The sequence below is a fragment of the Rhizobium sophorae genome, from assembly GCF_013087515.1.
Classification (GTDB): domain Bacteria; phylum Pseudomonadota; class Alphaproteobacteria; order Rhizobiales; family Rhizobiaceae; genus Rhizobium; species Rhizobium sophorae.
In genome coordinates this window covers 1-111,331 of the sequence record NZ_JABFCN010000048.1, presented here as the reverse complement: position 1 = coordinate 111,331, position 111,331 = coordinate 1, and the positions used below count along the sequence as shown (strand labels likewise).

Here is a 111,331-nt window from a genome sequence, read left to right as displayed (position 1 = left end):
ATCGGCTCCTCGATATCGACAGTGGCGTCATGTTCTTCGCCGCCGGTATTCTCGTTGACTTTGATGTGTTCTGGACGAACGCCGAGCACCACTTTGCGGCCGGGCTGCAGCGTCTCAGTAGCGTCGTAAGCAGCGAGCGAAAAAATGACGCCGTTGGCCAAAAAGGCAATGCCGTCGCCTGATTTAACCAGCTCGCCGTGCAGGAAATTCATCGACGGCGAGCCGATGAAGCCGGCAACGAACAAATTGCGCGGCCTGTTGTAGATCGTCGTCGGATCGTCGAGCTGCTGGATGATGCCGCTCTTCATGATGGCGATGCGGTCGGCGAGCGTCAGCGCCTCAATCTGGTCGTGGGTGACGTAGATCATCGTGTTCTTCAGCGACTGGTGCAGCCGCTTGATTTCGACGCGCAGCTCCGAGCGGAGCTTGGCGTCGAGGTTGGACAGCGGCTCGTCGAACAGAAAAACGTCGACGTCGCGCACCAGTGCCCGGCCGATCGCCACGCGCTGGCGCTGGCCGCCGGAAAGCTCCGCCGGCTTGCGCTTGAGGAGTGGCTGAATTTGCAGGATCTCGGAGGCACGCGCCACCCGCTTGTCGATCTCGGCCTGCGGCACCTTGGCGACGCGAAGGCCGAAGGAAAGGTTCTTCTCGACCGTCATCTGCGGATAGAGCGCATAGGACTGGAACACCATGCCGATGCCGCGGTCCTTCGGCTCTTCCCAGGTGACGTTCTTGCCCTTGATGAAGATTTGCCCTTCCGAGGCGTCGAGCAGGCCGGCGATGCAATTCAGCAAGGTCGACTTGCCGCAGCCGGACGAACCGAGCAGCACCAGGAATTCGCCGTCGTTGATGTCGAGGTTGAGATCCTTCAGCACGCTGACCGAGCCGAAGTTCAGGGACAGATCCTTGATGGAGACGCTTGCATTCATATTCATGAGATCAACCCTTCACTGCGCCGGCGGCGATGCCGCGGACGAAAAGCCGTCCCGACACGAAGTAGACGATGAGCGGCACAAGACCGGTGAGAATCGTTGCCGCCATGTTGACGTTGTATTCCTTCACGCCCTGGACGGAATTGACGATGTTGTTGAGCTGCACGGTCATCGGATAGGTATCCGGTCGGGTGAAGACCACGCCGAACAAGAAGTCGTTCCAGATGCCGGTCACCTGCAGGATCATCGCGACGACGAAGATCGGCAGCGACATCGGCAGCATGATCCGCAGGAAGATCTGCCAGAAGCCCGCCCCGTCGACACGAGCCGCCTTGAACAGCTCCTCCGGCAGCGACACGAAATAGTTGCGGAAGAGCAGCGTCAAGATCGGCATGCCGAAGATCGAATGGACGATGACGAGGCCGGTCAGCGTGCCGTAGATGCCGATTTCGCGCAGGATGATGACGATCGGATAGATCATCACCTGATAGGGAATGAATGCCCCGATGATGAGGATCGAGAAGAAAAGCTCGGATCCCCTGAAGCGCCAGTTGGCCAGCGCATAGCCATTTACCGAGGCGATTGCGATCGAGATGATGACCGACGGCACCGTGATGCGCACCGAGTTCCAGAACCCACGCGACAGCCCATCACAGTTCAGGCCGGTGCAGGCCTGCGCCCAGGCCTTCACCCAGGGTTCGAAGGTGATCTCCATCGGCGGAGAAAAGATGTTGCCGAGACGGATTTCCGGCATGCCCTTCAGCGACGTCACGACCATCACATAGAGCGGCAACAGGTAGTAGAGCGCTGCGATGATCAGTGTGCCATAGAGCATGATGTTGCGCGCCGACACCGCCGGGCGTGGTCGGGGGCCGCTGGGGCCTTCGCCGAGCTTCGGCGCGACGGCGTCGATGCCCGCAGCCGTGGTGTTGAGAGTTCCTACATCAGCCACGCTTGCGCCCTCCGCCGAATTCCAGATAGGCCCACGGAACGATAATGATCGCGACGGTGACGAGCATCATGGTCGAGGCAGCAAAGCCCTGCCCCAGGTTTTGCGCCTGGAACATGTAATCGTAGACATATTTCGCCGGCACTTCCGAGGAAATGCCCGGTCCGCCGGATGTCTGCGCGACCACGAGGTCGTAGACCTTGACGATGCCGGAGGCGATGATGACGATCGTCGTGATGAAGACCGGCCGCATCATCGGGATGACGATGAAGAGATAGGTCCTCCACATCGGAATGCCATCCACACGCGCCGCTTTCCAGATGTCCTCGTCGATCCCACGCAGGCCGGCAAGCATCAGGCACATGACAAGACCCGTTCCCTGCCACAGCGCCGCGATCAGAATGCCGTAGATGACGATCTCAGGCGTATAGAGCGGATTGAAGGTGAAGCTCGTCCACCCGATCGAGCGCACCACCGCCTGAATGCCGAAGTCAGGGTTCAGAACCCATTGCCAGACGAGGCCCGTCACGATGAAGGACAGCGCAAAGGGATAGAGAAAGATGGTGCGGAAGGTGTTTTCGAAGCGGATTTTCTGGTCCATCAGCGCAGCGAGCATGAAACCGATGACCAGGCTGAAAATCAGCGAGAGGATGCCATAGACGGCCAGGTTCTCGATCGCCGTCACCCAGCGGGGTGCCGCCCATAGGCGCTCGTACTGATCGAAGCCGACAAAGCTCAACCGCGGAAGCAGTTTGGAATTGGTGAAGGAATAAAAAACCGTCCAGAGCGTGCCGCCGACAAAGATCACCAGCGCTGTCAGGATCATCGGAATGGACGCAATCTTGGCATTCAGATTGCGTAGCAACTTGTTTGGCCGGCCTGCTCGCGCTTGACCCGTCATAAACTTCTCCTCAATCGCAATTGCGACAAGTAACAAAACGGCAAGGCGCCGCCTGTCGTCCCCACCTCCGAACCCGTCGAAGATACCGGAGGGACGCCGCCACCCGCCGGACCATCACCGACCGTCCGTATCGATCCGGCCCCATGGGAGCCGGACCGCAAGGCAGCAAGTCTGCAGATCAGTCAGCAGAAGCGATGATCCCGGCGAAACGCTTCTGAGCGTCTTCGGGCGTCATCGACGGATTGGCGAAAAATTCGGAGAAAAGGTCTTCCTTCTGCTTCTGGCTGTCGGCCGAAAGCAGCTGGTCGGTGCCTTGGATCACGTTGCCCTTCTGAAGGATTTCGAGACCCTTCTTCATGCAATCGTTGGCGGCAGCGAGATCGACGTCACCGCGAACCGGCAGCGAACCCTTCTTCAGGTTAAAGGCAACCTGGGTCTTGGGATCGAGCAGGGTCTTGGCAAGCACCCCCTGCGCCTTGGACTTTTCTTCGTCCTTCAGCAGCGGGAAGTAGAAGGCGTCGCCGCCCGTCGAGATGATCTCGTTCACGCCGAGGCCCGGCAGGCAGGTGTAATCGGTGCCGGCCCTCTGACCGGCCAGCGCAAATTCACCCTGCGCCCAGTCGCCCATGATCTGGCCGCCGGCCTTGCCCGTGATGACAAGGTTGGTGGCCTGGTTCCAATCCTGGACGTTGCTGCCTTTGGCCATACGCCGAGCATCGTCGGCGGCCTTGAACACCTTGGCGATTTCAGGACCGGCAGCAACTTCCGCATCCTTGTCCTTGAAGACCTTGTTGAAGGTATCCTTGCCGGCAACGGCAACCATCAGCACGTCGAAGGCGCCTGTCGCCTGCCACGGCTGACCGCCGACGGCAAGCGGAATGATGCCGGCCTTTTCGAGAGCCGGAGCCGCAGCGACGAACTCGTCCCAATTCTTCGGTACTTCGACGCCGGCCTTCTTGAAGGCGGCGTTCGAAAGCCACAACCACTGCCAGGAGTGGATATTGACGGGAGCGCAGTAGATCTTGCCGTCGATGGTGCAGGAATCGAGCAGGCTCGACGGACGAATGATATCCTTCCACTTCTCGGCGGTCGCCACGTCGGTCAGATCGCGCATCAGCCCAGCCTGGACGAGTTCCTCGGCCTGGCGCCCATGGTTGAATTGCGTCGCGCCCATTGGGTCGCCGCCGGTGATGCGGCTGATCATGATCGGGCGAGCAGTGCCGCCGGAGCCGGCGATCGCGCCGTCGACCCAGTGGTTACCGGTGGCGTCGAATGCCTTGGCCAGCTCGGCGACCGCTGCAGCTTCTCCGCCAGAAGTCCACCAGTGGGTGACTTCAAGGTCGGTGGCATTGGCGACTCCTAGCGGAAGTGCGACCGAAGTGGCAAGCAGGGCGGCCATTAGACGGATTTTCATGAGTTTTCCTCCCTCACTGAAACGTTGCCGGAAAAACTTAGATCAATCGATTTCCTCACGCAACTGCCCGCAGGCAAATTTTTCCGTGATAACCGGAATTGCTACTTCTGCCTGTTTACATCAGGAGCACTGCATCCCCTTGAAACGATACCCGCCCGGGCGTTCTCGCACATGCGTTTCCACTTTATCAATTTGAATTTGCGTAATAATTTCACAAAGGAAATTTAGCCCTCAATTTCAGTCTCTTCGCAAGCGCAATAAAACAGAGCACGGATTGCCGATTCAACCTATACGTACAATGTTGCAATGCACACAACAAAAAGCACTCGACATTTCTACTGTATCGTTACAGATTGCATTCTTCAGGGAGGTGCGATTTTGGCATGCGGCGGGCTTACGACGCTGGAAAAAGCCTCTATAAGCGACACCAATTCGCGCAGGACGGCCTAAAGGGATGGAAAACAAGGGAAATTTCGGGAACGCGGCATCGACGCCGGCAGCGCGCGAGCGCCCGACGTTGAAGACGATCGCCTTCATGACGGGCCTTGGCGTGACGACGGTGTCGCGCGCGCTGAAGGATGCGCCGGATATCGGGGCCGAAACCAAGGAGCGAGTGCGCATGGTCGCCCGCCAGCTCGGCTACCAGCCGAACAGGGCGGGTGTGCGCCTCCGTACCGGCAAGACCAACGTCATCGCCCTCGTCCTCAGCATCGACGAGGAGATCATGGGCTTCTCGAGCCAGATGGTCTTCGGCATCTCCGAGGTGCTGTCCGGCACGCCCTATCATATCGTCATCACGCCGCATTCGCACAGCAAGGACCCGATGCTGCCGGTGCGCTATATCCTTGATACCGGCTCGGCCGACGGCGTCATCATCTCACGCATCGAGCCAGACGATCCGCGCGTAAGGCTGCTGAGCGAGCGCGGCATGCCCTTTGCCACGCATGGGCGCACCGATGCGGGTCTCACGCATCCCTTCCACGATTTCGACAACGAGGCCTTCGCCCATAAGGCGGTGGAAAAGCTGGTTAAGCGCGGCCGGCGCCGCATCGCCCTGCTGCAGCCGCCGAGCAAGCTCACTTACTACGCCCATATCCGCATCGGCTTCCAGACCGGCCTGCATGATTACGGCGCCGAGGAAGTGCCGCTGCGCATCAACACCGACGCCCCGCTCGCCGACATCCGCGACGTCGTCGAGGTGATGATGCGCTCGGCCAACGCACCTGACGGCATCGTCTGTTCAGCCGGCAGTGCTGCAATCGCCGTCAATGCCGGGATTGAGGCCGCCGGCAAGGCGCTCGGCCGCGATCTCGACATGGTCTCCAAACAATCGGTACCGATCCTGAACTGGATCCGCCCCGAGATCATCACCGCCCAGGAGGATGTCCGCCACGCCGGCCGCGAAATGGCCAAAGCCGTCATCGCCCGCATCGACGGCGTCGAACCGGAACTGCTGCAGAGCATTAGTCAGCCGACCTGGCCGGAGAGTGGCAGGTAGGCGGTCGGTTGAAGGAACGGACCGTCGGGCTGAAGTCCGACGATCCGCTTTGGATCATCACAGGTCTTCGACGACGAAATTCACCAGTCGCCCCGGGACCAGAACTTCCTTTACCACCGTTTTGCCGTCGAGCAAGGCCATAACTGAAGGTTCGGATCGCGCCGCTGCAAGCAGCGCCTCGCCGAGATCGGCGGCGGCTTCGAAGCGGTGGCGAACCTTGCCGTTGATCTGCACGACATATTCGCGGGTCTCCATCTCGATCATTGCGGGATCGAAGGTCGGCCAGGAAACCCATGTCAGTGTTTCCCCGTGACCAAGCTTGCTCCATAACTCCTCCGCGATGTGAGGCGCAAAGGGTGCGAGCAACAGCACGAATGTCTCCACCACTTCGCGCGGACGCACTGCTTCCGCCGTCAGTGCGTTGGCCAGTTCCATCAGCCGGGAAACCGCGGTATTGAACCGAATTGCTTCGATATCCGCCGTCACGGTCTTCACCGTCTGGTGGCGCAAGCGCAGAAGCTGCGGGCTGGGGGCCGCCTCCAGCACCACTGGAGAGAGTCCATCGCTCTCGTCGCAGACAATGCGCCAGGCACGCTCCAGAAACCGACGCACGCCGATCACGCCAGCGGTCTGCCAGGGTTTTGCCGCGTCCAGAGGTCCCATGAACATCTCGTACAGGCGTAAGGCGTCGGCCCCGAACTGACGGACGACATCGTCGGGGTTAACAACGTTCAGCCGCGACTTCGACATCTTCTCGACGGCGCGCTGCACTTCGACCGACCCAGCGAACCATCTGCCCTCCTCTTCGACGACGGACGACGGCGCACAATACCGGCCCGCCGCATCGCGGTAGGAATGAGCAAGGATCATGCCCTGGTTGAACAGCCGCTGGAACGGCTCTTCCGTCGAAACGACGCCGATGTCGTAGAGCACCTTATGCCAGAAGCGGGCATAGAGCAGATGCAGGACCGCGTGCTCGGCGCCGCCGACATAGAGATCGACCGGCATCCAGTAGCGCTCGGCCTCGCGCCCGACGAGTTCGCTGGTGTTCTCCGGATCGAGGAATCTGAGATAATACCAGCAGGAGCCCGCCCATTGCGGCATCGTGTTGGTCTCCCGCCGTGCCGGAATGTCGGTGCCCGGCACGATCGTTTCGACCCAGGCCTGCGCACGGGCAAGCGGCGGTTCGCCATCCGGCGTCGGAGCGTAGTCGTCCAGTTCAGGCGGCAGCAGCGGCAGGCATTCCTCGGGCAGTGGTATCACCGAGCCGTCCGCCAGATGCAGCACCGGTATCGGCTCGCCCCAGTAGCGCTGGCGGGAGAACAGCCAATCACGCAGGCGATAGGTAACCTTCTGCCAGCCCGCGCCGTTCGCCTGCAGCCAGGCGATGATGGCTTTCCTAGCCTCCGGCGAGGCCAGACCATTCAGGAAGCCGGAGTTGACGATCGCCCCCTCGCCCTCAAACGCCGCCTTTTCGATATCGTCCGCACTGTCGATCACGCGAATGATCGGCAGCTCGTGCGCATGGGCAAAGGCGTAGTCGCGCGCGTCATGAGCCGGCACCGCCATCAGGGCGCCGGTGCCGTAGCCAGCCAGCACGTAATCGGCCACCCAGATTGGCAGCCGGGCGCCGTTGGCAGGATTGACGGCGTAGGCGCCGGTGAAGACGCCCGTCTTCTCGCGCCCGGCATCGGCCCTCACCGTCTCTTCCAATCCTTCGGCCTCGGCAATATAGGCGGCCACCGCCTCGCGCATTTCCGGCTCGACGATGGCGGCAACTGCAGGATGCTCCGGCGCAAGGACGATATAGCTTGCTCCGAACAGGGTCTCGGGGCGCGTCGTGAAGACGGTGATGCCCTCCGTGCCATGCCCGAGCGAAAAGCGGATTTCGGCCCCTTCAGAACGCCCGATCCAGTTGCGCTGCATGGTTTTCAGGTTTTCGGGCCAATCGAGGCCGTCCAGTCCCTGCAGCAGCCGATCGGCATAGGCCGTGATGCGCAGCATCCACTGGCGCATCCTGCGGCGAATGACGGGATCGCCGGTCTCGACGTAACGCCCGTCCTTGACCTCCTCGTCGGCGAGCACCGCGTTCTGGGCCGGGCACCAGTTGACTTCGACCTCCGCCTGATAGGCCAGGCCCTTCTCGAACAGCTTCAGGAAGATCCACTGCGTCCAGCGCACATAGGCGGGGTCGGTGGTGGCAAACTCGCGACTCCAGTCATAGGAGAAGCCCAGCCTCTGCACCTGCCCGCGAAACGTCTCGATATTGCGCTTCGTCGTGATATCGGGATGCACACCAGTCCGCATCGCGTGGCGCTCCGCCGGCAGGCCGAAACTGTCCCATCCCATGGGATGCAAGACATTGAAGCCGCGCATGCGTTTGTAGCGGCACGTTATATCAGTGGCCGTATAGCCGAGGGGATGGCCGACATGCAGGCCCGCACCGGAAGGATATGGGAACATGTCGAGTGCGTAGAATTTCGGCCTAGCCAGATCGATTTCCGCTCGGAAGATATGGTGGTCGGCCCAATAGGCCTGCCACTTCGGTTCGATCTTTGTGGGATCATAAGGCATGCATTACTCCTGGCGCCGGCCGGCTCTGGCGGCGGCGTGTTCTGAAGATGAGAGGTATTCTTTGGTTCAGGAGCAGCTACGGCTGCCGGTGCTCCGGTGATGTCCGGCAGCCGCGGCTAAGTCGAAACGCGTGCGGAGTTGCGGCACAGGACGTCTGCGCGACGCTCCGGACGAAAAAAACGCGATGTGACGTCGGAAACGATCTGGTGTCCATGGACGGTGACTCAGGGCAAGGAGAAAGCGAACGACAGTGTTAACCCGGCTCCGATCAGGAGGCCGTGGTGGTAAGTCGGGCGTCGCGTGCGCGGACGTCTGCTGCTTGAGTTGCCATAGTCATGATCCAAGAGTGCCCGATATGATCGCTCCTGCCAAGAGGGCATTCGCGCGAAAATCAGGATCTGTTCAATCCCGCGGCGCGCTCTTTACCAGTTGTTCGAGCACCGCCGCGATCTTCGGGTTGCGACCCTCGCCGCGCCGTGTGATGCCATAGATGCCCCGGTAGGTGGATGGCGCCAGCGGCTTGACGACCAGCGCTCCACCGAAGTCCCGAAGCGACAGTCCGGGCATCACCGAAATCGAGCATCCGGCTTCGACAAGCGCGAACACGACTTCGAAACTGTCGCTGAAGCCGTTGATGACGGGCTCGAAACCGATGTCGCGGCAGGCCTGGCGGATGGCCATGGAATAGGCGCTGGAAGCGACGTCGAGCGCCCAATGGTCATCCCTCAGCTGTGCGAGTTCGATGACGGGCTCGCTCTCCAGCCTGTGGCCAGCGGGCAGAAGCACGAAGAGCTGGTCGCGGCACAGAAACAGCGTGTCGGCCGCGCCCTCCAGCGTATGGGGATCGAACGATATGTCGTCGGCAATGACGATATCGGCCTGCCAGGCCCGGAGCGCTGCCACGCCTTCGGCGGGTCCCATCGTCGTCATGACGATGTCGAGATGCGGATGGTCGATGGCGAGCTGGCGCATCGCAGCGGGAATGAAGGAGGAAGCCGCGGATGGTTGGGTGGCGATCCTCAGGTCGCCGGCGACGATATTCTGCAACTCGGCAATATCGGTCTTGGCTTCCTCGACAATGCCGAATATCCGGTCGGCATGCAGGACGAGCCGGTGGCCGGCCGGTGTCAGCGTCACCCCTCGCCCGCGCCGCTCGACGAGCGCAATGCCGACTTCGTCCTCCAGTTGGGCGATCTGCTGGGAAACGGCCGATGAGGAAATGCCGAGCGCGTCGGCGACCGCAGCCATCGTCTCGCGGCGCGAGAGCTCGCGAAGTGTGCGCAATCGGAAGAAATCCAAGCCCGTTTCTCCGGTCGATCAATCGGCCATAATTTCTAACCTATATGCTTATTTTAATTAAGTGGACCTGAAGAAAACTGCACCTTAGTCTTTGGATTCGCAAGCGGGGCATCGGTTCGAAAAAAGCCAAGATTGCCCGCCATCTCAAGAGACGAGTCACGGGGGATATCGACAGGATGCAGCAGAGCGGCGTGCCCTATTTCAGCCAATGGGAAACACCCGGCATGACGTTGCCGGTGCTTGCCGAGGGATCGCAGGCTCTGCTCAGCGATCCGCTCTGGCGCCATTCGGGGGCCGCAACCATCGAGGAATATGCGCGCTGGGCGGTCAATATCTGCGGCATGGCCTGCCTGAAGATGATCCTTGCTGCCCGCGGCGAGATCCATCCGACACTCGAGCTTGCTCGCGCCTGCACTCGTTATGGCGGTTATGTCGTCAACGAGATCGATGCCTCGATCAAAGGGCTGGTCTACGCGCCCTTCGTCCGCTTCATCGCCGACCGTTTCGGGCTTAGCGCGGAGACGATGACCGGCGTCGAGACATCGGCCATTCCCGAGCTACTGTCGAAGCGCCGCTTTTTCATCGCCTCGGTGAACTCGGGCATCCGCTGGCCGGAGCGCGAGCCGCCGTCGAAAGGCGGACACCTGGTGCTGGTGACGGCAGCCAGCGATGAAACAATCCGCTTTCACAACCCGTCCGGCCACGACGCGGCGAGCCAGGCCGATGTGACGCTGCCGCTTGCCATCTTCGACCGTTTCTACGCCAATCGCGGCATATCGGTCGACGCCTGACCCTTTTCCAACACCAGATCGTTTTGGAGGCTCTCATGACCCCATCCCCAAACAGGCTGCGCATTGTCGTGCTCTTCGGCGGCCGCTCGGCCGAGCATGAGGTTTCCGTGCTCTCGGCAACCAATGTCATGGGCGCGCTCAAGCCCGAGAAATACGACGCCATCCCTGTCTTCATCACCCGCGACGGACAATGGCTGCTAAGCAGTTTTGAGGATGGCGTGCTGGCGACACCTTCATCGGACACGGAAATCTGCCTGGTGCCGGGTGGGCGCGGCCGGATGCTGGCGATCCCGGCTCATGGTGCGCCGCATGAGCTGGCGAAGATCGACATCCTTTTTCCCGTGTTGCACGGCCCGCATGGCGAAGACGGATCGGTACAGGGTGCGGCGGAGGTGGCCCGCGTGCCGCTCGCCGGCTGTGGCATCCTGGGTTCCGCCGCAGCGCTCGACAAGGACATCGCCAAACGCCTGCTGAGGGCGGCGGGCCTGCCGGTGGCGCGCGCGGTGACGATCCATCAGGGTGCGGCCCCTTCACTGGCAGCCTTGGAAGGTGAACTCGGCCTGCCGCTCTTCATCAAGCCTGCGCGCCAGGGATCGTCGGTCGGTGTCGCCAAGGTCCATGCCAGCAAGGAATTCGCGCCAGCCCTTACTGAGGCCTTCCGCCACGATCGCACACTGCTCGCCGAGGAATTCGTGCGCGGCCGTGAGATCGAATTCAGCGTGCTGGAGGATGCGGCAGGAGAACTCTTCGTCTCCCGGCCGGGCGAGATCGTGCCGGCGGAATGCCACGGCTTTTACAGTTACGATGCCAAATATATCGACGAGAAAGGTGCGGCGCTGAAAGTGCCGGCCGAACTGCCGCAGGAGGTCGAGGCCGCCATGCGCGACGTGGCCGCAAGAGCCTTCCGGGCCGTCGGTTGCGACGGCATGGCCCGCATCGACTTCTTCCTGACGGATGACATGCGTTTCCTCGTCAATGAAATCAATACCATCCCCGGCTTTACCGATATCAGCATGTATCCCAAGGCCATGGCGGCAAGTGGTGTCACCTACGCCGAAATCATCGACCGCCTCGTGGACCACGGCCTGGCGCGCGCCCGACGGGCCGCCTGAGACGGGAGCTGGATCATGAACAGGTCGGTCTTGATTTCGGGATGTTCTGGCGGCGGAAAATCGACGCTGCTGGCGGAACTTGGCGCCCGCGGTCATGCCGTCGTCGAAGAGCCCGGCCGACGGATCGTCAAACAGGAACTCGAAGGCGACGGCGCAGCCCTGCCCTGGGTCGACATGGCGGCCTTTGCCCGCCGCGCGATCGAGAGGGCGATGGCTGACCACACGACGGCGCGTGAGCAGACCGGCTGGACGTTCTTCGATCGCGGGCTGATCGATGCGGCGGCAGCGTTGCAGCACCTGACCGGAGAACCGATCCTGGAAAAATTGGGCGCCGCCCACCGTTATCACCCGAGGATTTTTATCACGCCGCCATGGCCGAAATCTACACGACCGACCCCGAGCGGCGCCATGGCTTCGACGAGGCGGTCGCCGAATATGATCGACTTGCCGCCGTCTATCCGACGCTCGGCTATGACATCGTCATGCTGCCGAAAATCGCGGTCGCCGACCGGGCGGATTTCATCGTCGACTGCCTCTCTCGGGAACCGAGGCGGCAGTAGACGAGATCGTTAGCGCCTCCGAAAAACGCACCACTGGAACGACTGCCGGCCACCAGCGGGTGTTGCGTGCTCCTCGCGCCAGTCGCGCTGAAGCGCGAAGGTGGACGAGAATTCGGTCGCAAGCGCCACCGCATCGTAACGCTGGACCGGCAAGCCGCTGCACCGTTCCGGCCCGTCCGGCCCAAAGGTCGCCATGATCACGACGCTGCTCGGCGCCGTGCCGGTTTCGAGCGCGCGGCGATAGGCCAGCCGCTGCTCGGGCTCGGTGAGGAAGTGAAAAACGGCGCGATCGTGCCACACATCGTAATGGCGGTCGGGCTGCCATGACGTCACGTCGGCAACAACCCAGGCGATCCGGGCGGCATCATCACGCAGCCGCGCCTTGGCGACCTCAAGCGCCGGCGCGGCGATGTCGAGGACGGTGAGGTCGGACCACCCGCGCTCGATAAGACGGTCGACAAGGCTCGATGCGCCGCCGCCCACATCGATCAGCGAGGCCGTGGCCGGCAGTTGCAGCTCGTCAAGCGCCCGCAAGGAAGGCCCGGGCGTCGGCTGATACCAGCTGACGCTGTCGGAAGGTTTCGTGCGGTAGACCTCGTCCCAGTGTTCCCGCTTCTCGCCTGTCATCCGATATCCCGATCTCTTGCAGAGCCCGATTGCCTAACTGATCAACATGTAGGGACTGAGACCTCTGCAACCAGTCGCAGTGCCCCCAGGATCATGTTCTCCGTTCAGGAAGCGACGTGACGATAGACTAGATCCTTAGGGTCATCTCGGGGGGCTATGGGATCGAGACGCGCGCCCAGTCGTTCCGCAACGGCAACGGATGAGGCATTCCAGGGAGCGATATAGCTGACGAGCGATGGCAGCTTGAGCGTCGCGAAGGCCCAGTCCCGTAACGCCGAGGCCGCTTCGGTCGCATAGTCCCGGCCTTCATATCCCTCATAGACGAACCAGCCGAGCTCCTTCTCCGGAAAGAGCGGTCCGTGATTGATCCCCACCTGACCGACGCATTCGCCGGTTTCGCCAAGCTCGATCATCAGCGCTCCGTGCCCGAAAAGCTGCCAGAGAGCCACGTCATGACAGAACCCTCCCCAAGCCGCGCGCAGATCGAACGGACCGCCCATTCCGACGGAACGCGGCGACGCCATGATCTCAGCATAGGCGGCGAAATCGTCGATACCAGGCATGCGGAGCCTAAGACGCTCGGTTCGAATGGTCATCGCGCCCGCTTCGGACATGTCGTCGCCTTCTCTGTCAGGTTAGGTTTGGATGTTCGGCCGTTGAACGGAATATTCTAGCTTTCAAATCCCGGGGCGAATTGCAACGTCCCGCTCGGCGGAGATCCGCGAAAGACAATCCTCTGCACGAGCCGCGTATCGAGGTCGAGGTATTTCAGTTGCCCGTCGCTGCCGAACCCGACGCGGCTGTAGATCTCAGGATTGCCGATCAGGGCACATCCGCTGGCGCCCATCTCATTCAACAATTCGAGACCCCGTGTAATCATCGCCTTGCCGATACCCTGCCGCTGTCTCTCCGGCTTGACCGATATCGGCCCCAGTCCGAACCAGCCGTCATGCGCGCCATTGATCGTCACCGGCGAAAACGCGACATGCCCGAGAATCTCGCCATCCTGCTCGGCCACCAGCGATATCTTGAGATCGCCCGCCGCGCGAAGTCTTCGGACAATCTCCGCTTCCGTACCGTCGCTGTAGGGCATCGGCTTGAAGGCGGTCGAGGTCAGTTCATGGATCGCATCGATATCGTCAGGCGTTTCGTATCGGATCAGCATCTCCATCAATCCTCAACCGCCATAGTTCACAGGTGCTATGCAGGGAAAATCGAAGAGCAGCAAGCCGGGCTCCTCCAGCGGCAGTTGCGCCACGACCTGCCCTTGCCGGTTCAGCACGGCCGTCGGTCCCCAGGCGATGCGTCCGTCGCGCTCGCCTGTCACGTCGGATGATATCAGCCACAGGCCTGCCTCGCGGCATCTTTGACCGCGAACGGCATTATGCAGAGGCTTGAATATTTCCGCCTTCTCCCGTGGCATCATGTTGTTGGACAGGCATAAGATCAGCGATGCACCAGACGCGGCGACCTTTGCGGCTGCCTCCGGAAAATTGGTGTCGTAGCAGATGTTTATCCCGAAGCGCAGGGCACCGATCGCAAAGAGCGGGCTCTCCTTTCCAGCCTCGAAAGCCCGTTCGCCGCCCAACAGGTGGGCCTTCCTGTAACGGCCGAGGAGAATGCCGCGCTCGACGACGACGGCGGTGTTGAACAATCGCTCGTCATCGATCTCGATCAGCCCCATGACCAGCACCGGTCCCGACTTCGGCAACCGATCCAGAATCGCCGCGAACTCGGAAGACGCGAGATCGAGGGCAACCCGCCGCGCCGATGCTTCATCGGTCAGGTAGCCTTGCAGAAAACCTTCGGGAAAGACCAGCAGGGCAACACCCTCAGCCTCGGCACGAGCAGCCATCCCGCAGGCATAATCCAGTGCCGCCTCGACATTTTCCCGAAATTCCGGCGTCTGCGCGGCGGCTATCCGAATGCTCGTCAATTAGATCTCCGGGTTCTCGGCCGCAGCATCTCAGCAAAAGGCCCGACACTGTGGCCGGGCCTCTCCTTGACAATCGGTACACCTCAGAAGGTCGAGGCACCGCTGCCCCAGGGGCCGTGGTGGAAATCCTTACCATCAAGGCGGTCGAAGCCGTGGGCGCCGAAGAAATCCCGCTGCGCCTGGATGAGGTTTGCCGTTCCCCTGCCCTGGCGATAGGCGTCGAAATAGGTGAGCGCCGAGGTCAGCGCCGGAACCGGCAGGCCGGCGGCAATCGCGGCACCGACGACACGGCGCAGTGCCGGGATCGATTCCTTGACCATGTCGGAGAAAGCAGGCGTGACGATCAGGTTGGCAGCGTCAGGCGCCTTGGTGAAGGCCGAGGTGATCTCGTCGAGGAACTGCGAGCGGATGATGCAGCCGGCGCGCCAGATCCTGGCAATCGTCGGCATCGGCAGCGACCAGTTGAACTCGCGCGATGCTTCCGCCATCACCGCGAAGCCCTGCGCATAGGCGCCGATCTTGGCAGCGAAAAGCGCCAGCTCCAGATCCTTGTTGAGCTCGGGGCCGTAAGCGATCGGGAAGGACACGGCCTGCGTTCCGAAGATCTTCTCGGCGGCCTCACGCTGCGACTTCATCGAAGAGAGGCTGCGGGCGGCGACGGCGGCTTCGATCGCCGTTGCCGGAATGCCCATGTTCTGCGCCTCGATCGCCGACCACTTGCCGGTTCCCTTCTGGCCGGCCTTGTCGAGAATCATATCGACCATCGGCCCGCCGGAAACCGGATCGGTGGCGGCAAGCACCTTCTCGGAGATTTCGATCAGGTAGGAGTTCAGCCGGCCCTTGTTCCATTCGCCGAAGATGCCGGAGATATCGGAGGCACTCTTGCCGAGGCCGTCGCGCAGGATGCCGTAGATTTCGGCGATCATTTGCATGTCGGCATATTCGATTCCGTTATGGATGGTCTTGACGAAATGGCCGGCGCCGTCATTGCCGAGCCAGGCGACGCAGGGCTCGTCATTGTAACGGGCGGCAATCGAGGTCAGCACCTTCTCGACGCGCTTCCAGGACTCTTCGGTGCCGCCGACCATGATCGACGGGCCGTGGCGCGCACCTTCTTCGCCGCCGGAAACACCCATGCCGATGAAGGTCAGATCGGTATTCTTCAGCCGATCGAAGCGGGCGACGGTGTCGCGGAAATTGGCGTTGCCGGCATCGATCATGATGTCGCCCTTGGAGAGATGCGGGCGCAGCAGCTCCATCTGCTGGTCGACAGGATCGCCCGCCTTGATCATGATGATGATCGGACGCGGCGGCCGGATCGCGTCGACGAATTCCTCGATGGTCTTGCAGGGAATGATCTGCTTCTTCAGATCGCCGGCGCTTTCGTAGAATTCGTCGGTTTTCTCCGGCGTGCGGTTGAAGACCGCGATTTTATTGCCTTTCTCCGCGATGTTGAGCGCCAGGTTGGAGCCCATGACCGCAAGGCCGATAAGTCCGATTTCTGCCTTTTCCACGACAAACCTCCGATGTGTCATTTGGACCGGTGTTGTGGCACTGTCTCGGTCAAACGGCAAGTCTCGCAAGGGTCTAATCGGTTCGCAAAAACCAATGAAATGAGGCTTGCAATATCCCGCTTGTCCGACAACCCACCAGCTGCCGCTTTAATCCGAAGCCGCAAGTTTTTCGCGCGTCCCGCCTGTAATACCCTATCTCATGTTATAATCAGTGCCTCGGGAGATATCGCATTGGCATCGGGAAAACGAAAAGAAACGGCTCTCCTGGCGGCCTGCGCCGGCCGCTACCGCGAATATGCACCGCCGCCGACGCTGCGACGCCATTTCAGTCGCCTCTGGTCGCACGCGCTCAATGACGGACCGCCGGCAATGGTGGCGATCGTGCCGGACGGCTATTGCGATCTCCTCTGGATCGACGGCCGGCTGGTCGTCGCCGGCCCCGACAGGACGGCGGCCTTTCCCGTCATCCGGCCGGGCGCGACAGTCATCGGCGCACGTTTTGCGCCCGGCGCTGCAGCACCCTGGCTGAAGACGCCGCTCTCGGCACTGGTCGGCTGCTCGGTGCCTCTTGCTGACATCGGCCGGAAGGACACGGCCGAATTCGAAGCGCGGCTTGCGGATTGTCCCGACCCCTCGGCCGCGATGGCGCTGTTTGGCCGCCTGCTCGAAGGGACTGCGCGCGATGCAGAGGAGCCCGCCCGCGACGCCGCCATGATCTTTGCCGCCGCCGACGGCGGTCGCCCGGCATCCGGCCTGCTCGACCGGCGCGGCATGAGCGAAAGGCAACTGCGCCGTCGCTGCCACCATCATTTCGGCTACGGCGTAAAGACGCTGGAACGGATCCGCCGGTTCCAGCGTTTCCTCGACCTCTGCCGCAAGTCGGGCACGATGCCGCTTGCCGACCTTGCGCTCGAAGCGGGCTTTGCCGACCAGCCCCATATGACGCGGGAGGTCGGCGAGCTTTCGACGCTGACGCCCGCCGTCATTCTCGACCAGCTCGGCATGCGGAAAAGAGCCGGCTGACCGTTTTGTTCAAGACGCTGCCGGCCGGTTTGTTACTCTGACGAAACCAAATGACAGGGACCTGCAAGCCATGACCACAATGCCCGCGAAAATAATCCACCGGTCGATCGAGCGCGATTGGCGCGACGTCTATGAATTCGCCGGCAAGCCGGAGAACATGCCGCTCTGGGCCTCCGGCCTTGCGACCGGGCTCGATCCTGATGGTGCCGACTGGATCGCCGATGGCGCTCTCGGAAAAATCAGGGTGAGCTTCGTGCCTGCCAATGAATTCGGCGTGATCGACCATACGGTGACGATCGAATCCGGCCTCAGGGTCTATAATGCTCTGCGCATCGTTCCGAACGGCGATGGCTGCGAGGTCATGTTCACGCTGCTGCGTCTCCCCGGCATGACTGACGCGCAGTTTTCCGCCGATGCCGCCCATGTCGAGAAGGATCTCGCCATGCTGAAAGCCCTGATGGAGAGATAGATGGCCGAGAAGACAGAAAACAACGACCGCCGCATCGACTATGTCGAATTCAACGTCGCCGACATCGCTGCCGCCAAAGCCTTTTACGGCTCGGCCTTCGGCTGGCGCTTCACCGATTACGGCCCCAATTATTGCGAATTCGACGATGGCCGGCTGAAGGGCGGCTTTACCGATTTCGGACCGGTGCGGCCGGGCGGCCCGCTGGTCGTCGTCTATGCCAATGATCTGGAAGAAGTGCTGACCTCAGTCGAAAGAGCCGGCGGCACGATCTGCCGGCCGATCACCGATTTTCCCGGCGGCCGCCGCTTCCACTTCCTCGACCGCGACGGTTACGAGCTCGCCGTCTGGGCGGCTGCTTAGAGCAATTCCAGGAAAAGTGTGAAGCTGTTTTCCGTACGCAATTGCGTAAAAACAAAAACTTAGAGTGGTTCTGCGTTTCCATGAAAAGCTGAACCGCTCTAGCCAGACTACCCAAGGCAGCCGATTGATCAGGCAGCTTGCGACTGCCGATCGAGATCTTCCATGAGGAGCAGGGCGCCGATCACCGTACCGCCCGCATCGCGCAGCGGCGACATGCGACAGCGCACCCGCCGCGATCCGCCGCTGCCGGCCGGGCGCTCATAGGTGTAGTCGATCTGCTCGCCGGCAAAACAGGCGTCGAGCTTATGCTTGGCGCATTCGGCAAACCGCTCCTCGCCGATGAATTGGGAAAGGTGGCGGCCGATGAGCTCCATCGGCTTCCTGTTGAGATGGGCGCTGTTGGCTGGATTGGAATAGAGGTAGCGATAGTCCCTTGTCAGAACCGCCACACGATCCGGCAGGCTTTCAAGGATTGCCGCGTTGAGGAACTGGCCATTGTCGGTATCAGGCACATAGGCCGGCGGTGGCTCGATGCGCACATCCTGCGGCAAAGGTACGCGCCAGTCCGGCCCATGCGCCCCGAAATAGCGGTCGAGCAGATAGGAAAGCACCGACGTGTGCTCCGTGACGCTGGCGCTGTCGTCGGCATCCTGGCTGATCAGGTGGCTCACGAACTGCAATTGCATGTAGACTTCGAGCAGATTGGCTGCCCGGCAGGCGAGAATTGCCTCGACCAGCGGCTCGACATGGCGGTCAAGCGCCGTGACGCGCTGGTCGTCGCCCAGGCGTATGGCTTCCTCGATTTGCACGCAACGCAAAGAAAAAGCCCGAAAAAGCTCCAGCAAGACGCCTCCCACTCCCATTGTCCCAAGAGACGAGTCCGAAACCTCACATGGCTGCATTTCCCAAAAATGCGCCTTCCGGTAGACATTATTCGCGTCTTGGTGGTGACGGGTAACATGAAGTGCCCTCAGTTTCAATCCGAGAGCCCCTGCCGCTTTTCACCGCTGATAAATGGGGGTGGACCTTTTTTTGAGTACGATGACGAAAAATGTGAGCGGCATCATCCCGGCCTAAAATCATCCTGTTCTAAGGCGCGTCTGCTTGATCTGCCAGCGGTCGTGATACCAGAGCCATTGTTCCGGGTATTCCCGCACCCAGCTTTCCACCTTGTCGTTGAGCAACTGGGCGGCGGCCGGCAGGTCGAGATTGCCCTTGGCGTCGCGGGGCATCTTCAGCCGCGGCTCGATTTCCAGCCGGTAGCGATTTCCGGGCAGTCGGATGCAGCGCGCCGGATAGACTTCGCAGTCGAACTGGCGCACCAGCTTCGGCAGCAGCGGATTGGTCTTGACGTCGCGACCAAAGAAGGTGCCCTTCAGCCCCTTGCGGAATTTCTGGTCGACCAGCACGCCCACGCCCTGGCCTGCTTCCAGCTGACGGGCGAGCGCGAAGGAGGAGCCGGCATGCGAGGGCACCAGCTTGCCCATGCGGGCGCTCCGGAAGTCGAACACCTTCTTGGCGACATAAGGATTATTCGGCGGCCGAAAAAGCACGGTGACGTTGAGCCCGAAGGCGGCACCCGCCACCGGCAGCAGCTCGAAATTGGCGGTATGGCCGGTAAAGACGATGAAGGGGCGCGGATTGTCCCGCAGGTCGAGGAAGATCGGGACGCCCGACACCTCCACCCTGCCCGGCTCCGACTTATCGGGATCATAGTCGAACAGCTGATCGAGGAAGACGTATTCGGCCGCAAGCCGGCCCATATTGCCCCAGCTAGCGAGCGCGATCTCCTCGATCTCGGCCTCGCTCTTCTCAGGGAAGGCATTGCGCAGATTGGTCAGCATCAGTCTATGGCGGCTGGTTAGCCGGCCGAGACGGCGCATCGTCCTGTCGGCAAAGCGGATCGCGCCATCGGCCGGAAACAGCTTCAGGAAATTCAGGAAGCCGAACATCACCTGAGCCACCAGCCATTGCTGGAAATTCCTCAGCGCCAGAACGATCCGGGTGATGAAGAGCTTCACGCGGTCAATCCATCTTCAGGATGATCTTGCCGAAGATCTGGCGCGATTCCATCCGCTCCAGCGCCCGGTCGATATCGCTGAAGCTGACCTCGGTATCGATGACGGGATGGACGAGCCCGCGACCCATCTTCTGCATCGCATCCGCCATGTTCTCCATGCGGCAGCCGAAGGAGCCGAAGAGCTTCAGCTGCTGCTGGAACAGCATCATCAGGTTCATCTCGGTGGAAACACCCGAGGTCGAGCCGCAGGTGACGAGGCGCCCGCCGCGCTTCATGCAGAGCATCGAGCCTGCCCAGGTGTCCTTGCCGACATGTTCGAAGACGACGTCGACGCCCTTCTTCTTGGTGAGCTTGCGCACCACGCCTTCGAAACGGTCGGTGCGGTAGTTGATGACGTGATCGGCGCCGAGCGCCTTGGCCTTTTCGATCTTGTCGTCCGAACCGACCGTAGTGATGACGGTGCAGCCGATCTTCTTGGCGAGCTGGATCGCCGCCGTGCCGATGCCGGAGCCGCCGGCATGGACGAGGATCGTCTCGCCCGGCTCAAGCTTGGCATTGTCGAACAGCATGTGCTCGACCGTGCCGAAAGTGACCGGAGCAAGCGCCGCGCCGATCGCGTCGACGCCGGGAGGAGCCGGCACCAGCAGGCGCGCCGGCAGGTTGACCTTCTCCTGCGCGAAGCCGTCGAGATGGAAGCCGTGCACGCCGGAGACATGTTCGCAAAGATTGTCGCGGCCTTCGCGGCAGGGACGGCAGAGGCCGCAGGTGCGCGCGCCGTAGATGGAGACGAGCTGGCCCGGCAGCACGTTGGCGACGCCCGGGCCGATCGCCTCGACGACGCCAGAAGCTTCCGCACCGATGACCAGCGGCATCTTGCGCTTAGCGAATGCCATGCCGCGCCAGCCCCAGACGTCGATATGGTTGAGCGCCACCGCCTTGACGCGCAGCGTCACCTCGCCGGCACCAGGAGCGTCCGGTTCCGGCAGGTCGGTGATCTCAAGCTTGCGGTCATCGATCAGTTGCAAAGCGCGCATGGCAAAATCCCTCGCCTTCAAGACGGTCTTCTTGTTTTGAAATTGTCGCGAACCGCTTAAGCCGGTTCGAGCGCCATGACAAGGCTGGCATTCTGCCCGCCGAAGCCGAAGGAGTTGGAAAGCACGGCTAAAACCTGAGCTTCTCGCTTCTTGTTCGGCACGACATCGAGAACGATCGACGGATCGGGGTTGTTATAGTTGATGGTCGGCGGCAGCGTCCCGGTCAACATCGTTTGCAGCGAGAACACCGCCTCGACGGCGCCCGCGGCCGTCAGCGTATGGCCGATCATCGACTTGTTGGACGAAACCGGAATGCCGACGAGCCGATCACCGAACACCGCCGACATCGCGCCATACTCCATCTTGTCGTTCTCAGGCGTCGAGGTGCCATGCGCATTGATGTAGCCAATGCCGCTCTCGTCGATGCCGGCATCGGCAAGGGCCGCGCGGATCGTCGCGATTGCCGGGCCGCCGTCGGGCGACGACCGGGTGCGGTGGAAGCTGTCGGCCTTGTCGCCGGCGCCCTTCATGATGCCGAGCACCTTGGCGCCGCGGGCGACTGCTGATTCCAGCGATTCCAGCACCAGTGTCGCCGCACCTTCGGCGATGACGAAGCCGTCGCGATCCTTGCTGAACGGTTTGGATGCCTTGGTCGGCGGATCGTTCTGTGTCGAAAGGGCCGACAGCAACGAGAAGCGGATCAGCGCTTCGGCACTCAGCGATCCGTCGGTCGCGACCGTCAGCGCGCGATCGGTGCGGCCTTGGCGGATCGCCTCGATGCCGAGCTGGATCGCCGTGACACCGGAGGCGCAGGCGGTCGACAGCGTAACAGGCAGGCCGCGGGTGCCGAACCGGTCGGCAAGGCGCTCGGAAATCGCACCGAACAGGGCGGCCTCATGGAAGGCCGGATCCGGACGCTGGCGCAGCGCCGTCAGGAAGCGCTCATAGGCATCCCCCGGATGGTCGGAAGCCGGCGAACGGTCGGCAAGCTCGAAGCGCGCGCTCCACTCCGGTTCGATCGGCGGGGCGGCGAGAAACAGCGGGCCGTTGAAATCGCCGGAAAGGCCGGCGTCGGCAAGCGCCTCGATCGTCGTTTCGCGGGCGAAGGCATAGGAGCGCTCGACGGCGTTCGGCACCGGGATGCCGATGAAATCGACGGTGCCGGCGATCCGCGTCGACAGGCCCTCGGTCGGGAATCGGTTGATCTCGTGGATGCCCGACGTGCCTGATGAAAGCGCTGCCCAATTGTCGCTGAGGCCCTGGCCAAGCGAGGTGATGATGCCCATGCCGGTAACAGCCACGATCGGACGGCCGAGATGATCTCTGTAAGCGGAAGCTGTCATATCTCTCACTCCTCACGCATCTGCGGAAAGAACGGCAACACCCTCGCCGCGCTGGTGTCCGACCGTGGTCACGACGGCGGCAGTGGCGCCTGCCCGCATCGGCGCCTCATGGGCGGCATCGAAGGGCGGAACTTTTGCCTTGCCATCGACGGCAAGGGCTGCAAGCGCCAGACCCAGGGTGAACTGCGTCTCGATCGTATGGCCGGTGACGCCGCCGAAGCCGCGGATCGCAACGTCGGGCAATTGATGTTCGAGCACCGCCCGCTCGCGAGCGGCAAGATCGTGCATGCCGGTCGATCCGGAAAAGATCGCCGTGCTTTCGGCGGCAAGCCCGGCAGCCGGTGCCAAAAGCCGCTCCAGCCGGACTTCGAGATTGCCGGAATTGCGGTTGCCGCGATCGCCCTCGACCGCGTCGATGACTGCATAGATATGGGCGCCGCGGGCTTCGGCGTGTTTGCGCGATTCGAGCACCAGGAAGGCGCCTGCCGAACCGGTGATCATGCCGCCGCCGTCGCTCGGCTTGCGCGACCAGAGCGGCACCCAGTCGCCGCGTGCATGGGCGCCGATCGCTTCGGTGAGCAGGATCATATCTGGCCGTTCGGCCGCGAAGGCGCCTCCAACCAGTGCATGCGAGGATTCGCCTGATTTGATGCGGTAGAAGGCGGTCTCGACGGCGGATATGCCGGCCGCTTCCTCGCCCATGAAGGTGCGTGACGAGCCGGTGACCTTGTGCACAATCGAGATATTGCCGGCGAGCAGGTTGGAAAGCTGGGCGAGGAACAGCGTCGGCCTCAGCTCAGTCGTCAGCTTCTCGTTGAGCAGCAGCTCGCGGTCATTGCGCTTGAGCGCCTCGTCGACGATCAGTGTGTCGACATTGATATCACGCTCGCCGCCGCCGGCCGCCACGATCATGTCCATCGTGCCGCAGGCCTCGATATCATCCTTGAAACCAGCATCATCGAGCGCAAGGCCGGCGGCGAAGACGCCGATGCGCTGCCAGTTCTCCATCTGGCGCTGATCACCGCGCTTGGCGATCTGCTGCGACCAGTCGATCTCGGGCAGTGGATGCACCGGATAGGGCTTGAACTTCTCGGTCTCGACGATCGCCTTCGGCGTGCTGGCGGCCGAAAGCAGCCCGATATGCGCATCCTTACCGACGCCCTGACAGGTGACGATGCCGATGCCCGAGATGACGACGTCGTTTGCAGCCTTGCTCATCCAATCACTCCCTGCGCCGCGATCGCTTCGAGAAGCCCGATCTCGCCGGCACGTTTCTTCACGATATCGCCGAGCGGCACCTCGGAAAACGGCATGGTGCGCAGTTTCAGCTGCGCATCGCAGACCTTCTTCCCGCCGCTGGTGATTTTAGCCTTGGTCACGGCGAAACCCGAACCGTCATGCTCCAGCACTGCCTCGATGTCGAGCACGGCTTCCGGTTCGACAAAGGTGCGCATCTTGGCGCCGTCGACCGTCATCAGGAAGGGCATGGCGGCAAAATTGGTGACGGCAAGCACCAGCATGCCGGAGGCCTGGGCCATGGTCTCGATCAGGAGCACGCCGGGAACGAGCGGCATACCGGGAAAATGACCCTCGAAGACGGGGCTCTTCGCCGGCACGACGGATCGCGCCTTAAGCGTGCCTTTCTTCAGGTCCACCGCTTCAACGCGGTCAATCATCTGGAAATATTCCAGCAGCATTCGGATCCTCCGGCCCGACAGGCCAGATCCGCCCGCCGGTGACGCCTAAAGCACGCCTGGTTCGCACTTTAGGTCTTTGTTTTTATGCATGCCGTTGTCCCAAAACCGCTGCGCACTTTTGGGCGGCACGCACTAGTTAGGAACGAAACCGCCCGGCCGCCATATTCACGGCGGCAGGGCGTTCAAAAAAGACTGGTATATCGCTCAGGCCTTGGCTGCTTTGAGCTCGTCGATCTTGGCGCACAGGTTCTTCAGCACGAAATATTCTTCGGTGGAAACCTTGCCTTCGTTGACTTCCTGCGTCCACTTTTCGAGCGGGATCTTGATGCCGAATTCCTTGTCGATCGCAAAGACGATGTCGAGGAAATCGAGGCTGTCGATACCGAGGTCGTCGATCGTATGGCTCTCCGGCGTGATCGTCGCGCGGTCGATCTCGCTGGTTTCTGCAATAATGTCGGCAACTTTATCGAATGTAGCGGTCACGCGCTGTACCTCATGAAATGACGATTTAGACCCCCTCATAGGCAAATCCATTTCAAAAGCCAATGCTTTCGTCCCGCCGCTACCGCAATTTGCCGGTCGGGTGTTGCCTAAACAGCAATGGAATGCCGGCCTCTGCCGTCACCCGAACAGGCGTCGAGGCGGAAGGCGAGGCCCTGTGGAAGGCCAGCACCGCCGGCAGGTCGAAGAAGCCGTCCGAATCAAACCCACGGACCGCCCTCGCACCGGGCAAGCACGGTACCCGACAAAACCCCTGGGCGGGTATGGTTTGATCTAGATCAAACAGAGATCTCGGCGAAATTGATAATCCTCAAGCGGCGCTGGGGCATGCGGGGCATGCTGGCCATGCCGGACGCGCCAGTCGTGCCAGCCAGACGAGGATTTCAAAAGGGATCAGGACATGGATGTTGCCCGCAGTGAGCTTTTCGAGACCGGCACTCCCGTCGCTTGCGCTTCCTGCCAGGCGCGGCACGGCGTCGTCTGCGGCGCTCTGTCCAATGGTCAACTGAGGGAGCTCAACCGCCACTCTCTGCGCCGCAAGGTCGAGGCCGGCTGCGAGATCATCGCCCAGGGGTCGGAAAGCTCTTTCTATTCGAACATCATGCGCGGGGTGGTGAAGCTCTGCAAGATGATGCAGGACGGACGCCAACAGATCGTCGGCCTGCAATTCGCCCCCGATTTCGTCGGCAGGCCTTTCGTGCGCGAAAGCACGCTGTCCGCGGAAGCCGCGACCGACGCCGAAATCTGCGTCTTCCCCCGTAATCTGATCGACCGCATGATATCGGAGACGCCGGAGCTGCAACGCCGTCTGCACGATCAGGCATTGAAGGAGTTGGATGCCGCACGCGAATGGATGCTGACCCTCGGCCGGCGCACCGCAGGCGAGAAAGTCGCAAGCCTGCTTTACCTCATCGCCACACACGCTGAACCGCAGACCGCCACGAGCACCGCTTTCGACCTGCCGCTGTCCCGCGCCGAGATCGCCGATTTTCTCGGGATGACGATCGAAACCGTCAGCCGCCAGATGACCAGGCTGCGCAAGAGCGGCGTCATCCGCATCGAGAACTTCCGACATATCATCGTGCCCGACATGGATGAGCTGGAGCGGATGATCAGCGCATAAAACGGGATCAGCTGTCGATTTGCTGATCCGAGATCAGCGGGTAATAACCACGCGGGTATTGGCAAGGCCGGCCTGCCTGGCCAGCGAGAAGAACTCGGCGGCATTGTCGGGATGCAGCCGAACACAGCCATGCGAGGCCGGCCGGCCCAGGCGCTTCAGGTCGAAGGTGGCGTGAACGGCATAACCGCCGTTGAAGAACACGGCGTACGGCATCGGCGCATTGTCGTATTTCCTTGAGCGGTGATCGCGCGACAGCCACTTGGCGCGCCACGAACCGGTCGGCGTGACATAGCCGTTGCGCGCGGTCGAAACCTTCCAGCGATACTTGACAAAGCCGTTCTCGGAAACAGTCATCGTCTGCTTGCCGATGCTGATATTGGCGACCAGCGTTGCCGCCTGAGCGGCAACAGGAGAAAACTGCAGCAATAAACTTGCGGCCGCAGCCGCCAAAATCGTCTTCATCATAACCCCTCTTCGAACTCGCGCAGCTTAATTGCGCCCTCAGGGCAGAGAGACTACGGCAATACTTATTCTATAACTTTAACCCGAATGGTAATCACAATTCTAACGGGACTGGCCGGACACGATGCGCCGCAGGAAGGCAGCGCCCGCTTACTGCAGCTTGCGCGCCGCCGAAGGCTGATTCAGCCGCTGATAGGCCTTGTTCATCTTCTCGCGGATCGAGGCCATCGTACCGAGATTATGGCCGCAGGCAGCGCAGGTGATGATGTCGGTCTCCCGGATCTCCGGGCGCTCGAACTTCATCTTGGTGCTTTTGCACTTCGGGCACGGTAATTCAACCTGGACTGTCATCGCTCTGCTTCCGTCTGATAAGATATGAGGCGGTTCGAATAAACCTTTGCGTCGGCCATGTCCACCGGGTGGGGTACCTAGAGAAAACACAAGAACAGCCCGAAGATGATGCCCGTAAACACCATGCAGCTGGCATAGAACACCGAAACGCCGTCCTCGATGTCGGCCGCAGTGGCCATATCGCGCCCGGGATTGTTGATCATCGGCTCGGCCACGATGACGCCGCCATAGACCCGAGGCCCGGCGAGTTGGACATTGAGCGCACCGGCCATTGCCGCTTCCGGCCGGCCGGAATTCGGCGAGCGGTGCAGGCCGCCATCGCGCATCGCCACCCGAACCGCTTCTCGGCTGGCACTGGTGCCGCGCTTGATCCAGGCGCCGGCGGCGATCAGCAGGATCGAGAGGCGGGCGGCCGGCCAGTTGGCGATATCGTCGAGCCGGGCCGCCGCCCAGCCGAAATCGATGTATTTTTCCGACCTGTGGCCGATCATCGAATCGGCTGTGTTCAGCATCTTGTAGGCGAGCAGCCCCGGCAGGCCGAAGACGGCATAGCAGAGCGCCGGCGCCACGACGCCATCGGAGAAATTCTCGGCAAGGCTTTCGATCGCCGCGCGGCACACGGCCGGTTCGTCCAAAGTCTCGGGATCGCGCCCGACGATACGTGAGACCGCGGCCCGGCCGCCGGCAAGCCCCTCGCCGCGAAGAGCGGTGGCGACGGCTGCGACATGATCGGCAAGGCTTTTTTGCGCCAAGAAGATCGCCACCAGCCCCGTTTCCAGCAGAATGCCGGCAAGGCCGAACAGCGCGAAGAACCGGTCGAACACGAGGCCTCCGGCCACTGCCAGAAGAAGCAGCGCCAGGATGGCGGCGACGCCGTTCATCCGGCGTTGCGAACCCGTCAGGCTTGATGGGTTGAGCTGCTGGTCGGCATAGGAGATCGCCGCGCCGAAGATGGCGACGGGATGCGGCACCCGCGACCACAGCCATTGCGGATCGCCGGCGATCCGGTCGAGCAGCAGCGCCAGAAGCAGTACGAGAAGGTTTTCGTCGATCGTCATCGCTCAAATCTCTGAAGGGCTTCGCCAAGCCGCCTGTCGGCCGCCGGATCGGGCGTCAGCCCGAAACGCAGCCAATCCGGCGCATAGTCGAACTTGCGGACGAGAATATGATGGCGGCAAAGATGCGTGTAAATGTCGCCGGCTCTCGCATCAGCAACAAGGGTGAAGAGTGCCGTCCCTCCTGAGATCTGCAACCCGGCGCCCTTGAGCACCCCATGCAGGCCGGCGCAGCGTTCATTGATGCGACCGCGAATCGGAGAGACATCTGAGCGCAGCAGCGAACCCGCAATCGAAAGAGCCGGGCCGGAGACCGCCCAGGGACCCAACCAGTCTTCGAAACGCGCGAGAATATCATCTCGCGCAATCGCAAAACCGAGCCGCAGGCCGGCAAGCCCGAAGAACTTGCCGAAAGAACGGAAGATGATGAGGTTCGGAAGCTGCGGCGCACGGGATGTGAGGCTGAGCGCCGGATCGGCATCACCGAAGGCCTCGTCGACGACGAGAAAGCCGTTCGCCGATTTCATTCTGCCATGCAGGGCAATCAGCATTTCGGCCGGCCAGACCCTGCCATCGGGATTGTTCGGATTGACGACGATGGCCAGCCGATGCTCGCTCCCGATCGCGGCAAGATCGTCGACCGTATCGACGGCAAAACCGGCCGAGGCGAAGGCGCGCGCATACTCGCCATAGGTCGGCGATACCACGGCAACCCTACTGTCTGTCACGGCCACCCGTTCGTCCGTCACGGCGATCGTATCGTCCGCCTGAATAAGACGCGGCAGAAGCTGGATCGCCGATTGTGTGCCTGGTACCGGCAGCGGCAGGATCTCACCGCAGCCATAGTGATCGCGCGCCGCACGGCTCGCCTCGTCGACGAAGTGCCTATCCGGCAGGCGATGCCAGGCCCTTGCGGGAATGTCCGGCAGAGCGACGGGGCACGGGTTGATGCCCGTGGAAAGATCGAGCCAATCTTCCGGTCTGCCGCCGAAGGCAACGGCAGCGGCGGTGATGCCGCCGCCATGGGCGATCGGTGCGCTCATGCAGCCGTTGCTCCGGCAAGATCGATCAGATGCATGTAGGAGCCAGCCACCTGGTCGCGCCGGAGACCGGCAGCCCCCAGATCGGTCCCGAGCGCATCCTGCACCTGAAAAAGCCGCTTGCCCTCGCCCTCGAAGACGACGCTGGAATAGTGGAATTCATGGGCCGTCATCATCCGCGCAAAGAAGGCGCCGTCGAGGGGCACAACACGGCGATAGCCGAGATGGCGTTTGCGCTCGGCATAGCTGGTGACGACGGGAAGCAGGCCGAGCATCTGATGGCGCTTGCCCTCCGCATCAATCAACCCGTCACCGAGCACCATGTAGCCGCCGCACTCGCCGTAGATCCTGACGTCGCGCGCCGCCGCGTCAAGCATGCCGGCGCGGAAATTCTGCGCCTCTGCGAGCCGTCCGGCATGCAACTCGGGATAACCGCCAGGCAGATAGATCGCATCGGCATCGCCAGCCGGCGCCTCGTCGGCGAGCGGCGAGAAGAAAGAGATAACAGCACCCCGGCGGCGCCATCCGAGCAGCATATGCTCGTAGGAAAAGGCAAAGGCGACATCGCGCGCCACGGCGATGCGGGCACCCAGCGGCGGCAACCGATCGATATTGGCGGCCGATGGCCGGTTGAGCCCCTGCCTGGCGATGCGCAGCAGAAATTCGAAATTGCATTCCTCGGAAACGGCATCCGCCGCATGGTCAATGAAACCGTCGAGCGTAGCGTGTTCACCAGCTTGGACGAGCCCGAGGTGACGCTCCGGCAGGGAAAGTCCTTTGTCGCTGCCGATGACGGCGATGACGGGCATGCGGATAGAATCCAGCGCCTGTCGCAGCATCGCTTCGTGCCGGTCGCTGCCGACTTTGTTGAGGATGACGCCGGCAACGCGGACATCGGCGCGAAAACCGGCAAAACCGGCAACCAGCGGCGCCACCGACTGTGACATGCGCGAGGCGTCGACGACGAGCACCACGGAAAGGCCGAGCTGGGCGGCAAGATCGGCGGCCGTGCCCTTGCCGTCAGCCGCGCCGTCGAAAAGCCCCATCATCGCCTCGATGACGAGGATGCGGTCGCCGGAGCGGTGCAGGGCAGCATTGGCCGAAATCAGTTCCGGGCGCATCGCCCAGGGATCGAAATTCAGACAGAGCGTGCCGCTTGCCGCCGCATGGAAGGCAGGGTCGATATAGTCAGGGCCGGCCTTGCCGGGCGCGACCGCGATGCCGCGCCGGCGAAGCGCCCTGAGCAGCCCGAGCGTCACCGTCGTCTTGCCGGCGCCGGAGGACGGCGCTGCGATCAGGAGGCCGCTCATGCCCGCACCTTGCCGGATCGGCGGAACGGATCGGGCAGCAAGCGCCGCCCAGCCAGTGCACCGAGCCAATCGAGTGAAGCCCTGAGCCGCACCACCTCGCCGACGACGACAACCGCCGGCGGTTCGAGCCCTGAAGCGGCAACAGCCTCGGTTGCCTCTCCGAGCGTCGTCTCCAGCACCTGCTGCCGGCCGGTGGCGGCATTGCAGACGAAGGCGACGGGCTCGGACGGCAGCCGGCCTGCTGCGATCAGGCGGGCGCTGATCTCGGCAATATGCTTCATCGCCATGTACATGACGATGACGGGCGAGCCTCGGCCGATCGCCTCCCAGTTGATCCTGTCGGGCACGATGCCGGAAGAATCATGGCCGGTCAGGAAGGTCACGGCATGGTTGATGTCGCGATGCGTCACCGGAATGCCGGCATAGGCGAGCCCACCGATCCCGGCGGTGATGCCGGGCACGATGCGGAACGGAATATTGTGCTCGACCAGCGTCAATGCCTCCTCACCGCCGCGCCCGAAGACGAAGGGATCGCCGCCCTTCAGCCGCAGCACCCGCTTGCCGGCGCGCGCCAACTCCACCAGCCGCAGCGAAATATCGCGCTGCTTCGCCGAAGGCTTGCCGCCGCGCTTGCCGGCATACTCCACCAGCGTTCCCGGCCTCGCCAGCGCCAGACATTCCTCATTGACCAGCGCATCGTGGACGATGACGTCGGCCTCGAAAAGCCCCTTGGCGGCGAGCAGCGTCAAAAGCCCGGGATCGCCGGGACCGGCGCCAACCAGCCAGACACTGCCCGGCTCCAGCGCCGGAAGATGGGAGAATGCGGCATCGATCATGTTGCTGATCTAGGCCCCGCAAAGGGCAAGGTCAACGCCGCGCCCGTCACCTCACTGGAAGTTGCTGAGATTGCTATGACTCACTTTGTGAAGAGGCGGATTCGCTTTCGCAACAAACCCACCCAACAATATGAATACATTATAATATCATCACAAAGGCTAGCCGCGGCGCGGCCGGCCTTCCAGTCCGTCAGGCGGCAAGCAGCGTGTTGCGGATGAGGTCGATGACCTTCTGCGATTCGATGCCGGTGCAGACGATCTGGCTCGGCAGGCCGTCCCATTCTCCATCAGGCGGAAAATGCCGGCCGTCCCGCTTGACGATCGTCTGGCCATCGGCGATGCCGCCGCAGACGACACGCACCGCACCCGATATCGACGAGAACAGCTCCGGCGCCACGGCATAGACACAAGCGCAGCTGTCATGCACCATCATGCCGTCTTCGACCGCATGCTTGTAGAAATCGATGTAGGACTGCGAAAGTGCGTCGAGCTGCTTGACCGCCTTGTCACCCCTAGCTGCCATTTCGCCGAGATAGCTGCGGCTCATCGTGGTGATTGCGGTGACGTCCAGGCCGATGACGGCCACCTTCCACGGCGCGGTCATGACGATGTCGGCAGCTTCGGGATCACCGTGGATATTGGCCTCGGCGACCGGCGAAACGTTGCCCGGCACATAGAAATTGCCGCCCATGATGACGACGTCCTTGACCAGCGTCGCAATCTGGGGGTCTTCCTTGAACGCCAGCGCCAGATTGGTCATCCGGCCGACGGCGACAAGGCGTACCTCGCCCGGATTGGCGCGCACCGTATCGATGATGAAGCGATGCGCCGGGCGCGGATCGAGCGGCAGGTCGATCGTCTCGGGCACGTCGATATCACCGAGGCCGTTATCGCCATGCACCATGGCCGGCCATGGCCGCTCCGTGCGCGAGGAATCGATGGTGACGCTGGCGCCTTTGGAAACGGGCGCCGGAATATTCCATTCACGCTTCAGGAAGAGCGCATTGCGCGTCGTCGTCTCGACTGAAGCATTGCCGAAGACGGTGGTGATGCCGAGAAGGTCGATTTCGGGATGACGGTGCAGGAAGAGAAGCGCCATGGCGTCGTCGACGCCAGGGTCCGTGTCATAGATGACCTTATGCATGAGATATCCTCTGAATGTGAACCGCGAAGCTGCCGGACGGCGCCGCGAATTGCCGCCACCATAACGTCCATTAGGCTTTCTGCAACCCGCTGCAGGCAACTGCCACCGTCGCATGTGCAGATTTGATCTTGGCGACGGCAAGATCGGCATCCGGCCCCGCAGCCGCAAGCGCAGCGGCCTCGGCGACCCCATGGCAGCCGACGCGGGCAAAGACGATCGCAGAGGGATTCGCAAGCCGCGGCGTCTCCTGCTCCAGCCGCGGCGCGTCGAAGAACACGGCAGGCACGGAAAAATGCGCGGCAACTGCAAGGATCGCCGGCTCCAGTCTTCGGCTGTCGATCGAGGCAATGGCTGCGAGTTCCGCCGCGCCAATACCGGCTACATCGAGCGCCTCGATCGCAAGCGCCAGCACCTCGGCAGGCGACGTCCCGCGCTCGCAGCCGAGGCCGAGCACGTGGAGCCTCGCCGTATCGAAAGAGATATCGCTCATGGAAACCGTCAAATACGCCCTGCCCATGTCGTTGCAGCCATTGCAGCTTGGGACGGCAAATGCAACAAGGCCGTCCGAAATCCCTCCCCGGAATACCACCTTGCCCGATATCGCCTTCCATCTGCTTCTGCTGCTCTGCGCAGCGGCTTTCTTTGCCGGTTTCATCGATTCTATTGCCGGCGGCGGCGGCCTCATCACCGTTCCCGTCATGCTGATCGCCGGCATTCCGCCGCTCCAGACCCTCGGCACCAACAAGGTGCAGTCCCTCTTCGGCGCCGCCTCGGCCACGATCGCCTACGCCCGCAAGGGTCATGTGCAGCTTACGGAACAATTGCCGATGGCGCTGATGGCCATCATCGGCGGGGCGCTCGGCGCGGCACTCGCCACTATTGTTCCAGGCCAGTTGCTACAGGCCATCATGCCGGTGCTCCTAGTCGCGATCGCCATCTTCTTCGCCGTCAAGCCGAACCTCAACGACCTCGACACGCACCGCCGCGTGACTCCCTTTACCTTCGGCCTGACGCTGGTACCCGTCATTGGCTTCTATGACGGCGTCTTCGGCCCCGGCACGGGCTCCGTCTTCATGCTGGCCTTCGTCACGCTCGCCGGCTTCGGCGTGCTGAAGGCGACGGCCCACACCAAGCTTCTCAATCTCGGCTCGAATTTCGGCGCGCTGATCGTCTTCGCGAGCTTCGGTGCGATACTCTGGAAGATCGGCCTGTTGATGGGTGCCTGCCAGTTCCTCGGCGCGCAGCTGGGCTCGCGGCTTGCCATGCGCATCGGCGCAAAGCTCATCAAGCCGCTGCTCGTGATCGGCTGCGTCGCCCTTGCGGTAAAGCTGCTCGCCGACCCGGCAAATCCGGTGCGTGTCTGGCTCGGCGTCTGACCGCCCCCTCGACCATCTTCCATTACCTCTGACGTAATTGATAAGATGCATCGCCTTCCCGCATGATCGGGCTGCCTGGAATTGACGGGCGATCAAAGGAGATGACCTGATGAACGACGCAAACACCAACGCAGAGCGCTATCTCGCCATCTGGAATGAGTCGGACGCCGCCCGCCGCCGCGCTCTCATCGCTGAGAGCTGGAGCAAAGCCGCGACCTATATCGACCCACTGATGCGCGGCGAAGGCCATGAACAGATCAACTCGCTGGTTGAGGCCGTGCAAAGCCGCTTCCCCGGCTTCCGCTTCGCCCTGATCGGGGAGGCCGACGGCTATGGCGACAACCTGCGCTTCTCCTGGGGCCTCGGCCCGGAAAATGGCGAAGCGCTGATCAAGGGCACGGATTTCGCCGAGCTCGAAGGCGGCAAGTTGAAATCCGTCCGCGGCTTCATAGATTTGCTGCCGGAAGCCGCCTGATGACGCCAACCGCCCGCTCCCTTGGAGACCATCTACGCGAATGGCGCCAGCGCCGCCGCATGAGCCAGCTCGACCTCGCGCTGGAGGCTGAGATCTCGCAGCGGCATCTGAGCTTCATCGAGAGCGGGCGCTCGACACCGAGCCGCGACATGCTGCTGCATCTTGCCGAACGGCTCGACGTGCCCCTTCGCGATCGGAACCCGCTGCTGCTCGCGGCGGGTTTCGCTCCTGTTTTTGCCGAACGCGCGCTCGACGATCCCGCACTGGAACCGGCCCGTCGCGCCATCGACATGGTGCTGAAAGGGCACGAGCCCTTCCCAGCAATTGCCGTCGACCGCCACTGGACACTCATCGCAGCCAATGCGGCCATCGCTCCGCTGCTCTCAGCCGTTGCCGACCAGTCCCTGCTCACGCCGCCCGTCAACGTACTGCGCCTCAGTCTGCATCCACAGGGATTGGCGCCCCATATCAAAAACCTCTCCGAGTGGCGCGCCCACCTTATCGGCAGGCTGCGCCAACAGTTCTCGGCTTCGGGAGATCCAATGCTGGACAAGCTTTTGAAGGAGTTGCTTTCCTATCCAGCGCTCAAAACTGCTGGCGACGTCCATACCGACCATGCCGGCATCGCTGTTCCCCTTCAGCTTTCGACCAAAGCTGGCTTGCTTTCGCTGATCTCGACAACGACGGTCTTCGGCACCCCCGTCGACATCACTTTGTCGGAACTCGCGGTCGAATCCTTCTTCCCGGCAGACGACGAAACGGCCGCCATCCTGCGCAGCCTCGCGCTCAACTGACCGCCTCAGAACTCGACGCCTGGCTGGCCCTTGATGCCGGAGCGGAAGGGATGTTTGATCAGTTCCATCTCGGTGACCAGATCGGCGATCTCGATCAACTCCTCCTTGGCGTTGCGGCCGGTCAGCACGACATGCGTCATGGCGGGCTTTTCGGTCTTTAAGAATTCCACCACCTCGTTGATATCGAGATAGTCGTAGCGTAGCGCGATGTTGATCTCGTCGAGCAGCACCATGGAATTGCGCTCGTCGCGGATCAGCTCCTTGGCCTTTTCCCAGGCGGCCGAGGCTGCGGCGACATCGCGGGCGCGGTCCTGCGTTTCCCAGGTGAAACCCTCGCCCATCGTGTGGAACTGGCAGAGATCGGAGAAATGCTTCTCGATCAGATCGCGCTCGCCGGTCCACATCGCACCCTTGATGAACTGCACGACGGCTGACGGCTTGCCATGGGCGATATGGCGGAAGATCATGCCGAAGGCGGAAGACGACTTGCCCTTGCCTTTGCCGGTATGGACGATGATCAGGCCCTTGCCGTCGGTCTTGGTCGCCATGATCTTGTCGCGCGCGGCCTTCTTCTTCGCCATCTTCTCGGCATGGCGCGCGTCGTCTTTTCCGGTTTCGTTTCCCGGGATCTCGTTCTCTGGTGCTTCGTCGCTCATTGGTTCACCTCATTCTATCGTTTAGCGGCCAGGTCGAACCGGGCCGAATTGCTGCGCGGCGTCCAGAGGCTGCGGTCGATTGCTTCGCTGAGCCGCTCCCTCATCTCGTCGAATGCCGCCGAGTTCTTCTCGATCATGAAGTCACGCACGGCGGGATCGGTGACAAAGGCCTGGTACACGGCCTCGAAATGATGTTCGCCAACCGCACCCGTCGTTGCCGAAAAGGCAAAAAGATAATCGACCGTGGCGGCGATCTCGGCGGCGCCCTTGTAGCCATGGCGCATGACGCCCGCGATCCATTTCGGATTGACGACACGCCCGCGCACCACCCGGCCGATTTCCTCTTCCAGCGAGCGGATCACCGGCCTTTCCGGCCTGGAATGGTCGTTATGATAGATCGACGGGCGCGTCCCGGCGAGTTGCTCGGCCGCCGCCGCCATGCCGCCCTCGAACTGGTAATAGTCATCACTATCGAGCAGATCATGCTCGCGGTTGTCCTGGTTCTGGATCACAGCCTGCACCGAACGCAGCCGCTCCTCGAACAGGCCGCGTTCGGCCTTGCCCTCCTCGCCGGCACCATAGGCATAGCTGCCCCAGACGAGATAGGCTTCGGCGAGATCGGCGCGCCGCTCCCAGCCTTTTTCATCGATCAGCGCCTGCAGGCCGGCGCCATAGGCACCAGGCTTCGAGCCGAAGACGCGATAGCCCGCCCGACGCTTTGCCGAGACTTCGTCCAGGCCGGCAGCCGCAAGCCTTACCGCCTCGCCACGCATGCGCGCCGCGATCGGATTGTCGGCCTCGTCCTCTTCAAGCCCGCCCACGGCACGGATCGCCTTGTCGAACAGCGCGATCTGCTCGGGAAAGGCATCGCGGAAGAAGCCGGAAATGCGGAGCGTCACGTCGACGCGCCGCCGCCCGAGCATCGCCGGCGGAATGATCTCGTAGCCGGTGACACGGCGCGAGCTCATGTCCCAGAGCGGCTTGACGCCGATCAGCGCCAGGGCCTGGGCGATATCATCGCCGCCCGTGCGCATGTTCGACGTGCCCCAGGCCGTCAGCCCGAAGGAGACAGGCCATTCGCCGTGATCCTGCACATAACGGCGCACCAGCAGCTCCGCCGATTTCCTGCCGAGCTCGTAGGCGGCCGGCGTCGGCACCGCACGGCTGTCGACCGAGTAGAAATTGCGCCCGGTCGGCAGTACGTCCGGCCGCCCGCGCGTCGGCGCGCCGGAGGGACCGGGTGCGACGAAGCGGCCGTCGAGGCCGGCGAACAGGCCGGCGATTTCGGCCGGGCCGCAGGCGAGGATGGAGGGCTTAAGACGGGTTTCGATTTCGGAGAGTACCAACCCGGTTTTAGACCAGAGGGCCGGGCACTCTATCTCGCCGGAGACGAACTTTGCAGCGAGCAATTCGATGCGCTCGACGGTGTCGCCATTGGTGCGCCAGGGAGCGCCGAGAACATCCGCGAGGATATCAGGACGTGGGCCGGCCCAGGGAGCGGCCATGTCGGTGTCGAGAGGGTCGAAGGAGGAGACACCCCCCTCTGTCCTGCCGGACATCTCCCCCACAGGGGGGGAGATCGAGGATGAGAGGTCTCGCTCCATCTCCTCGGACAACGGTACAGTATTCTCCAACGATTCTTTTGTGGGAAGCCCTAGCGACTTGCCGATCTCCCCCCTTGTGGGGGAGATGTCCGGCAGGACAGATGGGAGTATCCCCCGCACGCCGCCCGATCCCGCATCCACAGCGATCGCCCGCTGCAAACTTGCATCCCCGCCCTCGCCCAACCCGCGCGGCACCCGCGCCAGCGCCACCGTCAAGTCCGTCAGCAGCCGCCCCTCGGGCGACACACCGAACACATGCAGCCCATCGCGGATCTGCATTTCCTTGAGATCGCAGAGATAGGCGTCGAGCTTCTTCAGCGCCTCACCCTCGCTTTCACCCTTTGCAATGCCCGCATCCCGATCAAGCCCGATATCGGTCACCAGATCGAGGATCTGACGGCTGAGCAGACGGATGCGACGAGGATCGCCGCCCGACGCCTCGTAATATTCATCGACCAGCGCCTCCAGATCCTTCAGCGGCCCGTAGCTTTCGGCCCGGGTCAAGGGCGGCGTCAGGTGGTCGATGATGACGGCCGCGCTGCGGCGCTTGGCCTGCGTACCCTCGCCCGGATCGTTGACGATGAAGGGATAGAGATGCGGCAGCGGCCCGAGGATCGCCTCGGGATAGCAGCTTTCCGACAGCGCCAGCGCCTTGCCTGGCAGCCATTCGAGATTGCCGTGTTTGCCCATATGGATGACCGCATGCGCACCGAACTCGCGCCGCAGGAACGCATAGAAGGCGAGATAACCGTGCGGCGGCACAAGATCCGGCGAATGATAACTTTCCTTCGGATCGATATTGTAGCCCCGCGCCGGCTGGATACCGACGAGCACCTCGCCGAAACGGGCGAACGGCAGAGCGAAAGCGCCCTCGCGAAAATATGGATCGTCCTCGGGATCGCCCCAGCGGGCTCTCATCTCGTCCTGAATCTTTTTCGGAAGAGATTCCAGGAAGCCGTTGTAGCGACTCAGGGAAAGCGTCTCGCGGATGACCCTGCCGTCATGGCCGGAGTTGGTCGGCCCTTCCATCAGATGGCCGATCAGCGCATCGCCGTCGGCCGGGATGTCGGCGACCGGATAACCCGCCGTTTGCATGGCGCGAAGAACCTCGATCGTGCCGGCCGGCGTATCGAGACCGACGCCGTTACCGAGCCGACCGTCGCGGTTTGGATAATTCGCCATGACCAGCGCGATGCGCCGGGCGCCGGCGGAAGTCTTCCGCAGCCGCGCCCAATTGGCGGCGAGCTCCGCCGTATAACGTACCCGGCCAGCATCCGGTTCGCTAGCGACAATATTCGTCTCGACCGCAGCATCGTAACGCGCCGCCGTCTTGAAGGAGATCGCTCCCGCCAGCACCCGGCCGTCGACCTCAGGCAGTGCCACGTTCATGCCGAGATCGCGCGCCGACAAGCCCTGTGAGGAAGCCGCCCATGCCTCCCTCGACGAAGCCGACAAGATCGCCTGCAGCACGATCGCCTCATTCGCCTCCAGCACCGTCGGCTGCCGGTCTGCACCCGGTGCCGAGACGGCAAAGCCGGTCGTGTTGATGACGACATCGGGTTTCAGCGCCGAAAACACGCTCTCGAGAATGCCTGTCGAAATCGGATCCTTGAGGCTGTAAGCAAAGACCGGCAGCGGGCGCAGGCCGAGTGTCGTCAGCGCTCCGATGAGAGCTTCGATCGGCCCGGTCTCGCCGCTTTGGACGAGGGCGCGGTAGAAGCTGATGGCGACGATGGGAGAAGATGTGGGTTCGAATCCCACCTCTTCCGCCGAACTTGAGGTACCCCCCTCTGTCCTGCCGGACATCTCCCCCACAAGGGGGGAGATCGAGGATGAGAGGCCTCTCTCCATCTCTTCGGCGGAAGGTGCGGAATCTTCAAACGGTTCTTTTGTGGGAAGCGCTGGCAACTTGCCGATCTCCCCCCTTGTGGGGGAGATGTCCGGCAGGACAGAGGGGGGTGCCACACGCGAAGATATCTCCGCAGCAACAACCCGCCGCCACTCCTCAACCCCGATCAATCCCCGCCCCGGCCACCAGATGCCGGCCTTCATCAAGGGCGCCGCCGGTGCCGGCTTCTCCGTGCCCGACAGCATCGCCCCGGTATAATCGAGAAAGGCCCGCGCATTGGCGTCGCCGCCCTCGATCAGATAGGCCCAGAGCGCGTTGAGATCGTCCAGATCAACATTGGAAAAAGGAATCAGCCCCGCATCTGGCCTGGCATCGCCCGGCAGCACCGCAATCAGTGTCCCAGCGCGGGACGCTGCCGCATGCAGCGCTTCCAGCGCATAATGGAAATAGCTGGCGCCCCCGAGCGCCCGCACGACAATCAGCTTGGCATGCCGCGCAGTGCGCTCGACATAGGTGTCGACAGACATCGGATGCTTGAGGCTCATCAGGCTGGCGAGCCTGAGCGAATACGGCCCATCGCGCTCGCGATGGGCGGCGGCGATCGCGGCAAGCTCGCTGTCGGCAGCCGACAGGAACAGGATATCGCCCGGCGTCTGCCCGAGGTCGATTGCCTCCTCGCCGTCGCTGATCGTTCCCTGCTGGGCCAGAAGCAGATGCATCGGGTTACGCCAGCGCCTCGATCGCCGCCCTCACCGCGCCCTGGTCCATCTCATGCAGGCCGATGACGACGAGGCGCGTGGCGCGTTTTTCGCCAGGGGTCCAGGCGCGGTCGAAATAGTGATCGATGCGGCTGCCGACGGCCTGGAGCTGCAGGCGCATCGGCTTGCCCGAGACATCGACGAAACCCTTGAGCCGCAGCACATCGTGGGCGGCAATGATGCCCTTCAGCGCTTCGACGAAGCCGGCGGGATCGGCAATGGGTCCGAGCTCGACGACGAAGCTGTCGAATTCGTCATGGTCGTGGGGCGCACCATCCTCGTGCTCCAGCTCGTGATGCGACTTACGATTGGCGACATCGTCCTCCGTGCCGATGCCGAGGCCGAGCAGGATGCCGGCCGACACCTCGCCGTTCTTCGCTTCGATCATCACGGGCTTGCGTAGCGTGCGGGAGGCGACCTCGTCGCGCACCCTGATAAGGCCGGCAGCGTCGATCAGGTCTGTCTTGTTGAGCACGATGAGATCGGCGCAGGTGAGCTGGTCCTCGAACAGCTCCTCAATCGGGCTTTCGTGGTCGAGCGATTCATCCTGGGCCCGTCGCGCGTCGACGGCATCATGATCGTCGGCGAAACGGCCGGCGGCAACGGCGGCGCTGTCGACCACCGTGATGACGCCGTCGACGGTTACCTGGGTGCGGATGTCAGGCCAATTGAAGGCGGCGACCAGCGGTTGCGGCAAGGCAAGGCCAGATGTTTCGATGACGATATGGTCGGGCCGCTGTTCGCGCTCGAGCAGCTTGGTCATCGTCGGAATGAAATCGTCGGCGACGGTGCAGCAGATGCAGCCGTTGGTGAGTTCGATGATGTCGTCCTCGGTGCAGTTGTCTGCACCGCAGCCCTTTAGAACGTCGCCGTCGACGCCGAGATCGCCGAACTCGTTGATAATAAGCGCAATCTTCTTGCCGCCGGCATTGGTGAGCAGGTTGCGGATCATCGTCGTCTTGCCGGCACCGAGGAAGCCGGTGATGACGGTTGCGGGAATTTTCTGCTGGTTCATGGACTTAACCCTTCATTTTCAGCGGCAGGCCTGCCGCGATGAAATAGACCTCAGTGGCTTTCGCCGCGATCGATTGGTGCAGCCGGCCGGCATGATCGCGAAAGTCCCGCGCCATGCGATTATCCGGCACGATGCCGAGACCGACCTCGTTGGAAACGAAAACGAGCCGCGCTTTCGCCTTAGGCAGGAAATCGGCAAGCGCGGCAAATTCCGCCGCCATGTCCCGATCCTCGATCATCAGATTGGTGACCCAGAGCGTCAGGCAATCGATCAGCACGATGCACCCCTCGCCGTCGATGGCGGCGAGTTTACCGACGAGATCGAACGGTTCTTCATGCGTTGTCCAGGACGGACCCCGGTCGGCCTGGTGTTGGGAGATGCGCGCTCGCATCTCCTCGTCCCATGCCCGCCCGGTGGCTACATAGTGACGGTCGAAGCCGGTCGCCGTCACGAGGTCTTCGGCGAACCGGGATTTGCCGGAACGTGCGCCGCCGAGGATGAAGACGATGTTGGAGGGGGCAGCCGTCATGTGAAAGCGCTCTGTTGATGAGATAGGGCACGCCGTGCCGCCGCCCTCATCCGACCCTGCGGGCCACCTTCTCCCCGCTGGGGAGAAGGGAAAGCAAGTCGCGCCGCACCAGGCCGCGCCGAATTCAATCGTTCAGCCAAGACAACCTCCGTGCTGGCAACGGGCATAGCGCCCAGGTGTGGGCTTCTCGCCCGGCACGCATGGCAGGTCTCCTGGCTCGCGGTTATCGGCCTCGATCGGGGCAGACCGGAAACCGGTCGCCCTGATCGTGCCAGCGGATCATCCTCGCCTTCCCGGCTGCATCGGTGAAAAGGTGGACGATTCGTAGACTTGAGAGGCGTCCGACCCCGGTTGATCACCATGCATATCCAGTGGCTTTTCCGGCATGCTGCCCATCCCGCCCGCTTGCATGATTGCAAGCCGCCAGCCGGAAAGGGCCTGATGCCGGATGGAAGACCCTGACCGCTCTACAGTCGCGGGGTCGGCTGTGATGAAGGCGCCCGGCTTGGGTCCGCCCCGTCACATTCCCTTTTGATCCGGAAGGGCGCAACACCGATCCGGAACCATCCGTTATCTCAGGATAGTCAGTCGACCATCCGTTGAGGGATGGTTAGGCAAGCGCAGGGATGAAGTCAACCGGCCTTGGCGTCGCCCGATCGCCGGTTCCGAGATGCACCTACCCAAACACGACTTACCCTACCTAAAATATCGTCATTTATTCAGAGACTTACGTCATCGAAATTTATTCCAACCGCCGGCTTTTCGCCGCAATTGCATCGCAATCGGACTGCGTGACCATCTCTGCCCTTGACCGGGCCTCTCCCCGCCTAGTTGTCTAGCCATGCTTATGAAATTGGATCGGCGCCGTTTCCGCGCGCTGCGTGTTTTCTTCGATCCGGGACGCCTGCGGGCGCTGACCCGCCGTAGCGAGGTCGGCCTGGCGCTGGCGGGCGCCGTCGTCGGCATCATCTCGGGTCTTGCCGTCACCGGCATGAGCTACGTCTCCAACGAGCTGCATCAGCTGGTCTTCGGTATTGCCGACAGCGAAAGGTTGAGCTCGTCCGAGATCGAGAACAAGCTGCTGCTGCTCACCGCCCCCGTCATCGGCGGCGCCCTGCTCGGTCTGCTGCTTTTCGTGCTGGCGAAACGGCGCAAGAAGCCGATGGTCGACCCGATCGAGGCCAATGCGCTGCATGGCGGCCGCCTGTCCCTGACCGACAGCATCATCGTTGCCGTGCAGAACCTGATCTCCAACGGTTTCGGCGCCTCCGTCGGCCTGGAAGCCGGCTATACCCAGCTTGCCGCCGGCCTCGCCTCAAAATTCGGCCTGAAGCTGCAGCTTCGCCGCTCGGACCTGCGCACCCTCGTTGGCTGCGGCGCGGCGGGCGCCATCGCCGCCGCCTTCAACGCGCCGTTGACCGGCGCCTTCTATGCTTTCGAGCTGATCATCGGCACCTATACGATCGTCTCGCTGACCCCGGTCGTCGTCTCCGCCCTTGTCTCCACCCTGATCGCAAGGCTGCTCGCCGGCAGCGATTTCACCATCGATATCGGCAGCTTCGGCTCGGTCGTGCCGGCCGATTATATCCCGGCACTGCTGCTCGGCGCTTTCTGCGCCGGTGTCGGCATCCTGATCATGCAGGGCGTCGCCTTTGTCGAGGAGCTGGCGCGCAAGAGCTCGATCGCCCCACCCTTCCGCCCGGCGCTCGGCGGCATCATCGTCGGGCTATTGGCGATGATCTCGCCTCAGGTGCTCTCGGCCGGCCACGGCGCGCTGCATCTCAACCTTTCCCATGAGGTGGCGATCCCGACGCTGATCGGCCTCTTCCTCTTGAAATCCTTCGCCTCGGCGATCTCGATCGGCTCCGGCTTCAGGGGCGGGCTGTTCTTCGCCTCGCTGTTCATGGGCGCCCTGCTCGGCAAGCTCTTCGCCTATTGCGGCCCCTATTTCGCCGATGCGACGCTGACGCCGGTCATCTATGCCGTGGTCGGCATGAGTTCGCTTGCCGTCGCCGTCATCGGCGGGCCGCTGACCATGACGTTCCTGGCGCTCGAAATCACCGGCGATTTTCCGATCACGGCGCTGGTGCTTGCCGCCGTCATCACCTCCTCGCTCGTCGTACGTTCGACCTTCGGCTACTCCTTCGCCACTTGGCGCTTCCACCTGCGCGGCGAAAGCATCCGCAGCGCCCACGACGTTGGCTGGATCCGCAACCTGACGGTCGACAAGCTGATGCGCGCCGACGTCAAGACGGCAAGGGCGGGCATCTCTCTGGAGGAATTCAAGCAGGCCTTTCCGATCGGCTCGACCCAGCGCGTCATCCTCGTCGAGGAGAGCGACAAATATGCAGGCCTCGTGCTGGTGCCGGAGATCTACGCCAACCCGACCGACGCGCAGGACGAGGGCAAGGCGCTTGCCGATTTCATCCACTACCGCAACGATTTCCTGCAGCCGCAGATGAATGCCAGGCAGGCGGCGGCGATTTTCGACAAGAGCGAAAGCGAAGCGCTCGCCGTCGTCAACAACCTGATCGAACGCAAGGTGATCGGCCAGCTCAGCGAAAGCTATACGCTGCGCCGCTACAGCGAAGAACTCGACCGCCGCCGCCGCGAGGTCTCAGGCGAGATCTGAGCGTCGTCGCGCCGACCGGATCGTCGTTTCAGGATACCGCGTCGGCGAGCTTGAACACGTTTACTGCTTTCGAAACCCCGCGCAATTCGAAAGATCCCAGACAGTCGTTGGCGACAGCACAAGTGACGGCGAAGCTTTCCGACATCAGAAGGTGATGTCCGAGCGTGCCGCAGAGTTTTTCAAGCCGCGAAGCCTCGTTGACGGCGCTGCCGATCACCGTGAAATCAAGCCTGCCGCGTGCGCCGATATTTCCGTAGAAGACCTCGCCGAGATGCAGCACGACATCGACGCCGATGTCAGGACCTCCATCATTCCTCCGCTGACCATTCAGCACCTTGTTGGCTTCTAGAATATTCCTTGCGGAAGCCAGTGCGGCCATGCAGGCCTTTTGCGGCTCTTCGGCATCGGTCGGAAAGATCGCCAGCACGCTATCGCCCATGAACTTGAGAATCTCGCCCGAATTTTCCTCGACATGCCAGCCGATCAGCTCGAAATGTTCATTCAGAAACCCGGCGATTTCGCCGGGCTGATAAACCTCAGTCAGCGCCGTGAAGTTTCTGAGGTCCGCAAGCAGGATCGCAGCATTGATGGCGCCCCCCTTTCCCCTCTGGATATCGCCTGCAAGGATGCGTGCACTTGTCTTGGCGCCTGTATAGACGGCAAGGATATCCGATGCGGTTTTCGATGCCGCAATGCGATAACAAGCCAGCCCCAGCGCTGGGAAGAGCTTCGTGACAATCGCCAGTTGATCATCAGAAAATCCGCCCGGCCTATCACTTGTGAGAGACAGACTGACTCCACGCAGCGCAGCCTCCTTCGGGAATTCCAGCAGGCTGACCAGGTGATCCGTGCCGCCGGCATGCGCGAATTCAGCAAGCTGCGGGTAGTCATCGACACCCTCACCCTTGGCGATATTCCAGCGACCTGACGTTTCGCCACGGCCCAAAAGAAAATAGATCGGGGTCTTCTCGAAATTCAGCACTGCCGCACTGCCATATTCGGCATTCTCGATCGTGGTCGCACCGCCGCGCACGAAATTGGCCGAGACGCCGCCATACATGGGATGAATAGACGGCATGGAGATGCTTCCCCGCCAGATCGGAAAGCCATCCGCGATCAGCCGATCGCACAATCCGGCTATCAGCTCGCCAATATGCTCAGCTGTGATTCCATGTTCTATAAGCCACTGAAAATGATTGTTAATTTCCGAACCTCCAAATGACCGACGCAGATTATGGTCGGAAATCGGGCAAATGGACGGCGATGGATCACCGGGGTTGCCACATCAACCAATAGTCGAGTCAGGCAGATATTTCTAGCCGTGGTCTCCGGCAACGACAATCAGTCATTCGCCTGCCGACGAGGAGCTGTGAGATTGCCGCAGAAATGAAAGATGGTGCCGCAGCGCCTACGGATATCTCACATCCTGACCGTCATGCCGCCGTCCACCGTCAGCACGTGGCCGTTGACGAATGAAGCGGCGTCACTTGCCAGAAACAGCGCCGCGCCGGCAATCTCGTCCGGCCGCCCCCAGCGCTGAACCGGGATGCGCTGACGCACGAAGGGCATCAATTCCTCGTTCGCGGCCATCGCCGCGTTCGTCTCGGTGGCAAACCAGCCGGGTGCAATCGCGTTGCTGGTGATGCCATGCGGGCCGAATTCGACAGCCATGCCGCGCATCAGTCCGGTCAGGCCCTGCTTGGCTGCTGGATAGACGCAGTCGCCAGGCATGACGACATGGCCGCTGATCGAGGTCACCGCGATCAGGCGGCCGTGATTGCGTCGCTTCATCAACACGGCAGCGTCGCGCGAAAGCGTCATCGCCGCCGCCAGGTCGGTGCGCAGCAACTCGATGATGGCATCATCGTCGAATTCGGCCAGAGGCCGCCTGTCGCGGGCGCCGACATTGTTGATCAAAATGTCGAGACGACCGTGGATCTTGTCGATATCGGCCATCGCAGCACGCTGTGCCTCGCGGTCGGCGATATCGAATGCGGCGGCCTCCGCCGTGCCGCCTGCGGCACGGATGGTCCTGACGGCGCCTTCCAGCGTCGCCGCCGTGCGTCCGTTGACGATGACATGCGCGCCGGCCTCGGCAAGAGCGCGCGCCATCTCGAAGCCTAGACCACGCCCGCCGCCGGTCACCAGCGCTACCTGCCCTGCCAGTGAAAATCTATCCAGTACGCTCATGGTTTTCGTCGCTCTCAACCGGGTCCGCCGCGACAATTAATGGACTCAGTCAACTAATTTGGCAATAGCGGAACGACGAGACCGGATGACGCATCCGGCTTAACCGAGCAGCCCGGCCAGCCAGCGCGGATCGAGATGGCGCTCCAGTTCTCCGGCGATCTCGTCGAGTGCCTGCTCAACGCTCTCGCGGTAATTCCTCCGTTCGCCCGACAGCCCAAAGCTTTGAAGCAGCCGCGCGCGGTAAGCGTCGCTGCTGAACAGCCCGTGCAGATAGGTGCCCATGATCCGACCGTCGGCCGATAGCGCCCCGTCGGGCGCGCCGTCGATGATCGCCGAAGGCCGATCGCAATCCGGGCCGCGGGTGATGCCGAGATGGATCTGGTAGCCCGCAAGCGGCGCGTCATATTCGGTGGAGTGGGCCTGGCTGTTGCGCACGGTCTTTTCCGGCGCCATCTCGGTCTCGATGTCGAGCAGCCCAAGCCCCGGCGTCTCGAGCGTCCCGCCCTCGATGCCAAGCGGATCGTGCACCGTCCGGCCGAGCATCTGGTAGCCGCCGCAAATGCCGATCACCCGGCCGCCGCGCCTGACATGCGCCTGGAGATCGCGATCCCAGCCCTGGACCCTGAAGTCGGCGAGATCCGATATCGTCGATTTCGAGCCGGGAAGCACGACGAGGCTCGCATCGGCAGGGATCCGCTCGCCTGATCGCACGAAGACCAGCTCGACATCCGGCTCGGTCCGCAGCGGATCGAGATCGTCGAAATTGGCGATGCGCGGCAGCACCGGCACGGCAATCTTCAGCGCGCGGGCCCTGCCCCTTGCCAACCGTTCGAGCACGACCGAATCCTCGGCCGGCAGGCGCGCCGCACCCGGCAGCCACGGCACGACGCCGAAACACGGCCAGCCGGTAAAGCCCTCGATAGCGCGGATGCCGTCGTCAAACAGCGAGACGTCGCCGCGGAACTTGTTGATGATGTAGCCCGCAATCATCGCCCGGTCGCTATCGTCGAGGATTGCATGCGTGCCGACGAGCGAGGCGATGACGCCGCCGCGGTCGATATCGCCGACGAGCACGACCGGCACACCGGCCCGCGTCGCAAAGCCCATATTGGCGATATCGCCGGCCCTGAGATTGATCTCGGCCGGCGATCCGGCGCCCTCGACGATAACGAGGTCGGCGCCCGCAGCCACTTTTTCGAAACTCTCGAGCACGGCGCCGAGCAGCTCAGGCTTCAGCCGCTGGTAGTCCCGCCCCTTCGCCTGTCCGAACACCTTGCCCTGGACGATGATCTGGCTGCCATTTTCCGATTGCGGCTTGAGCAGGACCGGGTTCATGTGGACCGAGGATGGCGTGCGCGCGGCCAGCGACTGCAGCCACTGCGCCCGGCCGATCTCGCCGCCGTCATCGGCGACCGCCGCATTGTTCGACATGTTCTGCGGCTTGAACGGCCGGACCGTCAGCCCGCGATTGGCCGCCAGCCGGCAGAGCCCCGCGACCAGCACCGTCTTGCCGACATCGGAGCCGGTTCCCTGCAGCATGATCGCTCTTGCCATGGTGGCCCCGCATTCACCTCTCGTTCAGGCGAGGCCTACAATGGGCGGTAATCCCGGGTCAAGACTTGGCCCTGGTCAAGACTTGGCCCTAGGTCAAGACTTGGCCCCAGTCACGCTCCCACACAAACGCGAAAACCGCGCATGGCCTTGGCTCTGCGCGGTCTGCCGAAAACTCTGGCGTCTTCGCCCTTACACGGCGAAGCTCACTTTCTCCGGTACGCACTACCTGAACCGGAGAAGCGGCGGTCATTGCTGCCACGACCCAACTGATAACGGCACATTCTTACCGGAGAGTTATTGAAGGCTTACGCAAATGTTAATTTTGACCTTTTTTGACATTTTGGCCGAGATTTCTGCCGAAGATCGGCCGGCCGGTTGCGAAGAGCGTGCTTTTCGCCCGAGGGCGCCAATTTCGGGATGCTGACATAAATTCTTCGAATTCAATCATTTAGTAACGCAACCATGAGCAGAAGATGGTTGATTTCTGCGAGCGAACGCGTAGTTTCGGTGAAAATGCGCCATTGTTGAATAAGTCCTGCGACGAGTTGCTGGAGCCGCAAGCACGGACGGCGCCCAGGAACCGGAAAGCCTGTTGCGGCATCGCCCCGCAGGCATTTTCCCTTCGGGTGCCGGAGATATTTGTCGGTGATTTTCAGAGCCTGCTGCGCGTCTGCCTAAGAAGAATTCGGGGAATGACGATGAAGACGTTTCTGATTCCGGCCGTCTTTGCCGCGGCTCTTTCTACCGCTGCGCCGGCCGAAGCCGCCGAATGCGGCAGCGTTTCGATCGCCGAAATGAAATGGGCCTCGGCAGGCATTGCCGCAAGCTTCGACAAGATCATTCTGGAAAAGGGATATGGCTGCTCCGTCACCATCGTCGATGGCGACACCCTGCCGACCTTCGCCTCGATGAATGAGAAAGGCATCCCCGACATCGCCTCGGAATACTGGATCAATTCCGTGAGGTCCCTGCTCGATCAGGCTGTCAACAGTGGCCGGCTAGTACAGGGGGCCGAAATCCTGGCCGACGGCGCCGTCGAGGGTTGGTGGATCCCGAAATTCATCGCCGACGCCCACCCCGACATCCGCTCGGTCGAGGACGCGCTGAAACATCCCGAACTCTTTCCCGCTGAAGACGACCCGTCGAAAGGCGCAGTTTACAACTGCCCCGCCGACTGGAGCTGCCAGATATCGACCACCAACCTGTTCAAGGCGCTTGCCGCCGACAAGAAGGGCTTCGAGCTTGTCGAGACCGGCAGCCCCGAACGGCTCGATGCGTCGATTGCCCGCGCCTTCGACAACAAGATCGGTTGGCTCGGTTATTACTGGGCGCCGACCGCCATCCTCGGCAAATACGACATGACGCGCCTGAGCTTCGGCGTGGGCCACAACAAGAATGAATGGGATCGCTGTACCGCGGTTGCCGGCTGCGTCAGGCCCGAGCTTAATTCCTACCCGGTCTCGCGCGCCTTCACCCTGATGACCAGATCCTTTGCCACCCGCGCCGGACCAGTCACGACCTATCTCAAGACCCGCAAATGGGACAATGCGACGATCAACCAGGTGCTCGCCTGGCAGGACGAAAACCGCGAAAGCAACGAGGATGCCGCGATCTATTTCCTTCGCAATTACGAGAGTCTGTGGACGAAATGGCTGCCAGTCGATGTAGCCGAGAAGGTCAAGGCGAGCTTATAACGGCCAAAACACGATCAAGCATGGACGATTCGATGACAGGCAATGTTCCCTTTCCCGACCGCGATACCGTTGCGGAAAAGCTCGCCGCGCTGTCGGAGACCGACAAGTCCTATCTGGCGCTGCTCATGGAAAACGCTGCCCAGGACGACAACCTGCTCGACGGCCTGCGCCGCCATCTCGATCTTGCCGCCGGATCGCGTGTCTTAAACTCTCTGAAGCTCGAAAACCTGGGAATGTGGCTCGGGGGCCAAGCGCCGGATCGGCTGCAGATCCGGCTGATGGAAGCCGCCCGCTCTGGCCAGCATCCGGCCTACCAAGCCTTCCGGACCGGCCTCAGCCGATCCGGTGGCCTCGAAAGGGCTTATCCCCCGGTCATCCGCTAGGATGATCAGGACCGGGCCATCTGATCCCTCGGTCAACACCTTATCAGGCAATCCCCGGAAGGAATCTGAACCGTCACTTCTTCGCGGCGCGGTCGACCGAGCGGCCGGCATCCTGCGTGGCGTTCACGGTGTTTGCCGTATCCTTTCCTATGCCGCGGATCGTGTTGCCGCAGGAGGAAAGGGCAAGAAGAACCATCAAGGCTGCGGCAATTTTGGCCGTTATCGTCATCTCGGATATCCTTGTTTGAAATCAACCCCGAACGGCGACAAATGCCGTCCGCGCCGATAACGCACGACAAACCAAAAGGTTCAGCGCCGAAAGGATACCGCTACAGCCGCGCGTGCAATAGGACGCGCTATCACTTTCGATCGGCGCATAATCCTGTCCGGAATCGGTTCCGATTTTCGGGGTTGTGCGGCTAGGCGGCGACCGCCTTCGCTCTTTCGGCAAAGGCGCCGCGAATGCTGTCGGCCACCGTCTCGATCGACCCCGACACCTGCGAGGCGGTCAGCAGGCGGATATCGAAGGCGCCGAGCTCCGGCAGCCCTTCCTGAGGCCCGAGGATCGCCATGTCCTCGTTGACATAGGACAGCGGCAACGGCGCGATGGCGAGATCGGAAAGCACGGCGGCGCGCTGCGCCATCGTGTGGCCGCTGAGATAGGCTACGCGATAATGCCGCTTGTTTCGTTCGAGCTGGGAGAGTGCCTCCTGGCGCCAGATGCAGCCATCTTCCCAGATCGAGATCGGAAGCGGATCGCGGCGATGCGCCGAACCGCACTTGGCGCCGGCCCAGACCAGCCGCTCGCGGAACACCACCTCACCGCCGGTCGGGAACGGCCGTGTCGCACAGTTGATCAACGCCAGGTCGAGCCGCTGCTCCTCCATGCGCTTCTTCAGCCCGATGCTCATGTCGATCGTCACGTCGACCATGATGCCGGGATAGCTTTCGGCGAAACTCTTCAGGATGCTCGGCAGCAGCCGTTCGCCGATATCCTCCGGCGCGCCGAGCCGCACGACGCCGCTGAGCTCCGGCATGATGAAGCGCGATACCGCCTCGTTCGACAGCGCCAGGATGTTACGGGCATAGGACAGCAACATCTCGCCGTGGCGCGTCAACGATACCGAGCGGGCGTCGCGCAGAAAGAGCGTCGCGCCAAGCTGTTCTTCAAGCTTCTTGATCTGCATCGACACGGCCGACGGCGTGCGGAACACCGCCTCTGCAGCGGTCGAAAAATTGCCGGTCTCTGCGATAGCCACGAAAGTACGCAGCACGTCGTTGTCAAGCAGTGGAATGGGACGGCGAAAGGGAATACTCATCGTCGCATCTTTCAATTTTTCTGATTTATAACCGCATATCATTTTGTTTGATTGAATGTCAATTGACGCTCATATTTCGAGCGTCGGCAGCTAAATGCAGCAAAGGAGGCCCGACATGTCTCAACCAAGCATCTGGAATATCGTACAGGCCTTTTCCGCATTCAAGTCGCAAAGGCGCAGGGATGCCAACCATGAGCATGCGCTCCGGGAACTAAGGCGTTTTCCGCCACATCTGCTGGCAGATTGCCACCGCGAGATGGAGTTGACCGTCCCCCCCTCGGCCGCTGAAGCGAATGATCGACGATCGAACGGCGGTCACAACCCGCCCAGCAGCTTGAACGCTATAATCCACATCGTGAAAGCGACGAGCGTTTCCAGCATGCGCCAGGATGAGGGTTTCGAGAAGATCGGCCGCAGCCGCTTCGCACCATATCCGAGCGAAAAGAAGAACAGAAAGGAACCCGTCACCGCCCCTGCTGCGAAAGAAGCCTGCTCTCCCGGATATCGTGTCGATATCGTCCCGAGCAGCACCACCGTGTCGAGATAGACGTGCGGATTGAGCCAGGTGAGTGCGAGGCAGGTCACCAGTGTCTGCCGAAAGCTCGATGTTTTGGCTTCCCCGGCCGCGAGAGCGGCGGACGACCGCAAGGCGGAATAAAGGCTTTTTGCTCCGTACCAGATCAGGAATGCGGCTCCGCCATAGCGCATGACGGGATCGAGCCAGGGCATGAACCTGGCGATTTGATGGAGGCTGGTCACGCCAAGCACGATCAGCGCCGCATCGGAGACCGCGCATGCGAGGCAGACGGCGAAGACATGTTCGTTGCGCAAGCCCTGGCGGAGGATGAAGGCGTTCTGTGCACCGATGGCGACAATCAGGCTGAGCCCCATCATCAGGCCGGTTATATAGATCGAAAAATTCATCTCTTTGGCCAACGCCCCTCATTTCGGTAAGGTTGCGCTAGCGCGATTATAAGAGTTAGGCTAATTAATCCACCTTACTCCAATTTAGCTAAGCTAATTCATGCTCGACTATCCTGCTCTTCGCGCCGTCGCAACCATTGTCCAGACAGGCAGCTTCGAAAGAGCGGCGGCCGTCCTGAACGTGACCCCTTCAGCCATTTCTCAGCGGGTGAAGCAGCTGGAAGAGCGTCTCGGCGTCGTCCTAGTCGTCAGAGGCACCCCGTGCACGGCGACGGAAAAGGGAGAATGGCTCTGTCGCCATATGGAAAATGTCGGCATGCTCGAAGCCGAACTCTTCGAGCAGTTGCCGGCTCTCGTCGATCCCGACGAGCCCCATCAAAGGGTCACGCTTCAAATCGCCACGAATGCCGACAGCCTCGGGACATGGTTCGTTGAGGCCATGTCGAATTTCGCCAAAAGCTCTTCCTATCTGCTTAACGTTGCCGTCGATGATCAGGATCATACGGCCGAATGGCTGCAGCGCGGGCGGGTGATCGCCGCCGTCACCAGCCTGGAAAAACCGGTTCGCGGATGCCGGCGTTTTGCCCTTGGCGTTCTGCGCTACCACGCCACGGCAACGCCCGACTTCGTCGCGCGCCATTTTCCGCAGGGCGTAACATCAGAGGCGATCCGCAATGCTCCGGCCCTGACCTTCAACCAGAAAGACAGGCTGCAGAGCAGCTGGATACGCAAAACGTTCAGACGCGATCTCGATTATCCCACCCACTGGCTGCCGTCGTCGCAGAGCTTCGTCGAGGCGAGCCTTTCGGGCATGTGCTGGGGAATGAACCCGATCCAGTTGACCCGCGAGCATCTTGCGTCCGGACGGCTGGTCGAACTGGTGCCCGACACACCGCTCGATGTCCCGCTCTACTGGCAGATCAACCGCCTCGCCGCCGACCGCCTGGCGGATTTGACGCGCGAAGTCGTCGCGGTGGCCAAGCGCCGTCTTTGACGCGTCACTCAAGAATACAGCAGGCCCACGTCGCTTTGTCAGACATAAGCCGTGCGGCTGCCGAACTCGCTGGCCTCGTCAAAATTCGTCGTGCCGATACGCTCGCTTTCGCCGGAAAATTCTCCAGGAACTTCATCGGCGGGCTTCGATGCGGCAGATGACTGAGATTGGCTGCTTTCGCTCGCTTCGAGCTTGGCGATCTTCGCTTCCAGCGTATCGATAGATTTTTCGATCGTGGCCTTCTCCTGCTCGTCCTGCCCTTCTGACAGGGCTGCGTTCTTTTCGGCAAGCTGTGCCTCGAGAGAGGCAAGCTGATCCGACGAACTGGAAGATGAGGTTGAAACGGCTGAACTCAAAATGGTGGATGCAGAACTGGAAATTGCGCTGACCATGAGCATGACTTTCGATGGTGGAATGTCATCGTTCTAGCCACGGATGGTAAAGGTTCGATAAATAAAGTACCAATCAGTACCAAAATAATGGGCAAGGCTATACGAATATCCCTGTTCTATGCGATGGTCATGATCTCCAGTTCCTGGCCGCCCGTCTCCACGACATCGCCGACAGCCTTGCCCAGCAGCAACCGCGCCACCGGGGAGACGTAGGAAATCGATCCCGCCTTGGGATCGGCTTCGTCCTCCCCGACGATGCGATAGGTCTGCACGCGCCCGTCGTCGCGACGGAAAGTCACGGTATTGCCGAAGGCGACAGTATCGATTGACGTGTGGTGAGGCATGAGCTGCGCTGTGCGAAGTCTTGCCGCTAAGTAGCGAAGATCACGCAAAGGATTGGCCGTCTGCCGCCGCCGTTCGTTCACGTCTTCGACGGTACTCGCAACATCATAAGCCTCGCGGGCCTGCTGGAATTGCAGCTCCAGGGCCTTCAGCCCGGCCTTCGTAACAAGGTTGGGGTGCGGCGAAACCGGACGATCGGGCAGCAGGGTTTCCGAAGCGGTTTCGAAACTCTCTTCCTTGGTGAAGGCGACGGCCAATCTCAGACTCCGTTTTAGGCGCAGTGCGCTGTTCTAGCTGATGGGCAATTGCCCAAATCTCTGTCGAAACCATACATCGACCGCGCACGAACCGCCAATCCTGCTTCATCGGCAGCCGCTGTCAAGACCATGTAGATTAGAGCGGCGGGAAGGTCAGACACCGCATGACGGTACCCGCATCCCTTTATTTCGACACGTGCTCGGGCTTGCCGTTCCTTTTGGTTGACGCGAACTCCTCGAGTTGTTTTTCGCTCATGGATTCGACCATCTGTTTCGAAGCGCCTTTGAGGTGGCTCTTCGGCGTCTCGCCGCGCTTGGCCGAGAGTGCGGCCCCTGCCGCCTTCTGCTGGGCCTTGGATTTGGCTGGCATATCGATCTCCTCTTGCTCAAACGAGCGACCGCCGGCTCAAAGCTTCCTGAGTTCGTCAGGCTTGTGTGCGGCGCGTTTTTCCGACTTGTCGCTCTCGACGATATATTGCGGTTCGGCCTTCGATGCATTCACGCTGTGGCCTTTGATCTTCGTTGGACCGCTCTGCTTCTTGACTACCCTGCCCTCGGTCTTTCCCTGGCTGGTATTCCAGCTCACCTCATCGCCCATCTTCAATTGCTTCGGCATGGCGGCTCCTGTTTTAAGGAGGCTGCGGCCGGTAAGCCGCAGCCGACCGGCTGTCAGTTGATGGTAGCCCATTGCATCCGGACATCCCTGGCATTCTTCGACAGATGGACGTGAGCATCCACGTGATCGACCCAATCGATCGGGATCAAGTGGTGTTTGCCGTCTTCCGAGTCGAGCTTCGTCAGCTTGATGCGCGTGGGGCCGTCGAGATGATCGACCGTGCCGACATGGGTGCCGTCGGCGGTCCGCACTTCCATATGTTCACGAATCTGATCCGCGGAAATCATCGTTTCCTCCTTTGCATTGTCAGGTACGAAGCGGCAACGACGTGAAGCAGACTTGGTTCCCAACACGCGGGACCCTCGTCAATCAGAAGTCACGTCCCAATTGTCACCCGGGTTGAAGGTCCTGACGCCAGCAGCTATTTTTTCCGTCTCCCGGCCGAGATCGGCCTGGTAGACCGTGCCGTTCGCGTTCACGACGAATGTGTGCACGCCGGTTTCGCCATATCGGATCGGCCAGGCGATAAGGGCGAATCCTGCGATCATGTTGCCGTTGATCACATAGTCGAACTCTCCGCCCGCGATGTTCGGCCCCTGGCTGTCGATGATCCTGTAGCGATAGCCGTAATAGCCCTCGCCGGCCTTGGCCTTATCAAGCGCCGCATTGTCTTCGAGGGCGTTGCCCGCAGGGCTATCACCCTCGCCCAGATCAGGCGACCAGTAGAGACCATCGGTTTTGCCGTCGCTGCTGATCAGTTTCTGGGCATATTCGAGAACGCCGTCGTCGTCGTGGTCAGCGGAAGAATATTCCTTTTGGGCGTCGACATAGGCCTGCATCGTGTCGATGGTCTGCAATTCGTTCTCGCCGACGCGACGATTGATGATCTCCTCGAACCCGGCATAGGTGTCGAAGCTCCATTTGCCATCGTCGCCCTTCACGATCGGAAATGGCAGCGGCCATAATTTGTCGCCGATCTCGATGATCTTGCGGTCATCGACGTCCTTCACGACGATCTTCTTCTTCGTGCCGTCCCGGATCTGTGCGTAGGTGTCCATCACCCCTTCGCCTGCCTTCGCTTTCGCGGCATCAATTCCCAGCAGCGCAGTAAACTTGTCGAAGTCGTCGGCCGCCAAGGTCGCCTTGAAAGCGTCGACGGCCTGTTCCGGCGTCTCAAAGACGGGCGGATCGCTCTGTGAAGCGAAGCCCGAGATGACGGTCGCATCGGATGGCTCTGCTGCAGATGTCGGAACCGAATGGGTGGCGAGCACCGCAAGAGCGAACACCGAACCCAGAAGCATGTTTCTGAATGACTTCGTCATGATTTTCCTCCTTCTTTCGGTCACCGACGACCGCCGCCGCGGCCACCGCCGCCGCGGCCGCCGCCACCGCCGCGCATTGCTCTACCGCCGCCGCGATTGCTCCCGGCCATGGCCTGTCTGCCGCGGCTGGACTGCATCTGCGCGCGCTTGCCGCTGTCGACCTGACCGAGGGCCGATGGCTTTCTGGGCCGGCTGTCGACACGGGCCGCAGGCTTCGGCTTTGCGACCGGGCGTTTGGCGTTGACCCCGGGCCTTGCTTTTTCGGCAACCCTGTTCGGAGTCCTTGCCTCAGGCCTGCGGTTCTGCGCGGCCTGCGCTCCCTTCCCGCCCCCGGAAGCCGCCCTTGTATTGGCTGCCTTATTGCGGGCAGCATTTACCCTGTCCGCATCGATCTTGCTCTTGCGGACATCGTTGACACTGACTTTGCCTGGCTTGTCGCGGATCGTGTTCGCACGGTCGTTGCCTCTTGCTCCGACCCTGTCGCCGGCGTTCGCCTCGATACTGGTCCGGAAGGAGCTGCGGTCGATCTTGTTGAACTGCGCGCTGTCGAACCCGATCTTGCTGCGGTCGACGTTTTTCCAGTCGACGTCGTTGATATTCACCTTGCCGTTGATGTTGTTCAAACAGTTGTTGCAGTCGATGTCGACATTGCCGTTCCAGCGCCCGCCCCATACGCCCCAGCGGTTCCAGTCGACGGCGGCGGCCCACACCGCTCCCGTCACCACGCCCGCGAAAAAGGTGGCGGTCGGATAGTAGTAGTTCGGATACGGCTCGGAATAGTAGCCGATGGGCTCGGCCACATAGTTCGGCTCATACAGCATCTCCGGCGCGTATTGCGGAACGTAGATCTTCTCAGGACTGGCGGAGACGATCACGACGTTGTCGTTCTCCTGGCTGACCTTGATCTTGTCGTCGGTCTTGATGATGCCGTCGGCGACCGCTTTGTCGCGCAGTTGCTGTATGGCGATCAGAACGTCCTTCTGCTGGTAGGAAAGCGCCTCTCCGAGAGACTGCGTCCAGTCCAGATCCTCGCTCATCATCGTCACGATCTGAGGATAGTTCAGCAGCGATACGATGCTGCCGTCCCACGTCGTCTTCGGCTTGAGCTGGGGCTGCTTCTTCAAGGTTTCGAGGAACCGGGCTGCTTCCACGACCTGCAGCGGATAGAGCGACGCCGACGTGACGAGCGCAACCAGTTCATCCGGATAAAGCGCGATCCGCGCCACCAGGATTTCGAGTTCGTCCTCGCTCAGAGGCGCCGGCGCGTCGTCTTCCGCCGTGACGGGATTGGAAGCGGCCGGCTCCTGCGCGGCGGCGGTCAGAGTCAGATGTGGCGAAAACGGGAACCCTGCAAAAGGCAGGAACAGGCCCGTGGCGAGTAACAATGCGTGAGGTCTAGCCATCTCAAATCCTCCCTGCGGTCAGACATGGTGTGTAGGCTCGTGCCGCATACTCCTCCGAGTGAAGGAGGATTGATAGCTAAACATCGGCCAAGCCGTCTTTTGCTCCAAATTTATAGCAAAAACAGCGCCAGGCGTAGTCGCAGGACTGGTCTGGCATGTATGTTACAGTAACACGCTTACAAAAGCGGAGTTCAGCGCGCGGGCTAAAATCGACCGCGGCCGCTTGATCACGAGGTCAAGGGCACGGACCACTGCCCTCCTGTGAAAGCGATATGGCACGCCAATTATCATTGACCGCAAGGGCGCGGCTGACGGCTGAAATATATGCCAAGCCGTAGCTTACTAGAACCTACAGTATCATACTGTCTGGTTTGACTTAATCGGTGCTGTAGTTGTCAGTCTTGGCCTTGGACCGCTGGGAGGGAACGTCATGGCTGAAAGTGAAAAGTCAAATCCTCAGATGCTTAGCGCGGAAGAATTGAGACAGAAAGCTCTGGAACTGCAGCTGATAGAAATGCAGCGTGACGACAAAGTCAAAGCGCGTGAAGCAAAAAAACACGCGGAGTTCGTCGATGACTTCTTCCGCAAACACGTCGGCGACAAGGAACGTGACATTATCAGGCGCGTCGTCATGAAGGCAGCCGCCGACGGCAAATCCGAGGCCATGGTCTATAGCTTTCCGTCGAGCTTCTGCACGGATAGCGGCCGCGCGATCAACAGTGCCCGGCCAGAGTGGCCGACGACGCTTCAAGGAAAAGCCAAGGAAATATATGATCTTTTCGTCGAAGTGGCCCGGCCTCACGGCTACAAGCTGAAAGCAATGGTCATCAGTTTTCCGGGCGGCATGCCGGGCGACATCGGCTTCTTCCTGAATTGGGAGGCACCGGTCGGCTAGGCCGCTGTGCAATCATGCGGTTCGTCCGCCATGGGTTCGGCCAGCGCATCAGCGTCCGCGGTCAACCCTTCCGCTGATGCTGCTTTGCAAGACCATCTTCGTCAAAGCCCAATCTGCGCCCAGTCTGGAGCGATCGGAAGCCACCCCACTGGTAGCCTGAATTCGCTTCGGCAGATGAATGAATTTCCGGGGGGAGTGGCATGCTTCAAAGTTTTCATATGCCGATATTCAGGGGCCTGGAGGGATTTCGCGCGGACTGGCTGCGAAGCGATATTCCTGCGGGGCTGTCGATTGCTGCTGTCGGCCTGCCGAGTGCGATCGCTTATCCCGCCATCGCCGGCCTCCCCCCGGAAACCGGGATATATGCGAGCATCGTCGCGCCCGTTGCCTACGCTCTGTTCGGGCCGTCGCGGCTATTGGTGGTCGGGCCGGACGCCGGGACCATGGCGGTTCTCGCGGCGGTCATAGGAACTGTCATCGCCGCGCAACCTGCCGGCACATCAGCCGATCCGGTTGCCATCGCCTCTGCCCTGGCGCTCGGCGTCGGAGCCTTCTATTTTGCAGCACGGCTGCTTCGGCTGGGCGTCCTCGCAAGCTTTCTGTCCCGCCCGATTCTGGTCGGCTTCTTTGCCGGCGTATCCATCTCCATCCTTGTCGGGCAGATCGGCCGCTTTACCGGGGTGCGTATCGAGTCCGACGGTCTCCTGCCGCCGATTGCCGAGATCATTCGCAAGAGTGCCTTGATCCATTGGCCGACATTGCTGTTCGGCCTCGCCATGTTCGCACTGTTGTGGATCGTGAAAGCCACGCGGCTGCCGGTACCGGGACCCGTCGTCGTCGTCGTCGTTTCCGTCATTCTCTCCGCAATCTTCAACTTTGAAGCCGCAGGCATCCGCGTTGTTGGCGATCTCCCCACCGGGCTGCCGTCATTCTCCCTCCATGCATTCTCTCAAATGCCCATGGACAGGATCGTCCTTGGGTCGGCAGCCGTCTTTCTGATCAGTTTTGGCTCGAGTATCGTCGCCGCACGGAGCTTCGGGGGGCGCTCCGGCGAGGAGGTCGACGCCAACCAGGAACTGATCGGGCTGGGCGCGGCGAACATCGCCCCCGGTCTGTTTGGTTCATTTCCCATCGCCGTGTCCGACTCGCGCACAGCGATCAATCTTGCAGTCGGCGGCAGATCGCAGGCAGCCGGTCTCGTTTCCGCCGTGACCCTGATGGCGGCGCTGTTGTTCTTGAACGGCGCCCTGCGCATCCTGCCGATCCCTGCCCTGGCGGCGATCCTGGCGGCAGCCGCAATCAGCCTGATCGACGTCAGCGAGTTGAGAAAGATATGGCACATCAGCCGCGCGGAGTTCGTCTTCGCCCTCATCGCCATGTTCGGAGCTATCAGCTTCGGAGTCCTGAACGGCGTCATCGTCGCGATCGCCGCAACCCTGATCTATCTCCTGCGCAAGACGATGTTCCCGAAAGACACGCTTCTCGGCCGCATTGCCGGACGTGATGGCTTCTACGACATGCAGCGCTTTCCAGACGCCCAGGGCATTCCAGGCATCGCCATATGCCTCGTCCAGGGCAATCTTCTGTTTTACAACGCCGATTATGTCCGCATCCGGCTTCGCGCCATCGCTGACGGCCTACCGGCCGAAACGCGCTGGTTCATCCTCGACGCCAGCGCCATTGCGCATATCGACAGCACCGGAGCCGCAGCACTCGATGCCGTGCAGGCAAATCTCTCCGGGCGAGGCATCGTCTTCGCCGTGGCTCACCTGAACGCCGAGGTCACGGAGCTGCTGGGCCGCGCCGGTGTCGTCGATGGCATCGGAGCCGGAAAGTTCTTTGGCGACACGGAGGACGCGCTGCGCGCCGCGCGCCTGGGGGAAGGAAGCGACCGGCCTTTGGCCGGAGGTCATCAGTAAAAGGTCATGGAGGAAGTGATGAACAAACGGCAGGACGACGACACAGAAGTAGACGAAAAGAAAGGCAAGAAGTCCTGGAACTACGACAAGGAAATCGTAAAGCTGCAGGTCGAGCTCGCGCATCTGCAGTCCTGGGTGAAGAAATCGGGCGCTCGCATCGTGATCGTCTTCGAGGGCCGGGATGCTGCCGGCAAAGGCGGGATGATCAAGCGAATTACCGAGCGCGTCAGTCCACGGGTCTTTCGCGTGATCGCGCTGCCGGCCCCGACCGATCGCGAAAAGACGCAAATGTATATGCAACGCTACATCGCACATATGCCCGCCGCGGGCGAAATCGTCATATTCGATCGCAGTTGGTACAATCGCCCCGGCGTGGACCGGGTGATGGGATTCTGCTCCGAGAAAAAGGCCCGGCGCTTTCTCGAGCTGGCTCCCGGTTTCGAAGCCTCGATCGTCGAAAGCGGCATCACCCTGCTGAAGTACTTCCTGACGGTCGGCGAGAAGGAACAGGATCGGCGCTTCAGGCGGCGGATCGAGGATCCGCTGCGGCAGTGGAAGCTCAGCCCGATGGATGTCGAGTCGTATCAACGGTGGTGGGACTACACGATTGCTTACGACGAGATGATCCGGGCGACGGACCGCCAGCACGCCCCATGGTGGATCGTGCCGTCAGACGACAAGAAGCGCGCGCGCATCAACTGCATCTCGCACATCCTGAAGTCGATTCCGTACGAAACGATGAAGTTCAACGCACCGGACCTTGGGAAACGTCAAAAGCGGCCCGCTGACTATATCGAAGACAAAAGCATCCGGCATTTTGTGCCGGATGTGGTCGCCGAGCAGATGCAATAATCGAAGCCGCGCGGGAACGACACCGCAATTTGAGGAGGAAGGCCCGCGCCCGGAACAGCACCGGCTTTCCGGCGCGGTGGTGTTAACAATCAACAGGAGTGTGTGATGATCCATCCATCGATCCGTGTGCTGTCTGTCGCCATTGCCTGCATTCTTCCATTGGCCGGCATATGCGTTTCGCAAGCTCGGGCGGCCGAGCCGTTCGATCAATTTCCGGTCGCCGTAGCCTGCGAATATAAAGGCCTGTACCAGATCTTCTATCTCACGAGGTTGGAGGCGGATGGCGTGGCCACCTATGTCAATCCGAGCAAGCTTGCCGGAACGATATCTGTCGGGGGGACCGCTAAAGCGTTGGGTGAACCAATCGGCGGAAGTTGTCTCGGTAAAACACTGGAGCAGCTCAAGGCGTCGGGACAGGTCCTCGATCTGAAGCGCTAGCAACCTGCCTTTCCGGATGCCCTGGATCCGGCATGTCGCAATCGACGGCACGATCCAGCGGGAGGCAGGCTGCACCTGCAGACCCAAATTAAGGTCCGGACAGCGGGCGTGGCGGAAAGTCCGTCACGCATCGCCATCCAGCTTCGTCGTGGTTCGGAACGACAAAGGGAGGGCAAGATGACCGCGGAGATTGAGCGAAAATACCTCGTCGTAAACGATAGTTGGCGGGACCACGCTTCCAAAGGCGCCGCGTTCTGCCAAGGCTACCTGCTGGCTAGGAAAAACCGCTTCGTGCGGGTCAGGATCATCGATAAGGCAAGCGCCGTCCTGACCGTTAAACTCCGGACCGGGCGCCTGAGGCGCGAAGAGTTCGAATATGAGATTCCCTACCCCGATGCCCTGGAAATGATCGCCTTTGCAACGAGTGTGGTGGATAAGACCCGCTACGAGGTGAAACATTGTGGCTGCCTTTGGGAGGTGGACGTCTATGGCGGTGTCCACAACGGACTCGTTATCGCAGAAATCGAGCTTGCCGACGAAAGCGACCAACCTCCCTACCCGCCGTGGCTCGGCCCGGAAGTGACCGGAAATGCCGCATTTTCCAATCGTACGCTCGCAATGTTTGCGCGACGTAACGAATACGGCAGTCGGAACATGTCAAAGCCGCAACCTGCTGGGCAGCTTCCCTAAGATCTTGGTCACGGGCGGCAGTTATCCGTGCCGAGTTGAAAGCAAAGACCGACGGTGAGATCATGCCGATGAAATGCGACTAAATTTCTCTCGCCCAACCTTGAATCTGTGATCTTCCTATGGCGATGCCAACGCATCGGCAGTTAGCGCTGCAGGTCGTAGCACTGCGCCCTGCGGCTCCCGGTCTGGCAAGTCGGCGAGAAATGGAGTCGATAACGCCTCTGTTTCATACATTCGCTGAAGCCCTTGGGGTCAGGTGGATCCTTCCATAGATATGCGAGTTCGCAGTGCTTGCGGACATTGAGGAAGTCTTCTGTTCTCTGGGCGGCGTCTACTGAATCCGCCGAAGCGACTAACGCCAAGAACATCGCGGGACTGAAGACAGCCGACTTCTTCAAGGTAAGCTGCTCTCAGAGAACGCCTGAGTCATACCGATATCCTCTTCGTTTCCGCGGCCCGCGGCCACAGGATTGCGGCAAGCAGCAGCGCATAGATCAACGCCGCCGCGACATAGACGATGCGGGTGGCGAAGGATTCTGCGGCGCTGCCCGGCAGGGGTGAGACCCCGAGGCCGAAGAGGATCAGGAATGTCGTCAGGGCGCCGGCAAAAACCGGGGCGTCTTTTGACCGGGCGGCTGCGCGCCCTCCGAGCAGGAGGACGACGACGAGAACGATGAGGAAGATCGAGAGGAGATTGGGGCGCAGCGACAGCGCGGCATAGGCGACGGAGGCGAGCACCCCGCCGAACAGATTGACGAGCACGAGCCCCATCGCCGCCCGCCCGCTCGCGGCAACGTCGAGCTGCCCGAGCAGCGACGCCACGGTTATGGGAATGACTGCCGCAGCCGTCAGGTTGTCGCTGGTCAGGCAGATCACGACGGAGCCCAAGAGGATGACCGTGTTTGCCAGCGCCCGAAGCAAGGCCGGCGGCCGCTCGTCGATCGCCACCGCCTCGACCTCCTGGGAGAACGGCTCGGGAAAGACCGCATGGGCGAGCCACATCAGAACCGCGCCCGACAACACCCCGGCGACCAGGATGGACAGGATGGAATTGGCGAGCTCCTTGTTCAGGATGCCGAGCAGAGGCACGATGATCGAAACGACGAGCACGAGAAAGACGGCCGGTCCTCCCTTTCCCGTCGACTGGGCGGCGAAGCACGCGAAATAGGTTAGCCCCAGGATCAGAAGGAAGGGCGCTGGACGGTCGCCGAGCACGTTGGTCAGAACCATCATCGCCATCCCGGCGATCAGAATGACCATCGCCGCACCTACGGTCTTGCCGAGCGGCATGGGCCGCGAACTTCCGAGCAGAAACTGGGCGGCAAAGAGCGGACCGAGGAACGGCACGATGGCCCCCGCATACACTGCCAGCGTGAAGCCGATGGAGACCGCGAACGCAACACGAAGCCCCTTGCGTTTCTGCTCCTCGACCGCGGCGCTCCTCTCAGCGAACATAGGTCAGCACCGACATGATCCGGATCCAGAGCGATCCCCAGGCATTGGTGACCGGGTTGTCGCCGGTGTAGACGACAACGGTCGCCTGCGAGCCGTAGCGCACACCGCCCTTGGGCCGCTGCGCCTCCTCGATGATGAGCCGTACTGGAAACCGCTGCGGCTCCTGGACCCAACCGCTATCGCTCCGGATCGTCGGCAATCCGGTGTTCGGGTCCGTGCTGCCCTGCGATACGCCGAAACCAACGCTCTCGACTTGCGCCGGAAACAGCCGTCCAGGAAGCGCGTCGAAAAGGACTTCCGCCCGGTTGCCGACTGCCACATTCTCGAGGCTGTTCTCCTTGAAGGCGGCGGTGATCCAGATCGTGCCGGCATCGATGAAGGTCATGGCTGACTGTCCAGCCGACACGACCTTACCGGTTGTAAGTTGGAGGTTGGTCACGACCCCGGCCGAAGGTGCCCGAACGGTGGTCCGCAGCAGATCGAGTCTTGCCTTTTCGAGCGCTGCCAGAGCTGCCCGGAGCTGCGGATTGTCATTTCCGCTCGGCCCGAGCTGCTCCTTGGCCTTGGCCAGCTCGGCCTCAGCACCGGTGACGGCCGCCTCTGACTGATTGAAAGCCGATTTGGTTGAATCGGCCCGCGCTTTGGAATACACGCCCCTCTTTTGCAGCTCTTCGGCGCGCGCAGCTTGTTCGCGAAGATTGTCCCGATCGACCTGGGCCGTGACGAGCTTTGCCTGCGCCGCATCGACAGCAGCCGTTGACGCGCCCATTGACTGGCCGACACTTGCAAGGCTCGCCTCGGCCTCATTGACCGCGAGCTCGTAGCGCTCGGGATCGATACGAAAGAGAACCTGATCGGCCTCGACGCGTGAGTTGTCGGCGACGCCGACTTCCACGACCCGGCCGGTGACTTCGGGCGCGATGCCGACGATATAGGCCTGGACCTGAGCTTGCGAGGTCGATGGCGTGCGCCGCTCCATGAAGATGGACAGGACGAACAGGACGAGCGCCAGCAGGACGACGATAAGGGCTATCCTGCGGAGTGGATTCCGAGGCGCTGGGGAAATGGCAGGCTCGTCCAAGTCTTCGGAAACCACGGCAATATCCTTCGGAAGCGTTTCGTTTCGTGGAAGCGCAAAGTTTCAGCGCGCGAAGTTCAGCGCCGGACGTCTATGGCGATGGTCGTTACCGGGAGATGGAACGCAAGTAGGTAACCGTAACATACGCCTCGCGATGGCGGCCGCCGGGGCCTGGCCGCGCATATTAGCGAGCGATTGGCGGTACCGAGCCTTCAAGCGCGCGCGCTATCTCCTTGGAGAGTTCTGCGATCAGCTCCTGGTATTCGACGACGCGCTCGTCGCGTTTCGGATCGGTTGAGACTTTCCATTTCTGCAGCGCCGATTGGGCGTCGGCAAAGTCCCTGCAGATTTCCCGAAAGTCCTCACTGCGGGCAGAGAGATCGTCGATCGCCTTGATCTTGGCTGGAAACTGCCGACGGACTGCGGTCACGCCTTCGTCCATGGTTTACTCCTCACGGCATTTGGACGCTGCCTCTGCAACGTGTGCCCCGCCCAATCTTCATGGACGACGCAGGGTTCGTGGAGTATGTTACCGTAACATACGGTCTGGCAGTGACGTGACTCAACGGGGGATTGGGGCAGACATGCAGACGTGGATACCAGCAGAGGGGTCTGCAGCACCCATTCCTTTCGGGCCGGCACCTCAAGCCGACGATATCAGGGAGCAACTGGAACGTGTCGTCTCCAGCCCTGAGTTTCCGGGCGTCGGTCGCGCCGCAGCGTTTCTCCGCTATGTTGTCTCGGAAACCCTCGAGGGCCGGGGCAACCGGATCAAAGCCTATTCGATCGCGATAGAGGTGTTCGGCCGGGATGCCGGCTTTACCCAGGACGATCCGGTGGTCAGGATCGAGGCCGGGCGGCTGCGGCGATCGCTTGAGCGCTATTATCTCGTCGCCGGGCAGCATGATCCGGTCAGGATTGACATTCCCAAAGGTGGATATATCCCAACCTTTGCCTGGTCCTGTCCGGCATCAGTAGACGCTGGAGACGACGAAGCTGACGAAACATCGCCCTCGGAGGTCCGCTCCGGACGTTGGTGGCGGTCAAGGCGGGTTCTGTTGCCTGGTGCTGTCGCGCTCGCGGCAGTCGCTATTTCGCTATATTGGGTCGGCACACGATCTCCCGCTCCGTCGCTCGAACGCGTTGTAAGCCTGTCGCCCGATCGTCCGGCCCTCGTGGTGGCCCCGTTTGCCAATCTCGGTGAAGAGCCGGAAGCGCAGCTCTACACTGCCGGCCTGACCGAGGAACTGATGACCATCCTGCCACGGTTCAAGGAGATCAAGGTCTTCGGTCGCGAGACGTCCAAGTCCCTCCCCGCAGATGTGGGCGCATCGGAGATCCGGGCCGAATTCGGCGCACGTTATCTCCTTGCCGGTGGGGTACGCATGTCAGGCAAGCGTCTTCGTGTGACAGCCAGATTGCTCGATACGTCGGACGGCGAGATCCTCTGGTCGGAGAATTATGACAATGATCTCGCATCGGAGGACCTGTTTGCGATCCAGACGGATGTCGCCAGAAAGGTCGCGACCGCCATCGCCCAGCCCTACGGGGTCATGGCACAGGTCGACTCCGCCAGTCCGCCGCCTGAGGATCTCGGTGCATATGAGTGCACGCTGCGCTTCTATGCCTATCGTTCGGAACTGAGCGCCGAAGCGCATGCCCGCGTCCGGGATTGCCTCGAGGCCGCGCTCGCGCGGTTTCCGAACTACGCAACCGCCTGGGCAATGCTATCGATCGTTTATCTCGATGAGGACCGCTACAAGTTCAATCCCGCACCAGACCAGGATTCAGCCATACAGCGTGCGCTCGATGCCGCCAGGCGCGCAACGCAGATCGATCCAAGCAATACGCGCGGACTTCAAGCGCTGATGACCGCGCTGTTCTTCGACAGGCAGCTCGCTGAATCACTTCGTGTGGGCGAACTGGCGCTCGCCACCAACCCCAACGACACCGAACTGATCGGCGAGTTTGGAACGCGGCTTGCGATCGCCGGCCAGTGGCAACGCGGAGCTGCCCTCCTGGATCAGGCCATCGCCCTCAATCCAGGCAGCGGCGGCTTTTATCACGGAACGCGAGCGCTGGCTGCCTACATGCTTCACGACAACGACACCGCCGTGCTGGAGATCAGGCAGGCGAACATGCAGAAGTTTCCTCTCTTCCATGTCGTCGCCGCCATCATCTACGCCGAGGCAGGTCTGATGGACGACGCCCGCCGGGAAGGACAGATCTTCGTCAGCATGCGACCTGACTTCCTGCCGAACGTGGTCACGGAACTCGCGATGCGCAACATGCAGCCTGAAGATCGCGACCGCTTGATCGAAGGACTTCGCAAGGCGGGGATGACGGTGCCTGATCCCGATGCAATTGCGTCGAGCGCCGCCACCTCGGACCTGCAACCCCGCTGATGCGGTCTCCCTGACCGTAACATACCCGATCATACGGGTAAGCCATCTCATCTTCGCATAGTCTCGCCCGGTGCCGACTTCGACCGCCGCGGCGCGCGGCGTCGAGGACTGCCGGAACTTGACGGGGCGATGAGGAACAGCAGTGAGCACAAAATGTCGCAATGGCCGAATTCAACCACGCCCTTCCCAAGGTCTGAAATGGATCTCGGCTCTCCTGCTGCTTTGCGCATTAACCGGATGTGGCGGCCACCCGAAGAACGTGCTCATCCCCGTTGCCGATAGCGCCCCGAACGCCACCAAGGTAGAGATGCTGGTGACCACGACGCGCACCCGCTCCAAGATTGAAGGCGAAATGTTCACCGGCGAGCGCGCCCTCGCCCCGGCCTTTGCCGACATCACGGTGTCCATTCCCCCAGCGAACGTGCGCAAGATCGGCGAAGTCGCCTGGCCGAGGCGGCTTCCCTCCAACCCGGCAACCGACTTCGCAACCTTGAAAGCCGACGAGATCACGCGCGACGACGCCAAGAAATGGCTGAGCGCCTCGGTCAGGAAAAGCCGTGACCGTAGCGTGCTGGTTTTCATCCACGGCTTCAACAACCGTTTCGAAGACTCCGTCTATCGCTTCGCCCAGATCGTCAAGGATTCCGGCGTCCATAGTGCGCCGGTGCTGGTGACATGGCCGTCGCGCGGCAGTCTGCTGGCATACGGATATGACAGGGAGAGCACGAACTACACGCGCAACGCCTTGGAGACGCTCTTCCAGTATCTCGCCAAAGACCCAGAGGTGAAGGAAGTCTCGATCCTGGCGCATTCCATGGGGAACTGGCTGGCGCTGGAGGCGCTTCGCCAGATGGCGATCCGCAATGGCCGCCTTCCTGCCAAGTTCGAGAATGTCATGCTGGCCTCGCCAGACGTGGATGTCGATGTCTTCCGCCAGCAGATCGTCGACATGGGCAAGCAGCATCCGAAGTTCACCCTGTTCGTTTCGCGAGACGATCGCGCGCTCGCGGTATCCCGTAGGGTATGGGGCGACGTCGCCAGACTCGGCGCCATCGATCCCGAGCAGGCCCCCTTCAAGAAGGAACTGGCCGACAGCCAGATCACGGTCATCGACCTCACCAAGGTCAAGGCGGGCGACAAGCTGAACCACGGAAAATTTGCGGAATCGCCCGAGGTCGTTCAATTGATTGGGGCGCGGATTTCCGACGGCCAGACGCTGACCGACAGCAAGGTCGGGCTCGGGGACAAGATCCTTGCCGCGACGACAAGCACAGCCGCTGCGGCAGGCAGCGCGGCCGGCCTGATCCTTGCCGCCCCGGTCGCCGTCGTCGATGCGGATACCAGAGACAATTACGCCGGCCAGGTCAGCGGCCTCACGGGCCCTGTGGGTAGGCAGCCGCGAGCGCCCGACTGCATCGCCGCAGGCCGGTCGAAGGAGTCGTGCAGGCAATGACGGCTTAGGGAACCGGTAGGCGAACAGGTTCATCGAGATCAGGATAAACGATGTTATTACTTTCCAGGATCCGCATGTTTAGATCGTTTTTTACCGGGGCTGCCCTGGTGTCCGTCCTCCTTAGTGCTTCGATTGCCATGGCCCAGAGCGTGACGCCTGCAAGCCCACAGCCGGAAAGTGTCCAGCGCTTTATCGGGATGTTCTCGGATCCCGATGTCCAGCGCTTCCTGCAGCAGCAGTCGCAAGCAGCCAAGGCCGCGGCGGAACCGCCCTTGGAAACCCCGAACGCCGACCCTTCATTCTCGGAATTCGCGATGCGATTCCGTGCCCACGCCTCCGGTCTTCTCGGCGCCATCCAGTCCTTTCCCCTGGAGACGATGCGAGGCGGGGCCGTGCTCGAACGGGACATCCAGGCGAACGGCGGCACACGGCCGATCTTCCTGGTCGCGGCCTTCGTCGCCGTCGGGCTGGCCGCGCAATGGCTGTTCTGGTGGATCAGCGCCGGCTGGCGCTCGTGGATGGCACGCGCGCCCTTTGCCACGGTTCGCGAGAGGGTGATCGCACTGGCCGCGAGGCTTCTGTGGGCGGCATGTTACGTCCTTTCGTTCGGCCTCGGCAGCATAGGCTTCTTCCTGCTGTTCCAATGGCCGCCTGTTGTCAGGGAGATCGTCGTCGGCTACCTCTTCGCGATCGTCGTCTTCCGCCTGGCGAGCGCGCTTTTCGACGTGCTTCTGGCGCCACGGGCGGAGGAAGAGGGTCGGTTCCGTGTCGTCCCGATCACGAAGGATGCCGCCGGCCACTGGGCGAAACGCTTGGGTTATCTCGTTGGCTGGTATGCCTTTGGCTGGGTGACCATCCGCCTGCTCGGCACTCTCGGCTTTTCCGTCCCGGCCCGGCAACTCGTGGCATATTCGCTTGGCCTCGTGCTGCTCGTCATCGGCATCGAAGCCGTTTGGAGACGTCCATCCCGATTGTCGATCGGCCAAGCCAGCCGGGTCGGCCTGCGGGCGCGGAACTGGCTCTGGACGGTCTACTTCGTCGCCGTCTGGCTGCTATGGGTGGTCGGCGCCATGAAGCTGTTCTGGATCGCGGTGGTCTGTGCCGCCCTGCCCGGCGCCATCGCCCTCACCAAGGCGTCGGTCAACAATATCCTGCGCTCTTCCGCCGCCGAAGAGGACGGCCTCCAAAGAAGCACCGTCGTCTCGGTGATCGTCGAGCGCGGCATAAGGGCAGCGCTCATCGTCGGCGCCATCGTTCTGCTTGCGGATGCCCTGGACGTCAGGCTGACGCAGATGACCATGCAGGATTCCCCGCTTCTGCGCCTCGTGCGCGGCCTCCTCAGCGCCGGGATCATTCTGCTGGTCGTCGATCTCGCCTGGAATATCGTGAAAGTGCTGATCGATCGCAAACTCGGCGATACCGAGGCGGTCCTTGAAGCCGGCAGCGAACGGGAGCGGCGGCGCACGCGTCTCAGAACTCTGCTGCCGATCCTTCGCAATTTCCTGATGATCCTCTTCGTCGCCATCGCGATCATGATGGCGCTGTCGTCGCTCGGCGTGGAAATCGGCCCCTTGATCGCAGGTGCCGGCGTGGTCGGCGTCGCCATCGGCTTCGGTGCGCAGACCGTGGTCAAGGACGTCATCAGCGGGATGTTCTACCTGCTCGACGACGCCTTCCGGGTAGGCGAATATATCCAGAGCGGCAGCTACAAGGGCACCGTCGAGTCCTTCAGCTTGCGGTCCATCAAACTCAGGCACCACCGCGGCGCTGTCTACATCGTGCCCTTCAGCGAACTCGGAGCCGTTCAGAACATGAGCCGCGACTGGGTGATCGAGAAGATGACGATCACCATCACCTACGATTCCGACATCGAGAAGGCCCGCAAGATCATCAAGAAGATCGGCCTGGAACTGTTCGAGGATCCGGAGTTCAAACCGACCACGATCGAGCCGTTGAAGATGCAGGGGATCGACAGCCTGGGTGACTCCGGCCTGCTTCTGCGGATGAAGGTCATGACCCTTCCGGGCCAGCAGTTCACGCTGAAGCGGCGGGCTCTGCGGATGATCCATCAGGCGTTCAACGAAAACGGCATCAAGCTCGCCGTGCCGACCGTCCAGGTCTCGGGCGGAAAGGACGACGCTGTTGCAGCCGCTGCCCAGCAGACGCTTGCAGCGCAGAGTGCGGCGACCGCCGCGAACCCGGCCTGAGAGCGGCACTCTTCAGGCCATGAAACCAGACACGAAAGCAATGGGAGGAAATGCGATGAAGATCCTGGACATCCTGTCGCACATGCTCGCAACACTTGCCGTGCTGATGATGATCTGCGCGCCCCTCCTCGTTCCCGCGACGGCCGAAGCCGCGCGTCGCGGCGTGGCGGCCTGCGGCCCGAGAGGCTGCGGCGCTGCGGCCTGCGGACCGCGTGGATGCGCTGCCGTCGGACGCCGAACCGCTCCAGTCGTTCGCCCGCCCGTCCGACGTGGTGTGGTGGTCGTCGCCCCTCGCCGCTACTGGCGTCCGGGTACAGCCATCGCCGCGGGTGCTGCCATCGGCTTTGTCGCCGGAGCAGCCGCCGTTTCACTGGCAGGCACGCCGCCGCAGTCTGGTCAATGCTGGTACTACACCTCGCCCGCCAAGACCACGGGCTTCTGGGACGTATGCCCGCGCTGAGTGGCTCGCAGAAAGGCCGGTGAGTCCGTCTGGTTCTTCGTCACCATCCTCCCCAAAGTGGGAAGGTCCCGATTTTCGCATCACAAATTTTAGAGGGTACGTTCCATGGATTTCACAGTCATCGATGCCGCACTCGTCGGAAAACTTCTGTTGCTGCTTCTGATCGGCATGGGGCCGAAGATCGCGCTGGTGCCGTTTCTGGAAAAGACCCACACCTTCGATACAGCAACAAAGGCGCGCATCGGCCGCCAGATGGTTCTGATCGCCGTCGTCACGGCGCTGATCCTCTTCGCCACCGGCGCTCTGCTGATGCGGCTTCTCCATATCACGGGCGGCGCAGTCGCCGTCGCCGGCGGCATCATCCTCGCGCTGATCGCGATCAAGATGGCATCAGGACCGACAGAGAAGCCGCATGACGACATTGCGGCTCCCGTCGACCCGGACAAGCTGGCCATCTTTCCGCTTGCGGTCCCCTACATGCTCAATCCTGTCGGCATCACGGTCATCATCATCGCCTCCGGCGAAGTCGTCTCGATTGCCAGCGCGATACTCGTTATCGGTCTGATCCTGATCGTCGGCGCGTTCGACTATCTGGTGTTCACCAACATCGACGCGCTCGCCAAGCGCATGAAGCCAGTCACCATGATCGTCTCGGAGGTCGTCTTCGGCATCCTGCTGACCGCAGTCGCAGTCCAGCTGATCGTCGCCGGGCTTGGAAATCTTGGCATCATCACCCCGACTGCCGCGCATTAGATGCGGACGATTTGCGGCCGGGCCAGCCCAAAAATCTGAACCCGGATTTATCAAGAATCGGAGCCGATAGCCGCCAGGTTTTCAGCATCATGCTCAGCTGCGAATTTGCTATCCCCTGCGTGGAAAGCCCGGGGGTATCGTCGGTGGAAAGACTGCAAAACGTGTCATCGACGGCCGCCGGGCACGCAACGATCATTCAATATCCCTGATGTTATCCATAAGTTCTATTCGTTTGAATGATGAGTGCCCGGGGTCCATATTAGGATCATGGACGTGGACGAACCTCCCAACGACGACCATGTCCCCGACCCAAGAAAGGAACCGGAAAATGACCACGCTCACCTATCGGGGTGGTGGCAAGACCCTCACCTCCAGCGAAAGCCGCTTCGATCTGGCACATTATGCCCGCAAGCTCGTGCTCGCCTGGACACGCTGGCAGACCGCCCGCGAAATTGAAGCCATGCCCTTCGATATCCGCAAGGACATCGGCTGGCCGAGCACGGACGACAGCAAACACCGGACCATGTAATGAATGCGACATTCCTCCCAAGATAAGGGCGGCGCCTGCCTCGTGCAACGCCGCCTTTTTCGCGGCCTGACCGTCCTATTCCAAACCCATTTTCAACATTGAGTTTCAGTTGCCTATCATCCTGTCATCTGCCTGCCTGCGGCCATTCCGGCGGTTTGAGCGGCCAAATCGTCAGTGATGTCGCATATTTGCTCTTCCCGGCCGCATTTTTCCATGCCAGTGTCGCTTTCAGGACATCGGCGCGACGCATTCCGCGCAACGAATGTATCATCGCCCTCGAGCATGGATTTCGCTATGAACAGGATGCAGATCAAGAAGCGTTCACTGGTCTTCTTTATGGTACCGCAATTCACCATGCTGCCCTTTTCGGCGGCCGTGGACACGTTGCGCATCGCCAATCGCATGCTCGGCTATCAGGCCTATACCTGGCGGCTGACCTCCGTCGACGGGGAAAAGGTCTATTCGTCTTGCGGCATCGGCGTCGAGGCCAATTCCTCGCTCGCCGAGGAACGCCGCCATCTCGGCGGTGAAAACCGGCCGGGCATGGTGCTCGTCTGTTCCGGTATCGATGTCGAGGAGTTCAACAACAAATCGGTCAATGCCTGGCTGCGTGAATGCTACAATCGCGGCGTTGCCGTCGGCAGCCTCTGTACGGGCGCGCATGTGCTTGCCCAGGCCGGCCTCCTGAACGGCAAGCGCTGCGCCATCCACTGGGAAAACCTGCCGGGCTTTTCGGAAGCCTTCCCACAGGCGGAGGTCTATGCCGATCTCTACGAGATCGACGGCAATCTCTACACCTGCGCCGGCGGTACCGCCTCCCTCGACATGATGCTGAACCTCGTCGGCGAAGATTTCGGCGAAAGCCTTGTCAACCGCATCTGCGAGCAGCACCTGACCGACCGCGTGCGCAACCCCCACGATCGCCAGCGTCTGCCGCTGCGCGCCCGCCTCGGCGTGCAGAACGCCAAGGTGCTGTCGATCATCGAGCTGATGGAAGGCAATCTCGCCGAGCCGCTGTCGCTGATCGAGATCGCCGACGGCGCCGGCCTCTCGCGCCGCCAGATCGAACGGCTGTTCCGCCAGGAGATGGGCCGCTCGCCGGCCCGCTACTATCTGGAAATCCGCCTCGACCGAGCACGCCACCTTCTGGTGCAGTCCTCGATGCCGGTCGTCGAGGTCGCCGTCGCCTGCGGCTTCGTCTCGGCCTCGCATTTCTCCAAGTGTTATCGCGAACTCTACCACCGCTCGCCGCAGCAGGAGCGCGCCGAGCGCAAGATGACCATGGCGACCGCAAGACAGGCGGTTGCGGCTTGAGATAACCACCGCTGGAGGAAAAGAGAGAGGCAGCTCACTCAGCCGCCTTTGAGATTCTGATGAGGGCACTAACCCCTCTTCCATCATGCTCGGGCTTGTCCCGAGCATCTACCGCCGTTTCGTGTTTTGATATGTAGCAGATCCTCGGCAACCAGGCCGAGGATGACGTCAGACGTCAAGCGGCCAGTCCAAACCACGTATCCAAAGATCAGGCAAACTCTACTGCGCCGCCTCTTCCGTCATTCTGGCGTCGGAATAGACTTGGTTGCGGCCCCTGTGTTTGGCCATGTAGAGAAACTGGTCGGCGGCGTTGAGGTAATTCTCGAAGGTTTCATAACCGGCGATTTCGGCGATGCCGATCGAAATCGTGACGCCGAGTTCCTCGTCGTCGGCCGTGACCTTCAGCCGCGAAATGTCCGAGCGGATCTCGTCGCAAAGCTTGGTCGCGGCTGCCGAATCCATCTGCGGGAAGAGGATGGCGAATTCCTCGCCCCCGAGGCGTGAGAGAAGATTGTCGCTGCCTTCGAAGATGGTAAACAGCCTGTTTGCGACAGCTTTCAGCACCTTGTCGCCGATCTCGTGGCCATAGGTATCGTTCAGCCGCTTGAAATGGTCGATATCGAGAATGGCGACGGAGCTCGGCACCTTCAGCCGCAGGCACTCGTTCACCAGCTTCGGGCCGTTGTCGTAAAAATAGCGGCGGTTATAGAGGCCGGTCAGGTAGTCGCAGGCCGCCGCTGCCCTCAGCTGCCGCATCTGCGCCAGCGTTTCGGCATTGTTGGCGATACGGCATTGCAGCTCCTCGGCAACGAAGGGTCGGTAAACGAAATCGCTGGCGCCGGCCTTGAGAAAACTCGCCGAAAGCATGCGGTCGTTGGAGGAGGAAACGCCGATGACACGCAGCCTGTCCGAACCGAAACGATGGCGGATGCGCCGCGTCAGCTCATAGCCGCTCATATCGGGCATGTGGTGATCGGTGACGACGAGTTCGATATCGCTGTAGGCCTCGAGCGCCGCCAGCGCCTCGAGCCCGGAATTTGCCTCGACGACAAGATATTGCTGTGCCTTCAGGAGGTCGACGAGCACCTGGCGCGCCGAGACGACATCGTCGACGACGAGCACCCGCGTCTTGCGGTTGGAGATCGCCCGCCGGACGGTAGCGACCAGATTGTCGAGCGCGAATTCATTGTCCTTCAGCACGTAATCGATGACATTGCGCTCCATGATCTTGTTGCGCGTGTTGAGATCGAATGTCGCGGTGAAGACGATTGCCGGGATATCGTGCTCGATCGTGCAGTCGAGCGCTTCGCCATAGGGCGAATCCGGCAGGTTGAGATCGACGACGGCCATGGTGTAGCCGTGAGCGTCGTCGGCAAGTTCCTTGCGAAGAGCCTTCAGCGACGGGCAGGATTTGACGGCAAGGCCGAGCTCCGTCTGGAACCGGTGACAGAGCACCGCGGAAAACATCCGGGAATCTTCAACCAGAAGTATTTTCAGCCCGCCGGAGCGTAGCCCGATACCGTCCCGCTGGAAATCCGCTTGAAAGGCCACAACCCCTACTCCCCGATGCGTCCGATGGGCTCGACTCGGCCCTCTCCCCGGCGGGGACGATAACCGAGAGGCCTGTGCGCGTGAAGGGGACAAATGACGGCGATATTACCTGTAATTGCAGAAATTCGACGACTGTCCCCGACAGTGATATCCGCCCCCCTGACGATACCGATACTGGAAGGGCCGTCAGGCAACCGCCCGTTCCTTACGCATCGATTGAATTTGCAGCAGCGTATCGAGGTTCTGGTTGACGCGGCAGTAGAACTCCTCGTCGATGAAGGGACGCAGCATGAAATCATTGCCGCCGGCCTTCAGGAATCGTGCCGACAGCAGCCGGTTCGAGGAGGAGGAAACGCCGATGATGCGCAGCTCGTGCGAGCCGATACTGGCGCGGATGCGCCGCGTCAGTTCGAAGCCATCGATGTCGGGCATGTTGTAGTCGGTGATGACAAGGCCGATATCGCGGTTGGCCTTCAGGATCTCCAGCGCCTTGCCGCCACTCTCGGCGACGCTGACACGGAAATTGTAGCGCTTCAGCCGGCTTGACAGCAAAGCGCGCGCAGTCGCGCTATCGTCGACGATCAACACGTGGTGGCGATGATTGGTGAGGAAGCGGCAAATCGATTCCGCCAGAAGGTCGACGGCGAAGATATTGTCCTTGAGGATATAGTCGACGATATCCTTGGCCATCAGCTTGTCGCGCATGTTTTCATGGAAGGTGCCGGTGAAAACGATGGTCGGGATGGAGAGATCGACCAGATATTCGAGCGCTTCGCCGTTTTCGGCGCCGGGCAGGTTGATGTTCGAGATCGCCAGCGTGATCGGATCGGAAGACTTGTCGTAGGAAACCTGCAGATCCTCGAAGCTTCGGCAGATCTCGACATCGATGTCGAACAGCTCCTTGAGGCGTTTGCTGATCATCGAGGTGAATACGTTGGAATCTTCCGCGACAATAATACGCGCACCAGCAAACATTTCCCCGGAATATTGCATCCCCGAAATACCTAGAAACGCCATAGCAAACCTTTGATGTAAAATCTGTCCCCGGGTCAAACTGATACATCAATTGATTTGAATAATTATTAATCGGCGCGCCCTGTTCTAAACGAAGAGGCGGCCCAATGGGCCCGCCTCCGATTTCTTTGCGGATATGATTAAGAAATCAGGCGCGAAGCGCCGCATTCTCGGCATCGAACAGGCTTTCGCCGACAACCGTCGGATTTAGACGATTTCCCGTGGACCTGTCCGGGTGGCACTGCTCAGCCGAAGCGATTATAAACGAGCCATCGACCCCGACCCGCCGACAGGTTCGCCCATGATCCAATCCGACCCAGTGATCGCATGGCTTCTCGACTCCGACCCGTCGATCCGATGGCAGGTGATGCACGACCTGCTCGATGCTCCGGAGCGGGAATGGATGACTGAGCGGGCCAAAGTCGAGACCGAGGGCTGGGGCGCCAGGCTGCTCTCCTGCCAGGATGAGGACGGGCAATGGGCAGGCGGCGCCTTCCTGCCCGCCGGATTCGACGCTGGCGAGTGGAAGCAACGTGGCCAACCGTGGACGGCCACGACCTTTTCGCTGTCGCAATTGCGCGAGTTCGGTCTCGATCCCGCCTGCGGCTGCGCCAGGCGCACCGTCAAACTGGTCGGCGCCAACGCCCGTTGGGAAGAAGGCGGCCAGCCCTATTGGGAAGGCGAAGTCGAGGAGTGCATCAACGGCCGCACCGTTGCCGACGGGGCCTATTTCGGCGTCGACGTCTCGCCCATCGTCGACAGGCTGGCCGGCGAGCGTCTCGACGACGGCGGCTGGAACTGCGAACGGATCAACGGCTCTGTCCGCTCGTCTTTCGCCAGTACCATCAATGTGCTGGAAGGCTTGCTGGAATTCGAGAGATCGACCGGCGGCACGCGTCGGTCTCGAGAGGCCCGCAGGACGGGCGAGGAATTTCTGCTGGCCCGCAACCTCTTCCGCCGCCTCGGCACCGGCGAGCCGGCCGACGTGCGCTTCCTGCGCCTCCTGCATCCGAACCGCTGGCGCTACGATATTTTACGCGCGCTCGATTATTTCCGCGCCAGCGCGATCCTGACCGGCGCCGACCCCGATCCGCGCCTCGGCGAGGCAATCGACCACCTTCGTTCCCGGCGCTTGCAGGACGGCAGCTGGCCGCTCGACAACAGCCCCGCCGGTCGGGTGTGGTTCGAGGTCGATGACGGGCAAGGCAAGCCCTCGCGTTGGCTGACGCTCCGGGCGATGCGGGTGCTCAGATGGTGGGATGCCCAGCCCTCAATCAATGCCTGACGGCAATCCCAGCCCACGTAGGAAATGCCCCTAAAGCGCCCGCAGCAATTCGGCGCGTCTCACCGATGCCGGGCTGGTTGACCACTCCGTGCAGAGCGTTGAACAGAAACACCGCCGTAAAGCCGGGATCAATGAGCGACCAGGCATTCTCGCCAGCACCCGATCTTATGTGTCCTTATGCGCAGCAGCCGCTCGTTGCCGCTTGCGGCCCGCAGCAGGCCGCCGCCTTGCTGTTTTCCTCTGCCAGCCAGCGGTCGCGCGGCTTGCAGCTTGCCGGTCGCGGCGAAAGTGAAACATGGACGGCGCCGGCGCTGAGAATCGGCATCGCCGCGCAATAAAGCTGCATTGGCCGCACCCCGTCACTGACCTCGAAGGTCAGCTTCGCCGAACCATCCACTTGCACGTGATCGGAAACTTTGCGGATGATTGCATGGAACTTGCCGGCCGGCATATGTGTGCGGTCGCGTTCCTCGATATCCCAGAGCTGGATGAATATTTCCGCCCACGCTTCGGGATTGGCGCCGCAATCCAACGCCGAGAATTGGCCCGCCTTGACCTCGGTGACATGATAGCCAGGGTTCACCGCCTTGCCGTCATAATAGAAAATCAGCGGAGAATCCTTGGCGCCGGTAAGCACACTAAGCAGCAGGCCGAGATCGATGTCGTTCTCTTGAATTTTGCTGTTGTCGATGACATTCATTTGCGCTAATCCTCGTTTCAATGATTCAAGGATTATTGAAATATGGATCAACGTCAAGCCCTCATAGCATTCGGCGCGCTCTCGCAGGAAACCCGCCTTCACATCGTCCGCATGCTCGTGGTTTCGGGTCCCGACGGCATGGCGGCAGGCGCGATCGCCGAGAAGGCGGAGGTGTCGCCCTCTAATATCTCCTTCCACCTGAAGGAGCTCGAACGGTCGGGCCTGATCGCGCAGCAGCGTGAATCCCGGTCGATCATTTACACCGCAAACTACGAGGCGCTTGGCGGCTTGGTTCGCTTCCTGATGGAAGATTGTTGTTCAGGGCATCCAGAAATCTGCGCACCTGCCGCGGAGGTTGCGGCCTGCTGTACCCCTAAAATGAAGGAGAAACTGCAATGACCCCTGACCGCGTTTACAATGTGCTCTTTCTCTGCACGGGCAATTCTGCCCGCTCGATCCTGGCGGAATCCATCCTGGAGACCGAAGGCAAGGGTCGATTCAAGGCCTATTCGGCCGGCAGCCAGCCGAAGGGTGAAGTCAATCCCTATGCGCTGAAGGAGCTTGCGGCGCAGGGATACCCAACAGTCGGCTTCCGCTCAAAGAGCTGGGACGAATTCGCCGAGCCGGGCGCTCCGGAGATGGACTTCATCTTTACGGTTTGCGACAGCGCTGCCGGCGAGGCTTGTCCCGTCTGGATCGGTCATCCGATGACCGCCCATTGGGGCGTTGAGGACCCCGCTGTCGTCGAGGGCAGCGAAGTCGACAAGGGCCGCGCTTTCGCGCAGGCCGCCCGCTTCCTCAAGAACCGGATCAGCGCCTTTTTGAGCCTGCCTCTTTCCTCGATCGACAAGCTCGCCCTGGAATCGCACCTGCGCCAGATCGGCACAATGGAAGGCGCCAGCATTAAACAGCCCAAGGCGAGCTGATGGGTTTCGAATTGAACCAGCAGGCCTTGGAAGGGCACGACGACAGACTTCGCGGCGCGCTCGCAGGCGCCGGGCTTCCGGTCGATGACCTCACAGATGCCGGCCGAAGCTTCTATCGGTTTTCACGTGGCGCCGAGACGGTCGGCTTCGGCGGGCTGGAACTCTATGGCGAGACTGTACTCCTGCGTTCCATAGTCGTGCTGTCCGATCAGCAAGGTTTTGGTTTCGGCCATGCGATCACCCTTGGCCTGCTCGATCAGGCCCAAAGGAAAGGCGCAACTGCCGCCTACCTGTTGACAGAAACAGCCGCCCCCTTCTTTCAATCGCTCGGCTTTCGTCCGATCGCCCGCGATGAAGCGCCGACCGAGATCCTGACGACGCGGCAGGCCGCAAGCCTGTGCCCGGCATCGGCCGCCCTGATGGTCCGGAGCCTGCCTGCATGAGAGCGCCGGTGTTCCCCCCGTCTCGACGACTGGTCGCCGAAGCGCTCGGCACGCTGCTGCTCGTAGCGACCGTCGTCGGCTCGGGCATCATGGCGGATAGCCTGACGGACGATACGGCGCTTGCGCTGCTCGGCAATACGCTGGCAACGGGGGCGATGCTCGTCGTCCTGATCACGATCTTGGGCCCGATTTCCGGGGCTCATTTCAATCCGGTCGTGTCGCTGGTGTTTGCGCTCCGACGCGAACTGCCTGCCTCCTCCCTTCCCGCCTATATCGCCGCGCAGATCATTGGCGGCATTGCCGGAACGATGCTCGCTCATGCGATGTTCGCCCTTCCTGTGCTGCAGGCCTCGGAAACCTTGCGCACCGGCGGCGCGCAATGGCTCTCTGAAGTGACGGCAACCTTCGGCCTCGTCTTCGTCATCTTAGCCGGTGTGCGCTTTCGCGCCGATGCCGTGGCATGGTTGGTCGGCCTTTATATCACCGCCGCCTATTGGTTCACCGCCTCCACGTCTTTTGCCAATCCCGCCGTCGCGATTGCTCGATCGCTGACGCACACCTTTTCCGGCATCCGCCCGATCGATCTACCGGGCTTTATAGCCGCTGAAGTCCTCGGCGCCTTGCTGGCGTTGATCCTCGCGGGATGGCTGCTGATGGAAGCCCGCGATCCTGAAACCCTCACCAAGACGGAATCCGCCTCATGACCATAGATGTTACGATCTATCACAACCCCGAATGCGGCACTTCGCGCAACACCCTTGCGATGATCCGGAACGCCGGCATTGAGCCCAACGTTATCGAATATCTGAAAAACCCGCCGTCGCGCGAGCAGCTAATCAAGGTAATTGCGGATGCAGGTTTGAGCGTTCGCGAGGCGATGCGCGAAAAGGGCACGCCCTATGCGGAGCTCGGCCTCGACAACCCTGATCTTACCGACGAGCAATTGCTCGACGCGATGTTGAAAGATCCGATCCTGATCAACCGGCCTTTCGTCGTCACCCCTCTCGGTACGCGCTTGTCGCGGCCGTCGGAACTTGTCCTCGAAATCCTGCCGGAAACGCATCAGGGCGCCTTCACCAAGGAAGACGGCGAGAAGGTGCTCGATGCCGGAGGCAAGCGCATTGTCTGATCTGCCTGCCCTATCGCCGATGCATCTGCGTCAACCGGATACGGACGCGCTCAGGCCGGCGTTCTCGACGCACAAGCCTCGCATCTTGATCCTTTATGGCTCGCTGCGAGCGGTGTCCTACAGCCGCTTCCTCGCACAGGAGGCCGCGTGGCTGCTCGAATATTTCGGCTGCGAAGTGCGCATCTTCAATCCGGAAGGTCTGCCGCTGCCTGATGCAGCGCCGGCGAGCCACCCAAAAGTTCAGGAACTGCGCGAATGGTCGGCATGGTCGGAAGGCCAGGTATGGGTCAGCCCCGAACGTCATGGCGCGATGACCGGCATCATGAAAGCGCAGATCGACTGGATTCCATTGTCGGTCGGCTCGGTCCGGCCCACGCAAGGCAAGACGCTGGCGGTGATGCAGGTCTCCGGCGGCTCCCAGTCCTTCAATGCGATAAGCCAGCTCCGCATTCTTGGCCGTTGGATGCGGATGATCACTATCCCCAATCAGTCCTCGGTCGCCAAGGCTTTCCAGGAATTCGACGCGGACGGCCGTATGAAACCCTCATCCTATTACGACCGCGTCGTCGACGTCTGCGAGGAACTGGTGAAGTTCACCCTGCTGACCCGTGATGCCTCGAACTATCTGACCGACCGCTACAGCGAACGGAAAGAAGAAGCCGAAAAGCTCGAACAGCGCGTGAGCCTCAGATCCCTATGACAATTGTCAGCACCGAACGACCGCCGGTAGCCGCCATCGCCGCGCTCGGGCTCACGCAGATCATCGGCTACGGGACGCTCTATTACAGCTTCAGCATTCTTGCGCCTGATATGGCCAGGAGTTTTGATTGGTCGGCGGAATGGGTCTTCGGTGCGCTTTCCGCCGCCCTTTTGATCGGTGGCCTGGCAGCACCTCTCATGGGCACCTGGATCGATCGCTTCGGTGCCGGCCGCATCATGACGGCAGGTTCGGCCATCGCAGCCGCTGCCCTTGTCGCTTGCGCCTTCGCACCGGGAAAGATCGCCTTCGTCGCGGCACTGATCGCCATCGAGACCGCATCGAACCTCGTGCAATATGGCGCCGCCTTCGCCCTGCTCGTGCAGATCAGGCCGCGGGTCGCCCAGCGCAGCATCACCTACCTGACCCTGATCGCCGGCTTCGCCTCGACCATCTTCTGGCCGATCACCACGGCGTTGCACGAACAAATGTCCTGGCAGAACGTTTATCTGATCTTCGCCGCCCTCAATCTCGCGGTCTGCCTGCCCATTCATGCCTGGCTGTCCCGTGGCGTCAGCGAAACGCGCAAGCGCGAGGCGGGACAAGCCGCAAAGCACGTCGAGCCAGGCCTTCAGCCGTCGATGCGCAGGCCGGCCTTTGTCCTGATGGTGACGGGTTTTGCTTTGGAAAGCTTCGTGAACGCGGCACTCCTGGTTCATATGGTGCCCGTGATGTCGGCGCTCGGCCTCGGCGCCATGGCAGTGGTGGTCGGAACACTCTTCGGCCCGTCGCAGGTGCTGAGCCGCCTCATCAACATGATCTTCGGCGAGAGGTTGTCACAAGTCATGCTGGCGATCATCTGCGCCGTCCTGCTGCCGACAGCCCTTGTCATCCTCATCGCCACCGCACCCTCGGTCCCCGGCGCGCTGGTCTTCGCCGTCGTCTTCGGCCTCGGCTCGGGTCTTAACAGCATCGTCTACGGAACCTTGCCGCTCGCGCTCTTCGGAAGCGATGGCTACGGCCGGCGGCAAGGACAAATCATGTCGGTCCGTCTCGTCGTCTCCTCGATGGCGCCGTTCGCGCTCGCCTTCCTCATGGGCAATCTCGGCGTATCATGGTCGCTGTCGATCGCTGCATCGCTCAGCACCGTCGCCGTTGCCGCATTCTTCGCCATTATGCGGCTGACGAGCCCGGTTGCCCGGCCGGAAACTGTTCCCCATCCCCGGGAAGCTTGAGCGCCGCTACTTGATGACGGCCGAGCCCTTGACGATGTCGATCGTCTCGCCGCCGTCGAGCCCGATGCGGTCGCCGTCGGGCGTTGTCATGAAGCAGCCGGAAGCACAGAGGTTTTCCGAAGCGCCGGCATCGACCACGACCTCGACGCGCTGGCCGCTCTCGGTGATGACGAGCACGACGGCTGCCGGATCGGTGTTGGTGATGGATGCCGCTTCAGCCGCGGTTGCGGCAAGCAGCGGGACAAGCAGAACGGCGGCAAATCTTGCCATCATGTGCGGCGGCGCTGACGCGCCCTCCCCTCGAACGATCGGTGCTGCCCCCGGCAGCGATCCCGATAGTGGAGATCATGCACATATAGCTGTGAATGATGGCTGAATGACCCGTTCAGCCTTTCCGATTGCCGTCTGCCGTCTTGCTGCGCAATTGCCGCACCGGCTGCTCTTCCTCCTGCATTGGCGTGTCCGCCGATTTTTCCTGCTCGTTGGGTTGATCCTTGCCCGCATCGGCAAGCGCGGGACGAGCGTCCCGATGGATGGTAAGATCGGTCTGTGGCAGCGGGATCTCGATGCCCTCGGCCTTGAAGCGCTTGAGGATCTCTATCCTGAGATTGTTGCGCACCGCCATACCGTCGCCCATGTCGGCGAGGAAGAAGCGCAGCTCGAAATCCAGCGAATACGGGCCGAAACGCAGGAATTCGACATGCGGCTCCGGGTTGCGCATGACGAGCGGTATCTTAGCCGTCAGCTCGAGCAGGATGTCCATCACCTGCTGCGGATCGGCGTTGTAGGCGACGGAAACCGGAATTTCCGAGCGGCCGATCTTGTTGCGGTGCGTCCAGTTGCCGACAAGGCCGTTGATCAACTCGGAATTCGGCACGATGATCGACTGCTTGCGGAAGGTCTCAATCTCCGTGGCGCGCACCGAAATGCGTTTGACGATGCCTTCGGCCGTGCCGGAAACCACGTGGTCGCCGACCTTGAACGGCCGTTCGACGAGCAGGATCAGGCCGGAGACGAAGTTGGAGACGATGTTCTGGAGGCCGAAACCGATACCAACCGATAGTGCGGAAGCGACGAGCGCGAAGCTCGACAGGTCGATGCCGGCCGCCGAAACGCCGATGATCGCCGCTATGCCGACGCCGAGATAGCCGATGCCCGTCTTGACCGAATTGCGCACGCCAAGATCGACATGGCTTCTGGCCATCACATTGCCGTCGAGCCAGCGCTGCAGCCAGCGCGTCAGCAGGTAGACGCCGGCAAACAAGAGGATGCCGGTGCAGATGCCGAGCAGCGAGATGCTGATGCCGCCGAGCCTGACCTCGGTGAACAGTCGGTAAGCGATAAGCTGCAGATCCTGCACATGGAAGCCCCAGAGCAGCAGGATCAGCGGGATGCCGACGAGCAGCGCCACCGCGTAGATGGCAAGGCCGACGAGCAGGCCGGCCTGGTCGATCGCCACCGGCCCAAGCTTGAAACGGCGCGTCAGGAAGCTTGCGAAGAAGGTGTCGGCGAAGCTTTCCTGCCGGGATATCGCCTTGCCTGAGAGCAGGCCGACATACATGGTGGCAATGACCGCGCCGGTGATGATGAGCTGCGTGGCGATGAAGCGCGCGAGGCCGACATAACCGGTCAGCGCGGTGAGGATGAGGCCGGCGCCGACGACGCGCAGGATGATCCCCAAGCCGCGCGGCCAATGCCGGCCCGGCGCATCGGGATCGCCGTTCTTCGCCAGCATCGGCTTGCCGAACGAGACCGCGATCAGGATCAGGCCGATGATCAGCGCGGCAATCAGGCTCCTGACCACGGTCAGCACCAGCGGCGAGCCCATCGCCTCGCCGATCGTACCGAACAGATAATCGAGCGCGTTGACGATCGCCATAGCCAGCAGGCAATAGCCGATCGAGCGAGCGCCGAGATTGGAAAGCCTGACGAGCCGCCAGCGGGGTTCGCGCGGCGCGAAGATAGCGTTGACGAAGCGGCCGACGAAATAGACGAGCCCGATCGCTCCGAACAGGGCGCCGATGACAGGTGCGATGTCGGGCCGCAGAACATTGAAGCTGTTGAGGAAGAAGAACGAGGTGACGAGCAGTACCGAGAGTGCCAGGGTGCGGATCAGCGTCGACCAGAAGGCGATCGACAGCCGGCCGATATAGGACGGGTTCTCGATCGCCTCGTCCCGGCGCAGGTACGAGCCGAACAGCCGATAGCTGCCGGATAGCAGGATGAGTGCTGACGCAAGCGACAGGAAGATCGCGGCAAACAGCGGGAACCGCTTGAACTTCCAGACGAAAGAGGCCCAGCTCGACAAAGCCTGCGAGAATTCGCTGACCTCGTGCACGAAGGCGCTCGCGGCATCGTCGAGCACCGAGACTGAGATCTCCGTGCGCCTGAAAAGCGTGTCGGCGAAAAGCCGCCGCCGCATCTCGATGATCTCGTTGAGGAGCTTCGTTACCGCGATCGACAGGTTTTCGGCGTCACCGGTCACCGCGTTGATCTGCGCGCGCTCGGCAGTAAGCGCATTGCGCTCGTCCGCGACAATCTGCGCCTCGGGCGGCTGCCCGTCCTTCGGCGGATCGCCGATCTCGGCAAGCCTGTTCTTGATCTGGTCGAAACGCGGCCTGAGATTGACCGATATGGTAATGACGGCGCGGCTGAGCTCGTCGGCCTTGGTGGCGAGCCCGACCAGGGCATCGTCATTGTCGGCATTCTGCTTGGCGCCGTCCTGCAGTGCCGTCAGCTGGACCTTCGCCTTTTCGATCTCCTTTGTCGCCTGGTCGAGCGGCGTATCGGTAAGCGGTGCCTCCTGCGCGGCAGCGGGTGCCTGCGGCTCCTGCGCGAAGGCCGCAGCACCCTTGAAATGCGCGCCGGCGACCGCCAGCGTCAGCAGAAGAATGGTGCGAAGCAGGATCGGTCTCAGCCGCAAAAGCGCCTCCGGGGAAGGTTGTCGTCGGAATAGAATGCCAGCTTGTCTTAGTAAAGAAAGGCGACAGAAAGGCGGAAGCTCCCTATAAAGGCTCAGAAACCGGCGCCGGGCGTAGAGAGATAGTCGCGCTCTGCCGCCGTCGACTCCCGCCCGAGCATGGCATTGCGGTGCGGAAAACGGCCATAGGCGGCAATGACATCGCGGTGGCGGATCGCATAATCGCGATATTCCTCGTCGCCGAGGGCGGTGAACAATTCCACCGAACGCTCCTGCTCGCTGAGGTTTTCGGCATGTTCGAACGGCATGTAGAAGAAGGTGCGGCATGCGCTCTCGACCGCCCGGTCGGCGCCCACCGCAAGCGCCAGCTTGGCTTCCCGAAGCGCCAGCCCATCGGTGGCAACGGCAAGCGCCGTGCCGCGATAGATGTTGCGGGGAAACTGGTCAAGCACGATGACGGCCGCCAGCCGACTGACAGGGTCGGCCCGCCATTCGTCGCTCACGCCTGCGGCAAGCGCCAGATGCGTATCGCGGAAGCCTTCGCGGATCTCGGCGTCAAGCTCCGGCGGCGCGCGGAACCACAGTTCCCGGCCGCATCTGACGAACCAGAAATCATACACTTCGCGTGGCGTGCGGATGGTCGTCATGTTCCCCCTCCCTAGCGTTAGGCTTGATGATGCAGCTTCGGTAAATTATTGTAGGAAAAGGGATAACACCGTGCCGACAGCACCCTGATCCGGCTGCCGCCACCTTCTCCACACTGGGGAGAAGAGATTCGCGGCAACATCTCCATTCACCTTCTCCCCTCGGGGAGAAGGTGCCCGTAGGGCGGATAAGGGGTCACACGGCACACCCTACGCTGCACGCCCTACTTCCCCTCATGCAGCGAAAACACCAGCGTCGCCTTCGTCCCATCATGCCCGGGGTCATAGGCGAAATCCGATTTCAGGCTGGCTGCCATGGCCGTCAGGATGCGTGTACCAAGGCCGGTTCCCCTGGCCGGGCTCGACGGGTCGAAACCGGCGCCGTCATCCTCGACGATAACGCGCAATGTCTCATCCGTCTGGTCGACGGTGACGCGGATCTCGCCTGGCACGCTGTCCGGATAGGCATATTTGAAGGCATTGGTGACGAGCTCGCTGACGATCAGGCCGAGCGTGATCACCTTGTCGGTCGCCAGATTGACTGGCTGCGCGGTGAGCACGATCCGGTGCGGTCGCTTGTCGTCGCGCATCGAGGTTTCGAGTTCGGTGAGCAGGCTGTTCAGATATTCATCGACCTGCACCGAGCCGACCTGCCGGTTGGTATAGAGCCGGCGGTGCACGCTGGCGATGGCGTTGATGCGCATCTGTGTTTCGTGCAGCGCGTCGATCGCCACCTGATCCGTGGTCATCGAGGATTGCATGCGGATCAGCGCGCCGACGAGGCCGAGGCTGTTGGCGATGCGGTGATTGACTTCGGCAAGCAGCATTTCTGCAAGGTCGCGCTGCTGGCGGATCACCTCCTGTGCCTGCGCCGTCTCGCGGCGAAACCGCGCCCGCTCCAGCGACTGTTCGAGGGCGGCGGCGAGCAAGTCGAAATAATCGGCTGAGATCCCCTTCAGCATGTAATCGTCGGCGCCGGCCTTCAGCGCGGCGACCGCGATGCTGGTATCGTCCGAACCTGTCGCATAGATGACCGGCGGATGATCCGGCATCACCGTGATGCTGGGCAGAATGTCGAGGCCGGTCTCGCCGGCCAGGACATGATCGAGCACGACGGCGTCGATACCACCTTCGCCGAGTCTTGCAAGGCCGGCAGCGCCGCTCTCGGCCCACTCGACCGAAAAGCCGCGCCGACGCAGGTTCTTCTGCATCAGTAGGGCAAGCCCCTCGTCGTCGTCGATATAGAGGATGTGGATCAGGGCATCCGCATCGCCGCTAGAATTGCTCATTCGGTCTCCCGGCGTTCTCTCGCAGCGACAACCGCCCGCAAGCGTCCGAGTCGTCCGCAGGGTAATGTCGTATTGTATTGGCCGCCTGGGGTAAACAGCGGTTATCCCTCGCTCTTGTCGCAGGCGGCGCGGAAGGAGGATGTCGGAAAGCCGGCATTTTCAGAACATGACCCTGACTTGGGAGGATACCTATGGAAGTCGTTGAAGGAGATGGGGAAACGAAAACCTGAAATGAGATGCATGAACGCCGCGCGGCCCGATTGGTTCCGCGGATAAGCTAATTTTTCTGGGATTTCCGATGGCCGGATACTTCGGCGCCTGCCTCTGCCGGCAACTGCAGGAAGCGCAGCGACGAGACGACGCCGATCGCGCCGACCACGATGAAAGCCCAGCGGAAATCGGCAAGAACGGGATTGTCGGCACCCCTGAAAGCCGAGGCGATATTGAGCACGGCCGCCGCCACCGCCACGCCGAGCAGCATCGATACCTGCTGCAGCATGCTCGACAGCGTCGAGGCCGAGCTTCGCTGCGCCGGACCGATATCGGCAAAGGCGAGCGTGTTCAAAGCGGTGAACTCCATCGACCGCGACAGGCCGGCGAGGAAAAGCAGCGCATGGATGAAAAACGGCGGCGTCTCCGGCGAGAGGAAACCGCAGCCGACGATCGAAAGCGCTGCGATCAGCCCGTTGACCCCAAGCACTGTGCGAAAGCCGAAGAAGCGCAGCAGCGGTGTCGTCACCGCCTTCATGCTGAAATTGCCGAGGAAATAGACGAGCAGATAGGTGCCGGCGGCAATCGAGCTCAGGCCGAAGCCGAGCTGAAACAGCAAAGGCAGCAGAAACGGCGTCGCATTGATCGCCACCCTACAGGCCGTGCCCGCCGACAGCGTCGACATCGAGAAGGTCTGGATGCGGAAAGCCGAAAGGTCGAGCAGCGGATTGTCGACGGCGAGGAAATGCCGCGTCGCCATGACCGACAGCACGATTCCGGCTGCCAGCATCGATATGACCGGCAAGAGACCGCCGTGCCATTTGACTGAAAGCTCCAGTGCGGCAAGCAGGAAAGTCAGCCCGGCAGCACTGAGGACGAAGCCGACGAAATCTAGCCGGCCGGGATTGGTCTCGCGCTGCTCCGGCACGAAGCGCAGCACCAACGCGATGCCTAGGATGCCGATCGGAATATTGATGAGGAAGTTCCAATGCCAGCTGGCATAGGTGGTGATGAAGCCGCCGAGCACCGGGCCGAGCACCGGCGCCGTCAGCGCCGGCCAGGTGATCAGTGCGATCGCCTGCACGAGTTCCGACTTGCGGGCGTTTTTCAAGACGATAATGCGCCCGACCGGCGTCATCAGTGCGCTGCCCGCCCCCTGCACGGCGCGCCACAGAACGAACTCCGCAAGGCTGCCGGAGAGCCCGCAGAACAGCGAGGCGCCGGTGAAAACGGCGATCGACATCAGGAAGATACGGCGCGCGCCGAACCGGTCGCCGAGCCAGCCCGACAGCGGAATGAAGGCGGCCATCGTCAGCATGTAGACGGTGATGCCAATGCTCATCGACACCGGCTGCACGCCGAAGCTTGCCGCCATCTGCGGCAGCGAGGTGGCGACGATCGTGCCGTCGAGGATCTGCATGAAGAAGGAAACGGCAACGACCAGTGCCACGATCTTCGCCTGGCGGCCGCTCGCCGCCTCTTGCCCATTCTCGCTCGTCTCTGCCGTGGTCATCGATCTGCCAATGAAAATTCAAGATGACGCGGCAGGCAAACGGGAAGGAAGCCGATCGGAGATCTGCCGCGCGGAGGAGCGCGGACATGGAAAGCCGCGCACTGGCTGAATACGCCCGTTGCATCCGGCCGGAAAGGCCAAATCTCGCACTGCGCGGGAATATTCCCGATGCGGCCCGATACCTAGAGCATGATGCCGAAAAGTGTGAGCGGTTTCCGGACGACATCATGCTCTAACTATACAACGTAGAACAGGATTCAGATTTTAGGCCGACCCGGCCTAAAATCATCCTGGCGGCATCGACCCAAGAAAGGATTCAAGAAAAAGGCCCCACCGAAGCGAGGCCAAGCTTGAACCGCTCCGGGGAAAAACGGGAGCGGCGTGCAGTCCATACCGTGCGATTCATGTCGCAGCGAGGCCAGATGTCGCTGCATCGGTACGCTCGCCAAGAATTTTTCGGGTCCTGCCGCAAAAGATCGGCCCCCAAAACTATCCGCCCATGTGGTGCGACGCCTGTCGCATTGCAGCAACGATTGGCGCTTGCAATGTTTATAAAAATAGATATCACTAAACATATTGCTAAACATGATGATTGAGGAGTTCATGTGAGCATTCTCTGAAGTGGGTGAACATGCGACGCCGGCGGGGAGCCGGCTCTTGGTTCTGGGAGGAACTTATGCAGAAAACATCGAAAGCCCTTTTCGGGCTAGCCACGGCATTCGTCATGTCGTCGGCATTGCCCAATCTCGCCAAAGCCGATGAACTGACGCTGTGCTGGGCCGCATGGGACCCCGCCAATGCGCTCGTCGAGCTGTCGAAGGATTTCACCGCCAAGACCGGCACGCAGATGAAGTTCGAATTCGTTCCCTGGACGAGTTATGCCGACCGCTTCCTCAACGAGCTGAATTCCCATGGCAAGCTCTGCGACCTGATCATCGGCGACAGCCAGTGGATCGGCGGCTCGGCCGAGAATGGCCACTATGTTAAGCTCAACGACTTCTTCGACAAGGAAGGCATCAAGATGGATGACTTCGTGCCGGCGACCGTCGTCGGCTACTCGGAATGGCCGAAGAACACGCCGAACTACTGGGCGCTGCCTGCGATGGGCGACGTCGTCGGCTGGACCTACCGCAAGGACTGGTTCGAGAAGCCGGAACTGCAGAAGGAATTCAAGGAGAAATACGGCCACGATCTCGCAGCGCCGAAGTCCTACGACGAGCTGAAGCAGATCGCCGAGTTCTTCCAGAAGCGTGAGATCGACGGCAAGACCGTCTACGGCGCCTCGATCTATACCGAGCGCGGCTCTGAAGGCATCACCATGGGCGTGACCAACGTGCTCTACGACTGGGGCTTCCAGTACGACAACCCGCAGAAGCCCTATGACATGGAAGGCTTCGTCAACTCGGCCGATGCGGTCAAGGGCCTCGAATTCTACAAGTCCCTCTACGACTGCTGCACCCCGCCCGGCAGCTCCAACGTCTACATGGTCGAATCCGCCGACGCCTTCAAATCCGGCCAGGTCGCCATGCAGATGAACTTCGCTTTCACGTGGCCCGGCCTCTACAAGGACGAGAAGGTCGGCGGCGACAGGATCGGCTTCTTTCCCAATCCGGCTGAGAAGGCGCATTTCGCCCAGCTTGGCGGCCAGGGCATCTCGGTGGTCTCCTACTCCGACAAGCGCGACTCCGCCCTGCAATACATCAAATGGTTCGCACAGCCCGACGTGCAGGCCAAGTGGTGGGAACTTGGCGGTTTTTCCTGCCTGAACTCCGTCGTCAACGCGCCGGACTTTGCCAAGAGCCAGCCTTATGCCCAGGCCTTCCTGGACTCGATGGCGATCGTCAAGGACTTCTGGGCCGAGCCGAGCTACGCCTCGCTGCTGCAGGCCATGCAGAAGCGCGTCCACAACTACGTGGTCGCCGGCAACGGCACCGCCCAGGAGGCACTCGATGGCCTGGTGAAGGACTGGAGCGACGTCTTCAAGGACGACGGCAAGATCTAGTGCCCGACGGGACCGGCGGCATCCCTCTGCGCCATCCTCACCAGGTTGGCGGCCCGGATCGGCAGACGAGCCGGGCCGCCAGATCTCCCATATCCTAAAAGACCAGGTGAAAACTTGACTATTTCCCAATCCTCGATCGTCGAGAAGGCAGCCGATGCGACAGCAAGGGCAACGCCCTCCTCGGTTGCCCGGCGCGTCCGCGGCCTCTCCGACAGGGCAATCGCCTGGCTGTTCATTGCGCCTGCCATCACGCTGCTCTTGGCGATCAACATTTTCCCGCTGCTTTGGGCGGTCTATCTCTCCTTCACAAATTACCGCGCCAACCGGCCGAATGCGCCGGTCCTGGGCGTCGGCTTCGGAAATTACCAGCGCGTTCTCAACGACCCCGACATCTGGCAGGCAATGCAGACTACCGCGCATTTCGTCTTCTGGACGATCGTGCTGCAGACGGTGATCGGCTTCACGCTCGCCTACCTGATCGACCGCAAGTTTCGCGGCCATGCCTTCTGGACGACGATCATCCTGATCCCGATGATGCTGTCGCCCGCCGTCGTCGGCAATTTCTGGCGCTTCCTCTACGAGCCGCAGATCGGCCTCTTCGCCTATGCCGTGTCGCTGGTCACAGGCATTCCGACATCCGATATCCAGATGCTCGGCAACGTTACGCTGGCGCCTTGGGCAATCATCATCGTCGATACCTGGATGTGGACGCCCTATGTGATGCTGATCTGCCTCGCCGGCCTGCGCTCGATCCCCGACTATATCTACGAGGCGGCCGAGGTCGACCGCGCCTCGCCATGGCGGCAATTCTGGTCGATCACCGTGCCGATGGCCCTGCCCTTCATCATGCTTGCCGTGCTCTTCCGCGGCATCGAGAATTTCAAGATGTTCGACATGGTGACGCTTCTCACCGGCGGCGGTCCGGGTTCGGTCACAGAGGTCGCCTCGATCACGCTGAAGCGCGCCGCCTTCGAAAGTTGGGCGACTGGCCGAGCCTCGGCCTTCGCCATCATCCTCTTCGTTGCGGTGTTCGGCCTCGCCAACATCTACGTCAAGGCATTGAACAAGGTGAAGCAACGATGAGCGCCGCCAACTCTGCCCATTCGGTCGTCGAACCGAGCCTGTCCAGCAAGCGCATCGCCGGCACCATCGTCGTCCTCTATGCGCTGATCACCCTCATCCCGCTCGTCTGGATCTTCCTGACCAGCATCAAGTCGCCGCCGGATTCGATCAGCTATCCCCCCAAGATCGTCTTCACCCCATCGCTCGAAGGCTATTGCAACCTGTTCACGACGCGCACCCGGCAGACGCCTGACTATATCGCCTCGCTGCCGGCGCCGGTCGGCACCTGCGATGAGGTGACGCGCAAGCGCAACATGGTGATAGCAGGCCCGTCGAATTTCGTGCCGCGCTTCGTCAATTCGCTGGTGATCGCCTTCGGCTCCACCTTCCTCGCGGTCTTCCTCGGCACGCTCGCCGCTTACGGCTTCTCGCGCTTCAAGGTGCCGCTCGCCGACGACCTGCTGTTCTTCATCCTGTCGACGCGCATGATGCCGCCGATCGCCGTCGCCATCCCGATCTACCTGATGTATCGCGAACTCGGCCTGTCCGACACCGCCTTGGGCATGATCCTGCTCTACACCGCCGTCAACGTCTCGCTCGCCGTCTGGCTGCTGAAGGGCTTCATCGACGAGATCCCGCGCGAATACGAGGAAGCGGCGATGATCGACGGCTATACGAGATTGCAGGCTTTCCGCAAGGTCGTGCTGCCGCAGGCAACGACGGGCATCGCCGCGACCGCGATCTTCTGCCTGATCTTCGCCTGGAACGAATATGCCTTCGCCGCCCTTCTGACCTCGGGCGAGGCCCAGACCGCGCCGCCCTTCATCCCGACGATCATCGGCGAAGGCGGACAGGACTGGCCGGCAGTCGCCGCCGGCACGACAATCTTCCTGATCCCGATCCTCGTCTTCACCATTCTCCTGCGCAAGCAGCTGCTGCGCGGCATCACCTTCGGAGCCGTCCGCAAATGACCCATCTGATAGAAACACGCACCCGCACCCCTGCCCGTCCGAAACGGCCCTTCTTCCTGCGCCGTGGCCCGATGGAAGCCATCGCTACCGTGCTGATCGGGCTCGGTTTCCTGATGCTGTTCCAGCCCTTCCTGCTGGTGCTCTACACCTATTCGCTGGTCACCCTGCTCATAGGCACCGTCATGTTCATCATCGTCTCGAAATTTCCGGAGTGAACCATGGCGGATATCCGGATCGAAAATCTCCGCAAGGAATTCGGCAGCTTCGTCGCTGTCGAGGATTCGAGCTTCACCGTCCATGACGGCGAGTTCCTGGCGCTTCTAGGACCTTCCGGCTGCGGCAAGACGACGACGCTTCGCATGATCGCGGGTCTCGAGCTGCCGTCGAGCGGCAAGATCTATCTCGACGGTGAGGACGTCACCTTCAACCGTGCCAGCGCCCGCGACATCGCCTTCGTCTTCCAGCTCTTCGCGCTCTATCCGCATATGAACGTGCGCAAAAATATCGGCTTCCCGCTGCTGTCGCAGGGCATGCCCAAGGCTGAAATCCGTCAGCGTGTCGAAGAGACTGCGCGTCTGCTGCAGATCGATCATATTCTAAACCGCTCGGTCTCCGGCCTTGCCGGCGGCGACCGGCAGCGCGTGGCGCTCGGCCGCGCCATCGTCCGGCGTCCGAAATGCTTTCTGATGGACGAGCCGCTCGGCACGCTCGACGCCGAGTTCCGCGAGATCATGGTCCATGAGCTACGCGAACTGCACAACCGCATCCACGCCACCACCGTCTACGTCACCCATGACCAGCATGAGGCGATGGCGATGGCCGACAAGATCGCCGTCATGAACCATGGCGTCATCGAGCAGTTCGGCACGCCGCAGGAGATCTATGCCAAGCCGGCGACCATGTATGTTGCCGATTTCATCGGCTCGCCGCCGATGAACTTCATGCGCTTCACCTCCGGCCTGAAAAGCGGCGACCGTTCCATCCTGCTCGACGGCGTCGATGTCGCCGTTCCCGAGATCCACCAGGACATGGCCGAAAGCGAGCTGGCGCTCGGCGTGCGGCCGGAGCATATCCGCTTCAGCGACGCCTCGCGGCTGCGCGGCGCCGTCTATGGCGCCGAATATCTCGGCACCAATCAGGTCGTGGCTGTGGAAACCCCCGGCGGCCTGATCAAGGCCCGCGTTCCCGCCAACCGCAGCTTCCAGATCGGCGAAAGGGTCGGCCTCGAATTCAACCCGGCGAAACTCGCGCTCTTCGACTGCACGTCCGGCCGCGCTGTGCCATCCCAGCTCTATCAGGAGACCCGGCATGGCTGATGTCGTCCTCAGGAACCTCGCCAAGCGCTTCGGCGACACCCAGGCTCTTGCTGATCTCGATCTGTCGATCCGCGACGGCGAATTCGTCGTGCTGCTCGGTCCTACAGGCGCCGGCAAGACCACGACGCTGCGGCTGATCGCCGGCCTCGAAAAGCCCGATAGCGGCGGCATCGAGATCGGCGGTCGCAATGTCGCCGCCGAGGCGCCGGCCGAACGCGACGTCGCCTTCGTCTTCCAGCAATATTCTCTCTATCCGCATATGACGGTTTACGAGAACCTCGCCTTCCCGCTGAAGGCGCCGGTCCGCAAGCTGAGTGCGGTGGAGATCGACCGGCGCGTGCGCGAAGTCGCGCGCATGGTCCGGATCGACCATAAGCTGGAGAACCGCTCGACCAGGCTTTCAGGCGGCGAGATGCAGCGTGTCGCGATCGGCCGGGCGCTGGTGCGCCGGCCGGCGATCTATCTGATGGACGAGCCGCTCTCCTCGCTCGACGCCAAGCTGCGCGCCGAACTGCGCCTGGAACTGAAGCGTATCCAGAAGGAACTCGGCTCGACGCTGCTCTATGTCACTCACGACCAGGTGGAAGCCATGACCATGGCCGACCGCATCGGCATCGTTGCCGAGGGACGGCTGATGCAGGTTGGAACACCGCGCGAAATCTACGGTAATCCCGCCAACCTGCATGTCGCCGCCCGCCTCGGCCAGCCGCATATCAACCTTCTGCCGGCGGACCTGCTTCCCGGCGGCCAGCCGCCAGCCGGCACGAAGACCGTCGGCGCCCGTACCGAACATCTTGATATCGTCTTAGGACCGGATGCCAATGCCGAGATCGACTGGATCGAGCATCTCGGCGACCAGAACCATCTGCACATCAGGGCTGGCAATCACAAGCTCGTCACACTTGCAGATCCATATCTGGCGATCGCGCCGGGCGACCGGATCAGCCTGACGCTGCGTGATCCGCTTTATTTCGATGCGGCTGGACAGCGCCTGTCCTGACCGGCAAACAGACATGACGATGGCATGAAAAACAAACAGACGGGTCTCAATCGATGAAACACTTCTTCAACCGCAGGGAAAACATCGTCACCGAAGCTCTGGACGGTCTGCTTATGACGAGCAGCAACGGTCGTCTTGCCCGCCTCGACAGCTTTCCCGACATCAAGGTGATCCTGCGCGCGGACTGGGACAAGTCGAAGGTGGCGATCATCTCGGGCGGCGGCGCCGGCCATGAGCCCTCGCATGCCGGCTTCGTCGGTAAGGGCATGTTGACGGCTGCCGTATCCGGCGAAATCTTCGCCTCGCCGAGCGTCGATGCGGTGCTGACGGCAATCCGCGCCGTGACCGGCCCGAAAGGCGCCCTGCTGATCGTCAAGAACTACACCGGCGACCGCCTGAATTTCGGCCTCGCCGCCGAGAAGGCGCGCGCCGAGGGCTTCGACGTCGAAATGGTCATCGTCGCCGACGACATCGCCATCCCCGGCATCACCCAGCCGCGTGGCGTCGCTGGCACGCTGTTCGTCCATAAGATCGCTGGATATCACGCCGAAAGGGACGACGATCTGAAAACGGTCGCCACCCATGCCGCAGCCGCCGCCGGCGAAATCGTCTCACTCGGCATGTCGCTCTCCACCTGCAGTGTGCCCGGCCAGGCGCATGAGGATCGTCTCGGCGCAGATGAAGGCGAACTCGGCCTCGGCATCCATGGCGAGCCCGGCGTCGAGCGCATCATCCTGCAGCCGGTCGCCGATATCGTCTCCACCATGGTGACGCGCCTGTCGCCCGCGCTGCGCGAAGGAGCAAGCCACGCCCTCCTCATCAACAATCTCGGCGCCGTGCCGCCGCTCGAAATGACCGTCATTGCCAAAACAGTGCTGTCCTCGCCGCTTGGCCGCCGCGTCCGGCTGATCATCGGCCCGGCGCCGATGATGACCGCGCTCAACATGAATGGCTTCTCGCTGTCGCTGATCCGGCTGGATGCCGCTCGCGATGCGGCGCTAATGGCGGCGGTTGAGCCGCATGCCTGGATGCCGGCCGTCGAACGCCACGAGATCCAGACCATCGCCGCACCGAGGACGGCGGCCGGATTGAACGGCGCGGCCGTGGCCGGGGAGAACACACACAACCGGCGCCTGATCACGGCGCTCTGCGAACATCTGATCTCGCAGGAAAACGAACTCAACCGGCTGGACGGCCGGGTCGGCGACGGCGACACCGGCTCGACGGTTGCGACAGGCGCCCGCAGCGTGCTGGCCCGTCTCGACACGCTGCCGCTCGACCGGCCGGCGGCAACGCTCGCCGCGCTCGGCGATATCCTCGGCACCAGCATGGGCGGATCGAGCGGCGTGCTGTTGTCGATCTTCTTCACTGCGGCGGCAAAGGCCATGGCCGACAAGGCCGATATATCGGCAGCCCTTCTTGCCGGGCTCGACAGGATGACGTTCTATGGCGGAGCCGCAGTCGGCGACCGGACGATGGTCGATGCGCTCTCGCCTGCCCTGCAGGCGCTCGCATCCGGCGACATCGCCGCAGCCGCAAGGGCAGCCGTAGCGGGGGCGGAGTCGACGAAGACGATGACGAAGGCGAGAGCCGGACGCGCCTCCTATGTCGGCGAAAGGGATCTGGCGGGCGTTGCCGATCCCGGTGCGGTCGCGGTTGCCGGCGCGTTCGGCGTGGTGGCAAGCCTCGCCTGACCGGCGTAAAGTTCGAGAGCCGCGCGGGAGACGCGGCGATAGGGAGGATGGCAGTGCAGGCGGAACCGATGCTTGTGGCAGGATTGATCGAGGTGTGCCGCGCGACGATCGCGGAGAACACCGATCACCTCTGCGCACTCGATCGCGCCATCGGCGATGGCGATCACGGAACCAATATGCGGCGCGGCTGCGAGGCGGTGAGCGCCGAGGGCGAAAGCCTGTCCAGCCTGCCCTTTCCCGACGCTGTGGAAAAGATCGGTCTGACACTGGTAATGAATGTCGGGGGTGCTGCCGGCCCGCTCTACGGCACGCTGCTGATGGAGATTGGCCGCGAGCTTCGCAAAAGCCCGGAAAAGGCCGATTTCTCGCAGGTGCTGAAACAGGCGATCGACGCGGTGGCAAGACGCGGGCGCGCCCATGCCGGCGACAAGACGCTTCTTGATGTGCTCTATCCCGTGCACGCCGCACTGGCAAAGCGGTCACCACTCGGCGACATTGCCCGCAAGGCCGAACGCTCCGCCGACAGGACCGCCGCGATGAAGGCGATGCGCGGGCGCGCCGCCTATCTCGGCGACCGCTCGATCGGCCACGTCGATCCCGGCGCCTCGAGCTGCGCGCTGCTGACCACGGCGATCTGCCGCTATCTCGGGGAGCATCGCCCCTAATGAATCCAAGGACGGACATGAATGGAAAGACTGCAAATGTGGGTATCGTGATCGTCTCCCACTCGCCGCTGGTGGCAAGGGGGATCGCCGACATGGTGCGGCAGATGGTCGGCGACTGCGTGCCGCTCGCCTGGTCGGGCGGCAATGCCCATGGCGAACTCGGCACCGATGCCGGCGGCATTCTGAGGGCGATCGAAGCCGCCTGGTCCGATGCCGGCGTCGCCGTCTTCGTCGATCTCGGCGGTGCTGAAACCAACAGCGAGATGGCGATCGAAATGCTGGGCCTTCCCCGCTCAGGCCTCGTCTCCATCTGCAACGCGCCGCTGGTCGAAGGCGCCGTCATCGCCGCCGCCGAGGCGTCGGGGGGCGCGTCGCTTGCCAAGGTCGTCGCCACAGCCGAGGAACTCTCCCCCTGATGACGAGCGGATTGCGTATTGAAAAACAGGAGCCCGATCCATTGCACGTGAATTGCCAGACGGAGGTGGAAGTCAAGCACGGCGTCGGGCTGCATGCCCGCCCCTCCGTGACCTTCACGCGGCTTGCCAAGTCCTTCCCCTGCTCGATCGAGGTCGCCGTCAACGGCAGCGATATCTGGCTGAACGGCAAGAGCATCATCAAGATCATGGGCGCGAGAATCCGCAAAGGATCGATCCTCCGGATCCGCGCCGACGGCATTCTCGCCGAAGAGGCGATCCGCGCCCTTAAGGAACTCATCGAGCGCAACTTCGATGAGGAAAAGAAACATGGCCGAACCGCTTAAGCTGAAAGGAAAGAGCGCATCCCCGGGCATCGCATCCGGCCCGGCCTTTCTCGCGGAGGAGCCGAAGGCTCCTTCCGCTGCCGAACGGCCGGACGCTGCCACAGCACCCGGAACCGTCGGCGGATTCGGCGCGCTGGAAAAGGCGATCGACATCTCGATCAACGAACTCGAGCGCCTTGCCGAAGGAGCCGACGCCGAAAGCCGCGATATCATCGATTTCCAGATCGAGGTGCTGCGCGATCCGACGATCGCGGAAGCGACAGGCGCGCGCATGGAAGGGGACCAGAACGTCGTCTTCGCCTGGGTCGCCACCCTCGACGCCTATATCGGCGAACTCGAAGCGGCCGACGAGGAACAGATGCGGGCCCGCGCCGTCGATATTCTCGACATCAAGAACCGCGTGCTCGGGGCGCTCGCCGGCACCCCGATCGCCGATTTTCCGCCCGGTTCGGTCTTCGTCGGCAAGGACATGGAGCCGAGCCGCTTTCTCGCCCATGACTGGTCAAAGGGCGGCGGCATCGCACTGTTTGCGGGCAGCACCGCCGGCCATGTCGCCCTGCTCGCTCGGGCGAAATCGGTACCGATGGTGGTCGGCACCGGCCGCTTTTCGGTCGCGGAAGGCGATCCTGTCAGCGTCGATGGCGACGCCGGCACGGTCGTCCTGCAGACGGGCGGCATGCTGATCCCGCCGCTTGCACCCCCACAAGCGCCCGCCGGCGACACGCAAACCGAAAGCGGTGAACTGCGCACGGCAGACGGTGTGCCCATCCTCATCTCCATCAACATCAACGATCCCGCCGAGATCGATACGCTCGATCCGGCAACGGCGGGCGTCGGCCTGATGCGCTCGGAATTTTCCGTCACCTCGCTCGCCGATGCCGCCAATGAGGAACGGCAGCTTGCGATCTATCGCCACGTGATGGAACAGGCGGGCGAAAAGCCGGTGACCATAAGAATGCTCGATATCGGCGGCGACAAGCCGCTTGCCGGCCTGGAAGATCTGCCGACTCTGGATTCGGGCTTGCGCGGCATCCGGCTGCTGCTTGCCCGGCCGGAAATCGCCCGCGTCCAGGCCCGTGCCCTGCTGCGCGCCGCCGTCTTCGGCAGACTCTCGGTGATGCTGCCGATGGTGACCTTTCCCGACGAGATCGACAGGATGCGCGAAATATTCCGCGAGGAAGCCGAAAAGCTCGGCCGCCGTTCCCTGCTCCATCGTATGCCGCCGATCGGCATGATGGTGGAGGTGCCGGCAGCCGCATTGATGCTCGACACTTTTGGATCTGCCGCGTTCTTCTCGTTCGGAACCAACGATCTCGCGCAATATCTCGCCGCCTCCGCCCGCGACGACATCGACGCCGATGCCGGCAAGGCAGCACCCGCCGTACTCCGGCTCATTGCCCAGGCTGTTAAGCTGACCTCCGGCAAGCCGGTCAGCATCTGCGGCGACATGGCTGGCAATCCGAGCTATCTACCGGGGTTGCTCGCCGCCGGTCTCCGGCATTTTTCCGTGGCGCCGGCCCGGCGTCCCGCGATAAGATCGGCGATCATCGGCCTCAACGCCGATGGCACAAGGGCAGCCGGAGAATAGGATGGCGCGCGAAGAGACCGAAGACGCCATTATTGCCTACAAGTCCATTCTGGCGCAGATCATCGACAACAGGCCATCGGGCACGCGCCAACGCCTGGCGACGGCGCTTGGAAAACATCGCAGCTTCGTCACCCAGATCACCAGCCCGACCTATGCGACGCCGCTGCCGGCGCGCCATCTCGCGACCATCGTCCGCGTCTGCCATTTCAGCGCCGCTGAACAGGAGCGCTTTCTCGAAGCCTATCAGGCCGCCCATCCCGGCAAGTTGCCGGACCTCGGCCATTCCGAGAAATTGCGGCACCTGTCGCTGATGGTGCCCGATTTCGGCGACGACAGGAAAAACCGCCTGCTGGAAGAGGCGATCTCCGATCTGGTGCAGAAGATCGTCGCCATATCGGGTGCGGAATGACGAGTGAGCTGGTTAACGTAACGTAATGCTTTTGGCCTTGGGAGGGGCTTGATGAAGAAGTTCATGAACGCTGCGGAAACCATGGTCGCCGAAAGCGTCGAAGGCTTCGTGCGCGCCCATGAGGCCTTCGTGGTGTTCGGGCCCGAGCGCAAGTGCATCCGCCGCCGCCATCTTACCCCTGGCAAGGTGGCGCTTATATCAGGCGGCGGCGCCGGTCATGAGCCGATGCATATCGGCTTCGTTGGCCACGGCATGCTGGATGCCGCCTGCGTCGGCCATATCTTCACCTCGCCGACACCGAGCCAGATCATTGCCGCCATCGAAGAAGCCGATACCGGCGCCGGCTGCCTGCTCGTGGTCAAGAATTACGACGGCGACCTGATGAATTTCGAAATGGCGATCGAGATGGCCAGCGACCGCCACAGCCTCGACATGGTCGTCGTCAGCGACGATATCGAAACGTCGAGAACAGGCGAAGGCCGCGGCCGGCGCGGTGTCGCCGGAACGCTGATCGTCGAAAAGATCCTCGGTGCTGCCGCCGAACGCGGCATGCCGCTTGCCGCGTTGAAGCAGCTTGGCGAGGGACTGAACACACGCATCCGCTCCATGGGTGTCGCGCTGAACGGCGTGACAGTGCCGCAGACCGAGCGCACGACGTTTTCGCTCGGACCCGACGAAATGGAAATAGGCGTCGGCATCCATGGCGAGCCCGGCCATGCCAGGCAGCCTTTCGCCGCCTCGGACGCCATCATCGATCATCTCTGCCAGACCATCGCCGGCGACATCGCGATGACGCCGGGCGGCAAGGCACTGCTCTTCGTCAACGGCCTCGGCGGAACCCCGCCCGCCGAACTCTATCTCGCCTATAACAGCGCCCGCCGCTTCATCGAGGAGAAAGCCATCCCGATCGAACGCTCGCTTGTTGGAACCTACGTCACCTCGCTCGACATGCAGGGACTGTCGGTCACCCTTGCCTTGCTGACCGACGAGGAGATCGCGCTCTGGGACGAGCCGGTGGCGACGGCGGCTTTGCGTTGGCCGTGACGGCATCCCGGTGTCAGATGTAAAGCGGCGCCATCTTCCTCCAGGCTCCGGCGCGGTGGGCGCGTCCGTCCCAGACATGTAACTGATGCCCGACATTTTTCTCGCCCAGCAACCGGCTGAGATAACGGTTGTTGTCGAGGAAAGGATCGGCATCGCCGATGGTGAGAACGATGTCGAGCTGACGCAGCCTGTCGAGCCGCCAGTCGTCGCCAAGTCCGGGCAGGAAATGCACCGGCGTGTGGAAATAGATGCTGTCGTCGTAATAGCCGTCGAACAGGTCGCCGAAGGATTCCACCTTCATCGTCAGGTCGTAGCGGCCGGAAAAGGCGACGAGCTTGCGGAAGAGATGCGGATGGCGGAAGACGAGGCTCGCCGCCTGAAAGGCGCCGAGGCTGCATCCGTGCACGATGGTGCAGTCATGCGAGTTCTTCGCCGCCATCAGCGGCAGCACCTCGTTGAGGATATACTCCTCCAGAGCGGCATGCCGACGGATGCGTTCGGCCGGATGGCGATGGAAGCCATAGAGGCTCTCGGCCGCCAGGCCCTCGATGCAATAGAGTTGAAGTTGTCCGGCCTGCAGCTTGTCGGCAAGGCTTCCGACCAAGCCGAGCTGCTCATATTCGAAGAAGCGCCCTTCCCGCGTCGGGAAAACCAAAACCTTGGCGCCGGCATGGCCGAACACCAGCATCTCCATGTCTCGATGCAGCCGCTGACTGTACCAGCGCAGATATTCGCGGTTCATGGCACCCTGAAAAACTGTCCCACCTTGTCGCGGAGAATCGCCTCTTGCTCAGCTCTGTCAGGATAGTCGAAATGCCCTGCATCCAGGATGAAGATTTCATTACATTTTGGTATCGCATTCGCGACAGCAAACTGGCAGGGCGGCGCGACCGAAGGATCGAACAGCGCAACAGCAACCAGCATCGGCACCTTGATCCGCGAAGCGGCCGTTGCCGCATCGTAGAGCCGAAGCGTCTCGAGCACATCTGCGTGTTTCTTATAATACTCCTGCACCGATTGCGCGCTGCCGACTGTCGGCAAGGTCAGCCGCAGCGGCTGATCCCCGAAACTCGGCAGCGTCAGATGACCGCGATCGATGCGCTGTTCGTAAGCGATCGCCATCGCCCCGACACCGCCGCCGAAGCTGATGCCGCTATAACCGATATACCCTGACAGCCAGGGATAGAGCGCAACAAGCGTCGAAACCGCGAGCCAGATATCCTCGACGCAGCCGCCGATGATATAGGATTTCGGCTTGTCGATATCGTGCAGCACATGCCAGGAGGGATTCTGCGAGATCGGCGGACGAGCGCTAAGCGACAGCCCGCGGCAGCAGGGAAAAAGCACTGCCGTTTCCTTGACTGGCAGATCGAATTCAGGCCGATCCCGCCCGCCATAACCATGCCCGACGACGAGGCCGCGCCGCACCTCCCCCTTGCGCGGCAGGATGAGCCAGCCGCCGATCCGGAAAGAGCCGGTCGAGAGATAGACGAGGTCGAGCACGTGCCAGTCGGGATGGGTGATCTTGCTCCGGCGCAGCACCGGCTGCGGATCGACCGCCAGCGCTTTCAGATAGCGCGCCTGCCAGAACGCATCGAAACCCTCAGGCGCCTCCGGCGGCTCGACCGCGAGAAGCTCCGCGAGAGGCATGCCGTAGGTGGGGTCGAAATCGAAGGGATGTGTCTTGGGAATGCTCATCCAAGGCTTTTCTCGTGAAAAGGCCGGCGGCGCAAGGCTCTGCCCGCGCCGACCCGCAAAACGGCGCGGCCGCACAGCCCTCTATTGCCGCGAACCGTCAAAAAGCCCACAGCCGATGGCGCGCGCCGCCATGAGATGAGCGGCCACATCGTCCGGCCCGGCTTCGAGCAGCAGCTCGGATGTCACTACCGGGGGCGCCGCAATAGTTGAAGATGCCGTGATCGACCTGCGTCTTCATGGCGCCGAAATAGCCGTGCCGCGCATAGGTCCCGGCATCGGCGCTGCCAAGCCCGACCAGATGTACCGGCAGACGGCCGAGCAGCTTCGCCACCCTGGTACCCGCCCCGGCCTGCTCGTAGCGCTCTACCGCGAATTCGACGCCCGCCAGACGGCTGTGATGGACGCAGCCCTTGCGGCAAGCCAGCCGTCGCTCGCCGACCGGGCCACAGCCTAGACATCCACTTCATTCACGTCAGCTCGAAACATCCGAATACCCTGCCCGTCATCATCACCCATGGCTGGCCGGGATCGGTATTCGAGAACCTCAAGATCATCGGCCCGCTCACCGATCCGACCGCTCATGGCGGACGCGCCGAAGATGCGTTCGACGTGGTCATTCCGTCGATGCCGGGCTACGGCTTTTCCGGCAAGCCGACCGGCACCGGCTGGGGCCGGACCGCATCGCGCGGGCCTGGGCGGAATTGATGAAGCGCCTCGCTTACAGCAGCTACGTCGCCCAGGGCGGCGACTGGGGCTCGCCGGTCTCCGGCGCGATGGCACGGCTCGCGCCACAAGGTCTGCTCGGCATCCACATCAACCTGCCGGCTGTCGTGCCGCCCGTAGTTGCCGCGGTGCTCGCCGCGGGCGGGCCGGCGCCGCAGCGACTCTCCACCGAGGAACGCGCGGCGTTCAATGCCCTCAGCGCCGCAGCCAAGATGGGGAACAGGTCCTATGCCACGATGATGGGCACGAGGCCGCAGACGATCGGCTACGCCATATCGGATTCCCCGGCCGGCCTTGCGGCGTGGACGCTCGGTCATCCAGGCTTCACGCACTGGACCTACGACAGCAGCGATCCCGAAAAGTCTCCCGACGAGGTGCTCGACGACATCACGCTTTACTGGTTGACCAACAGCGCCGCTTCCTCGGCCCGGATCTACTGGGAATATGGCGGCGGGCGCAGTCCCGTCCTTGCGGCCGGGGAGAAGACCTCCAAGATCGCGCTTCCGGTCGCCATCACCGTCTTTCCTGGGGAGAGCTATCAGGCCCCGGAGACATGGGCCCGTCGCGCCTATCGCAACCTTAGCTAGTTCCACAAGGTCGACAAGGGCGGCCACTTCGCCGCCTGGGAGCAGCCGGAGCTCTTCTCCGCCGAGCTTCGAGCAGCGTTCAGGCCGCTGCGCCGACCGATATGAGAGGAGCGGCGGCCCCTCGCCGCTCAGGGATGCAGCCGCCTGGTATGATTATCCATGATCGGCACGGGGGTCGCCTCCCTCACGGATTCCAGCCGCCGCTGCCATAGGCGCGCGTGATGATTTCAACCAGGTGGCCGTTCGGATCTTCGAAATAGACCCCGCGCCCGTTGTCGTGGTCATTGGTCTCGCTCGGCTTCCGCTGGCCGGGGTCAGCCCAGTAGCGCAGGTTCCGCTCGCGAATTCGATTGAATATCGCCTCGAATTCACCGTCTCCGACCAGGAAGGCGTAGTGTTGGCGGACGATCTCGCCTTCCGTATCCATATAATCGAGATTGGCGTCGTTGTCGGTCGTGACCATGTAGAACGGCCCCCAGCGCCGCGGCGCTGGCAGCCCCAACATATCGGCCAGAAAATCTGCCGAGGTCTTGCTGTCGCGAGCCAAGAGGATGGTATGATTGAAGTGGATGGCCATAGCGGTCTCTCGCAAGCGAGGTGAACTGCAACTTCGATGGAGGCTTAGTTCGGTTAACACCCTCGGCCGCCTCTTGTTCCGAACCTCGGCCAAACTTGACGCGACCGTCGCGGCATCATGGCCCATCACCAAAGCAAGCCGGTGACTAGCCGGCGAACGGCCCTGCCGCTTCCCGGCCTCGGCATCAGTCCGTATTCTGTCCCGCCGCCTCGAGGATCAGCTTTGTGATCTCGTCCGGGTGGGAGATCAGCGACAGATGGCTGGCCTGGATTTCAATGGTCTTCGCGCCCATGCGTTTGGCCATGAAGCGTTCGAGATCGGGATTTATCGTCCGGTCCTCGGTCGAGACGGCATACCAGCTCGGCTTCGAACGCCAGGCGGCCTGTGTCGTCTTGCCGGTCAGCAGCGCCTTTTGGAATGGCTGCTGCACGGCATAGAGAACTTTCGCTTTCGCCTCCGGCAGGTCGCCGGCGAAATCACGCAGGAAGGCTTCCTCGCTCAGCCGACCCTCGTCGCCGTCGAAGACGATGCCGGCAGAAGCCGGCGGCGTTGGGAAGGTTTTGGCGAGAGCGGTATAGTCCTCACCTGCATCCGGCGCCCGCGCCGCCACATAGACGAGCGCCGAAACATCAGGGTGCACGCCGGCCTCGGTGACCATCATGCCGGAAAACGAATGCCCGACCAGAACCGTCGGGCCGTCCTGCCGGTCGAGCACCCGCTTCACGGCAGCGACGGCCTCCGGCAGCGTCGTCAGCGGGTTCTGCACCGCCGTGGCATTGAGCCCGGCCGCCTGCAGGCGCGCGATCACCTCGGTCCAGCAAGAGCCGTCGGCAAACAGCCCGTGCGCCAAAACGACGTTGCGCGCCTTAACCGGAGCGGATGTCGCAGCCATGCCGCGGGTGGCAAGCAGAGAAGCGGCGGCGCCGGCAACAAGGGCAGCCGAGAAAGTCCGTCTGTTCATCATCATGATCTGGTTCCTTGTGCGTCCAGGAATTGAAGGATTGAAAGCATGCGGGTTCGGGACCGAAGAACCGAAGCCAAGTCAAAATCGGTTGGTCTGTGATGCCATGTCGGCACGGTTTGCTTTGCCCGGCGCGAGGCGTTGACCTTCGCCGCGTTGCGGCTCCCGCCTATTCAAATCGGTATTTGAAGCGGCTTCGTGTTTGGAGAAGCCTTGCTTGCTGAGATTTATGTATTCCCATCCGATATAAAGTCAATTATTGAATACGTAACACCTTCGTGATGCCATAAGTGTATACGCTGAGCGGCGCATCAATCGCATTTGCATACACAATCGATCGAGCCGTCGATGTTGAAACAGATCGGAGATAACGGAATGGCGAATGGATTCGAAACCGAGGATGACGGCGATGATCGCGGGTTGCTCTCCGACCGCATTCGCAACGCCCTGACCGACGAGATAGCCACCGGCACGCTGGCGGCGGGCGCAGCATTGGATGAACAGCAGCTTGCCGATCGCTTCGGCGCCTCCCGCACGCCGGTTCGCGAAGCGCTGCGTCAGCTGGCGGCGGGCGGCCTCGTCGAGCTTCGCGCCCGACGCGGCGGTGTCGTCGCCCGCATGACGCCGGAACGCATCATGGAAATGTTCGAAACGGTGGCCGAGATCGAGGCAGTATGCGTCAGGCTCGCCGCCTACCGCATGACGCCGCTGGAGCGCAGCCATCTGATCGAACTGCACGACCTCTCAGAGCCGATCGTCGAAGCCGGAAATTTCGATGCCTACGACAGCCTCAACCGCCAATTCCATGAAGCCATCTATCACGCCACCCACAATAGCTTCCTTGCCGAACAGGCGATCGCCGTGCGTAACCGCCTGAACGCCTTCCGGCGCACGCAGTTGCGCCAGGGCGAACGGCTCCGCCGATCCCGGGACGAACACGAGGCAATCATGCAGGCGATCGCCGAAGGCGACGGTGAGATGGCATCCCGGCGCATGCGCGCCCACATGCTGAACGCCGCCACCTCGCTCAGCCGTTTCATCGAAACCAATAAGCCGGGGGGAGTTTGACGTTCTTACGGCACGGGGCAGCGGTATTTATAGGCGATCAAGGTCGTCATCAGCTCGTCGCCGGTGGCCTCGCGAATGCCGGGATTCTCTTCTAGGAATGTACACAACGTATTGCCGATTGCTTCCGCAGTCGTTCCAACCGGCACACAGACGTTTACCCCAACGGAGTTGGCAAAATACGCCGAATTCACCATTGCTTTGGGCGCAGGAACGACTTCGGTGAAAATACGGCGGGCCAAATACTCGTCCCGGTTCCACTTGTCCAACCAACCCGCGACATATCCGACGACAAACTGCCGTGAGCCGCCGCAATCAGAATAAAGGAGGTCACCGCTGGAAAATCCGGCGGGAATCTTTGCTGAAACCGTTGCCAACAGGGTGGCGATAAGAATGCCCGACATCACATCTCCAAAGCTCGCGATGGCGGAGCTTTGATCGGGAAAGTGTCGGAAATTAGCTTCAAACGTGTCATCTTTTTTTCTGCAACTAAAAACAAAATGGCCGCTGATCTCACCTCCAGCCTCAATCGAACCGACTGACCTCAAGCCCGCTGCCGACCGGCAGCAGCACGCTTGATATCCCGGGCTTGGCACGAACGGCTTGCCCGTAGCGTTTGAGATCATCGCCTCCCGGGCGCAGCATGTTATCGGCAACGATGATCGCGCTCGGATTGAGCTTGGGATAGAAAGCATCGAGGCAGGGAACGTAGAGATCCTTCCAGAGATCCACCAGCACGAAGTCGATGCCGGAGCAGAGCGCGCCGATCATCTGGACCGCATCCCCGACTTTGAATTCCACATACTCCGCGAGCCCCGCCTTGACGGCCATGTCGCGCGCGTGGGCCGATTTGTAGTCGTGCATTTCCATGGTGATCAGCCGGCCGCCGGAGGCGCGCGCGGCTTCCGCCAGCCATATCCCGGAATAACCGAAGGAGGTGCCGAGTTCGAGAATGGTCGGGCTCTTGAGGCTTTTGGCGAGGATATTGATGAATTGTCCGGTCGCAGGCCCGACCGCCCGCAGCCGCTGATCCTGTCCTCCGTCGCGCCCGCCGGGGGGCAGCTTGCGCGGACTGTTATGCTCCGTCTCGATCATCGCGTGATAGATGTCGAGCACGTCCTGGATTCTGCTGTCCATTGTCTTCTCCATGACCGCCTGCGCGTTGATCAGCCGATCATTGCCCGAACGGAACGGCACCAGAAAGTTAAACTTTGGCAATCATCGCCCTTGTTGGTCACCTTGCCGTTGCAGATGCTGCCGCCGTCGGCTACATCACACCGTCAATGGTCGGGTCACCCGGCCACGTAAGCGTTAACGTCACTCAACGCGTATGATCGAACGGCTTTGCGGCTTCGATCTGCGCGACTGTGTCCTGCGGATCGAGCTCAAAAAGCTTCTGAGGACACATGGATAACAATCAACTCAAAGATCAGACTTCACCGGCTCCCGGCATCGAACGGGTCCGCCACGACACGCGACGGCGCACTCTCTCGGTCGAAAGCGTCGTCGACATCACTCCCGGCATGCGCCGCATCACATTGACCGGCGATGATCTCGCCGATTTCATCAGCCTTGCGCCCGACGACCACATCAAGATTTTCGTACCGGCCGCCGATGGCAGCGAAGAACGCCGTGACTACACGCCCTGCCGTTATGACAATATCGAACGGAAATTGATCATCGACTTCGCCTTGCATGAGGCAGGCCCAGTGACCCAATGGGCGATCGACGCACGCCCCGGCGACAGGCTCGAGATCGGCGGACCAAGGGGCTCCGCGGTGGTCTCCCAGACGGTAAAGCGGTGGCTGCTGATCGGCGACGAAACCGCACTGCCGGCGATCGGCCGTCGGATCGAGGAGAGTGGTGCCGGAACCGTCATCACCACAATCGCAGCCGTCACCGGCCCCTTGGAAGAGCAGACCTTCGAGACATCAGCCGAACTGCACCTCCACTGGGCGCACCGGCCTCTTTCTCAGGCAACCGATGCCGCAGCTCTGTTGAAACTCTTGAGCACGGTCGATATCCAGCCGGAAACCTTCATCTGGGTCGCGGCGGAAGCCTCGGTGACACGCGATATCCGCGCCTACCTGCTGGAACGAGGTTGCCCGCTCGGCTGGATCAAGGCGTCCGGCTACTGGGTATTCGGCAAGGCCGATACGACGGAGAAGTTCGGCTAGGCGGCAAGGCGTCGACGGGCCGCCGCTCCTGAAGCTGGGGGCGACGGCCGGACAAGCTGCTCGAAAAGAGTCACCAATTCAGTTGCGATTTAATCGGATACGATGTATATGCAACTCCTACCATTCAGAGCCTGGATAGGATGAAACCATGCCCGTATCTAAAACCGCAAGACAGCCTGGCACGCCTGCGCCCGCCTCCCCGTCAGCAGGCAAGGACGGCCGGAAACTTTCCAACTTTCTGTGCTTCGCGGTCTATTCTGCAAATCTCGCCTTCGGCCGCGCCTACAAGCCGATCCTGGATGAGCTTGGCCTGACCTATACCCAATACATCGCCATGGTGGCCCTCTCCGAAGAGGACGACCAGACCGTTGGAGTGTTGGGGGAAAAGATGTTCCTCGAATCCAACACGCTGACGCCCATCCTCAAGAAGCTGGAGTCGAATGGCTATATCACCCGTCACCGCGATCCCGCCGACGAACGCCAGGTGCGGGTCAGCCTGACGCCGGCAGGGCGCCAACTCGTTGAAACCGATCCCGGCAACGCGCTGCTTGGGGCCACCGGCCTTGGCGACGACTTTCCCGTCGTCCAGAAATCGGTGACGACGCTGCGCGACAACCTCCTGCGGTCAACGCAGCGCGAACCGGGGAAATCGTGATTGCGGCATCAGTCGCCCGATCCCGCCTAGAGCATGTCGCGCAAAAGAAAGCGAATCTGAAAGATCGTGACACGCTTAGGTCTACTGTCGCAGCGGCCGGAACGCAGTCCTGAGCTCGGCAGTGAAAAGCATCGGCTGTTCCCAGGCGGCGAAGTGACCGCCCTTCGGCAACCGGTTGTAATGGATGAGCTTCGGATAGGCCTTCTCCGCCCAGCTCTGCGGCGCCTGGTAGATCTCGTCGGGAAAAGCACTGACCGCCACCGGGATCTTGATGCCCCTGGGATCGAAGAACCCGCCCGACGGATGGTGCGCGTTGTCCCAATAGAGGCGTGCCGAGGAGATTGCTGTGTTCGTCAGCCAGTAGAGCGTGACGTTGTCGAGGATATCGTCCTTGGTCAGCCCCTCGGGCTCTCCATCGAAAACGCGGGCGATCATCCGGTAACTGCGGATGTCGTGATCGAGCATCCACGCCGCAAGCCCGACCGGCGAGTCGACGATCCCGTAGAGCGTCTGCGGCCGGTTGTTCATCTCGATGGCATAGCCCAGCCCATTCTTGTAGAAATCGTCGAGCTGATCGAAGGCGCGCCTTTCGTCCGGCGACAGGTCGGCTGGCGGCATGCCGCCGGCGGCAAGAGCCTTGGCGATGTCAGCAGGAACCGTGGCCGCCATGTTCGTGTGAATGCCGAGCAATCCCGCCGGCTCCTGCACCGCCATCAATTCGGTCACCGCATTGCCCCAGTCGCCACCCTGCGCCACGAACTTCGTGTAGCCGAGACGTTGCATCAGCGTCGCCCAGGCATGCGCGATGCGGGGCGGGTTCCAGTTCCCCGACCCCGTCGGTTTCCCGGAAAAGCCGTAGCCCGGCAAAGACGGGATCACCACGTCAAATGCGTCCTCTTCGCTCCCGCCATGCGCCGTCGGATCGGTGAGCGGTTCGATGATCTTCAGTTGCTCGATAATCGAGCCGGCCCATCCATGTGTGACGATCAGCGGCAGCGCATTTTTATGCTTGGAGCGGACGTGAATGAAGTGGATATCCAGCCCGTCGATCTCGGTGATGAATTGCGGCAAAGCATTGAGCCGCGCCTCCATCTTGCGCCAGTCGTAATCCGTCGCCCAATGTTTCGCGAGTTTCTGGATTGTCGCGAGCTGCACGCCCTGCGTATCATCGGCGACGGTCTCCTTATCAGGCCAACGGGTGGCCGCGACGCGCCGGCGCAGATCGTCAAGCTGATCCTCGGGGAAATTGACGCTGAACGGGCTAAGCCCGTCGCCGTTTGCCTCAGCGCTGCGCGTCCCGGCAAGCATGCCGATGGCCCCGGCGGCGGCCGTGGCCGCAAGCAGCTCGCGCCGCGTGGGCATTGATGTTGGAGTGGACGGCCCCTGAACGGCATCGAAATGTGCCAGAATGAGCTGTTGA

112 protein-coding genes, 5 pseudogenes and 1 riboswitch (1 of these 118 cut by a window edge) are annotated in these 111,331 nt (G+C 61.9%); of the genes and pseudogenes, 54 read left to right on the top strand and 63 right to left on the bottom strand.

The window, feature by feature from the left end; genetic code table 11:
- The 4 genes from G9X64_RS26285 to G9X64_RS26270 form a co-directional block, all read right to left on the bottom strand.
- On the bottom strand, window positions 1-935 hold the 5' portion of the coding sequence (locus tag G9X64_RS26285; RefSeq protein ID WP_171377649.1) for an ABC transporter ATP-binding protein. It extends 157 nt beyond the left edge of the window; the window shows 935 of its 1,092 coding nt (coding positions 1-935); its start codon is at window positions 933-935; its stop codon lies beyond the left edge, outside the window.
- A 4-nt stretch (window positions 936-939) separates the two neighbouring features.
- Window positions 940-1,884: a carbohydrate ABC transporter permease gene (locus G9X64_RS26280; RefSeq protein ID WP_168310910.1), complete on the bottom strand. Its 945-nt coding sequence runs from the start codon at window positions 1,882-1,884 to the stop codon at window positions 940-942.
- Window positions 1,877-2,782 (bottom strand): carbohydrate ABC transporter permease, encoded by a 906-nt coding sequence (locus G9X64_RS26275; RefSeq protein WP_003540432.1) that lies wholly within the window; start codon window positions 2,780-2,782, stop codon window positions 1,877-1,879. The genes G9X64_RS26280 and G9X64_RS26275 overlap by 8 nt, the downstream gene beginning before the upstream one ends.
- 178 nt (window positions 2,783-2,960) lie before the next feature.
- Window positions 2,961-4,196 carry an ABC transporter substrate-binding protein gene (locus G9X64_RS26270; RefSeq protein WP_168310911.1) on the bottom strand — a complete coding sequence of 412 codons (1,236 nt, stop codon included), beginning with the start codon at window positions 4,194-4,196 and terminating at the stop codon, window positions 2,961-2,963.
- A gap of 454 nt (window positions 4,197-4,650) precedes the next feature.
- Between G9X64_RS26270 and G9X64_RS26265 the strand changes: the two genes are divergently transcribed.
- On the top strand, window positions 4,651-5,694 hold the full coding sequence (locus G9X64_RS26265) for a LacI family transcriptional regulator (RefSeq protein ID WP_012757809.1): 1,044 nt from the start codon (window positions 4,651-4,653) through the stop codon (window positions 5,692-5,694).
- A 57-nt stretch (window positions 5,695-5,751) separates the two neighbouring features.
- Here G9X64_RS26265 and leuS read toward each other — a convergent pair whose 3' ends face one another.
- Both leuS and G9X64_RS26255 read right to left on the bottom strand, forming a co-directional pair.
- Window positions 5,752-8,268 (bottom strand): leucine--tRNA ligase, encoded by a 2,517-nt coding sequence (gene leuS / locus G9X64_RS26260; protein ID WP_168310912.1) that lies wholly within the window; start codon window positions 8,266-8,268, stop codon window positions 5,752-5,754.
- A 402-nt stretch (window positions 8,269-8,670) separates the two neighbouring features.
- The gene (locus G9X64_RS26255; RefSeq protein WP_168310913.1) at window positions 8,671-9,567 is read right to left on the bottom strand and encodes a LysR family transcriptional regulator; all 897 of its coding nucleotides are present in this window, start codon (window positions 9,565-9,567) and stop codon (window positions 8,671-8,673) included.
- 176 nt (window positions 9,568-9,743) lie between these two features.
- Here G9X64_RS26255 and G9X64_RS26250 point away from each other — a divergent pair, with 176 nt between their 5' ends.
- From G9X64_RS26250 to G9X64_RS26240, 3 genes and pseudogenes are all read left to right on the top strand, one after another.
- On the top strand, window positions 9,744-10,358 hold the full coding sequence (locus G9X64_RS26250; RefSeq protein ID WP_168310914.1) for a C39 family peptidase: 615 nt from the start codon (window positions 9,744-9,746) through the stop codon (window positions 10,356-10,358).
- A gap of 35 nt (window positions 10,359-10,393) precedes the next feature.
- Complete coding sequence (locus G9X64_RS26245) at window positions 10,394-11,470, top strand: D-alanine--D-alanine ligase family protein (protein WP_168310915.1); 1,077 nt, start codon at window positions 10,394-10,396, stop codon at window positions 11,468-11,470.
- Window positions 11,471-11,485: 15 nt separating this feature from the next.
- A pseudogene (locus tag G9X64_RS26240) lies at window positions 11,486-12,030 on the top strand (AAA family ATPase).
- A 9-nt stretch (window positions 12,031-12,039) separates the two neighbouring features.
- Here G9X64_RS26240 and G9X64_RS26235 read toward each other — a convergent pair.
- From G9X64_RS26235 to gnd, 5 genes are all read right to left on the bottom strand, one after another.
- Window positions 12,040-12,657, bottom strand: coding sequence for a class I SAM-dependent methyltransferase (locus tag G9X64_RS26235; RefSeq protein WP_168310916.1), 618 nt, complete (start codon window positions 12,655-12,657; stop codon window positions 12,040-12,042).
- A gap of 104 nt (window positions 12,658-12,761) precedes the next feature.
- Window positions 12,762-13,271 carry a GNAT family N-acetyltransferase gene (locus tag G9X64_RS26230; RefSeq protein WP_168310917.1) on the bottom strand — a complete coding sequence of 170 codons (510 nt, stop codon included), beginning with the start codon at window positions 13,269-13,271 and terminating at the stop codon, window positions 12,762-12,764.
- A gap of 56 nt (window positions 13,272-13,327) precedes the next feature.
- On the bottom strand, window positions 13,328-13,822 hold the full coding sequence (locus G9X64_RS26225; protein WP_168310918.1) for a GNAT family N-acetyltransferase: 495 nt from the start codon (window positions 13,820-13,822) through the stop codon (window positions 13,328-13,330).
- A gap of 12 nt (window positions 13,823-13,834) precedes the next feature.
- A complete protein-coding gene (locus G9X64_RS26220; protein WP_168310919.1) occupies window positions 13,835-14,593 on the bottom strand; it encodes a carbon-nitrogen hydrolase family protein in 759 nt (252 codons plus the stop codon).
- Window positions 14,594-14,676: 83 nt separating this feature from the next.
- Window positions 14,677-16,128: an NADP-dependent phosphogluconate dehydrogenase gene (gene gnd / locus G9X64_RS26215; RefSeq protein ID WP_171377648.1), complete on the bottom strand. Its 1,452-nt coding sequence runs from the start codon at window positions 16,126-16,128 to the stop codon at window positions 14,677-14,679.
- 210 nt (window positions 16,129-16,338) lie between these two features.
- Between gnd and G9X64_RS26210 the strand changes: the two genes are divergently transcribed.
- From G9X64_RS26210 to G9X64_RS26200, 3 genes are all read left to right on the top strand, one after another.
- The gene (locus tag G9X64_RS26210) at window positions 16,339-17,130 is read left to right on the top strand and encodes a helix-turn-helix domain-containing protein (RefSeq protein WP_168310921.1); all 792 of its coding nucleotides are present in this window, start codon (window positions 16,339-16,341) and stop codon (window positions 17,128-17,130) included.
- A 70-nt stretch (window positions 17,131-17,200) separates the two neighbouring features.
- Window positions 17,201-17,599, top strand: a complete 399-nt coding sequence (locus G9X64_RS26205; protein ID WP_020050326.1) for a polyketide cyclase — start codon at window positions 17,201-17,203, stop codon at window positions 17,597-17,599.
- Window positions 17,600-17,959: a VOC family protein gene (locus G9X64_RS26200; protein ID WP_168310922.1), complete on the top strand. Its 360-nt coding sequence runs from the start codon at window positions 17,600-17,602 to the stop codon at window positions 17,957-17,959.
- Between the two features lie 128 nt (window positions 17,960-18,087).
- Here G9X64_RS26200 and G9X64_RS26195 read toward each other — a convergent pair whose 3' ends face one another.
- From G9X64_RS26195 to G9X64_RS26165, 7 genes are all read right to left on the bottom strand, one after another.
- Window positions 18,088-18,804, bottom strand: coding sequence for a PAS domain-containing protein (locus G9X64_RS26195; protein WP_171377647.1), 717 nt, complete (start codon window positions 18,802-18,804; stop codon window positions 18,088-18,090).
- Window positions 18,805-19,038: 234 nt separating this feature from the next.
- Complete coding sequence (locus tag G9X64_RS26190; protein ID WP_168310924.1) at window positions 19,039-19,980, bottom strand: lipid A biosynthesis lauroyl acyltransferase; 942 nt, start codon at window positions 19,978-19,980, stop codon at window positions 19,039-19,041.
- Window positions 19,981-19,984: 4 nt separating this feature from the next.
- Window positions 19,985-21,013, bottom strand: coding sequence for a zinc-binding dehydrogenase (locus tag G9X64_RS26185; RefSeq protein ID WP_129420340.1), 1,029 nt, complete (start codon window positions 21,011-21,013; stop codon window positions 19,985-19,987).
- A gap of 56 nt (window positions 21,014-21,069) precedes the next feature.
- A complete protein-coding gene (locus G9X64_RS26180) occupies window positions 21,070-22,356 on the bottom strand; it encodes a beta-ketoacyl-ACP synthase (protein ID WP_168310925.1) in 1,287 nt (428 codons plus the stop codon).
- 12 nt (window positions 22,357-22,368) lie between these two features.
- Window positions 22,369-23,574: a beta-ketoacyl-ACP synthase gene (locus G9X64_RS26175; RefSeq protein ID WP_168310926.1), complete on the bottom strand. Its 1,206-nt coding sequence runs from the start codon at window positions 23,572-23,574 to the stop codon at window positions 22,369-22,371.
- The gene (locus G9X64_RS26170) at window positions 23,571-24,053 is read right to left on the bottom strand and encodes a 3-hydroxyacyl-ACP dehydratase FabZ family protein (protein ID WP_003540474.1); all 483 of its coding nucleotides are present in this window, start codon (window positions 24,051-24,053) and stop codon (window positions 23,571-23,573) included. Before G9X64_RS26170 ends, G9X64_RS26175 begins: the two co-directional genes overlap by 4 nt.
- A gap of 204 nt (window positions 24,054-24,257) precedes the next feature.
- Window positions 24,258-24,536: an acyl carrier protein gene (locus tag G9X64_RS26165; RefSeq protein ID WP_003540486.1), complete on the bottom strand. Its 279-nt coding sequence runs from the start codon at window positions 24,534-24,536 to the stop codon at window positions 24,258-24,260.
- A gap of 418 nt (window positions 24,537-24,954) precedes the next feature.
- Between G9X64_RS26165 and G9X64_RS26160 the strand changes: the two genes are divergently transcribed.
- Entirely contained in the window at window positions 24,955-25,677 is a 723-nt protein-coding gene (locus G9X64_RS26160; RefSeq protein WP_168310927.1) for a Crp/Fnr family transcriptional regulator, read from the top strand.
- A 33-nt stretch (window positions 25,678-25,710) separates the two neighbouring features.
- On the opposite strand, the gene G9X64_RS26155 is transcribed toward G9X64_RS26160, so the two are convergent.
- The 8 genes from G9X64_RS26155 to G9X64_RS26120 form a co-directional block, all read right to left on the bottom strand.
- Complete coding sequence (locus tag G9X64_RS26155) at window positions 25,711-26,142, bottom strand: L,D-transpeptidase (RefSeq protein ID WP_246271024.1); 432 nt, start codon at window positions 26,140-26,142, stop codon at window positions 25,711-25,713.
- 147 nt (window positions 26,143-26,289) lie between these two features.
- Window positions 26,290-26,490, bottom strand: a complete 201-nt coding sequence (locus tag G9X64_RS26150) for an ECs_2282 family putative zinc-binding protein (protein WP_168310928.1) — start codon at window positions 26,488-26,490, stop codon at window positions 26,290-26,292.
- Between the two features lie 77 nt (window positions 26,491-26,567).
- A complete protein-coding gene (gene cbiB / locus G9X64_RS26145) occupies window positions 26,568-27,548 on the bottom strand; it encodes an adenosylcobinamide-phosphate synthase CbiB (RefSeq protein ID WP_168310929.1) in 981 nt (326 codons plus the stop codon).
- A complete protein-coding gene (gene cobD / locus G9X64_RS26140; protein ID WP_168310930.1) occupies window positions 27,545-28,588 on the bottom strand; it encodes a threonine-phosphate decarboxylase CobD in 1,044 nt (347 codons plus the stop codon). Before cobD ends, cbiB begins: the two co-directional genes overlap by 4 nt.
- Window positions 28,585-29,895 carry a cobyrinic acid a,c-diamide synthase CobB gene (locus tag G9X64_RS26135; protein WP_168310931.1) on the bottom strand — a complete coding sequence of 437 codons (1,311 nt, stop codon included), beginning with the start codon at window positions 29,893-29,895 and terminating at the stop codon, window positions 28,585-28,587. The genes cobD and G9X64_RS26135 overlap by 4 nt, the downstream gene beginning before the upstream one ends.
- Window positions 29,892-30,731 (bottom strand): uroporphyrinogen-III C-methyltransferase, encoded by an 840-nt coding sequence (gene cobA, locus G9X64_RS26130; RefSeq protein ID WP_168310932.1) that lies wholly within the window; start codon window positions 30,729-30,731, stop codon window positions 29,892-29,894. Before cobA ends, G9X64_RS26135 begins: the two co-directional genes overlap by 4 nt.
- 190 nt (window positions 30,732-30,921) lie before the next feature.
- Entirely contained in the window at window positions 30,922-31,875 is a 954-nt protein-coding gene (locus G9X64_RS26125; RefSeq protein WP_168310933.1) for a nucleoside hydrolase, read from the bottom strand.
- A 70-nt stretch (window positions 31,876-31,945) separates the two neighbouring features.
- Window positions 31,946-32,365, bottom strand: coding sequence for a cobalamin biosynthesis protein (locus G9X64_RS26120; RefSeq protein WP_168310934.1), 420 nt, complete (start codon window positions 32,363-32,365; stop codon window positions 31,946-31,948).
- Between the two features lie 100 nt (window positions 32,366-32,465).
- Between G9X64_RS26120 and G9X64_RS26115 the strand changes: the two genes are divergently transcribed.
- From G9X64_RS26115 to G9X64_RS26105, 3 genes are all read left to right on the top strand, one after another.
- The gene (locus G9X64_RS26115) at window positions 32,466-33,251 is read left to right on the top strand and encodes a TSUP family transporter (RefSeq protein ID WP_168310946.1); all 786 of its coding nucleotides are present in this window, start codon (window positions 32,466-32,468) and stop codon (window positions 33,249-33,251) included.
- 109 nt (window positions 33,252-33,360) lie between these two features.
- On the top strand, window positions 33,361-33,726 hold the full coding sequence (locus G9X64_RS26110; protein ID WP_168310935.1) for a nuclear transport factor 2 family protein: 366 nt from the start codon (window positions 33,361-33,363) through the stop codon (window positions 33,724-33,726).
- Window positions 33,726-34,520, top strand: a complete 795-nt coding sequence (locus tag G9X64_RS26105) for a helix-turn-helix domain-containing protein (RefSeq protein ID WP_168310936.1) — start codon at window positions 33,726-33,728, stop codon at window positions 34,518-34,520. Before G9X64_RS26110 ends, G9X64_RS26105 begins: the two co-directional genes overlap by 1 nt.
- 5 nt (window positions 34,521-34,525) lie before the next feature.
- Here G9X64_RS26105 and cobO read toward each other — a convergent pair whose 3' ends face one another.
- The 4 genes from cobO to cobU are packed head-to-tail and all read right to left on the bottom strand — an operon-like array spanning window position 34,526 to window position 40,931.
- Window positions 34,526-35,176 (bottom strand): cob(I)yrinic acid a,c-diamide adenosyltransferase, encoded by a 651-nt coding sequence (gene cobO / locus G9X64_RS26100; protein WP_168310937.1) that lies wholly within the window; start codon window positions 35,174-35,176, stop codon window positions 34,526-34,528.
- Between the two features lie 14 nt (window positions 35,177-35,190).
- Window positions 35,191-39,348, bottom strand: coding sequence for a cobaltochelatase subunit CobN (cobN, locus tag G9X64_RS26095; protein WP_171377646.1), 4,158 nt, complete (start codon window positions 39,346-39,348; stop codon window positions 35,191-35,193).
- A 4-nt stretch (window positions 39,349-39,352) separates the two neighbouring features.
- A complete protein-coding gene (gene cobW / locus G9X64_RS26090) occupies window positions 39,353-40,402 on the bottom strand; it encodes a cobalamin biosynthesis protein CobW (RefSeq protein ID WP_168311581.1) in 1,050 nt (349 codons plus the stop codon).
- Between the two features lie 4 nt (window positions 40,403-40,406).
- Window positions 40,407-40,931 carry a bifunctional adenosylcobinamide kinase/adenosylcobinamide-phosphate guanylyltransferase gene (cobU, locus tag G9X64_RS26085; protein WP_168311582.1) on the bottom strand — a complete coding sequence of 175 codons (525 nt, stop codon included), beginning with the start codon at window positions 40,929-40,931 and terminating at the stop codon, window positions 40,407-40,409.
- A 185-nt stretch (window positions 40,932-41,116) separates the two neighbouring features.
- Window positions 41,117-41,514: riboswitch (cobalamin riboswitch) on the bottom strand.
- 258 nt (window positions 41,515-41,772) lie between these two features.
- On the opposite strand from cobU, the gene G9X64_RS26080 reads away from it, so the two are divergent.
- Window positions 41,773-43,563 carry a chloride channel protein gene (locus G9X64_RS26080; RefSeq protein WP_168311583.1) on the top strand — a complete coding sequence of 597 codons (1,791 nt, stop codon included), beginning with the start codon at window positions 41,773-41,775 and terminating at the stop codon, window positions 43,561-43,563.
- Window positions 43,564-43,591: 28 nt separating this feature from the next.
- Here the strand turns inward: G9X64_RS26080 and G9X64_RS26075 are convergent, their stop codons facing one another.
- From G9X64_RS26075 to G9X64_RS26065, 3 genes are all read right to left on the bottom strand, one after another.
- Window positions 43,592-44,641, bottom strand: a complete 1,050-nt coding sequence (locus G9X64_RS26075) for an adenylate/guanylate cyclase domain-containing protein (protein ID WP_246271023.1) — start codon at window positions 44,639-44,641, stop codon at window positions 43,592-43,594.
- 341 nt (window positions 44,642-44,982) lie between these two features.
- Window positions 44,983-45,753, bottom strand: a complete 771-nt coding sequence (locus G9X64_RS26070; RefSeq protein WP_168311584.1) for an SDR family oxidoreductase — start codon at window positions 45,751-45,753, stop codon at window positions 44,983-44,985.
- 99 nt (window positions 45,754-45,852) lie between these two features.
- Window positions 45,853-47,307 carry a cobyric acid synthase gene (locus G9X64_RS26065; protein WP_168311585.1) on the bottom strand — a complete coding sequence of 485 codons (1,455 nt, stop codon included), beginning with the start codon at window positions 47,305-47,307 and terminating at the stop codon, window positions 45,853-45,855.
- A 692-nt stretch (window positions 47,308-47,999) separates the two neighbouring features.
- On the opposite strand from G9X64_RS26065, the gene G9X64_RS26060 reads away from it, so the two are divergent.
- Together G9X64_RS26060 and G9X64_RS26055 are read left to right on the top strand one after the other, a co-directional pair.
- Window positions 48,000-49,001: a glycine betaine ABC transporter substrate-binding protein gene (locus tag G9X64_RS26060; RefSeq protein ID WP_171377645.1), complete on the top strand. Its 1,002-nt coding sequence runs from the start codon at window positions 48,000-48,002 to the stop codon at window positions 48,999-49,001.
- A gap of 20 nt (window positions 49,002-49,021) precedes the next feature.
- Window positions 49,022-49,384, top strand: a complete 363-nt coding sequence (locus G9X64_RS26055; RefSeq protein WP_171377644.1) for a hypothetical protein — start codon at window positions 49,022-49,024, stop codon at window positions 49,382-49,384.
- A 73-nt stretch (window positions 49,385-49,457) separates the two neighbouring features.
- On the opposite strand, the gene G9X64_RS26050 is transcribed toward G9X64_RS26055, so the two are convergent.
- The 3 genes from G9X64_RS26050 to G9X64_RS26040 form a co-directional block, all read right to left on the bottom strand.
- Window positions 49,458-49,613, bottom strand: a complete 156-nt coding sequence (locus G9X64_RS26050) for an entericidin domain-containing protein (protein WP_168311588.1) — start codon at window positions 49,611-49,613, stop codon at window positions 49,458-49,460.
- A 190-nt stretch (window positions 49,614-49,803) separates the two neighbouring features.
- On the bottom strand, window positions 49,804-50,745 hold the full coding sequence (locus tag G9X64_RS26045) for a LysR family transcriptional regulator (RefSeq protein WP_171377643.1): 942 nt from the start codon (window positions 50,743-50,745) through the stop codon (window positions 49,804-49,806).
- 273 nt (window positions 50,746-51,018) lie between these two features.
- A complete protein-coding gene (locus tag G9X64_RS26040) occupies window positions 51,019-51,627 on the bottom strand; it encodes a LysE/ArgO family amino acid transporter (protein ID WP_168311676.1) in 609 nt (202 codons plus the stop codon).
- Between the two features lie 100 nt (window positions 51,628-51,727).
- Between G9X64_RS26040 and G9X64_RS26035 the strand changes: the two genes are divergently transcribed.
- Window positions 51,728-52,621, top strand: a complete 894-nt coding sequence (locus G9X64_RS26035; protein ID WP_168311590.1) for a LysR family transcriptional regulator ArgP — start codon at window positions 51,728-51,730, stop codon at window positions 52,619-52,621.
- Between the two features lie 38 nt (window positions 52,622-52,659).
- Here the strand turns inward: G9X64_RS26035 and G9X64_RS26030 are convergent, their stop codons facing one another.
- The 7 genes from G9X64_RS26030 to G9X64_RS26000 all read right to left on the bottom strand — a co-directional run bounded on the left by G9X64_RS26030 (window position 52,660) and on the right by G9X64_RS26000 (window position 56,953).
- Window positions 52,660-53,019 carry a hypothetical protein gene (locus tag G9X64_RS26030; RefSeq protein ID WP_168311591.1) on the bottom strand — a complete coding sequence of 120 codons (360 nt, stop codon included), beginning with the start codon at window positions 53,017-53,019 and terminating at the stop codon, window positions 52,660-52,662.
- Window positions 53,020-53,129: 110 nt separating this feature from the next.
- A complete protein-coding gene (gene greA / locus G9X64_RS26025) occupies window positions 53,130-53,612 on the bottom strand; it encodes a transcription elongation factor GreA (RefSeq protein ID WP_168311592.1) in 483 nt (160 codons plus the stop codon).
- A gap of 184 nt (window positions 53,613-53,796) precedes the next feature.
- The gene (locus tag G9X64_RS26020; protein ID WP_168311593.1) at window positions 53,797-53,982 is read right to left on the bottom strand and encodes a DUF3008 family protein; all 186 of its coding nucleotides are present in this window, start codon (window positions 53,980-53,982) and stop codon (window positions 53,797-53,799) included.
- 36 nt (window positions 53,983-54,018) lie between these two features.
- A complete protein-coding gene (locus G9X64_RS26015) occupies window positions 54,019-54,228 on the bottom strand; it encodes a hypervirulence associated TUDOR domain-containing protein (RefSeq protein WP_168311594.1) in 210 nt (69 codons plus the stop codon).
- A 53-nt stretch (window positions 54,229-54,281) separates the two neighbouring features.
- The gene (locus G9X64_RS26010; protein WP_168311595.1) at window positions 54,282-54,515 is read right to left on the bottom strand and encodes a DUF2171 domain-containing protein; all 234 of its coding nucleotides are present in this window, start codon (window positions 54,513-54,515) and stop codon (window positions 54,282-54,284) included.
- A 78-nt stretch (window positions 54,516-54,593) separates the two neighbouring features.
- Entirely contained in the window at window positions 54,594-55,550 is a 957-nt protein-coding gene (locus G9X64_RS26005; protein WP_168311596.1) for a DUF2950 domain-containing protein, read from the bottom strand.
- Window positions 55,551-55,570: 20 nt separating this feature from the next.
- Window positions 55,571-56,953 carry a DUF3300 domain-containing protein gene (locus G9X64_RS26000; protein ID WP_168311597.1) on the bottom strand — a complete coding sequence of 461 codons (1,383 nt, stop codon included), beginning with the start codon at window positions 56,951-56,953 and terminating at the stop codon, window positions 55,571-55,573.
- A 430-nt stretch (window positions 56,954-57,383) separates the two neighbouring features.
- On the opposite strand from G9X64_RS26000, the gene G9X64_RS25995 reads away from it, so the two are divergent.
- The 5 genes from G9X64_RS25995 (at window position 57,384) to G9X64_RS25975 (ending at window position 61,747) form a co-directional block, all read left to right on the top strand.
- Window positions 57,384-57,848 (top strand): hypothetical protein, encoded by a 465-nt coding sequence (locus tag G9X64_RS25995; RefSeq protein ID WP_020050364.1) that lies wholly within the window; start codon window positions 57,384-57,386, stop codon window positions 57,846-57,848.
- Window positions 57,849-58,048: 200 nt separating this feature from the next.
- Complete coding sequence (locus tag G9X64_RS25990) at window positions 58,049-59,767, top strand: SulP family inorganic anion transporter (protein WP_168311598.1); 1,719 nt, start codon at window positions 58,049-58,051, stop codon at window positions 59,765-59,767.
- Window positions 59,768-59,773: 6 nt separating this feature from the next.
- Window positions 59,774-60,619, top strand: coding sequence for a polyphosphate kinase 2 (gene ppk2 / locus G9X64_RS25985; RefSeq protein ID WP_168313797.1), 846 nt, complete (start codon window positions 59,774-59,776; stop codon window positions 60,617-60,619).
- A gap of 105 nt (window positions 60,620-60,724) precedes the next feature.
- Complete coding sequence (locus tag G9X64_RS25980; RefSeq protein WP_168311600.1) at window positions 60,725-61,057, top strand: hypothetical protein; 333 nt, start codon at window positions 60,725-60,727, stop codon at window positions 61,055-61,057.
- 177 nt (window positions 61,058-61,234) lie between these two features.
- A complete protein-coding gene (locus tag G9X64_RS25975) occupies window positions 61,235-61,747 on the top strand; it encodes a CYTH domain-containing protein (protein ID WP_171377642.1) in 513 nt (170 codons plus the stop codon).
- A gap of 426 nt (window positions 61,748-62,173) precedes the next feature.
- Here G9X64_RS25975 and G9X64_RS25970 read toward each other — a convergent pair whose 3' ends face one another.
- From G9X64_RS25970 to G9X64_RS25960, 3 genes are all read right to left on the bottom strand, one after another.
- Window positions 62,174-63,202 carry a DUF2955 domain-containing protein gene (locus G9X64_RS25970; RefSeq protein WP_168311602.1) on the bottom strand — a complete coding sequence of 343 codons (1,029 nt, stop codon included), beginning with the start codon at window positions 63,200-63,202 and terminating at the stop codon, window positions 62,174-62,176.
- Entirely contained in the window at window positions 63,192-64,298 is a 1,107-nt protein-coding gene (locus tag G9X64_RS25965; protein ID WP_168311603.1) for an HlyD family secretion protein, read from the bottom strand. Before G9X64_RS25965 ends, G9X64_RS25970 begins: the two co-directional genes overlap by 11 nt.
- Before the next feature lie 166 nt (window positions 64,299-64,464).
- A complete protein-coding gene (locus G9X64_RS25960; protein ID WP_168311604.1) occupies window positions 64,465-64,722 on the bottom strand; it encodes a hypothetical protein in 258 nt (85 codons plus the stop codon).
- A 142-nt stretch (window positions 64,723-64,864) separates the two neighbouring features.
- Here G9X64_RS25960 and G9X64_RS25955 point away from each other — a divergent pair, with 142 nt between their 5' ends.
- The 7 genes from G9X64_RS25955 to G9X64_RS37320 all read left to right on the top strand — a co-directional run bounded on the left by G9X64_RS25955 (window position 64,865) and on the right by G9X64_RS37320 (window position 73,401).
- Window positions 64,865-66,685: an adenylate cyclase gene (locus G9X64_RS25955; RefSeq protein WP_171377641.1), complete on the top strand. Its 1,821-nt coding sequence runs from the start codon at window positions 64,865-64,867 to the stop codon at window positions 66,683-66,685.
- A 142-nt stretch (window positions 66,686-66,827) separates the two neighbouring features.
- Window positions 66,828-68,138 (top strand): alpha/beta hydrolase, encoded by a 1,311-nt coding sequence (locus G9X64_RS25950; protein WP_168311606.1) that lies wholly within the window; start codon window positions 66,828-66,830, stop codon window positions 68,136-68,138.
- A 50-nt stretch (window positions 68,139-68,188) separates the two neighbouring features.
- On the top strand, window positions 68,189-70,345 hold the full coding sequence (locus G9X64_RS25945; RefSeq protein ID WP_171377640.1) for a mechanosensitive ion channel family protein: 2,157 nt from the start codon (window positions 68,189-68,191) through the stop codon (window positions 70,343-70,345).
- Window positions 70,346-70,400: 55 nt separating this feature from the next.
- Complete coding sequence (locus tag G9X64_RS25940; protein WP_168311608.1) at window positions 70,401-70,805, top strand: hypothetical protein; 405 nt, start codon at window positions 70,401-70,403, stop codon at window positions 70,803-70,805.
- A gap of 105 nt (window positions 70,806-70,910) precedes the next feature.
- Window positions 70,911-71,558, top strand: coding sequence for a MarC family protein (locus G9X64_RS25935; RefSeq protein ID WP_168311609.1), 648 nt, complete (start codon window positions 70,911-70,913; stop codon window positions 71,556-71,558).
- 328 nt (window positions 71,559-71,886) lie between these two features.
- On the top strand, window positions 71,887-72,087 hold the full coding sequence (locus G9X64_RS25930; protein WP_168311610.1) for a hypothetical protein: 201 nt from the start codon (window positions 71,887-71,889) through the stop codon (window positions 72,085-72,087).
- A 294-nt stretch (window positions 72,088-72,381) separates the two neighbouring features.
- A complete protein-coding gene (locus G9X64_RS37320; RefSeq protein ID WP_168311611.1) occupies window positions 72,382-73,401 on the top strand; it encodes a GlxA family transcriptional regulator in 1,020 nt (339 codons plus the stop codon).
- A 219-nt stretch (window positions 73,402-73,620) separates the two neighbouring features.
- Here G9X64_RS37320 and G9X64_RS25920 read toward each other — a convergent pair whose 3' ends face one another.
- Window positions 73,621-74,952: a diguanylate cyclase gene (locus G9X64_RS25920; RefSeq protein WP_017960878.1), complete on the bottom strand. Its 1,332-nt coding sequence runs from the start codon at window positions 74,950-74,952 to the stop codon at window positions 73,621-73,623.
- A gap of 186 nt (window positions 74,953-75,138) precedes the next feature.
- On the bottom strand, window positions 75,139-75,969 hold the full coding sequence (locus G9X64_RS25915) for a response regulator (protein WP_003540610.1): 831 nt from the start codon (window positions 75,967-75,969) through the stop codon (window positions 75,139-75,141).
- 298 nt (window positions 75,970-76,267) lie between these two features.
- On the opposite strand from G9X64_RS25915, the gene G9X64_RS25910 reads away from it, so the two are divergent.
- Entirely contained in the window at window positions 76,268-77,251 is a 984-nt protein-coding gene (locus tag G9X64_RS25910) for a squalene cyclase (RefSeq protein WP_168311612.1), read from the top strand.
- A 30-nt stretch (window positions 77,252-77,281) separates the two neighbouring features.
- Here the strand turns inward: G9X64_RS25910 and G9X64_RS36735 are convergent.
- Window positions 77,282-77,420, bottom strand: a pseudogene (locus G9X64_RS36735) (TetR/AcrR family transcriptional regulator); the annotation flags it as partial.
- Window positions 77,421-77,426: 6 nt separating this feature from the next.
- Window positions 77,427-77,951: a DUF6428 family protein gene (locus tag G9X64_RS25905; RefSeq protein ID WP_168311613.1), complete on the bottom strand. Its 525-nt coding sequence runs from the start codon at window positions 77,949-77,951 to the stop codon at window positions 77,427-77,429.
- Window positions 77,952-77,993: 42 nt separating this feature from the next.
- On the opposite strand from G9X64_RS25905, the gene G9X64_RS25900 reads away from it, so the two are divergent.
- Genes G9X64_RS25900 through arsK form a run of 7 tightly spaced genes read left to right on the top strand, consistent with a single transcriptional unit; the run spans window position 77,994 to window position 82,381 of the window.
- Entirely contained in the window at window positions 77,994-78,350 is a 357-nt protein-coding gene (locus G9X64_RS25900) for an ArsR/SmtB family transcription factor (RefSeq protein ID WP_003540616.1), read from the top strand.
- Window positions 78,347-78,877, top strand: a complete 531-nt coding sequence (locus tag G9X64_RS25895) for an arsenate reductase ArsC (RefSeq protein WP_017988649.1) — start codon at window positions 78,347-78,349, stop codon at window positions 78,875-78,877. Before G9X64_RS25900 ends, G9X64_RS25895 begins: the two co-directional genes overlap by 4 nt.
- Window positions 78,877-79,320 carry an arsenic resistance N-acetyltransferase ArsN2 gene (gene arsN2, locus G9X64_RS25890; protein ID WP_168311614.1) on the top strand — a complete coding sequence of 148 codons (444 nt, stop codon included), beginning with the start codon at window positions 78,877-78,879 and terminating at the stop codon, window positions 79,318-79,320. Before G9X64_RS25895 ends, arsN2 begins: the two co-directional genes overlap by 1 nt.
- Window positions 79,317-80,024, top strand: coding sequence for an aquaporin (locus G9X64_RS25885; RefSeq protein WP_168311615.1), 708 nt, complete (start codon window positions 79,317-79,319; stop codon window positions 80,022-80,024). The genes arsN2 and G9X64_RS25885 overlap by 4 nt, the downstream gene beginning before the upstream one ends.
- A complete protein-coding gene (gene arsC, locus G9X64_RS25880) occupies window positions 80,021-80,449 on the top strand; it encodes an arsenate reductase (glutaredoxin) (protein ID WP_168311616.1) in 429 nt (142 codons plus the stop codon). Before G9X64_RS25885 ends, arsC begins: the two co-directional genes overlap by 4 nt.
- Window positions 80,424-81,149, top strand: a complete 726-nt coding sequence (gene arsH, locus G9X64_RS25875; RefSeq protein ID WP_168311617.1) for an arsenical resistance protein ArsH — start codon at window positions 80,424-80,426, stop codon at window positions 81,147-81,149. The genes arsC and arsH overlap by 26 nt, the downstream gene beginning before the upstream one ends.
- A complete protein-coding gene (arsK, locus tag G9X64_RS25870; protein WP_168311618.1) occupies window positions 81,146-82,381 on the top strand; it encodes an arsenite efflux MFS transporter ArsK in 1,236 nt (411 codons plus the stop codon). Before arsH ends, arsK begins: the two co-directional genes overlap by 4 nt.
- 6 nt (window positions 82,382-82,387) lie before the next feature.
- On the opposite strand, the gene G9X64_RS25865 is transcribed toward arsK, so the two are convergent.
- From G9X64_RS25865 to G9X64_RS25845, 5 genes are all read right to left on the bottom strand, one after another.
- Window positions 82,388-82,654 carry a hypothetical protein gene (locus tag G9X64_RS25865; protein WP_168311619.1) on the bottom strand — a complete coding sequence of 89 codons (267 nt, stop codon included), beginning with the start codon at window positions 82,652-82,654 and terminating at the stop codon, window positions 82,388-82,390.
- A 112-nt stretch (window positions 82,655-82,766) separates the two neighbouring features.
- Entirely contained in the window at window positions 82,767-85,304 is a 2,538-nt protein-coding gene (locus G9X64_RS25860; RefSeq protein ID WP_171377639.1) for a mechanosensitive ion channel family protein, read from the bottom strand.
- A gap of 92 nt (window positions 85,305-85,396) precedes the next feature.
- Window positions 85,397-85,948, bottom strand: coding sequence for a DUF924 family protein (locus G9X64_RS25855; protein WP_168311621.1), 552 nt, complete (start codon window positions 85,946-85,948; stop codon window positions 85,397-85,399).
- Between the two features lie 221 nt (window positions 85,949-86,169).
- Window positions 86,170-87,234 (bottom strand): sensor histidine kinase, encoded by a 1,065-nt coding sequence (locus G9X64_RS25850; RefSeq protein WP_168311622.1) that lies wholly within the window; start codon window positions 87,232-87,234, stop codon window positions 86,170-86,172.
- A gap of 277 nt (window positions 87,235-87,511) precedes the next feature.
- Window positions 87,512-88,957 carry an MFS transporter gene (locus G9X64_RS25845; protein ID WP_168311623.1) on the bottom strand — a complete coding sequence of 482 codons (1,446 nt, stop codon included), beginning with the start codon at window positions 88,955-88,957 and terminating at the stop codon, window positions 87,512-87,514.
- A gap of 86 nt (window positions 88,958-89,043) precedes the next feature.
- Between G9X64_RS25845 and G9X64_RS25840 the strand changes: the two genes are divergently transcribed.
- The 14 genes from G9X64_RS25840 (at window position 89,044) to G9X64_RS25775 (ending at window position 101,468) form a co-directional block, all read left to right on the top strand.
- The gene (locus tag G9X64_RS25840) at window positions 89,044-89,193 is read left to right on the top strand and encodes a hypothetical protein (protein ID WP_168311580.1); all 150 of its coding nucleotides are present in this window, start codon (window positions 89,044-89,046) and stop codon (window positions 89,191-89,193) included.
- Between the two features lie 440 nt (window positions 89,194-89,633).
- Complete coding sequence (locus G9X64_RS25835; RefSeq protein ID WP_168311624.1) at window positions 89,634-90,959, top strand: ABC transporter substrate-binding protein; 1,326 nt, start codon at window positions 89,634-89,636, stop codon at window positions 90,957-90,959.
- A 114-nt stretch (window positions 90,960-91,073) separates the two neighbouring features.
- A complete protein-coding gene (locus G9X64_RS25830) occupies window positions 91,074-92,042 on the top strand; it encodes a carbohydrate ABC transporter permease (protein WP_138387435.1) in 969 nt (322 codons plus the stop codon).
- On the top strand, window positions 92,039-92,992 hold the full coding sequence (locus tag G9X64_RS25825; protein WP_126829530.1) for a carbohydrate ABC transporter permease: 954 nt from the start codon (window positions 92,039-92,041) through the stop codon (window positions 92,990-92,992). Before G9X64_RS25830 ends, G9X64_RS25825 begins: the two co-directional genes overlap by 4 nt.
- Window positions 92,989-93,207: a hypothetical protein gene (locus G9X64_RS25820; RefSeq protein ID WP_168311625.1), complete on the top strand. Its 219-nt coding sequence runs from the start codon at window positions 92,989-92,991 to the stop codon at window positions 93,205-93,207. Before G9X64_RS25825 ends, G9X64_RS25820 begins: the two co-directional genes overlap by 4 nt.
- Before the next feature lie 3 nt (window positions 93,208-93,210).
- The gene (locus tag G9X64_RS25815; RefSeq protein ID WP_168311626.1) at window positions 93,211-94,308 is read left to right on the top strand and encodes an ABC transporter ATP-binding protein; all 1,098 of its coding nucleotides are present in this window, start codon (window positions 93,211-93,213) and stop codon (window positions 94,306-94,308) included.
- Complete coding sequence (locus G9X64_RS25810; protein ID WP_168311627.1) at window positions 94,301-95,308, top strand: ABC transporter ATP-binding protein; 1,008 nt, start codon at window positions 94,301-94,303, stop codon at window positions 95,306-95,308. Before G9X64_RS25815 ends, G9X64_RS25810 begins: the two co-directional genes overlap by 8 nt.
- Before the next feature lie 53 nt (window positions 95,309-95,361).
- Complete coding sequence (locus G9X64_RS25805; protein ID WP_168311628.1) at window positions 95,362-97,002, top strand: dihydroxyacetone kinase subunit DhaK; 1,641 nt, start codon at window positions 95,362-95,364, stop codon at window positions 97,000-97,002.
- 47 nt (window positions 97,003-97,049) lie between these two features.
- A complete protein-coding gene (dhaL, locus tag G9X64_RS25800; RefSeq protein ID WP_168311629.1) occupies window positions 97,050-97,667 on the top strand; it encodes a dihydroxyacetone kinase subunit DhaL in 618 nt (205 codons plus the stop codon).
- A gap of 17 nt (window positions 97,668-97,684) precedes the next feature.
- Window positions 97,685-98,083, top strand: a complete 399-nt coding sequence (gene dhaM, locus G9X64_RS25795) for a dihydroxyacetone kinase phosphoryl donor subunit DhaM (RefSeq protein ID WP_168311630.1) — start codon at window positions 97,685-97,687, stop codon at window positions 98,081-98,083.
- A complete protein-coding gene (locus tag G9X64_RS25790) occupies window positions 98,083-98,427 on the top strand; it encodes an HPr family phosphocarrier protein (RefSeq protein WP_097619127.1) in 345 nt (114 codons plus the stop codon). The genes dhaM and G9X64_RS25790 overlap by 1 nt, the downstream gene beginning before the upstream one ends.
- The gene (locus tag G9X64_RS25785) at window positions 98,411-100,015 is read left to right on the top strand and encodes a putative PEP-binding protein (protein WP_168311631.1); all 1,605 of its coding nucleotides are present in this window, start codon (window positions 98,411-98,413) and stop codon (window positions 100,013-100,015) included. Before G9X64_RS25790 ends, G9X64_RS25785 begins: the two co-directional genes overlap by 17 nt.
- Window position 100,016: 1 nt before the next feature.
- Complete coding sequence (locus G9X64_RS25780) at window positions 100,017-100,424, top strand: hypothetical protein (protein WP_168311632.1); 408 nt, start codon at window positions 100,017-100,019, stop codon at window positions 100,422-100,424.
- A 51-nt stretch (window positions 100,425-100,475) separates the two neighbouring features.
- Entirely contained in the window at window positions 100,476-101,468 is a 993-nt protein-coding gene (locus G9X64_RS25775) for a dihydroxyacetone kinase subunit DhaK (protein WP_168311633.1), read from the top strand.
- Window positions 101,469-101,481: 13 nt separating this feature from the next.
- Here the strand turns inward: G9X64_RS25775 and G9X64_RS25770 are convergent, their stop codons facing one another.
- From G9X64_RS25770 to G9X64_RS36730, 3 genes and pseudogenes are all read right to left on the bottom strand, one after another.
- Entirely contained in the window at window positions 101,482-102,210 is a 729-nt protein-coding gene (locus G9X64_RS25770; protein WP_171377638.1) for an esterase family protein, read from the bottom strand.
- Window positions 102,207-103,166: an acetylxylan esterase gene (locus tag G9X64_RS25765; protein WP_168311635.1), complete on the bottom strand. Its 960-nt coding sequence runs from the start codon at window positions 103,164-103,166 to the stop codon at window positions 102,207-102,209. Before G9X64_RS25765 ends, G9X64_RS25770 begins: the two co-directional genes overlap by 4 nt.
- An 81-nt stretch (window positions 103,167-103,247) precedes the next feature.
- Window positions 103,248-103,497: pseudogene (locus G9X64_RS36730) on the bottom strand (NADPH-dependent FMN reductase family protein); the annotation flags it as partial.
- Between G9X64_RS36730 and G9X64_RS25760 the strand changes: the two are divergent.
- Window positions 103,495-103,614, top strand: a pseudogene (locus G9X64_RS25760) (TetR/AcrR family transcriptional regulator); the annotation flags it as partial. The pseudogenes G9X64_RS36730 and G9X64_RS25760 overlap by 3 nt on opposite strands.
- Before the next feature lie 2 nt (window positions 103,615-103,616).
- Window positions 103,617-104,581 (top strand): annotated as a pseudogene (locus G9X64_RS25755) (alpha/beta fold hydrolase); the annotation flags it as partial.
- Between the two features lie 79 nt (window positions 104,582-104,660).
- On the opposite strand, the gene G9X64_RS25750 reads toward G9X64_RS25755, so the two are convergent.
- Entirely contained in the window at window positions 104,661-105,053 is a 393-nt protein-coding gene (locus tag G9X64_RS25750) for a VOC family protein (RefSeq protein WP_168311636.1), read from the bottom strand.
- A gap of 184 nt (window positions 105,054-105,237) precedes the next feature.
- The gene (locus G9X64_RS25745) at window positions 105,238-106,020 is read right to left on the bottom strand and encodes an alpha/beta fold hydrolase (RefSeq protein ID WP_168311637.1); all 783 of its coding nucleotides are present in this window, start codon (window positions 106,018-106,020) and stop codon (window positions 105,238-105,240) included.
- Between the two features lie 369 nt (window positions 106,021-106,389).
- On the opposite strand from G9X64_RS25745, the gene G9X64_RS25740 reads away from it, so the two are divergent.
- Entirely contained in the window at window positions 106,390-107,082 is a 693-nt protein-coding gene (locus tag G9X64_RS25740) for a GntR family transcriptional regulator (protein ID WP_168284355.1), read from the top strand.
- A gap of 5 nt (window positions 107,083-107,087) precedes the next feature.
- Here the strand turns inward: G9X64_RS25740 and G9X64_RS25735 are convergent, their stop codons facing one another.
- Together G9X64_RS25735 and G9X64_RS25730 are read right to left on the bottom strand one after the other, a co-directional pair.
- Complete coding sequence (locus tag G9X64_RS25735; RefSeq protein WP_003540671.1) at window positions 107,088-107,483, bottom strand: hypothetical protein; 396 nt, start codon at window positions 107,481-107,483, stop codon at window positions 107,088-107,090.
- Between the two features lie 121 nt (window positions 107,484-107,604).
- Window positions 107,605-108,216, bottom strand: coding sequence for an O-methyltransferase (locus tag G9X64_RS25730; RefSeq protein ID WP_168311638.1), 612 nt, complete (start codon window positions 108,214-108,216; stop codon window positions 107,605-107,607).
- Window positions 108,217-108,485: 269 nt separating this feature from the next.
- Between G9X64_RS25730 and G9X64_RS25725 the strand changes: the two genes are divergently transcribed.
- Both G9X64_RS25725 and G9X64_RS25720 read left to right on the top strand, forming a co-directional pair.
- Window positions 108,486-109,256: a siderophore-interacting protein gene (locus G9X64_RS25725; protein WP_168311639.1), complete on the top strand. Its 771-nt coding sequence runs from the start codon at window positions 108,486-108,488 to the stop codon at window positions 109,254-109,256.
- A 148-nt stretch (window positions 109,257-109,404) separates the two neighbouring features.
- The gene (locus tag G9X64_RS25720) at window positions 109,405-109,911 is read left to right on the top strand and encodes a MarR family winged helix-turn-helix transcriptional regulator (protein ID WP_168311640.1); all 507 of its coding nucleotides are present in this window, start codon (window positions 109,405-109,407) and stop codon (window positions 109,909-109,911) included.
- Between the two features lie 81 nt (window positions 109,912-109,992).
- Here G9X64_RS25720 and G9X64_RS25715 read toward each other — a convergent pair whose 3' ends face one another.
- Window positions 109,993-111,273 carry an epoxide hydrolase family protein gene (locus G9X64_RS25715; RefSeq protein ID WP_171377803.1) on the bottom strand — a complete coding sequence of 427 codons (1,281 nt, stop codon included), beginning with the start codon at window positions 111,271-111,273 and terminating at the stop codon, window positions 109,993-109,995.
- Window positions 111,274-111,331: the final 58 nt, after the last annotated feature.

Bases quoted from the DNA above. Each gene is read 5' to 3' on its own strand.
- G9X64_RS26275 (WP_003540432.1), bottom strand. From the start codon at position 2,782: ATGACGGGTCAAGCGCGAGCAGGCCGGCCAAACAAGTTGCTACGCAAT.
- G9X64_RS26270 (WP_168310911.1), bottom strand. From the start codon at position 4,196: ATGAAAATCCGTCTAATGGCCGCCCTGCTTGCCACTTCGGTCGCACTT.
- G9X64_RS26265 (WP_012757809.1), top strand. From the start codon at position 4,651: ATGGAAAACAAGGGAAATTTCGGGAACGCGGCATCGACGCCGGCAGCG.
- leuS (WP_168310912.1), bottom strand. From the start codon at position 8,268: ATGCCTTATGATCCCACAAAGATCGAACCGAAGTGGCAGGCCTATTGG.
- G9X64_RS26250 (WP_168310914.1), top strand. From the start codon at position 9,744: ATGCAGCAGAGCGGCGTGCCCTATTTCAGCCAATGGGAAACACCCGGC.
- G9X64_RS26245 (WP_168310915.1), top strand. From the start codon at position 10,394: ATGACCCCATCCCCAAACAGGCTGCGCATTGTCGTGCTCTTCGGCGGC.
- G9X64_RS26235 (WP_168310916.1), bottom strand. From the start codon at position 12,657: ATGACAGGCGAGAAGCGGGAACACTGGGACGAGGTCTACCGCACGAAA.
- G9X64_RS26230 (WP_168310917.1), bottom strand. From the start codon at position 13,271: ATGTCCGAAGCGGGCGCGATGACCATTCGAACCGAGCGTCTTAGGCTC.
- G9X64_RS26225 (WP_168310918.1), bottom strand. From the start codon at position 13,822: ATGCTGATCCGATACGAAACGCCTGACGATATCGATGCGATCCATGAA.
- gnd (WP_171377648.1), bottom strand. From the start codon at position 16,128: ATGACACATCGGAGGTTTGTCGTGGAAAAGGCAGAAATCGGACTTATC.
- G9X64_RS26205 (WP_020050326.1), top strand. From the start codon at position 17,201: ATGACCACAATGCCCGCGAAAATAATCCACCGGTCGATCGAGCGCGAT.
- G9X64_RS26200 (WP_168310922.1), top strand. From the start codon at position 17,600: ATGGCCGAGAAGACAGAAAACAACGACCGCCGCATCGACTATGTCGAA.
- G9X64_RS26185 (WP_129420340.1), bottom strand. From the start codon at position 21,013: ATGCGCGCTTTGCAACTGATCGATGACCGCAAGCTTGAGATCACCGAC.
- G9X64_RS26180 (WP_168310925.1), bottom strand. From the start codon at position 22,356: ATGACAGCTTCCGCTTACAGAGATCATCTCGGCCGTCCGATCGTGGCT.
- G9X64_RS26175 (WP_168310926.1), bottom strand. From the start codon at position 23,574: ATGAGCAAGGCTGCAAACGACGTCGTCATCTCGGGCATCGGCATCGTC.
- G9X64_RS26170 (WP_003540474.1), bottom strand. From the start codon at position 24,053: ATGCTGCTGGAATATTTCCAGATGATTGACCGCGTTGAAGCGGTGGAC.
- G9X64_RS26160 (WP_168310927.1), top strand. From the start codon at position 24,955: ATGGATGTTGCCCGCAGTGAGCTTTTCGAGACCGGCACTCCCGTCGCT.
- G9X64_RS26155 (WP_246271024.1), bottom strand. From the start codon at position 26,142: ATGATGAAGACGATTTTGGCGGCTGCGGCCGCAAGTTTATTGCTGCAG.
- G9X64_RS26150 (WP_168310928.1), bottom strand. From the start codon at position 26,490: ATGACAGTCCAGGTTGAATTACCGTGCCCGAAGTGCAAAAGCACCAAG.
- cbiB (WP_168310929.1), bottom strand. From the start codon at position 27,548: ATGACGATCGACGAAAACCTTCTCGTACTGCTTCTGGCGCTGCTGCTC.
- cobD (WP_168310930.1), bottom strand. From the start codon at position 28,588: ATGAGCGCACCGATCGCCCATGGCGGCGGCATCACCGCCGCTGCCGTT.
- G9X64_RS26135 (WP_168310931.1), bottom strand. From the start codon at position 29,895: ATGAGCGGCCTCCTGATCGCAGCGCCGTCCTCCGGCGCCGGCAAGACG.
- cobA (WP_168310932.1), bottom strand. From the start codon at position 30,731: ATGATCGATGCCGCATTCTCCCATCTTCCGGCGCTGGAGCCGGGCAGT.
- G9X64_RS26125 (WP_168310933.1), bottom strand. From the start codon at position 31,875: ATGCATAAGGTCATCTATGACACGGACCCTGGCGTCGACGACGCCATG.
- G9X64_RS26120 (WP_168310934.1), bottom strand. From the start codon at position 32,365: ATGAGCGATATCTCTTTCGATACGGCGAGGCTCCACGTGCTCGGCCTC.
- G9X64_RS26110 (WP_168310935.1), top strand. From the start codon at position 33,361: ATGAACGACGCAAACACCAACGCAGAGCGCTATCTCGCCATCTGGAAT.
- G9X64_RS26105 (WP_168310936.1), top strand. From the start codon at position 33,726: ATGACGCCAACCGCCCGCTCCCTTGGAGACCATCTACGCGAATGGCGC.
- cobO (WP_168310937.1), bottom strand. From the start codon at position 35,176: ATGAGCGACGAAGCACCAGAGAACGAGATCCCGGGAAACGAAACCGGA.
- cobN (WP_171377646.1), bottom strand. From the start codon at position 39,348: ATGCATCTGCTTCTGGCCCAGCAGGGAACGATCAGCGACGGCGAGGAG.
- cobW (WP_168311581.1), bottom strand. From the start codon at position 40,402: ATGAACCAGCAGAAAATTCCCGCAACCGTCATCACCGGCTTCCTCGGT.
- cobU (WP_168311582.1), bottom strand. From the start codon at position 40,931: ATGACGGCTGCCCCCTCCAACATCGTCTTCATCCTCGGCGGCGCACGT.
- G9X64_RS26080 (WP_168311583.1), top strand. From the start codon at position 41,773: ATGCTTATGAAATTGGATCGGCGCCGTTTCCGCGCGCTGCGTGTTTTC.
- G9X64_RS26075 (WP_246271023.1), bottom strand. From the start codon at position 44,641: ATGCCGTCTATTCATCCCATGTATGGCGGCGTCTCGGCCAATTTCGTG.
- G9X64_RS26070 (WP_168311584.1), bottom strand. From the start codon at position 45,753: ATGAGCGTACTGGATAGATTTTCACTGGCAGGGCAGGTAGCGCTGGTG.
- G9X64_RS26065 (WP_168311585.1), bottom strand. From the start codon at position 47,307: ATGGCAAGAGCGATCATGCTGCAGGGAACCGGCTCCGATGTCGGCAAG.
- G9X64_RS26060 (WP_171377645.1), top strand. From the start codon at position 48,000: ATGACGATGAAGACGTTTCTGATTCCGGCCGTCTTTGCCGCGGCTCTT.
- G9X64_RS26055 (WP_171377644.1), top strand. From the start codon at position 49,022: ATGGACGATTCGATGACAGGCAATGTTCCCTTTCCCGACCGCGATACC.
- G9X64_RS26050 (WP_168311588.1), bottom strand. From the start codon at position 49,613: ATGACGATAACGGCCAAAATTGCCGCAGCCTTGATGGTTCTTCTTGCC.
- G9X64_RS26045 (WP_171377643.1), bottom strand. From the start codon at position 50,745: ATGATATGCGGTTATAAATCAGAAAAATTGAAAGATGCGACGATGAGT.
- G9X64_RS26040 (WP_168311676.1), bottom strand. From the start codon at position 51,627: ATGAATTTTTCGATCTATATAACCGGCCTGATGATGGGGCTCAGCCTG.
- G9X64_RS26035 (WP_168311590.1), top strand. From the start codon at position 51,728: ATGCTCGACTATCCTGCTCTTCGCGCCGTCGCAACCATTGTCCAGACA.
- G9X64_RS26030 (WP_168311591.1), bottom strand. From the start codon at position 53,019: ATGCTCATGGTCAGCGCAATTTCCAGTTCTGCATCCACCATTTTGAGT.
- G9X64_RS26020 (WP_168311593.1), bottom strand. From the start codon at position 53,982: ATGCCAGCCAAATCCAAGGCCCAGCAGAAGGCGGCAGGGGCCGCACTC.
- G9X64_RS26015 (WP_168311594.1), bottom strand. From the start codon at position 54,228: ATGCCGAAGCAATTGAAGATGGGCGATGAGGTGAGCTGGAATACCAGC.
- G9X64_RS26010 (WP_168311595.1), bottom strand. From the start codon at position 54,515: ATGATTTCCGCGGATCAGATTCGTGAACATATGGAAGTGCGGACCGCC.
- G9X64_RS26005 (WP_168311596.1), bottom strand. From the start codon at position 55,550: ATGACGAAGTCATTCAGAAACATGCTTCTGGGTTCGGTGTTCGCTCTT.
- G9X64_RS26000 (WP_168311597.1), bottom strand. From the start codon at position 56,953: ATGGCTAGACCTCACGCATTGTTACTCGCCACGGGCCTGTTCCTGCCT.
- G9X64_RS25995 (WP_020050364.1), top strand. From the start codon at position 57,384: ATGGCTGAAAGTGAAAAGTCAAATCCTCAGATGCTTAGCGCGGAAGAA.
- G9X64_RS25990 (WP_168311598.1), top strand. From the start codon at position 58,049: ATGCTTCAAAGTTTTCATATGCCGATATTCAGGGGCCTGGAGGGATTT.
- ppk2 (WP_168313797.1), top strand. From the start codon at position 59,774: ATGGAGGAAGTGATGAACAAACGGCAGGACGACGACACAGAAGTAGAC.
- G9X64_RS25980 (WP_168311600.1), top strand. From the start codon at position 60,725: ATGATCCATCCATCGATCCGTGTGCTGTCTGTCGCCATTGCCTGCATT.
- G9X64_RS25975 (WP_171377642.1), top strand. From the start codon at position 61,235: ATGACCGCGGAGATTGAGCGAAAATACCTCGTCGTAAACGATAGTTGG.
- G9X64_RS25970 (WP_168311602.1), bottom strand. From the start codon at position 63,202: ATGTTCGCTGAGAGGAGCGCCGCGGTCGAGGAGCAGAAACGCAAGGGG.
- G9X64_RS25960 (WP_168311604.1), bottom strand. From the start codon at position 64,722: ATGGACGAAGGCGTGACCGCAGTCCGTCGGCAGTTTCCAGCCAAGATC.
- G9X64_RS25955 (WP_171377641.1), top strand. From the start codon at position 64,865: ATGCAGACGTGGATACCAGCAGAGGGGTCTGCAGCACCCATTCCTTTC.
- G9X64_RS25945 (WP_171377640.1), top strand. From the start codon at position 68,189: ATGTTATTACTTTCCAGGATCCGCATGTTTAGATCGTTTTTTACCGGG.
- G9X64_RS25940 (WP_168311608.1), top strand. From the start codon at position 70,401: ATGAAGATCCTGGACATCCTGTCGCACATGCTCGCAACACTTGCCGTG.
- G9X64_RS25935 (WP_168311609.1), top strand. From the start codon at position 70,911: ATGGATTTCACAGTCATCGATGCCGCACTCGTCGGAAAACTTCTGTTG.
- G9X64_RS25930 (WP_168311610.1), top strand. From the start codon at position 71,887: ATGACCACGCTCACCTATCGGGGTGGTGGCAAGACCCTCACCTCCAGC.
- G9X64_RS37320 (WP_168311611.1), top strand. From the start codon at position 72,382: ATGAACAGGATGCAGATCAAGAAGCGTTCACTGGTCTTCTTTATGGTA.
- G9X64_RS25915 (WP_003540610.1), bottom strand. From the start codon at position 75,969: ATGGCGTTTCTAGGTATTTCGGGGATGCAATATTCCGGGGAAATGTTT.
- G9X64_RS25910 (WP_168311612.1), top strand. From the start codon at position 76,268: ATGATCCAATCCGACCCAGTGATCGCATGGCTTCTCGACTCCGACCCG.
- G9X64_RS25905 (WP_168311613.1), bottom strand. From the start codon at position 77,951: ATGAATGTCATCGACAACAGCAAAATTCAAGAGAACGACATCGATCTC.
- G9X64_RS25900 (WP_003540616.1), top strand. From the start codon at position 77,994: ATGGATCAACGTCAAGCCCTCATAGCATTCGGCGCGCTCTCGCAGGAA.
- G9X64_RS25895 (WP_017988649.1), top strand. From the start codon at position 78,347: ATGACCCCTGACCGCGTTTACAATGTGCTCTTTCTCTGCACGGGCAAT.
- arsN2 (WP_168311614.1), top strand. From the start codon at position 78,877: ATGGGTTTCGAATTGAACCAGCAGGCCTTGGAAGGGCACGACGACAGA.
- G9X64_RS25885 (WP_168311615.1), top strand. From the start codon at position 79,317: ATGAGAGCGCCGGTGTTCCCCCCGTCTCGACGACTGGTCGCCGAAGCG.
- arsC (WP_168311616.1), top strand. From the start codon at position 80,021: ATGACCATAGATGTTACGATCTATCACAACCCCGAATGCGGCACTTCG.
- arsH (WP_168311617.1), top strand. From the start codon at position 80,424: ATGCCGGAGGCAAGCGCATTGTCTGATCTGCCTGCCCTATCGCCGATG.
- arsK (WP_168311618.1), top strand. From the start codon at position 81,146: ATGACAATTGTCAGCACCGAACGACCGCCGGTAGCCGCCATCGCCGCG.
- G9X64_RS25865 (WP_168311619.1), bottom strand. From the start codon at position 82,654: ATGATGGCAAGATTTGCCGCCGTTCTGCTTGTCCCGCTGCTTGCCGCA.
- G9X64_RS25855 (WP_168311621.1), bottom strand. From the start codon at position 85,948: ATGACGACCATCCGCACGCCACGCGAAGTGTATGATTTCTGGTTCGTC.
- G9X64_RS25850 (WP_168311622.1), bottom strand. From the start codon at position 87,234: ATGAGCAATTCTAGCGGCGATGCGGATGCCCTGATCCACATCCTCTAT.
- G9X64_RS25845 (WP_168311623.1), bottom strand. From the start codon at position 88,957: ATGACCACGGCAGAGACGAGCGAGAATGGGCAAGAGGCGGCGAGCGGC.
- G9X64_RS25840 (WP_168311580.1), top strand. From the start codon at position 89,044: ATGGAAAGCCGCGCACTGGCTGAATACGCCCGTTGCATCCGGCCGGAA.
- G9X64_RS25835 (WP_168311624.1), top strand. From the start codon at position 89,634: ATGCAGAAAACATCGAAAGCCCTTTTCGGGCTAGCCACGGCATTCGTC.
- G9X64_RS25825 (WP_126829530.1), top strand. From the start codon at position 92,039: ATGAGCGCCGCCAACTCTGCCCATTCGGTCGTCGAACCGAGCCTGTCC.
- G9X64_RS25820 (WP_168311625.1), top strand. From the start codon at position 92,989: ATGACCCATCTGATAGAAACACGCACCCGCACCCCTGCCCGTCCGAAA.
- G9X64_RS25815 (WP_168311626.1), top strand. From the start codon at position 93,211: ATGGCGGATATCCGGATCGAAAATCTCCGCAAGGAATTCGGCAGCTTC.
- G9X64_RS25810 (WP_168311627.1), top strand. From the start codon at position 94,301: ATGGCTGATGTCGTCCTCAGGAACCTCGCCAAGCGCTTCGGCGACACC.
- G9X64_RS25805 (WP_168311628.1), top strand. From the start codon at position 95,362: ATGAAACACTTCTTCAACCGCAGGGAAAACATCGTCACCGAAGCTCTG.
- dhaL (WP_168311629.1), top strand. From the start codon at position 97,050: ATGGCAGTGCAGGCGGAACCGATGCTTGTGGCAGGATTGATCGAGGTG.
- dhaM (WP_168311630.1), top strand. From the start codon at position 97,685: ATGAATGGAAAGACTGCAAATGTGGGTATCGTGATCGTCTCCCACTCG.
- G9X64_RS25790 (WP_097619127.1), top strand. From the start codon at position 98,083: ATGACGAGCGGATTGCGTATTGAAAAACAGGAGCCCGATCCATTGCAC.
- G9X64_RS25785 (WP_168311631.1), top strand. From the start codon at position 98,411: ATGGCCGAACCGCTTAAGCTGAAAGGAAAGAGCGCATCCCCGGGCATC.
- G9X64_RS25780 (WP_168311632.1), top strand. From the start codon at position 100,017: ATGGCGCGCGAAGAGACCGAAGACGCCATTATTGCCTACAAGTCCATT.
- G9X64_RS25775 (WP_168311633.1), top strand. From the start codon at position 100,476: ATGAAGAAGTTCATGAACGCTGCGGAAACCATGGTCGCCGAAAGCGTC.
- G9X64_RS25770 (WP_171377638.1), bottom strand. From the start codon at position 102,210: ATGAACCGCGAATATCTGCGCTGGTACAGTCAGCGGCTGCATCGAGAC.
- G9X64_RS25765 (WP_168311635.1), bottom strand. From the start codon at position 103,166: ATGAGCATTCCCAAGACACATCCCTTCGATTTCGACCCCACCTACGGC.
- G9X64_RS25750 (WP_168311636.1), bottom strand. From the start codon at position 105,053: ATGGCCATCCACTTCAATCATACCATCCTCTTGGCTCGCGACAGCAAG.
- G9X64_RS25745 (WP_168311637.1), bottom strand. From the start codon at position 106,020: ATGATGATGAACAGACGGACTTTCTCGGCTGCCCTTGTTGCCGGCGCC.
- G9X64_RS25740 (WP_168284355.1), top strand. From the start codon at position 106,390: ATGGCGAATGGATTCGAAACCGAGGATGACGGCGATGATCGCGGGTTG.
- G9X64_RS25735 (WP_003540671.1), bottom strand. From the start codon at position 107,483: ATGTCGGGCATTCTTATCGCCACCCTGTTGGCAACGGTTTCAGCAAAG.
- G9X64_RS25730 (WP_168311638.1), bottom strand. From the start codon at position 108,216: ATGGACAGCAGAATCCAGGACGTGCTCGACATCTATCACGCGATGATC.
- G9X64_RS25725 (WP_168311639.1), top strand. From the start codon at position 108,486: ATGGATAACAATCAACTCAAAGATCAGACTTCACCGGCTCCCGGCATC.
- G9X64_RS25720 (WP_168311640.1), top strand. From the start codon at position 109,405: ATGCCCGTATCTAAAACCGCAAGACAGCCTGGCACGCCTGCGCCCGCC.
- G9X64_RS25715 (WP_171377803.1), bottom strand. From the start codon at position 111,273: ATGCCCACGCGGCGCGAGCTGCTTGCGGCCACGGCCGCCGCCGGGGCC.